We start from the raw sequence: 107,500 nt of genomic DNA on the forward strand, positions 1-107,500 counted from the left end.
CGCCCGGTTGCGGTTGCTCGATCCCGAGCGCTTCTACGACTACGAGGCTTTCCTGGCAGAGGAGCAGGCTTATGGTCAAGTTGCGGCAGCAGCCCAGGCGCTGCTCGCTGGCGAGCCCCTGAGCGATGCCGCTCAGCAGCTCCTCGCCAACCAGCTCGCAGGGCTGGATCTGACCGACAGCAAAGCGCGTCAGCAGGCGGTCAGCACGCTGCTCGACCAACACGGTACCGGCCGGGTGCTGTTTCGTAACAGCCGAGCCAATATTCAAGGCTTCCCCGAGCGCCATCTCAATGTCTACCCCATGCCGTTACCGGATCAGTACAAGACTGCCATCAAGGTCATGAGCATGATGGGGGGGAGCGGTGGCGATCTGCAGGCCCGTGCCCTGCGTTATCTCTATCCCGAGAAAATCTATCAGCAGTTCGAGGGTGACAGCGCCAGCTGGACCCAGTTTGATCCCCGCATCACCTGGTTGCTGGAGCTGTTGCTCGGCGCCCGCCAGCAGAAAGTCTTGGTGATCTGTTCCGAAGCGAGCACAGCCCTCGCCCTGGAAGAGGCACTGCGTACCCGCGAGGGAATACGGGCGACCGTCTTCCACGAAGGCATGTCCATCCTGGAACGGGATCAGGCCTCAGCCTATTTCGCCCAGCAAGATGGTGGCGCTCAGGTGCTGATCTGTTCCGAAATAGGCTCCGAGGGTCGCAACTTCCAATTTGCCAACCACTTGGTGCTATTTGATCTGCCCCTTAACCCGGATTTGCTGGAGCAGCGTATCGGTCGTCTCGACCGCATCGGTCAGCAAAATACGGTCGAAATCCACGTTCCTTATCTGGAAGGTAGCGCCCAGCTGGCCCTGCTGCGCTGGTACCACGATGGCATGGATGCGTTCGAGCAGACCTGCCCCACCGCTCGCCCCGTATTTGAAGCGGTGCGCGATCAGCTGTTCGAACTGTTAGCCGCCAACAGCGGAGAGCAAGCCGCGCTCGACGAGCTGCTCACCCGGACCCGGGAACTGCACGAACCGCTCAAGGCTCGCCTGGAGCAAGGTCGCGATCGCCTGCTGGAGATCCACTCCTGCGGGGGGGAAGCGGCCCAGCAACTGGCCGACAGACTGGCGGCAGAGGATGGCGACACCGCCATGATCTCCTTTGCCCTCAAGATGTTCGATGAGATTGGCGTCAATCAGGATGATCGCGGTGAAAATGCCCTGGTACTGACGCCGGGGGATCATATGCTGGTCTCCAGCTTCCCGGGCCTGCCCCATGACGGCATGACGGTTACCTTTGACAGAGACACGGCGCTGTCCAGGGACGATATGTTCTTCCTCTCCTGGGATCACCCCATCATGCGGGGCGGTATCGACCTGATTCTGGGATCGGAGATAGGCGCCACCTCGGTCGCGCTGCTCAAGAATAAAGCGCTCCCTATCGGCTCCATCTTGCTGGAACTCATCTTTGTGGCCGAATCTGCCGCCCATTCCCAGCTCTACCGTTTCATGCCACCGACGCCGATCCGGCTGTTGATGGACAAGAACGGGCAAAATCTGGGAGAGAAGGTGGCATTTGATGCTTTCAATCGCCAGCTGACCCCGGTCAATCGTCATCTGGGCAGCAAGCTGGTCACCGCCTCGCAACCGGTGATCCACGGTCTGATCGGCAAGGGGCAAGCCATTGCCGAACAGCTGAAAATGACCATTGTCGATGAGGCCCGTGGCCAGATGGCGCAGACTCTGCAACAGGATCTGGACAGGCTGGAAGCACTCAAGGCCGTCAACCCCAATGTGCGGGACAGCGAACTCGACTACCTGCGCGACCTGCAGGCCGAGCTGCATCACCTGATCGACCAGACCCAGCTCAAGCTGGATGCCATCCGCTTTATCGTGGTGACCCATAACTGACAAGATACTGACGTCGAGGCATCCAGACTTGGCTCAAGCTGGATGCCATGCACTTTATTATCGTGGTGACCCATAACTGACGAGATACTGAAGTCGAGGCAGCCATATCTGGCTCAAGCTGGATGCCATCCACTTTATCGTGGTGACCCATAACTGACGAGATACTGAAGTCGAGGCAGCCAGACTCGGCTCAAGTTGGATGCCATGCACTTTATTATCGTGGTGAACCATAACTGACAAGATACTGAAGTCGGCGCGACCAGACCCAGCTCAAGCTGGATGCCATCCGCTTTATCGTGGTAACCCATAACTGACGAGATACTGAAGTCGGCGCGACCAGACCCAGCTCAAGCTGGATGCCATGCACTTTATTATCGTGGTGACCCATAACTGACAAGATACTGAAGTCGAGGCAGCCAGACTCGGCTCAAGCTGGATGCCATGCACTTTATTATCGTGGTGAACCATAACTGACGAGATACTGACGTCGAGGCAGCCAGACTCGGCTCAAGCTGGATGCCATGCACTTTATTATCGTGGTGAACCATAACTGACGAGATACTGACGTCGAGGCAGCCAGACTCGGCTCAAGCTGGATGCCATGCACTTTATTATCGTGGTGAACCATAACTGACGAGATACTGACGTCGAGGCAGCCAGACTCGGCTCAAGCTGGATGCCATGCACTTTATTATCGTGGTGAACCATAACTGATGGGGACGCGTCCCCACCTTAACCTTTGATGCGAGACGCTATGTTCGAATATTGCCCTCCCCTGGAGCCCTGGCTCGATATCCTGTTCAAGGATAAAGACATCATGGTGGTCAACAAGCCGACCGGCCTGCTCAGTGTGCCGGGGCGTGGCCCAGAAAACGAAGACAGTGTCTTGCACAGGGTGAAGCAGCAACACCCCAAGGCCGCCGCGGCCCATCGCCTCGACATGTCTACCACGGGTGTATTGGTGATCCCCCTCAATCCCAATGCCCATCGCGAGTTAAGCAGGCAGTTTCGCGAGCGGGAGACCGAGAAGCACTATCTTGCCTGGGTATGGGGCGAGCCGGAGGCGGACTCGGGTCAGGTTGATCTGCCCCTGTGTGTGGACTGGCCCAACCGTCCCAAGCAGAAGGTTGATTTCGAGGAGGGACGCCATGCCTTGACCCTGTGGGAGAAGCTGAGAGTGGAAAATGGCAACAGCTTGATCAAGCTGATGCCCATCACCGGCAGATCCCATCAGTTGCGGGTTCACATGCTGGAGCTGGGGCACCCCATATTGGGTGACAACCTCTATGCCCACCCCGAGGCGCTGGCAGCGGCTCCCCATCTTTACTTGCATGCGGCCATGCTGACCATCAGCCATCCACGCAGCGGAGAGCGGATGACGTTTGAAGCACCAGCGCCTTTCGCCGGTTAATCTGCATCAGCAAAGCGCCAGAACGAAAAAAGCCTCGGTCAACAGACCGAGGCTTTTTTATTACTTGGCATCATACGTGAATATTGATGTTGCCACCCAGGGTGCTGCCTGCCGTGCTCTTGGGTGCTTGTGCCGATTCGGCGGCTCCCTGCAACAGGGCCAGAGCGGTTTCCCCCTCTTGAGCTTGTTGCTTCTTGGCGAGGCTGGCGACCATGAGGGCACTGCCATAAGATGTTGAACCAGATATTTCCATTTGCATTCCTCCTGCCCTCTGGCTATCGGCCATGATGACGAAAGCATGAGTCACAACTGCTTAGCTGTGACAGGCTCTGCTTGGTACCTTGCCATCCAGCCAGCGCTCTTCCATCTCCAGCAGCGTCTGATACACGGCCTCCGCCTGGGCCGGGCGGCTGAACAGATAACCCTGACCATAAAGATGAATGTCGGTCAGCCCGCGTAACACATCGAGTTGGGCCTGAGTTTCAATCCCCTCGCACACCAGCGTCTTGCCAAGCATGGAACCGAGTCGACAAATATTGGCAACCAGCTCCGAAGCCTCGGTGGAGCTGTCTATCCCCTGGATGAAGGATCGGTCGATCTTCACCTTGTTCACTGGCAGCTTCTGCAGGTAACTGAGGGAGGAATAGCCTGTCCCAAAATCATCCAGCGCCAGCTGCACCCCTTGCTGACTCAGATCCTGCATCAGTTGCAGCGAGTTTTTCACCTCGCGCATTGTGGTGTCTTCCGTCACTTCCAATACCAGATGAGCGGCAGAAATACGATGCTCCATCAGGGCCTTGGCGACCAGCTTGAGCAGGCTGCGTTGATACATTCCGGGGGAGATATTGACGCACATCTGCAGGTCAAGAAGACCCAGCTGCTGCCATTGGTAAAGCTGGGCGCACGCGGTATTTAGCACCCAGCCTCCCAATTTTTCAGACAGCTGGAACTCTTCGGCAACCTGGATCAACTCGTTGGGCGGGATGAAACCAAGTTCAGGGTGACGCCAGCGCAGCAGGGCCTCAACGGCTTCACAGCGCCCGGTCTCCAGATTGATGATGGGCTGATAATAAAGCTCGAGGGCATTGCGTTCGAGCGCTACCACCATGTCGGAGGCAAGGTGTTTACGCCGCGCCGTCTCATTTTGCAGTGACTTGTCATAGATGACATAGGGCACATGGGTCTTGCGGCTGTGGAACAGCGCCTGCTCGGCCCGGCTCAGCAGATCCTGAGTCTCCTCGCTATCCATGGGGTAGAAGGCGATGCCTATCCCCACCTCCAGCCTAAATGGGTAGTGATCCAGGGGGATATCCTGCTTGACGGCATACAGCACGCGGGCGACCAGCTCTCGCACCTGTTTGAGATCGCTGCTGTCCTTCTGGATGATGGCGAATTGATCCCCCACCAAACGGGCAGCCCATTCACTGTCATTACAGAGCGTATCGAGACGCCGGGCCAACTCTTGCAGCAGAAGATCGCCAATGTTGTAGCCAAACTTGCTGTTGATGTCGCGAAACTCGTTGATATCGATCAGCACCAGGCCAAAGGGCTGTTCCCGGGTAACGCACTCCTCCATCTGTTCCAGCAGGGCGAGGCGATTGGAGAGGCCAGTGAGTGGGTCGAAGCGAGCCTCCCGATAGTGGCGCCGCCCCTCACGGATCAGCAACACGCTGAGCATGATCACCGATACCAGCAAGCCGCTGACCATGAGCAGCAGAGAGTTGCGCAAGGTACCGAAACGCTGGTCGTTACTGGTGTATACCTTGATGTTCTGTTGCATCACGGAGGCGAGGGAATAAGAGAGCGGTTCTTGCAGGGGTGATAACCGCATCATGATCTGCTGATAGTCGCCATTACCTGCCTTGAGGGCCGAAATGCGGGGTTCGAGTTCGCGGATCGTACTCTCGATGAGTTGTACCAGGCGCAAGGCTTTCTGCTTGTCATGCAGGCTCTCGCGCAGCTGCCCACTCAACAATACCGGGGTGCGGCTCCACAAGATGTCATAACGCAGCATCAGGGTGTCGTGGTCTATACCGCCATAGTGGTAGAGCTCGACCGAGTTGAGGAAACGCCCCAACTCCAGCTGCAACTGCATCAGGGCCCAGGAGACGTCGTAGGTATACTTCTCCATGACCCGGGTCGCATTCTGGATCTGCACCAGGCAATAGAGGGTGCTCCCCGTGAATGAGAGGATGGAAATATAGAGAATGAGCAACAGTGGCCAACTCTTTCTTTTCACCCGGACTCCCACCTTGTCAGTTCTGAATATCGAGGGCGCTCAATTGCCAGATCATCATGTCGGTGTAGGCAGACTGCTTGAGTTCCGGATATTGATCCAAGGGTAGGATAAACCAAAGGGGCCCCTTGTCACGTACCCGCATGGTGATGCCATCGTCCTGCCAGGCCAGAATGGGGTCATATTGCTTTACCTTCTCCCAGTCCACCTTGATCTGAAAACTGTTGAGGGCGGTCAGGGTGATGGTCTTGCCTTTGGCATCAAGTGCTGCGAGCAGATCGGCCACCTTGGGGCCCTTGTAGTGATGAGGCTTGTCGACCCAGGGATTGCTGGTGACTATTTCGTGTTGTGGCAGGGACTGAATGAGTGCGAGGTCCAGCTCCACCTTGCCAGCTTGCGCCCCTTCGGCATCCACATTGCCGGAGACGGTCAATATCACGGGGCCTTGTGGCGCCTCCAAGGCCAGGGCCGGGCCCGCGAGGCAGAAGAGAAGGGGGATAAAGCCAATTTTGATCATAGATACACCAATGATTTTATTATCAATACGTCCAGTTTAGCCGCCTTAAAAAAAACGGCCCGCCAATGCGAGCCGTTTAATGACGAGAGCGAGATTACATCATGCCGCCCATGCCACCCATGCCACCCATATCAGGCATGGCCGGGCCATCTTTCTTCGGCAGGTCAGTGATCATGCACTCAGTGGTGATCATCAGACCGGCGATGGAAGAGGCAAACTGCAGGGCAGAGCGAGTCACCTTGGTCGGATCCAGGATGCCCATGGCCAGCATGTCACCGTACTGCTCGGTGTAGGCGTTGTAGCCGAAGTTGCCTTCACCATTCTTCACGGCGTTGGCAATGACGGAGGCTTCTTCACCGGCGTTGATGACGATCTGACGCAGCGGGGCTTCCATGGCGCGCAGTGCAACCTTGATACCCACGTTCTGATCTTCGTTGTCGCCACGCAGACCAGCCAGTTTGGCCGCAACGCGCACCAGTGCAACACCACCACCGGCAACCACGCCTTCTTCTACCGCAGCGCGAGTGGCGTGCAGGGCGTCGTCAACCCGGGCTTTCTTCTCTTTCATCTCAACTTCGGTGGCAGCACCGACTTTGATAACGGCAACGCCGCCAGCCAATTTGGCTACGCGCTCTTGCAGCTTCTCACGGTCGTAATCGGAAGAGGTCTCTTCGATCTGCTGACGGATCTGAGCAACACGGCTCTCGATCAGGGTTGCATCGCCCACACCGTCGATGATGGTGGTGTTCTCTTTGGTGATGACGATGCGCTTGGCACGGCCCAGGTCTTCCAGGGTCGCTTTTTCCAGCTCCATGCCCACCTCTTCGGAGATGACGGTACCGCCGGTCAGGATGGCGATATCTTGCAGCATGGCCTTGCGACGGTCACCGAAGCCCGGCGCCTTGACGGCAGCCACTTTCACGATACCACGCATGGTGTTGACCACCAGGGTCGCCAGGGCTTCGCCCTCTACGTCTTCGGCAACGATCAGCAGCGGTTTACCCGCTTTGGCAACGCCTTCCAGCACCGGCAGCATTTCGCGGATGTTGGAGACTTTCTTGTCGACCAGCAGGATGAAGGGATCGTCCAGCTCGACGGCGCCGGTTTCCGGCTTGTTGACAAAGTAAGGGGAGAGGTAGCCGCGGTCGAACTGCATGCCTTCAACCACTGCCAGCTCGTCTTCCAGGCCCTGACCGTCTTCAACGGTGATGACGCCATCACGGCCGACCTTGTCCATGGCTTCGGCGATCAGTGCACCCACTTTCTCGTCGGAGTTGGCGGAGATGGTACCCACCTGAGCGATGGCATTGCTGTCGGCGCAAGGCTGGGACAGGGACTGCAGCTCGGCAACGGCCGCCACGACGGCTTTGTCGATACCACGCTTCAGATCCATCGGGTTCATGCCTGCGGCGACGGCTTTCAGGCCTTCGTTGACGATGGCTTGCGCCAGTACGGTAGCAGTGGTAGTACCGTCACCGGCGGCGTCGTTGGCCTTGGAAGCGACTTCCTTGACCATCTGGGCGCCCATGTTCTGGAATTTGTCTTCCAGCTCGATTTCGCGCGCAACGGAGACGCCATCCTTGGTGATGGTCGGGGCGCCGAAGGACTTGTCCAGCACCACGTTGCGGCCTTTCGGGCCCAGGGTCACTTTGACGGCGTCGGCCAGGATGTTCACGCCTTCCAGCATTTTGATGCGGGCTTCGTTGCCAAATTTAACGTCTTTAGCTGCCATGATTCTTGAATCCTTTAGTCAATTCGGGGGAAGGAAAAATTACGCTTCGACGATCGCCAGGATGTCGGTCTCGGACAGGATCAACACTTCCTGACCATCCAGCTTCTCGCTCTTCACGCCGTAACCTTCGTTGAAGATCACCTTGTCGCCGACCTTGACAGCGAGCGCCTTCACTTCGCCATTATCCAGAATTCGACCAGTCCCCACGGCCAGAACCTCACCACGGGTGGACTTCTGAGCCGCAGTACCAGTCAGGACGATACCGCCAGCGGATTTAGCTTCAGCTTCGATGCGCTTAATGATGACGCGGTCGTGCAGTGGACGAATTTTCATCGATAACTCTCCCAAAATGAGTCACTTTGTTACTTGAGGAATGGCCATTCCTGGCCAAATTGCATATGACCCAGATGTGGGGCACTTATCTCTCCCCTTCAAGGGCGGATACAAAAAAAAGTTTTTCACGTACCATGAATATCTTCGATGGATCGCCATGCCCGCCATGGTTCCGAGTTTGTCTTTTGGCAAACCAGAGATCAGTTTCCAGCCGTGAAGAGACTTGCCCTTGACCCGACCCAATCCCATGCTGACTGCCCCCATGCCCGCCGTATTGCTGCGCATGACAGGGCCCATGATCCTCGGCATCATCGCCATACTGGCATTCAATCTGGTCGATACCTTCTTCATCGGCATGCTGGGCACCCAGGCGCTGGCCGCCATCAGCTTTACCTTCCCGGTGACCTTCGTGGTCACCTCGCTCGCCATGGGACTTGGGGCCGGGCTCTCGGCCGTGATTGGCCACACCCTGGGTCAGGGCAAGCATGAAGAGGCCGCTCACTTGGTCACCGACAGTCTGTTTCTCGCGGTGCTGCTGGTCACCCTGCTCTCCCTGCTGGGTGCCCTCACCATAGACCCGCTGTTTCGTCTGCTGGGGGCAAGCGAGGCCCTGATCGCCCTCATCCACGACTACATGCTGATCTGGTATCTGACGGTACCCATGCTGGTGCTGCCCATGGTCGGCAATGCCGCCATCCGCGCCACCGGGGACACCAAGACGCCGAGTCTGGTGATGGCGGTCGCCGGGCTGGTCAATGGCGTGCTGGATCCTTTGCTCATCTTCGGCATAGGTCCCTTTCCCGAGTGGGGTATCAGTGGCGCCGCCATCGCCACCTCCGTCTCCTGGTTGATGGCCATGCTGGTCAGCCTCTATATATTGCGCCACAGGGAGGGGCTGCTACGTTGGCGGCTCTCCCCACGCCAGCGCCTGCTGGCCCACTGGCGCGCCCTGTTGCATGTGGCTGTACCCGCCTCCTTCACCAATATGCTCAACCCCCTGGCCAACGCCATGCTGATGGTCATCTTCGCAGGCCTTGGTACCGAGGTGGTCGCCGCCTATGGGGCCGCGTCCCGGGTTGAGGCACTGCTGCTCATCGTCATGATGGCGCTCTCCTCGGTGCTGGCCCCCTTTGTTTCCCAGAACTGCGGGGCAGGCAATCCGGCACGGGCCAGGGCGGCCTTGCAGCTCTGCATGCGTTTTGCCTTGCTGTTTCAGCTCGCCATCTATGGGCTGACCTGGCTGCTGGCCCCGCTGATTGCCAGCCTGTTCAGCGACCATCCCCAGGTGAGCCGCCTGATCGTGCTCTACCTGCACCTGGTACCCATCGGGTATGGTTTTCAGGGGATGGTGATGCTGCTGGCCTCGGCATTGAACGGGGTGCGCGCCTCCAGCATCTCATTTCTGTTCAATGGCCTGCGACTGTTTGGCTTCTTGCTGCCCGGGGCCTGGATCGGCGCCAGGCTGGGCGGGGAAGAGGGCATCTATCTGGGGATACTCATCGCCAATCTGGCGGCGGGCAGCCTGGCCTGGCTCTATGCCCGCCATCGCTTCGAACAACTCTGCCATCAAGGGCGTCCCTGAGCAGCGGCGCCGCCTTCTCCCCATCAACCCGCAGCAGCCCCCCTCAGAGGCCGGGTAGCAGGCAACAAAAGGGCCGCTTGCTGCGGCCCCTTCAGGTTTCTCTCTTCGCCACTGCTGGCGCCGACCGACGTGGCCGCTGAGATTACTCCTTGTCCTTGCGCTCGAACTCACCCTCTATGATGGTGCTGGACTCATCGCGCAGCGGGGACGATGGGGAGTAAGGCCCCTGAGACTGGAAGCCTCCCATGGCCCCTTGCACCCTGACCCCCTTGACCAGTCTGTCGGCCAGACGGCTGCGCAGCGGCGGCAGAAGCAGCAACAGACCCAGCAGGTCGGTGACAAAGCCCGGGACGATCAACAGCAGACCAGCCAGGGCCAGCATCATGCCCCCCATCAGCTCACGGGCCGGCATCTCGCCGACCTGCATCCGCTGTTGGGCTTCCATCAGGGTCTTGAGCCCCTGGCGACGCACCAGCGAACTGCCCAGCATGGCCGTCAGCACGATGAGGATCACGGTTGGCAGAGCACCGATGACGGTACCCACCTGGATCATGACGGTCAGTTCGAGCAGAGACAGGCCGACAAATAACAAAAATAACTTACCCATATTGACCTCAGTACGGCTTGATGTGGTGGCCAGTCTGACTGGCGCTCGCCTCTCCATCCGGCCAGGGCAGGAGGCGGCATTCCTCTCTACTAGATGGGGGAGCTATCGGCTTTTTCAAGGCAAAGCGCGATCCAGCCGTGATTTTAGGGAATATTTTCCCTGAGATGGCTGGGCGTGAGTCCCTTGTTCTGTCACAGTAATTGGGTCATTTGCAACATATGTTTAATCGTCGCAAAAAATTTGGGAATCCCTCAAATTTAGTGATCTACATCTAACATGGGGTACCCCCATTGAGGTAAGATCCCTGACAGTTAACGGGGAATTATTCCCTACCGCCCCACTCGATGTGTGGTGCTTCAGGATGAGCTGTGCGCAAGGAACTCGCGACCACTCGGTGAGGATCATTTCCATTTATTTGATTTCTGAGGCATTACAATGAGCGACATCATAAACGTCCGCATTGAAGAAGATCTGCTGGGCACCAAAGAAGTTTCCAACGAGCTCTATTACGGCGTCCACACCCTGCGGGCGGTCGAGAACTTCAAGCTGAGCACTCAGAAAATTTCTGATGTCCCTGAGTTTGTCCGTGGCATGGTGCTGACCAAGAAGGCAGCGGCCCTGGCCAACGGCGAACTGGGCACCATGCCCCCCGAAATTGCCGACAAGATCGTCGAAGCCTGCGATCTGATGCTCAACACCGGCAAGTGTTTCGATCAGTTCCCTGTCGATGTCTACCAAGGCGGCGCCGGAACCTCGGTCAACATGAATACCAACGAAGTACTGGCCAACATAGCCCTGGAGATCATGGGGCTGGAGAAGGGCCGCTACGACGTCATCAACCCCAACGACCACGTCAACAAGTGCCAATCCACCAATGATGCCTACCCGACCGGTTTCCGCGTCGCCGTGGTCAACAGCACCGACACCACCCTGGATGCCCTGGACGATCTGATCACCGCCTTCGACGCCAAGGCCAAGGAGTTCAGCTCTGTGCTCAAGATGGGACGCACCCAGTTGCAAGATGCGGTGCCCATGACCCTGGGTCAGGAGTTCCATGCCTTTGCCGTGACCCTGCGTGAAGAGATCAAGTCCATCAAGCGTTGCCAGGAGCTGTTGCTGGAAGTGAACCTGGGCGCCACCGCCATCGGTACCGGCCTGAACACCCCACCCGAGTATTCTGCCCTGGCCATCCAGCGTCTGGCCGAGATCACCGGTCGCGCCTATGTGCCGGCAGAAGATCTGATCGAGGCCACCTCGGATTGCGGCGCTTATGTGATGCTGCACAGCGCCATCAAACGCCTGGCCATGAAGCTCTCCAAGATCTGTAACGATCTGCGCTTGCTCTCTTCCGGCCCACGCACCGCCCTCAAAGAGATCAACCTGCCGGAGATGCAGGCGGGCTCCTCCATCATGCCAGCCAAGGTCAACCCGGTCATCCCGGAAGTGGTCAACCAGGCGTGCTTCAAGGTGTTTGGCAACGACATCACTATCACCTTCGCCTCAGAAGCCGGTCAGCTGCAGCTGAACGTGATGGAACCCGTGATAGGTCAGGCCATGTTCGAATCCTTGAGCCTGATGAAGAATGCTTGTATCTCCCTGCGCGAGAAGTGTGTGGAAGGGATCACCGCCAACCCGGAGATCTGCATGAACCATGTGCTCAACTCCATCGGCATCGTGACCTACCTCAACCCCTTCATCGGTCACCACGAGGGGGACATTGTCGGCAAGATCTGCGCCCAAACCGGCAAGAACGTCCGTGAAGTCGTACTGGAGCGCGGTCTGCTGACCGCCGAGCAGCTCGACGAGATCCTCTCTATCGAAAACCTGATGAACCCGCAATACAAGGCCAAGCGCTTCGCGCGCAGCGCCGCCGTATAAGCGAGCCAGGGCCGGGATCACTCCCGGCCCTTAAAGCCATTTCCCGACCCGCTTGTTTGCCGCCAGCCCATCGGGAAATGGCTTTGTGCCAGAACGATTCTTAAAAACTAAAAATAATGGAGTGTTCACTATGATTGGAATCGAGTTAGCCGTCGTACTCGCCGCTATCTATCTGGGAGCCCGGATAGGCAGCATCGGCATCGGCTTCGCCGGTGGCCTGGGGGTGCTGGTATTGACCTGGGGTCTGGGCATGGAGATCCCAAGCGACCAGCTGGTCAGTTATATTCCCTGGGACGTGATCATGATCATCGCGTCCGTGATCTGTGCCATCGCCTGTATGCAACTGGCTGGCGGCATGGATTATCTGGTCTCCCTGGCCGAGAAGGCGCTGCGCAAGAATCCCAAGCACATCACCTTCGCCGCCCCTGTCGTCACCTACCTGATGACCATGCTCGCCGGGACAGGCCACACTGCCTTCTCCACCTTGCCGGTCATCGCCGAGGTGGCCAAGGAGCAAGGCATTCGCCCCTCCCGTCCGCTCTCCATCGCGGTTATCGCCTCCCAGATCGCCATCACCGCCTCGCCCATTTCGGCAGCCGTGGTCGCCTTTTCCGGGATGTTGGAGCCTTTTGGTGTCGATTACTTGACCCTGCTGGCCATCTGCATTCCGTCCAGCTTCCTCGCCTGCATGGTCGGCGCCTTCGTCGCCAACATGATGGGCAAGCCGCTGGATCAAGATGAAGTCTATCTGGAGCGCAAGGCCAAGGGTCTGATCAAGCTGCGCGGCACCAGCCAGGTCGAGCTCAAACCCTATGCCAAACTCTCGGTCGGCATCTTCGTCGCCGCCATCGTCGCCGTCATGGCCTATGCCACGGCCATTTCGAGCAATGTAGGCTTGATTGCCCATCCGCCCATCCCCCGTGATGGCGCCATCATGGGCATCATGCTCGCCGCCGCCACCATCATGACCCTGGTCTGCAAGCTGGACGCGACTCAGGTCACCAACATGCCGACCTTCAAATCCGGTATGTCAGCCTGCATCTGCGTACTGGGTGTCGCCTGGTTGGGTAACGTCTTCGTGAAAGGCAACATGGACACTATCCAGCTCGTGGCGGGCGATCTGCTCAACAGCTATAGCTGGCTGCTGGCCGTGGTGCTGTTCTTCTCCTCCATGCTGCTCTACTCCCAGGGTGCCACCACCAAGGCACTGATGCCTGCCGCCCTGGCGCTGGGCGTCAGCCCGCTGACCGCCATCGCCTCCTTTGCTGCCGTGAGCGCCCTGTTTGTGCTGCCCACCTACCCGACCCTGCTGGCGGCAGTGGAGATGGATGACACAGGTTCGACCCGGATTGGCAAGGCGGTGTTCAACCACCCCTTCTTCATCCCGGGTGTGGCTACTATCGCCATGGCCGTGACCCTGGGCTTCTTCTTCGGTGGCCTGATGCTCTGATAGCCTCACCCCCGTTAATCAAGAGCGACCTCCGGGTCGCTTTTTTGTCGTTGTGCGTCACAAAAATGATGCCTTAATATGCAAAAAGATTCCGGCTTCAGCTCCAGTCAAGCTTGCCCCCCATAGAATTGCCATATCGGAAAAATACCGATCATTCAGGCTCCTAGAGGGACCTGGAGAGTACTTACCCCAGAGGAATAGACAATGAAAAAGACTGCATTGACCATGGCTGTTTCCAGCCTGATGCTGGCCGGTACCGCCCAGGCTGCCACCCTGTATGATCAAGACGGCACCAAGCTGGATATTGGTGGTCGCGTTCAAGGTATGTACTACGGTACCAGCAGTGACGCCCTGGAAGGCGATCAGAGCTACCTGCGTCTGCACGTCGCCGGTGAGACTCGCATCGATGACGAAACCAAAGCCTTCGCCTTCGCCGAATACAACCTGCCGACCTCAGGTTCTGACAACGACGAGCTGCGTTACGGCTACGTGGGTATCCAGAACGATCGCTTCGGCGCCTTCAGCTACGGCCGTCAGGATGGTCTGTTCGCCAAAGCGGTCAACAACTATACCGACGTGCTGCCGGAATGGGGTGGTGACGGCCTGGGCAAGGACACTGACGTGTTCGGTACCGGTCGTAACAACGGCCTGGCCCAGTACATCTATACCTATCAGGGCATGACCCTGGGTGCCCAGTTCACTGGCAAGAACGATCCTTGGAATGACAAGGACAGCAAGTGGATGAAGGGTTCCGACGAGGGTTATGCCCTGTCCGCCAACTATGACTTCGACATGGGTCTCTCCCTGGGCGCCGTCTACAACATGGCCACCAAGACTGGTGACCAGAAAGAGCTGGCCTCCTTCGGTGGGGATGACGATGCCCAGCTGTATGGCGCAGGTATCAAGTACAGTGCCGGTAACCTCTACCTGGCAGCCACCTATGCTCATGGCCAGGATCACATCTTCGTCAGCAAGAATGGCCAGAGCGGCTATGCCGAGAAGAGTGACGGTTATGAAGCCGTTGCCCAGTACAGCGTCACCCCGAAATTCAAGCCGTCCGTCGCCTACCTGCGTACCGACGTGAAGGATGACCGCAGCGGTGCCAACATCGACGACACCCTGACCGAGTACGTCAGTGTGGGTGCCTGGTACAACTTCACCGACAACTTCAACGCCTATGTTGACTACAAGATCAACCTGCTCGACGAAGATGGCACCGATGGCTACAGCAGCCTGGGCCAAGTCTCTGACGACGTCGTTGGTGTCGCACTGCAGTACAACTTCTAAGTCCGGATTTGGCGTCAAGTCAGCTCTCGATACCAAACCGGCCGCATCAGCGGCCGGTTTTTTTATATCGGACTCAAGCGCGCAGTTGCGCCAGTTCGGGACGACGGGCAAAACAGTGGCTGAGCAGCAGCAGGGTCACAACGCCGACGCTACCCAGCACCAGCCAGGGCAACCAGGGCTGCCCCTGAGCGCTGGCATAGTCATGCAAAGCGCCGCCTCCTACGTAACCACTCATGCCGCCCAACGCCAACCCTAGCCGACTAAAGCCCATGTAGCTGCCCCGCGCGCTCGGGTGGGCCAACCGGGTCATCAAGGTCTCCCGGGCCGGCTCCACGATGATGATGCCGAGATAGAAACAGGCCAGCAGCGCAAAAATCGCCTCCAGGCTGGTGGCAAACGCCACCAGCCCTATGCCTGCGGTCATCAGCAACATGCCCGCCAGCAGCCGGGTCTCCAGCCGGAAGTGACGCTCGCCGTAGCGCGCCAGGGGATAGAGCAGGGCGAGCGACAGCGCCGCCTCCAGGCTATACATCCAGCCCACCGCCGTGCTGCTGCCCGCCATCTGCTTGACCAGAATGGGAAAGATCAGCATCACCTGCACCCAGAGCGCGTAGTAGCCGCTCAGGATCAGCACCACCCGGCAAAATGCCTTGTCCGCCAGCACCCGGCCCAGCCCTGTCTTGATGGGGGTTGGTCGCAAGGAGATCTTGTAGGCGGGCAGAATGAGCCAGTTGCACAGGGCGGCAGTGACGAACAGACAAGCCCCCAGCAGACAGACATATTCGAAATCGAAATTGAGCAGCCAGCTGCCGAGCAGGGCGCCGAGCACGGCACCGGCACTCTCCAGCATCATCAGCAGCGAGATGTAGCGTCCGCGCTGATGGGGCCGGGTGAACTTGATGACCAGGGCCGCTCTCGGAGGATCGAACAGGCAACCGCCCAGACCCGAGATGATGCAGGAGACAATAAGCGCCAGACCGCTCTCGGCATAGGCCAGGCTGGCAAAACCCACCGCCCGCAGCAGCATGCCGCCGACGATCAACGGCCTGGCACCAAAGCGGTCAGCCAGAGAACCGCCAAAGATCCCCAACCCCTGCTGGGTCAGCTGACGCAGACCCAGCGCCAGACCCACCACCCCCGCCGCCCAGCCAAGCTGATCGACAAATCTCAGGCTTATCATGGGCATCACCACGAAGAATCCCAGGATCACCAGCAGAGAATCCAATGCCAAAAACCAGCGTCCCCGCCGCCGCGCCCGCTCTACCATAACCACCTCAGACTCCAATTGATGCTGCTATTCTGCGAGGGCACCAGATATAGTGGTAGCCGACAACTGGCTATATTTCATATCGGGATTTTTTATGGCTATGACGCTCGATGATCTGCAACTGCTGCTCGATGTGGTCAACCGGGGCAGCTTCAGCAAGGCGGCCGCGGTGCGGGGCTGGTCACAACCCATGGTGAGTCAGCGCATCGCCGTACTGGAACACGCCCTCGGCCAGCCGCTGTTTCGCCGCCACCGCCGCGGCGCCACCCCCACCGCCGCCTGCGAGCAGTTTCTGCCCGCGGTCAGCACCGCCCTCAATGCCCTGGAGGCCGGCCAGCTCGCCTTGCAGGGCACTCCCCTGCTGCCACGCATTCGGCTCTCCTGCCTCCCCTCCCTCACCACAGTGGTATTCGGTCCCCTGCTGCTGGAGTTGGTGGATGAGAGCTTCGAGATCCGCTGCAGCACGGATCACTCCGGTATCATCATGCAGGAGCTGCTGACCGGAGAGACGGATGTGGGCTTCATCCTCAAGTGCCCCGCCATCGCCGGTATTCAGCTCGAACTGCTCTACCGCTCCCCCATCATCGCGGTGGCCTGTGCCACCCATCCCCTGGCGGGACGCCAGGGGCTGACCCTGCAAGACATTGCCAACGAGCGGCTCGCCCCCCAGCAGTGGGGCACGGGGTGCGACGAGCTGCTGATCCAGCTGCGGCTGCTGCGCCAGGTAAACCGCCCGCTACACGCCATCCAGCCAGCCAGCGCAGCCCGTGAGCTCGCGCTAGAGCACGGCTTCATCACCCTGATGCCGGCGCTGGCCATCGCGCGGGATCTGGAATTTGGCCGCCTGGTGCAGCTCGATGTGACGGATCTGCCGCCGGATCACTGGGATGTGATGATGGCCTGGCGCAGCGGCAAGCGCCCCAACCGGGAAAAGGAGAGAGTGATCGAGGCCGCCCGCATGCTCGCCAGCCACTGGGCGGGTAAATAGCCCGGCAATCGGCCGCTCATCCTTGTCGCCTCGACAGCTGAGATAAAAAAACCACCTCATGTGAAGTGAACCCCGAAAGTTGGACACCCAACGAGTAGGGGTTCTTCGTTTCTATGGCAAAGCAAAAATACTCGACCGACTTCAAGCGTCAGGTCGTTCTTCACTATCTCAACGGTCATGACGGTGCCAAAAAGACGGCCGCCCTGTTTGGTGTCGATCATGGCGCCGTTCGCCGCTGGACTGAGCACTGGAAAGTCAGTGGTGAAGATGGCTTGACCATCACGACCAAAGCTTATTCTGCTGAGTTCAAAGAGGAGGTACTGCACTGGATGCAGGAAAATAATGCATCTTCTCGCAAGGCGGCCGCAGCATTCAAGATCGCCGCGGCCTGCACCGTCAGTCGGTGGGCGCGGCTTTATCGTGAAGGCGGTATCATGGCCCTTAGTGACAAACGCACAGAGCGCATCATGGCTTCAGGAAAAAAACCACCGAACAAACCGCTCACCGCCCCCTATCCCACTTTCCACAGTGCCCAGGAAGAGCTCGAATACCTGCGGGCGGAGAACGCCTATCTAAAAAAGCTGCATGCCTTGGCTCGGGAAAAGCAGCAGAGAAAGCAAAAATAGTTTCCGAGCTAAGGCAGGACCATCAGCTGGCAACGCTGCTGCATATCGCTTGGTTGCCACGCAGCACCTTCTACTGGCAGGTGAAGTCAGGTACCAGCGCAGGGACCTATGAGCATGAAGCGCAACGGATCAAGGCGCTGTTTCATCACCACAAGGGGCGTTATGGTTATCGGCGGATCACCCTGGCGCTGCGCAACGAAGGGTGCCTAATTAACCACAAGACAGTGCGAAAACTCATGCGAGAACAGGACCTTGCCTCTAACCTGCGCCGCAAGAAATATCGGTCGTACAAGGGGACATACGGCCATATCGCCCCGAACCTCTTGCAGCGTGATTTTCACGCCGATGCCCCGAACCAAAAATGGGTCACCGATGTGACGGAGTTCAATCTCAAAGGGCAGAAGTTGTACTTGTCGCCGGTGCTGGACCTCTATAACAGCGAGATCATCGCCTGGCAGATGGCAACGCACCAGGGGATGCGGTTGGTGGACAAGATGCTGGATGACGCCTTGGCGACATTAGGGCCCACAGACGCGCCGGTGCTGCACTCGGATCAAGGCTGGCAATATCAGATGGCCAGCTATCAGACGCGATTATCGTCAAGGGACGTGAAGCAAAGCATGTCACGCAAAGGGAACTGCCTGGACAATGCGGTGGTAGAGAACTTCTTTGGACTGCTGAAAAGCGAATGCTGGTTCAACGAAGAGTACGAAGATACAGAGCAGTTGAAACGTGTGGTGGATGAATACATCCACTACTACAACCATGAGCGGATCAAAGTGAAACTAAACGGCCTGAGCCCGGTACAGTACCGAACTCAGGCCATGTTATCCGCCAACTAACGTGTCCAATAAATGGGGTTCACTTCACATGAAGAGGTGGTCTTGCTATGCGTCAGAAATAAAATGTCACTCTATCAATAGCTTGCCTTGAGGCTCACCCCGGAGAAGGCACTGAAGCCGCTCAACTGCACATGCCAGGTTCCCGCCTTGGGCGCATTGAGGGTACAGGTCTCGGTGTTGCCGCTCTGGTAGGGACGGCAATCATAGCTGGTACTGGTCGGCACAGTACCAAACTTCACATAGAGATCCGCATCCCCGCTGCCACCACTGCTGGCGACCACCAGCGTGCTCTTGCCGGCCGGGACCTCGATGGTGTAGTTGAGTTTGCCCCCCTGAGCCCCCGTCAAACCGGTCAGGGCCACGCCGTTTTGCAGCACATTGCCCCCTGAGGGTGGCGTGCCACCACAGCTGGCATTGACGCCGACCGTCTGGAAGGCACGACTGATGTCGGTCAGGTTGTAACCCAGATCGGTCGCCGCCTTGGTCACACCACAGGCGCCCTGATCGTAATCGGTGTTGGGCCCCCAATAGAGGCGGTTGGCCAGCACGAACACCTCAAACGCCTTGCGGGTGTTCCAGCCATTGCTGGTTGCCAGCAGGTAGAAGGCGCGGTTGTAGACCCCGGAGCTGTGGTGCACATCCATGCCGCTGCGATAGTCACTGGCGTGACCTATGGAGCTGCCATCCCGGGTCGGATCCTCGAAGTAGCGCAGGGAACCGTTGCCCTTGAAGATTTGCGCGCCCACCAGCCAGTCGTTGCTGCCCTTCATGAAGTGCTCGGCCGCCTCCCCCGCCATGTCGGAGAAAGCCTCGTTGATGCCGCCGGACTGGTTGGCATAGACCAGCCCCGAGTTCTGTTCGGTAAAGCCGTGGCTCACCTCGTGAGCGGCCACATCCAGGCTGACCAGGGGATAGAAGGTGGTGGCACCATCACCAAAGGTCATCTGGCTGCCGTCCCAGAAGGCGTTTTCATAGTTGCGGCTATAGTGAACCCGCATCTTCAGCTTGAAGCTGAGCGGCGCCGTGTTGTACCAATTGCGGTACATGTCGAACACCACGTTGCCGAAGTAGTGGGCATCATTGAGGGGGGAGAAGGCGCCGTTGATCTCCTTGACCCTGTTTTCCGGGCAGCTGAACTGATGCACACTGCCCCCCGAGGTGGCGTGATTCATGTTGATGGTATCGACATTGGTGCTGCTCATGCGGCAGTTGGCATCGACGATCAGAGGGCCGAAATCGGCGCCGTAGAAGTACTTGCCGGTCTTGGCGTTGCCGCCCGGACCACTGGCGTTCTGATGGTTGATCCCCTCCCAGCGCTTGAGTTCGGCGCCAGTGTGGGCATCGACCATCACGAAGGGACGGCTCGGTGTCTCGCTCGCCGCCAGCCAGGAGACCAGATAGACCAGGCGGGCCTGCCCGGCCTCATCCTGCACCACGAACAGCTTGACCCGCTCACTGTTACCCTTGGCGCCATCGCGCGCCTTGGCCGCCGCGTCTGCCGGGCTGAGTGTCGCCGCCGGGCTCGCCACATCGTTATCGATCTGGCGAAGCATCTGACCAGACAGCTTGCTGATCTGGCCACCGAGGGATTGCTCGGCCACCAGCACCTGACCCCAGACAGGGATGCCGTGCCAGGTCTGCTCATAGCGGACCCGTTGCTGACCATTGGGCAGGGTGACGGCACGGACCTGACGATACTCCCCCTCACCCGCCAGTGCGCTCACCCCCGCCGCGCCACTCGGCGCGCCCTGCATACCGGCAACCTGCTCAACGGTGACTTGATCGGCAGCCAGGGCGACGCCACCCCAACAGGCCAGCGCAACGGCCAAATAGACTCTGTTCATCTCTTCTTTCCTTAGGTCGATGATATCCCGGGCCACTCCCGGCGCCTCCAAGCTAGCGGGACGGTCGCAGATTGCGCCCTGTCAGAACTGACAGCGCAGCACAAAGGAGCAGCAGGATCTGCTGAAGGGCCAGCAATGGGCAGCAAGAGCGAGGGCAGACAGCATTTCCTGCCAGCGAATGAGCGATATGTCTCCCTTGCCCCCCATCTTTGGCGGCGAGAGATCCTCAAGGGGTAAGGGCACGCTCGCCATGGCACTCTGTAGGCCAATTGGCTACATTGGCAGGCACCATAACGCACGGCAGAGACGCACCGAGGGACGACCCTATGTTCACCTGGCAACTGGATGACGAACTGGCACTGACTTTCTTGCAACCCGACATGGCGACCGAGCTCTATGGGCTCTGTCAGCAGAACCGGGAGTACCTCTCCCAATGGTTGCCCTGGGTGCCGTTCATCCAGCGCCGCGATGACACGGCCACCTTCATCCGCCATGCCATCGAAGGCTTCGCCCGTGGCGACTCGCTCACCACGGCTATCGAGTATCAGGGGGAACTGGTCGGTGTCATTGGTTACAACCGGATCGATCAGAGCCTGGGCAAGGTCACCCTGGGCTATTGGCTGGCGGAGCGCTGGCAGGGCAACGGCATCATAGGCCGCGCCTGTCAGGCCCTCATTCATCATGCCTTCGAGGAGATGGGCATGGAGAAGGCAGAGATCAGCGCCGCCCTCGACAATGAAGCCAGCCGGGCGGTGTGCGAGCGGCTCGGCATGCGCCAGGAGGGGATAGTGCGCCGGGCCGAGCGGTTGGGGGACAGGGTCGTGGATCACGCCCTCTACGGCCTGTTGCGGGATGAATGGCTACAGCAGAGGGATCTGTAATGGCGCTGCCTCATCTTGAGACGCCTCGTACCCGGCTCACCATATTGCCGCCGGAGCGGGCAGATCTGATGCTCGATTACCATCAACGAAATCGCCTGCACCTGGCCCCCTGGGAGCCCAAACGGGATCCTGACTTCTATACCCTGGGTTGCTGGTTTGCCCGGCTGCGAGAGAGTTACGGCCAGTTCTTCGCAGGCCAGGCGGTCAACCTGGTGGCACTCGATGCCAGTGGTGAGCGGGTCATCGCCACCTGCAACTTCACCCACATAGTGCAAGGCATGTTTCAGGCCTGCCATCTTGGCTACTCGGTGGATGAGGCCCATCAGGGTCAGGGGCTGATGCAGGAAGTGGTGCAAGGGGGGATAGATTATCTGTTCGGCGAGCTGGGGCTGCATCGCATCATGGCCAGTCACATGCCCGCCAACCTGCGCAGCGCCGCCCTGCTGGCTCGACTTGGCTTCGAGCGAGAGGGATATGCCCGCGACTACCTGATGATCAACGGCCGCTGGGAGGATCATGTGCTGACCGCCCTGCTTAATCCGGCCTGGGCGCCGCGCTAAGCCCGATGCCCACACAGATAACCGCAATAAAAACGGGCCCGGGGATGATCCCCGGGCCCGTCTCTTCAATCAAAGCACGCTTAGTTGGCTTTGGCATCGCTCACGGCGGCTTCAACCTTGTCGGCGGCCTTTTCTACGGCAGCGCCTGCATCGGCAGCAGCTTGCTTGGTCACTTCACCGGCTTTGTCAGCGGCTTGCTCAACAGTGGCGCTAGCTTCGCTGGCGGCTTTTTCTACGGTGGCAGCAACGTCAGCGGCAGGAGTCGCAGCAGGAGCAGCTTCTTCTTTCTGACCACAGGCGGTCAACATCAGACCCAGGATACCGGCTACCAGTACTTTGTTCATGTGCATACCCTCAAAAAATGGAGAGATGGCAGCGTTGCCATCACAGAGCACTTTGCCCCCCTTCGTACAGAGATGAATAAGGGAGCCAAGAGACGCGCGAAATATAACCCTAACGCTGGTTAATGGAAACGAGTATCACAATGATATTTTCTCACCCATTGGATGAAAAAACCTAAACAACCTTGATTATTTGATACAAAACATCAACAAAAAACGATTTTGTGAATGATTAATGCACATTCAGGTCGACCGGCTCCTCTCTCTCACTACCCTCAACCCCATCATGTGACGTCTGGAGATCGGACAGCTTCTGACAGGGTGGCGGCTAAATCCGCCTTGAGGACCCGCTATGCAAACGGGGGCCTGAGCCCCCGTCTTGCATATCACCACCATCACACTCAGGCACTGGCGCAGAGGCTACGCCCACGCCGGGTCAGCAGCATCAGCAGAGGCGGCAACAATAACCACATGTGCAACGCCAGCTGGTTGAGGGGATCCGCAACCAGCGCCCCTGTGATACCCACCAGGGCACCCGCTCCGCTCATCTGGAAGAGCCCAAGCAAGGCGGCGGCCGTGCCAGCACAGTGACCAAAGGGAGCCAGTGCCATGCCGGCGGCGGCCCCCAACACCATGGCAAAGCCGATGCTGGAGAGGAAGACCGGCCCCATCATGGCCAGAGGATGCTGGACATCTTGCACCAGGGTCAGCATCAGTGCAGACAGGCAGATCACCAGCAGCCCCAGGCGCAGGGTACGTCTGGCCCCGACCCAGGCGATGAAGCGGGGTGCCAGGAAACAGGTCGCGATATTGAGCACCGCATTGGCGGCAAACCAGCGGCTGAAGCCATCCATGTCCAGCCCCAGCTTGACCATCAACTGCACAGGCGCCGCGGTGACATAGGCCAGGATCACCGCCATCGCCAACATGCAGAGGCTGGCATTGAACAAGAAGCTGGGAGAGCGCAGTACCGGACTGTAACGAGCCCAGCTGATCAGGGTGCCCTCACTGCGGGTCTCATCGGGGCGGGTTTCCGGCATGCGCCACATCAGCCAGCCACCCACCAGGGCCGCATAACCGGCCATGAACCAGAAGTTGGCAGACCAACCCGCCTGGGCCGTCAGCCAGCCACCGAGCAGAGGGGCCAGCGCCGGGATGAAACAAATGGCGCCATTGAGGTAGGAGATCATCTGGCCGCTCTTCTTGGGGCCATAGCTGTCACGCACCACGGAGAAGGCGGCAACTGACGTAGCGCAGGCGCCGAAGCCTTGCAGCACCCGGGCCAGCATCAACTCACCCAGGCTGGCGGCAAAGCCGGCGGCCAGGGCGCTCAGGCCATAGAGCACGACACCACACAGGGCGATCGGCTTGCGACCATAACGATCGGCCAGCGGGCCCACCAGCAGTTGGCCCAAGCCCATGCTGAACAGGAACCAGGTGATGGTGCCCTGCATCAGGGTCACCTCGGCCCCCAACTGCTCGGCCATCTGCGGGATTGCGGGCAGATAGATGTCGATGGCCAGGGGGCTGAACAACACCAGGAGCACGAGTAACAGGATCAGGGGCATGACTTACCTCAATACGGACCAGAAAAAGGCCAAAGCTGAACTAGAGTGGGGCGGCAGTCTACTGGCTCAGTGAAATGAACAGAAATGGTATTTACTCACTTGTGTTATTCCAAATAGGAAAAAACATCCCCCTTGCCCAGCGCCCCCTGCTGACCGATAGTAACCCAAGCCCCCTTAACCTGCTGGAGGCCTCATGCCCCCCCATATCACTGTCCCGGGTCGCACCCTGATCGTCGGCGATCTCCATGGTTGCCTGGGGCAGCTGCAGGCGGCGCTGGCCCGGCTCGCCTTCGATCCGGCGGCAGGAGACAGACTCTGCTCCGTGGGGGATCTCATCGACCGAGGGCCGGATAGCCCAGGTTGTCTGGCCCTGCTCGACCAGCCCTGGTTTCATGCCGTACTCGGCAACCATGAGGCCATGCTGCTCGACGCCCTCACCCCTGAGGGGCTAGTCGGTGATGGTCGCGCCAGACACCACGCCCAGGAGCGAGCTCGCTGGCGCCGCAATGGCGGCGACTGGTTTGATGAGTTGAGCCCCGCCGCCCAAGACAAGATAAGGGGGCGGCTGCCGCAGTTGGCCCGATTGCCCCTGGCGCTGACCCTCACCACGGCCCTGGGGCGGCGCATTGGCCTGGTCCATGCCGATCCCGTCAGCCATGACTGGGCCAAGCTCGATGCGACCTTTATGACCCGCCACCGGCGAGACATGCTGTGGGAGCGCAGTCGCCTCCAACGTTTGCAGCGCGATCTCAACCAGCCGCCACAGTGGATAGCCAATGTCAGTCTGGTGGTGATGGGCCATACCCCGCTTGAGCATGGCTGGCTGCGTCATGGCAACCTCTGCTGGATAGACACCGGCGCCGTCTATGGCGGTGAGCTCACCCTGCTAGAACCCGATACCCTGACGCTGTAGCTGACCTCCTCGATGGCCCCCGGCCCCTTGCCTGGACTCCCATCGGGCATAGGTGATCCGCTCATGGCGCCACTTCCTACCCCCTCTCCCTCCCATCTTGCTCCTTCTTTGCAGCCAGGCGGCGCAAACTCGGTAATTGCCGCTTTGACTGGCGAGGTCCTGCCCGTAGAATGCGCAGGTTATTTTTGCGGAGGTGTACGATGAACAAGCTTGTCCTGGCAACAGGGAATCAGAAGAAGGTCAAGGAATTGGCCGCCATGTTGGCCGATATGAAGATCCAGGTGATCCCCCAGAGCGAGTTTGCCGTGCCAGATGCCGATGAGACCGGCACCACCTTCGTCGAAAACGCCATCATCAAGGCCCGTCATGCCGCTCGCCTCACCGGCTTGCCAGCCGTGGCCGATGACTCAGGCCTGGAAGTGGATCTGTTGCATGGACGCCCCGGCGTCTACTCGGCCCGCTTCGCAGGGGCAGGAGCCAGCGACAGAGCCAATCTGGACAAGCTGTTGGCGGAACTCAACGGTGCCCCCGACTACCTCAAGAGCGCTCGCTTCTGGTGCGTGCTGGTCTATATGCGCCACGCCGATGACCCGACCCCCATCATCTGCCAGGCAAGCTGGGAGGGCCTCATCATTGATGCCCCCCGTGGTGAACACGGCTTTGGCTATGACCCCGTCTTCTTCGTGCCGGATCACGATTGCACCGCCGCCCAGATGCCAAGCGAGCTCAAGAACCAGCTCAGCCATCGTGGTCAGGCGCTCGCCAAGCTCAAAGCTGCCCTCGCCGCACACTGATGCCAGCTGTGTCATGGTCGATACGGGGGCCCAGGCCCCCGTTTCATTGCCCGGCTCGCGTCATTCGCACTGCCAACGCCCCCTTGTCCCCCACCCTGTCTTACACTGGGGCTCAGGCCCCTCACTGGATCCCTGGATAATCCCATGCTGCAACTGCCGCCCCTCTCCCTCTATATTCATGTGCCCTGGTGCGTCCAGAAGTGCCCCTATTGCGACTTCAACTCCCACGCCCAGAAGGGTGAGCTGCCCCACATGGAATATGTGGCCGCCCTGCTCGAGGATCTGGATGGGGAGCTGAAGTGGGCCCAGGGCCGGGCGCTGCACTCCATCTTCATCGGTGGCGGCACCCCCAGCCTGCTCTCCGTCGAGGCGATGCACGCCTTGCTGGACGGGGTCCGGGCACGGATTGTGCTGATGGAAAACTGCGAGATCACCATGGAGGCCAACCCGGGCACCGTCGAGGCGGACAAATTCGCGGGTTTCAAGCAGGCTGGCATCAACCGCATCTCCATCGGGGTGCAGAGTTTCCAGCAGGAGAAGCTGACCCGTCTCGGCCGCATTCATGGCCCGGAGGAGGCCCGCAAGGCCGCCGCCCTGGCTCATGCCATCGCGCTGCCCACCTTCAATCTGGACTTGATGCACGGCCTGCCGGATCAGAGCCTGGACGACGCCCTCTATGACGTGCAGCAGGCCATCGACTGCGCGCCGCCGCATCTCTCCTGGTATCAGCTCACCATAGAGCCGAACACGGCCTTCGCCTCCAAGCCGCCGACCCTGCCCGATGACGACATTCTCTGGGACATCTACGAACGGGGCCATGCACTGCTCACCGCCCAGGGTTACCGCCAGTACGAGATCTCGGCTTACGCCAAGGAGGGTTACCAGTGCCACCACAATCTCAACTACTGGCGGTTTGGCGACTATCTGGGCATCGGCTGTGGCGCCCACGGCAAGGTGACCGATCTCGTGGGGCAAAGAGTGCTGCGCAGTGCCAAGGTCAAGCATCCCAAGGGGTATCTTGATCCGGCGCGGGACTACCTCGACAGCCAGTGGCAGGTCGAGGCGGCCGATCTGCCCCTCGAATACTTCATGAACCGCTTCCGTCTGTTCGAACCCGTGCCCAAGTGGGAGTTCGAGGCCTATACCGGCCTGCCCCTTGAGCGGGTTGAGACCATGCTCGACATCGCCCACAGCAAGGAGCTGATCGATGACCATGGGGATCACTGGCAGCTGACGGCGCTGGGTCACCGCTATCTCAATGTGTTGCTCGAACTCTTTATGGACGAGTAGCCACCGGGATGGGCTGATGCCATCTGGTCAGCACCAAAGAGAAGGGCGCCTCGGCGCCCTTGTCTTATCCCATTCGTCGGTAGAAACCCGCTCAGCAGCAGACGCGCATCATCCGCTGTTGGCCGGGCTCCCACCGCTTGCCATATTTGGCCTTGCGCTGGTAACTGCCTTTGCCTTTCTTGTTTTGCTCGACCCGGGCCCGAAACAGCGGATCCCCGAGCAGCGCCTGCAAGTGGTTATCTTTGATCTCGCCACGCTGATGGGCATAGTGCCCACCGCCACCTGACTGCTCCGTTTCCACGTTGAGCAGTGTTACTCTCTTCTTGGCCATCTTTGGCTCCTTCATTACCCCTTGGGGATCGCGAGTGTGAACCTGGCCCTCCCTCATCGCCATAGGGAGGCAAGGGGGCGCCCGCTCAAAAACCCGGCAATATTGTCATCAAACAGTGTGCGGCGCCACTCCTTGGGCCTTTTCGTCAATCGTGGGCATGATGTTCATGCTGACCCGCGGCGCCGGACTCGAGCACCTCCAGGATGGCGCAATGCTCGGCGGAACGGGCCCCCCCGCAGCAGATCTCCGACAGCTCGCTGAGATTGCGGCGAAAACGCATCAGCTCGGCGATTTTCTCCTCCACCTGGGCGAGTTTGGCATCGGCCACCGCCTTGACCTCCTGACAGGTCACCTCGGCCTTGTGGGTATCAAGATCGAGCAGCTCACCAATCTCCGCCAGGGAGAAGCCGACCGACTTGGCGCGGATGATAAACTCCAGCCGCCGTCTGTCTTGCTCACTGTAGAGCCGATAGCCTGACTCGTTGCGGATGCTGGGTGCTATCAGACCACTCTTCTCGTAAAACCTCAGGGTATCCGCCTTGACCTTGCAGGCCTTGGCCAACTCTCCAATCCGGTACATTCATCCTCCTTCTACCCAACCATCAGCGGCCTGCGCCCTTGAGCCAGGCTCAGCAAGCAAAAGCCATTTGACACCAAATATCGCTACTATCCCGCCTTTGTCCCGCAATTGCCAGCCAAGGCCCGAAAAGCCACGCCAGCGCCCCGACAGACTGCCCTTCCTGGCCTAAACCACTCAAATCACAAACGTTTGCTATCTCGACACCGGAAAACGTTTAGCCCCTTGCCACATAAGGGGTTGCTGAAATAAAAAATCCACCATGGCTCACAATTTTTGTGTAGAATACGCGCCCACAAGAGAGCATCGCACCAAGCGGGCATTTCCTAAAACACTCTTGGCCAAGATGGCCCCAAAGAGTGATTTGCGAAATACCCCCACATCCATTTATTTGGGGACGCTCTGTGTCATCTTGCGCTTATCGCCTGCCTGCCATGGAAGTCCCCGCACCCTGAGGACGATAGAGTGATGGAACAAGCCAGGCCCATTCGCCGCGCACTGCTGAGTGTTTCTGACAAGACCGGCATATTGGAATTTGCCAAGGCACTCAACGAGCGTGGTGTGGCGCTGCTCTCGACAGGCGGTACTGCCAAGCTGCTGGCCGAGGCTGGCCTGCCGGTGACTGAAGTGTCCGACTATACCGGCTTCCCCGAGATGATGGATGGCCGCGTCAAGACCCTGCATCCCAAGGTGCATGGCGGCGTGCTCGGCCGTCGCGGCCAGGATGAGGCCATCATGGCCCAGCACGGCATCTCCCCCATCGACATGGTTGTCGTCAACCTCTATCCCTTCGCCGCCACCGTCGCCAAGCCCGGTTGCACCCTCGCCGATGCGGTCGAAAACATCGACATCGGTGGCCCGACCATGGTGCGCTCCGCCGCCAAGAACCACAAAGATGTCACCATCGTCGTCAAGGCCGCCGACTATGGCCGGGTGATCGCCGAGATGGATGGCAACGACAACAGCCTGACCCTCGCCACCCGCTTCGATCTCGCCATTGCCGCCTTCGAGCACACCGCCGCCTACGATGGCATGATTGCCAACTACTTCGGTACCCTGGTGCCCAGCTACGGCGACAACAAGGAGGGCGACGCTGAGTCCCAGTTCCCGCGCACCTTCAATGCTCAGTTCATCAAGAAGCAGGACATGCGCTACGGCGAGAACAGCCATCAGGCTGCCGCCTTCTACGCCGAAGAGCAGGCCGCCCCCGGTTCGGTGGCCAGCGCCATTCAACTGCAAGGCAAGGCACTCTCCTACAACAACATCGCCGATACCGATGCGGCCCTGGAGTGCGTGAAGGAGTTCCCGGAGCCCGCCTGCGTCATCGTCAAGCATGCCAACCCCTGCGGCGTCGCCATCGGTGACGACCTGTTCGCTGCCTACGATCGCGCCTACCAGACCGATCCCACCTCCGCCTTTGGGGGCATCATCGCCTTCAACCGCGAGCTGGATGGCGCCACCGCCGCCGCCATCGTCGCCCGCCAGTTTGTGGAAGTGATCATCGCCCCCAGCATCAGCGAGGAAGCCCGCTCCGTCGTGGCCGCCAAGCAGAATGTGCGCCTGCTCGAGTGTGGCCAGTGGGCCGCTGCCGCTCAGGGTTTCGATCTCAAGCGTGTCAACGGCGGCCTGCTGGTGCAAGAGCGCGACCATGGCATGGTGAGCCTGGCTGACCTGACCGTGGTCAGCAAGCGCCAGCCGACCGAGGCTGAGCTCAAAGACCTGCTGTTCTGCTGGAAGGTGGCCAAGTTCGTCAAATCCAACGCCATCGTCTACGCCAAAGCTGGCCAGACCATAGGGGTCGGTGCAGGCCAGATGAGCCGGGTCTACTCCGCCAAGATAGCTGGCATCAAGGCCGAGGATGAAGGGCTGGTGGTGGCGGGGTCCGTCATGGCTTCCGATGCCTTCTTCCCGTTCCGCGATGGCATCGATGCCGCCGCCGCCGCCGGCATCGCCTGCGTCATTCAGCCGGGTGGTTCCATGCGCGACAACGAGGTGATAGCCGCCGCCGACGAACATGGCATGTGCATGGTGTTCACCGGCATGCGCCACTTCCGCCACTGATCATTCATTGAGGGCTGCCCAGGCAGCCCTCTTCAGATCCGTAATCGTTATTCCTATGGGAGAGCCCAGACGATGAAAGTATTGATAATTGGTAACGGCGGTCGTGAACACGCCCTGGCCTGGAAGGCCAAACAGTCCCCGCGGGTCACTCAGGTGTTCGTGGCGCCGGGCAATGCCGGCACCCAGCTTGAGCCCGGTATCGAGAACGTCGCCATCGAGGCCACCGACATCCCCGCCTTGCTGGCCTTTGCCAAGGAGCAGCAGATTGGGCTGACCATAGTGGGTCCGGAGGCCCCCCTGGTGAAGGGGGTGGTGGATGCATTTCGTGCCGAGGGTCAGACCATCTTCGGCCCGACCGCTGCCGCCGCCCAGCTCGAAGGCTCCAAGGCCTTCACCAAGGACTTCCTGGCTCGTCACCAGATCCCGACTGCCGCCTACCAGAACTTCACCGAAGTGGAACCCGCCCTCGCGTATCTGCGCGCCCAGGGCGCTCCTATCGTCATCAAGGCCGATGGCCTGGCTGCCGGCAAAGGGGTGATAGTGGCCATGACCCTGCAAGAGGCCGAAGACGCGGTGCAGGACATGCTCTCCGGCAATGCCTTCGGTGACGCTGGCGCCCGGGTGGTGATCGAGGAGTTCCTCACCGGTGAAGAGGCCAGCTTCATCGTCATGGTCGATGGTGAGCAGGTGCTGCCCATGGCCACCAGTCAGGATCACAAGCGGGTCGGCGACAAGGACACCGGCCCCAACACCGGTGGCATGGGGGCTTATTCCCCCGCCCCCGTGGTCACGGATCTCGTGCACCAGCGTGCCATGGAGCAGGTGATCATGCCGACCGTGCGTGGCATGGCCGCAGAAGGCAATCGCTACTCAGGCTTCCTCTATGCGGGCCTGATGATTGACCCCCAGGGCAATCCCAAGGTGATCGAGTTCAACTGCCGCTTCGGCGACCCCGAGACCCAACCCATCATGCTGCGCATGCAGTCCGACCTGGTTGAGCTCTGCCTGGCCGCCTGCCATGGGGAGCTGGAGGGTAAAGAGGCCCGTTATGATACCCGCGCGGCCATCGGTGTGGTGCTGGCCGCTGGCGGCTATCCCGGTGACTACGCCAGGGACTTGCCCATCAGCGGGTTGCCGAGCGAAGAGTGCGCCGGTGAGAAACTGTTCCACGGCGGCACCCGCTTTGCAGGCGATAGCGTGGTCACCAGCGGTGGCCGGGTACTCTGCGCCACGGCGCTGGGTCAGACGGTGGCCGAGGCTCAGGCCCGCGCCTACCAGCTGGCCGATCGGGTCAAGTGGCAAGGGGTCTTCTGCCGCCGGGACATCGGCTGGCGCGCCATAGAGCGCGAGCAAGGGAAGTGAATCCCTAGGTGTGGGCAATCGCGCACCCGCCAATAAAAAGGGCCCCTCGGGGCCCTTTTTATTGCGCTGCATTCCCGCAGGATCAATGCCGCCTCGGGGTTTTTCCCCGGTTCAGACAGGCCAGCGCACTGAGCGCCAGGGCCAGGGCCGCGCCGCCATAAAGCCAGGCTCCGGGCAGCATGGGTACCAGCCAACCGGCGAGCAAGGGGCCCAGTCCTGCGCCCATGTCACGCCAGACCGCGTTGCTGGCCAGGGCCTGGATCCGCTGCTGTGGATAACGGGCCGCCACTATGGTGGCCACCAGAGGCAGTTGCACCGCCCGCAGCAACAAGACCAGGCCGGCACCGACCACAAACCAGTCCAGGCCAAACAACAACAGCGCAAAGGAAGCCAGCAGCGAGCTGCCTACCAGCAGGGGCAGGGCGCCCCATCGCTCGGCGAGATGCCCTCCCAGCGGGCTGAATGCTATCTCGCTCAGGTAACGCACCGCCATCAGACAGCCGACCACCAGAATAGCGCCGCCACTCAGCTGGGATTGGGCCAGCAGGGAGAGACCAAAGATGAAGAGACCATCCAGGGTCAGCCCCTCGATAAAGGACCAGACCGCCATGCTGTCCGGGGCACGCAGCCGTCGTTTGCCATCGAGCGTCAAGGGGTGAGGGCGCTCGGGCAGACCCCGGGCCCAGACAAGGCCAATCAGGGCGGCAAGGGCCATCAGCAAGAAGACGGGCCTGGGGCCATAGCATTGCGCCAACCAGGCTCCCAGAGGCAGGGCCAGGGCCGGGCCTGCCGAGATGAGCGCCCGGGAGCGACCACTGCGTCGCGCCGCCCCCTGCATTTCGCTGGTCGCCAGAGATTGAGTGGAGAGATTGAAGGTGGCAAAACTCAGCCCCCACAGCAATCTGAGTCCAAGCAGGGCCCAGAAACCTGAGAGCAGGGTGTAACCAAGGGCGCAGAGCAGGGCACTCAAGGCGGCCAGGGTGCAGCAGAACCTGTCTCCCCGCTGGCCATAGAAACGCACCACGTTGCCATAGCCCAGAATGCGGATCAGCCTGTTGGCTGCCAGCAGGATGCCCGCCTCCAGCAAGCTGATGCCAAACAACTCGGCATGCATGGGCAGCAACAGATAGAGCAGGGTATCCCCGGGCAGGCAGAGCGCCAGCACGAGGGCGGCTCGCTTGGACTCTCGATCGGCAGCCAGGACTGCGCCCTCTCCATTGACCTGCATGTCCCACCCCGGCTCGACTTCGTTGTCCGGCAGGATAAAGCGTTGCGAAGAAAAGGCAACCACCCCCAGGCTGCAGGAGCCACCAAAGCAAAGAGCCTCGGCTGCCCATGGCGGCCGAGGCTCTTCCATCAATCAAACAGGGCTGAGGATCAGTGCGGCGCGGAGTCCAGCATCTCGGCCAGTTTGACCTTCTGATCCGCGGTCAGCACTTTACTGATCTCGTAGATCTTCTTGGTGCGATAGTAACGCACCTCCTGCTGCACCTTGCCCACCTCGGCCAGTTCGCTACGGATGGCCCCATCGTCCCAGGTGCCATGCTTGATGGCGCCCTGCAGCGCCTGATTACTGAGTTTGCTCTGATCGATACCCGCAATCTGCTGGTCGCTCTCGGCGCGGATGGCCTTGATCTTGCTGACCTGATCCGGCGTCAGCTCCAGGGTCTTGACGATCATGTCTTCGATGGAGCCATGATTGACCGGGCCCGGCGCCTGGGCCATGGCGGAACCTGCAAACACCAGAGACAGAGAAAGGGCAATCGCGCTAAGGGAATGGGTAATTTTCATGAATGATTCGCTCACAAGGGTAAAGGTACCTGCTATCTATAGCGCGGATCGCGCCGGGAAACGTAAACCCTGGCTGAATGGCCCGCCATTCTCTTTCCCGCGCCCCCCCCTTCCCGACCAATGAGATAGCCAAGAGCACGAGCCATCCAGGGTTGGGGCAAGGTTAATGCCCTGTCACCTTTTGTCACAAAAAAACCAACTATTCACAAACAGTTCACTGTCCCTCATGGCATCATGCAGGGTAAGAACTCAAACTAGGGTTCATTTGCAACCAACTTAAGGAGATCCCATGTTGAAAACTGCTCGCCTGCTACCACTGATGTTTGGTCTGATCGCCCTGCCCGCCCTGGCCGGTGATCTGGAGCAGCCGATGAAGAAGATGGGCTTCAACTACAAGCAGGCAACCAAGGCGAGCGATCCCGCCGCCATGGAAAAATACATCACCCAGATGCGCAGTGAGATCGATGACGCCAAGACGCGCAAGATGCCAACCGCCAAGCAGGAGAAGTTCCTCGAGGGCCTCAACGAGGTACAGGGCGAGCTGGATGCCAGTCTGGCCGCTCTCAAGGCGGGTGATGAGGCCAAGGCCCGTGAGCACCTGGCCAAGGTCAATGACCTGAAGAAGGAGTACCACCAATATGCCAAGCAGAAAGGCTGATCCTTTTCGCTGGGACATCCTGGTACGCCTGACGCACTGGAGCCTGGCCGCCGCCTGTGTCGCCAACCTCTGGCTCAATGAAACGGGGGAGGAGTGGCATGAGTGGCTGGGCTACCTCGCCATGTCGGTTATCGGCTTGCGCCTGCTATGGGGACTGACCCTGGCCAAGGGCTATGCCCGCTTGGCCGCCCTGATCCCCAGCGGGGAGGATTTCCGCCAGCAGGCGGTGGCGATGCGCGAGCGCGCCCCCGCCTCCCCCGGTCATCATGGCAGCGGCAAGCTGGCCGTCTGGGCCATCTGGTTCACCGTGCTTGCCACCGGCTTCACCGGCTGGTTTCAGAACACAGAGCTGGGGTTCGACTGGGGCGCCGATGAGTGGCACACCTGGTGTACCTGGGCATTGCAGGGGCTGATCGCTCTGCATCTGGGCGCCATCGTCTATACCTCCTGGCGTCAGCGCAGCAACCTGATCGGTCGCATGTTGCCCCGGCGCCGGCAACCTCAACGCCAGCAGGAGCCTCACTCCTGAAGCAGACGGGCACCAGGGTGCCCCTCTTCCTTTCCCTGCTCATCCGCCCGCAGGAGCGCCTCTCTCCGGCGGCTACAACTGCTTTAGCCCTTCATCGGCCAGGACGCATCTCCCTCTTGCCCCCCCTGCCATGAAAGCATTTTCATTCACAATTCTTAATTAATCTCTGCTGTTCGATTTTCAATTACCTCGATTTCATCAATGCTACTGAGCCGAACGAGGTAGTTTGCGGTCCGTTCGATATCAAAAGACAGTGACACGTCAATAACAAGATCGAAGGGAAAATCGTCATGCACAACACAGTGTTTCGAACCGCCATGCTCGCCGCGGTGCTGGGCTCATTCAGCCACACAGCCAGCGCCGAAGGGGTCATGGTCCATCTGTTCCAATGGAAGTTCAACGACATCGCCAATGAGTGCGAAACCGTACTCGGTCCCAAGGGATTCGGCGGTGTCCAGATCACGCCACCCGCCGAGCACAAGCAGGGCAGCCAGGTCTGGTGGACCGTCTACCAGCCCGTCAGCTTCAAGAATTTCAACAGCTTCGGCGGCAGCGAGGCGGAGCTCAGGAGCATGATCACCCGCTGCAACGCGGCCGGGGTCAAGGTCTATGCGGACGCCGTCTTCAACCAGCTGGCCTCGGGCACCGGGACCGCCACCGGCGGTGGCAGCTACCACTCGGGGCAATATCAGTACCCCCAGTTCGGCTACAACGACTTCCACCACAGCGGTGACATCACCAACTACGGCGACAGCAACAACGTCTGGAACGGCGCCCTCTACGGCATGCCGGATCTCAATACCGGCTCTCCCTACGTGCAGGATCAGATAGCCAGCTACATGAAGACCCTGCTGGGTTGGGGCGTGGCGGGCTTTCGCATCGATGCGGCCAAGCACATGGCCCCCGGCGAGGTGAAGGCCATACTCGACAAGGCGGGCAGCCCCAAAGCCTATCTGGAGGTGATAGGTGCAGGCGGGGAATCGGCGGACATCCAGCCGGGTCGCTACACCTACATAGACACAGTCACCGACTTCAAATACGGCACGGATCTCGCCGCCAACTTCAACGGCCAGATCAAGAACCTCAAGACCCTCGGCGAGAGCTGGGGCCTGCTCCCCTCCAACAAGGCCTTCGTCTTCGTGGTCAACCACGACCGCGAGCGCGGCCACGGCGGCGGCGGCATGCTCACCTTCATGAGCGGTGCCCGCTATGAGCTGGCCAACACTTTCATGATGGCCTGGCCCTATGGCTGGAAGCAGGTGATGTCGGGCTACCGCTTCGAGAACATGGGCACCTATGAAACCGACAAGGGGGCGCCGGGCAGCACGCCCTGCACCGATGGCCAGTGGAACTGCGAGCAGCGCCGGCCAACCATCATGAACATGGCCCTGTTCCACAACAGAACCGAGGGGCAAGCTGTCAGTCACTGGTGGGATAACGGCAACAACCAGATAGCCTTCGGTCGGGGAGACAAGGGTTTCGTCGCCATCAACAACGAGAGCGGCAGCCTGGTGGCCTCGGTGCAGACCGGCCTGCCGGCGGGCGAGTACTGCAACCTCCTGGGTGGCAATGACTACTGCAGCGGGGGCTATGTCACCGTCGACGGCAGCGGCAAGGCCAGCCTGAACGTGCCGGCCATGAAGGCCGCCGCCATCATCGCCGGCTGCACCAAGGCCAGCCCCTGCGGCGGCACCGCCCTGCCTGGCAACAAGTTCAGCAGCATGAACCTGCGCGGCACCCACAACGCCTGGGGCAACACCCCTATGACAGTCGATGCCAACCGCGTCTGGTCCGCCACCCTGACCCTGAGCGGCAGCGGTGACGCCACCGGTGCCCAGCGCTTCAAGTTCGACGTCTTCGGCAACTGGACAGAGAACTACGGCGACAATGAAGGGGACGGCATCGCCGACAAGGGCAGCAGCAAGGATATCCTGGTCAGCGGGGCGGGCAGCTACCGCATCACCCTGAGCGAAGGCGACCTGCGTTATACGGTCACCTCCCAGGCCAGCAACCAGGCACCGGTCGCCGTCCTCTCGCCCAAGACCCCCAGCATCAAGGCGGGGGAGAGCGTGGTGTTCGATGGCTCCGCCTCTCGCGACGATGAGGGCGTGGCAAGCTATAGCTGGTCCAGCGGCGGCAGCGCCCCCACTGAGACGGTCCAGTTCGATATTCCGGGCACCCATACCATCACCCTGACCGTCACCGATACCGAAGGGCTGACTTCCAGCGCCAGCGCCACCGTGACCGTCACTGACGGCAACGGTGCCTACAACAGCGTGCTGCCGACCCTGCAGTTCCGTGGTACGCCCAACGGTTGGGGATCGCAGGCCATGACGTTGGTCGCCGACAACCTGTGGGAAGCGCAAGTCAGTTTCGACGGCCAGGCAAACCAGCGCTTCAAGTTCGACGTCAAGGGTGACTGGACCCAGAACTACGGCGACACCAACAAGGATGGTGTGGCCGAGCAGGGTGGTGCCGACATCTTCACCCCGGTCAGCGGCCAGTACCGTGTGCGCTTCAACGATCAGACCCTGACCTACAGCCTGAGCGCCCAGTAAGCCGCAGAGGGAGGATGCCCCTATGACCCTCGGGCATTCCCATGGCCTCCTGCCCACAGGGCAGGAGGCCTTTCATGGGGCCAAGCACCATCACTCTTCTCTCCTCAGCCAGACGGCCACCGTTCCCTGTTTGCCGACCGGCAGGCATACTGCCTGTACATCCCCATGCAGGAGCGCATATGAAACTATTGGAAGCCCTCAGGGTCGAGGGGCGGATCGAAGAAGCTCGCCAGCACGGCCTGTTGCAACTCATCGAGCACCCGCTACACGCCGAGCTGCATTATGAAGTGGCCAGCCTGCACGACATGCTCGGGCGCGAGGCCCAGGCCATACATCTCTATCAGCAGGCCATCACCCTAGGACTCGCTGGCTCCTCACTGCGTGGTGCCCTGCTGGGGCTCGGCAGCTCATATCGCAGCCTGGGTCAGCATGAGGCGGCCCTGGTCACCCTGGAGCAGGGCTTGGCACTGTTTCACCAGGCGAGCGAGTTCACGGCCTTTCGCGCCATGGTCCATTACAACCAGGGGCGTCATAAAGAGGCTTGCGAGGCACTGCTCGGTCTGCTTGCACAGAGTACTGCGGACCCTTCACTGACCCCGTACAAGGGCGCCATGGCGCTCTATGCCGAGGATCTGGACAGGCGTTGGTGAGAGGCTAAAAACGACAAAGCCGCTCAACATGAGCGGCTTTGTCTGAATTTGGTGGCCCCTCCCAGACTTGAACTGGGGACCTGACGATTATGAGTCGTATGCTCTAACCAACTGAGCTAAGGGGCCATGGGTATTGCTTTGCGGCGTGGATTATAGGGGATGAAAAAGTCCTAGTCCATAGCCAGATCAATCACTTGGCGACATTTTGTCCAATCTGGCCGCAAGTTCGTGATCCCTTTGGCATAAATAAAACAAAGCCCCGCATGGCGGGGCTTTGTCAGCAAGCGAGTCGTTACTCGTCGAGGAAACTGCGCAGCACTTCCGAGCGGCTCGGGTGACGCAGTTTGCGCAGAGCCTTGGCTTCGATCTGACGAATACGCTCGCGGGTGACGTCGAACTGCTTGCCGACCTCCTCCAACGTGTGATCCGTATTCATATCGATACCAAACCGCATCCGCAGCACCTTGGCTTCCCGGGCGGTCAGACCGGCCAGCACTTCGCGGGTCGCGTTGCGCAGGCTCTCGCTGGTGGCCGCATCGGCCGGCAAGGCCAGGGTGGTATCCTCGATGAAGTCGCCCAGGTGGGAGTCTTCATCATCACCAATGGGCGTCTCCATGGAGATAGGCTCCTTGGCGATCTTGAGCACCTTGCGGATCTTGTCTTCCGGCATGCCCATGCGCATGGCCAGCTCTTCCGGATTGGGCTCGCGACCCATCTCCTGCAACATCTGACGAGAGATGCGATTGAGCTTGTTGATGGTCTCGATCATGTGCACCGGGATACGGATGGTACGGGCCTGATCCGCGATGGAGCGGGTAATGGCCTGACGGATCCACCAGGTAGCATAGGTCGAGAACTTGTAGCCACGACGGTACTCAAACTTGTCTACCGCTTTCATCAGACCGATGTTGCCCTCCTGGATCAGATCCAGGAACTGCAAGCCACGGTTGGTGTACTTCTTGGCGATAGAGATAACCAGACGCAAGTTGGCCTCAACCATCTCTTTCTTGGCACGGCGGGCCTTGGCCTCACCGATGCTCATGCGACGGTTGATGTCCTTGATCTGGGCGATGGACAGACCCGTCTCGACTTCGATCTGTTGCAGCTTGCCGATGGCACGCAGCACGTCTTCATCCATCTCGACCAAGCGGGGCGACCAGGCTTTACCGGCTTGCTTCTGGTATTCGAACCAGGCGGTATCGCACTCATTGTTGGTGAAGGCAGCGACGAAGGTCTTCTTCGGCATCTTGGCCTGCTCAACGCAGAGTTTCAGGATGATCCGCTCCTGGATCCGAACCCGCTCCATCATCTCGCGCATGTTGTTGACCAAGCGATCGAACTGCTTGGGCATCAGGCGGAACTGACGGAATACGTCGGCCAGCTGCGCTATGGCAGCCTGGGTGTCGTCGTGGGCACGGCCATTGTTCTGGATAGAGAGGCGGGTGACTTCGTACTGGGCACGCAGCTCACCAAACTTCTCGCGAGCGACTTCAGGATCAGGACCTGTGTCCGCCTCATCGTCCGAGCTGTCGCCGTCTTCATCTTCGTCTTCATCTTCGTCTTCATCTTCGTCAGCGAGATCGTCTTCGCTGAGTTCGGAGCCAATATGGGTCGCTGTTGGCGCCACATCATCGGCTTCGTTAGGGTCGATGAAACCCGAAATGATGTCGGACAGGCGCAGCTGTTCGGCTTCAAATTTATCGTACTGTTCAAGCAGATAAGTGATGGCTTCCGGGTACTCGGCGACTGAGCTCTGTACCTGATTGATACCATCTTCGATCCGTTTGGCGATGTCGATTTCGCCTTCACGGGTCAGCAGCTCGACGGTACCCATCTCCCGCATATACATGCGGACAGGGTCGGTTGTGCGACCAATTTCAGATTCAACAGAGGCCAGTGCTTGGGCCGCTGCTTCGGCAGCGTCTTCGTCGGCGGTACCGCCTTCGGCCATGATAAGGTCATCGGCATCCGGTGCGTTTTCCACTACCTGGATACCCATATCGTTGATCATCTGAATGATGTCTTCGATCTGATCAGAGTCAACGATCTCTTGCGGGAGGTGATCGTTCACCTCGGCATAAGTCAGGTAGCCCTGTTCTTTACCTTTGGCAACGAGGAGTTTAAGCTGAGACTGCGGGGTTTGCTCCATAGAACTCATCCGGTTGGTGTTGCTAGGTTGCGCGAGCAATGCGCTGGTGCGCAAATAGCCAATTCTAATAGAAAACCGCCAGACATGCTATGTCTGGTTGCGGCGTCGGTCTGAGAAACCCCTGCCCGCTTTGTTTGTCGGGGCCAGGCGGTTATACGTTTTTGCATCTAGTCCCGTCGATTCGGGCAACAATCTTTATATTGGGACCAACCACTCAAATATCAAGCCCCGATATCATTTCTTTTCTCACTTTGTACCTCTCTGATCAACATCATCAGCTCCTGGGTCTCCTCGGCAGTGAGTCCCTGCTGGGCCACCTTAGCCTGTAGCTCTTCGATCCGCTGCTTCAAGAACTGGTTGATGAAGCCGACAAAGGTGTCTTGCAACTCCCCCAGGATATCAGGCTCACGTTCGAGCTGGATTTCGAACAAGTCATGCATGGCGAGCTGGGCAAGGATCTCCCCCTCTTTCGTACCACGCCAGTGCTCGAGCAATATGCCCGTGGTAATGCCGGGTTGCGCCAGGATTTGTTGATGCAGCTTGAGCAAAAAGCCAATGCCTTGCAACCTGAGCCCCGCCAGCTCCGGCATGGCTGGTAGTTCGGCGGTGATGCCTGGGTATTGCACCATGAGCGCCAGTGCCCGGCGCAGAGGGGTCAGCTTGCCCCGGTGCGGCTTAGCCTGCTCCACCTTGGATGGGGTATGGCGAGAGAATAGTTCGGTGATCCGCTGCTGGTTTTCCCCCCAGCGCATCATGCTGGAGAGTCGGGTTATGAGTCCCTCGCGGGTGAAGCCTTCCGGGACGCGACGGATCAGTTCGGCAGCCTTGTTGGCCACCTCGAACTTGCCCGCTTCGCCGGAGAGTGCCGCATCCCGGGCCAGGCGCTCAAACATGAAGTCTGCAAAAGGCTGCGCCTGATCCAGCAACTGTTCAAAGCCTTCTTTCCCTATCTGGCGCACCAGAGAGTCGGGGTCCTCGCCATCGGGCAGGAACACAAACTTTAGCTCACGGCCATCCTGCAGATGAGAGAGGGCGTTATCCAGCGCCCGCCAGGCTGCTTCACGTCCGGCCTTGTCACCGTCGTAACAGCAGACCACCTCGGCGGTGGTGCGAAACAGGGTATGAACGTGATCGCTAGTGGTGGCCGTCCCTAGCGCGGCCACCGCATAGTCGATGTCGAATTGGCCGAGGGCCACCACATCCATATAACCTTCCACCACCAGGATGCGGCGTACTTCTTTATGGGCCTGCTTGACCTCATAGAGACCAAACAGCTCGCGGCCCTTATGGAAGATAGGCGTCTCGGGAGAGTTCAAATATTTGGGCGTACCCTCCCCCAACACCCTGCCACCGAAGCCGATGACCCGGCCCCGCTTGTCCCGAATGGGGAACATGATGCGATCGCGGAAACGATCATAGCTGCCCGGACCGCTGTCACGGGGGATCAGCATGCCACCGGTGATCAACAACTGCTCATGATCCCGACTGGCACCAAAACGCCGCCTGACCTGATCCCAATCTCCCGGGGCGTAGCCAATGTTGAAGCGCTTGACCACCTCGCCGTTGAGCCCTCGTCCTTTGAGGTACTCCACCGCTTGTGGCGCACTCTTGAGGTTGCTCTCATAGAAGCGGGCAATCTGGTTCATCAGCTCAAACAGATCCTTGCTGACCGCAGGCTGGGATCCGGCAGCGCCACTGCCACTCTGCTCGCGGGGTACCTGCATGCCTTGCATGCTGGCAAGTTCATCAATGGCATCAGGGAATTCGAGGCCGTCATACTCCATGACAAAGCCAACGGCATTGCCATGGGCGCCACAGCCGAAACAGTGATAGAACTGCTTCTCCTGACTGACGGTGAAGGAGGGGCTCTTTTCGTTATGGAAGGGGCAGCAAGCCTGATAATTCTTGCCGGCCTTTTTCAGTCGTACCCGGGAGTCGATCAGCTCGACAATATCGGTACGAGCGAGCAGATCATCGATGAAAGATTGCGGGATCCGGCCTGCCATAACCATCCTGTTTCATGAGAGAAAAATAAAAAAAGCCGCGCATTCCCAGGGAAGCACGGCTTCTTTCGACCAACAAGGGCTCTGCCTATTACGCCAGGCGGGTTTTCACCAACGCGCTGACGGCACCGACATCGGCGCGTCCCTGAATTTTTGGCTTCAAGACAGCCATGACTTTACCCATATCGGCCATGACGGCAGCACCGCTCTGGGCGATGGCTTGCACTATCAGGGCTTCAATTTCGGCAGCGGTCAGCTGTTGCGGCAGGAACTCCTGCAGCACCTGGATCTCGGCGGCTTCGACATCGGCGAGATCCTGGCGACCAGCGGCCTCATATTGGCTGATGGAATCACGGCGCTGTTTGACCATCTTGGTCACGACAGCGAGGATATCCTCATCATTTAGCTCAATACGGGAATCAATTTCACGCTGTTTTATCTCGGCCATCAGCAAACGAATCGTCCCCAAGCGAGCCTTATCTCTGGCAAGCATGGCGAGTTTTTGTTGATCCTTGAGCTGATCTTTCAGAGACATGGCAGAAACTCTAATTAGTACAGGCGGATACGACGAGCGTTTTCGCGAGACAGCTTCTTGGCGTGACGCTTGACGGCAGACGCTTTGGCGCGCTTACGGATAGTAGTCGGCTTCTCGTAGAACTCACGGCTACGAACTTCAGACAGGATACCGGCCTTTTCGCAAGAACGCTTGAAGCGACGCAGAGCAACGTCAAACGGCTCATTTTCACGGACTTTGATTACTGGCATGTGCCTTTCACCTCAGTGATAAATTGTTAGCTGATCATCAGTCGATCAGCATGTCTTAAAATGGTGCGAAATTATACTCTGGACAGGGAATAAAAGTAAACCCGCAGAGATCGCTCTGGTTTAAAAAACCCGCGAAGGTTACCATAGCCGTCTCATTTTAGCAGTGAAATTTTTTAGCAATGCGTGTATTGGGCATAGAGACATCCTGTGACGAAACCGGGATCGCGATCTTCGACGATCAAAAAGGGATCCTTTCCCATCAGTTATACAGCCAGGTCAAGCTGCATGCGGACTACGGTGGCGTCGTCCCCGAACTCGCCAGCCGGGATCATGTTCGCAAGACGATCCCCTTGATCCAGGCGGCATTGCTGGAAGCTGGCCTTGGCAAGGATGACATCGACGGCATCGCCTACACCGCAGGTCCCGGGTTGGTCGGCGCCATTCTGGTCGGTGCGACCATAGGCCGCTCCCTGGCCATGGCCTGGGGCAAACCTGCCATCGCCGTGCATCATATGGAAGGTCATCTGCTGGCGCCCATGCTGGAAGAGACGGCGCCCGAGTTCCCCTTCGTGGCTCTGCTGGTTTCCGGTGGTCACTCCATGCTGGTACGGGTCGATGGCATTGGCCGTTACCAACTGCTCGGTGAATCCATTGATGACGCCGCCGGCGAGGCCTTCGACAAGACCGCTAAGCTGATGGGGCTTGATTATCCGGGTGGCCCCCTGCTCTCCAGGCTGGCAGAGAAGGGCGTCACCGGGCGCTTTAAGTTCCCGCGCCCCATGACCGATCGACCAGGGCTCGACATGAGTTTCTCCGGTCTCAAAACCTTCGCCGCCAACACTATAGCCGCGCAAGGGGATGATGAGCAGACCCGCGCCGATATCGCCCGCGCCTTCGAAGATGCCGTGGTCGATACCCTGGCCATCAAGTGTCGCCGTGCCCTGAAAGAGACGGGACTGAATCGCTTGGTCGTGGCCGGCGGTGTCAGTGCCAACCGCCATCTGCGCGCCCAGCTGGCCGACTTGATGGCTACTCTCAAGGGTGAGGTCTTCTACCCCCGCCCCGAATACTGCACCGATAATGGCGCCATGATTGCCTACGCGGGCATGCAGCGCCTCAAGGCTGGCGTGTTTGAACCACTGGAGGTCAAGGCGGTGCCACGCTGGCCGCTGGATACGCTGCAACCGGTTTGAATCACGCTGGCGGTACAGATGTAAGAAGGGGCCCCGAGGCCCCTTCTTACATCTGTTGCTTTACCGGCGATCCCTCACCGGCACGCCGCTAATTGCTGCGGAACAGCGCCTCGATAGAGAGCCCCTGCCCCACCATGATCTCTCTCAGACGACGCAAGCCCTCGACCTGGATCTGGCGAACCCGCTCCCGGGTCAGGCCAATCTCGGCCCCGACATCTTCCAGGGTGGCAGGCTCATAACCGAGCAAACCGAAACGGCGTGCCAGCACCTCGCGCTGCTTGGGATTCAGCTCCTCCAGCCAGTGGACTATGCTGCTGCGCATGTCATCTTCCTGGGACTCCAGCTCGGGGCCCATGCCACGCTCATCGGACAGCACATCGAGCAGCGCCTTGTCGCGATCCCCACCTATCGGGGTATCGACCGAAGTGATCTTCTCGTTGAGCTTGAGCATGCGATTGACGTCGGCGACCGAGCGATCCAGGGCAAAAGCGATATCTTCGGCCGTGGGTTCATGGTCGAGGCGGTGAGACAGTTCACGGGCGGTACGCAGGTAAACGTTGAGTTCCTTGACCACGTGAATGGGCAGGCGAATGGTACGGGTCTGATTCATGATGGCCCGTTCTATGGTCTGGCGGATCCACCAGGTGGCATAGGTCGAGAAGCGAAAACCCCGTTCTGGGTCAAACTTTTCCACGGCACGGATGAGGCCGAGGTTGCCCTCTTCAATCAAATCCAGCAGCACCAGGCCACGATTGTTGTAGCGTCTGGCAATTTTGACCACAAGGCGCAGATTGGATTCAATCATGCGTTTGCGAGCCGCCTTGTCGCCGCGCAGGGCACGACGGGCGTAATAGACCTCTTCTTCGGCGGTGAGCAAGGGAGAGAATCCTATCTCTCCCAGATAGAGCTGGGTGGCATCCATCACCTTGTGCAGATCCGGCGCCAACAACTCTTCGGAGATAGACTCCTCGGTGTCGGCTGTCGCCGTCTCTGTCACTTCAGCCTCTTCAACCTCCAGCTCCTCATCGAACTCTGCATCCTGCATAACCAGTTGTTCTTGGCTCATGGTGTGTCTCCCTGACCTGAACCAGAGTTAGCACTACGCTCTGGGGTTAACGCTTTGGCAAGTATCCCATTGGATTGATCGACTTGCCTCGGTACCGGATTTCAAAGTGCAAGCGCACATCCGGCGCATCCGTGCTTCCCATATCGGCAATAACAGCCCCACCCTTGACCACATCTCCTTCCCGGACTCGCAGCGCATCGTTGTGTGCATAGGCCGAGAGGTAGTCGTCGTCATGTTTCAGGATGACAAGCTTGCCATAACCTCTTAATGCGCTTCCGGCATAGACCACTTTACCGCCACTGGCGGCGTAGACGGGTTGCCCCTTCTGGCCAGCGATGTCTATACCCTTGTTTCCCTGTTCAGCGACAGAGAAGCCTTCGACTATCCGACCCTGAGCGGGCCAGTGCCAAGCGAGGCGCGATGATGAGGCATTGTTATTGTTCTGTGTGACACTGTTGTTATTTTGTACTGAGGTGCCAGCGTATGCTTTTGGAGCAGGCTGGGCAACGCTTTTATTGGTCACAAATGCGCTGGTCGTACCTGTGCTGACCGGGGTGGTCGCAGTGCTGGTTGGGCGGCTGCTTGCCACCGCCATGGTGGTACCGGATGCGGCTGCCGAACCGCCCACATTGAGGGTCTGGCCGACGTTCAGGTTGTAGGGCGCACTCAAGTTATTACGCTGTGCCAGGGTCTGATTGGCGACACCAAACTGGCGGCCTATGCTGCTCAGGGTGTCACCACGGCGCACCTGATAGGTACGCGCGGCGCTCCCGCTGCTGGTACTGCTGACCATCACCGGACTGCCTTCGGCGCCATCCAGCCGGATCACCTGGCCTGGATGTATGTTATAGGGCGCACCTATGCCATTCAGGTTGGCCAGGGAGGGCACGTCGCTACCCGCATTGAATGCGATGGAGTAAAGGGTGTCGCCACGCTTGACCGTGTAACTGCGCCCCGAAATCGTCGGTTTGCTTGTGCTTCCCTGCCGGCTTGGCACCGCACGCACCGAGCCATCGCTTGACAACCCCTGTACCGGCGCTGGGGTTGTGCTGGAAGAACAGGCTGCCAACAAACCGGATAAGAGGGTAACGGCACACCCCCGCCATAAATGCCCATTCATAAAAATATCCTTAACGACTAAACCAGAAATAGGCCGCGACAGCCAGGGCGATACAGATCCAGCCAAGCAGATCGACATAGTGCATCAGCTTTTGCTCCATCCGCTCACCACCCCAACGCATCAACCCCGCCACCAGGAAGAAACGCATGCTGCGCCCGATGAGAGAGGTGATGATGAAGGGGATGAGTGCCATATGAAGCAACCCTGCCGTCACGGTAAATACCTTGTAGGGGATGGGGGTGAAGCTGGCAATGAAAATGACCCAGATCCCCCATTGTTCAAACCAGTGCTGGGCCAGGACAATCTTGTCCTGATAACCGACGGAGACCACCAGAGGCTGCACCACGGGATCCCAGAGTGCATAACCCAGACCATAACCCACCACGGCCCCCAACACAGAGAAGAAGGTCGCCAGGGCCGCGTAATGCCAGGCTTTGTGGGGCTTGGCCAGCGCCATGGGCGCCAGCATCACATCAACCGGAATGGGCCAGAAGATTGACTCGATGAAGGCGGTGATCGAGAGGTAATAGGGGGCATATTTATGGCGGGCCCACTGCATCACCAACACATACAGGCGAGAAAACAGCTTCACTCAACATCTCCGTCAATAAGGGGCACAAAACGCACCGGCTCCAGGACTCGACTGGTCAACTGGGAACCGTTGCGTTCGATAAGTTGCAGGGTCTGATGACTGTCCCCTACCGGTAAAATCATGCGGCCGCCATCGGCCAGTTGATCGGTGAGGGCGGTCGGCACTTCACTTGCCGCCGCGGTCACCAAAATGGCATCAAAGGGCCCCTTGCTCGGCCAACCGAGCCAGCCATTGCCATGTTTGGCCGAGACATTGTGCAGATCCAGCTGCCTGAGCCTGCGTCTCGCCTGGAACTGCAAGGACTTGATCCGCTCTACCGTATAGACCTGTTCAACCAGGTTGGCGAGCACCGCAGTTTGATAACCAGAGCCAGTGCCAATCTCCAGCACATGGGCCGGATCGTTTTGCATCAGCAGCTCTGTCATCCGCGCCACCATGTAAGGCTGGGAAATAGTCTGCCCCTGGCCAATGGGCAGGGCGGTATTATCCCAGGCCTTATGGGCCATGGCCTCGTCCACAAACAGCTGGCGTGGCACCTTGGCGAGCGCGGCGAGTACACGAAAGTCGCTGACGCCCTGGGCAATAAGCTGATTTAAAAGGCGCTGTACTATCACACCTTCATCCCTGTTGTTCCAACCATGCCCCCAACCCGGCCAGACTGCCGTGAGCAGTCATGTCGATGGTCAAGGGAGTAATAGAGACATAGCCCTGTTCGACAGCCGCAAAATCCGTGCCCTCGCCCGCATCTTGTTGCGAGCCGGGCGGGCCAATCCAGTAGATAGTCTGGCCGCGAGGATCCTGGGCGCGGATCACTGACTCGGCCCGGTGGCGATTGCCGAGCCGGGTGATCTTGATGCCCTTGATCTCGGCGAGGGGCAGGTCGGGCACATTGACGTTGAGGATCTGATTGGCCGGCAGCGGAAACTGCATCAAGCCTTTGACCAGCTGGACGGCATAGTGAGCGGCCGAGGCAAAATGCGTCCGGCCCACCAGGGAGATCGCCAGGGAGGGGTAACCCAAGTGGCGCCCCTCGGTCGCCGCAGCGACCGTGCCCGAATAGATGACATCGTCACCCAGGTTGGCACCGTGGTTGATCCCGGCCACCACCATGTCGGGTTCGGGGCGTACCAGTTCGTTGACCGCCAGGTGCACGCAGTCGGTCGGCGTGCCCTTGACCGCATGATAACCGGTTTGCGGGATACAACTGACCCGCAAAGGTGTCTCCAGCGTCAGGGAGTGACTCGCACCGCTGCGATTGCGATCCGGCGCGACCACTATCACCTCGCCGCAGCTGCGCAGCGCCTCGCTCAAGGCATGAATGCCCTCGGCATGAACACCGTCATCGTTACTCACCAGAATGCGCATCTGTGCTCTTCCTGAAACCATCAAACAAGGGAGGGCCGAGAGGCCACCGCTGCCACGTCGTTATTCCACAGAGGGCGCATCATTGCCATCTGCCTGATTCCTGACCCCATGATCGGCCTCTTCAGCCTGCATCAATTCGCGCACCACGCTGGTCGCAAAGGCGCCGGCCGGCAGGAAGAACGAGAGGGTCAGGGCCTCGGCATCCAACGTCCAGCTCATGGATTCCGGCTTGAGCAAGAGCGGACGTCTGTCCTGATCCAGCCCGGCCTTCTCCAGGCCATCACACCAGTCGTGATAAGGGGCTAACGCCGCCTGTTCAAATTCGGCGGCGGCGCCCTGGCTCGCCAGACGGCCACGCCCCCACTGAGGGGCGGTCAGCTGCACGTCGCCTGAGGCCAGACGCGCAGCCAGTTCAGGGGTCACGCTCTCTTCACTGAAGATGGAGTGGCTGCCCTTGAGCATCACGCAATCCCCGGCCAGCAACTCGCTAGCCAATCCCTGCTCGACGCGGGCGCTGACGATAACATTGAACAGCATGCTGCGCGCAGCAGAAAGGTAAAGAGAACGCTTGTTGCGATCCTTGATCCGTTTGCCGGCAAACATCGCCTTGGCCGCGTCCAGATTGCTGCCACCCCGACCGAAGCGCTGCTCACCATAGTAGTTCGGCACCCCCTGCGCGGCGATGGCCTGCAGGCGAGACACCAGACTGTCAGCTTGCTCCAGAGCAGTCAGACGCAGACGAAAGTGGTTGCCCTTGAGGTAACCGACCCGCAGCTTGCGGTTGTGGCGCTTGGCCTGCAGGATCTGGATGCTGTCGCTCTCGATCACCGACAGGTCCGGCGCACCTTTGCCCGGCAGGTGAATACCGAACCACTGCTCGGTCACCGCATGGCGATCTTTAAGGCCAGCCCAGGTCACCGCATTGCGATTGACCCCGGCGGCATCGGCCAGCAAGCCCGCCACCCAGGCAGTGTTCTCGCCCGTCTTGCGCACTCGCACGAAGATATGTTCCCCCTCGCCGCAAGGCTCGAAGCCGAGATCCTCGACCACCACGAAATCACTGGCCTGGGCCTTGAGAATGCCACGGGCCTCTGGGGTACCGTGCAGATATGCGAGTTGTTGCGACATTATTGTTTCACCAGTAAGACGACGGCTTCGGTGGCTATGCCTTCCTTGCGCCCCGTAAAGCCCAGTTGTTCGGTAGTGGTCGCCTTGACGTTCACCCGGTTCAGTTCACATTGCAGATCGGCGGCCAGTACGGCGCACATGGCCTCGATATGGGGCGCCATCTTGGGGGCCTGAGCAATGATGGTCACGTCCAGATTGCCGATGACATAGCCCACCTGCCGTACCCGCACAAAGACATCCCGCAGCAGGATACGGCTATCAATACCTTTGAATTGCGCCGCCGTATCGGGGAAGTGGCGGCCAATATCGCCGGCACCTATGGCACCGAGCAGGGCATCGCTCACCGCGTGCAATACCACGTCGCCATCCGAGTGAGCCAGCAACCCCTGTTCATAGGGCACGGCGACACCGCCCAGCATGCAGGGGCCAACCCCGCCAAACTTATGTACATCAAAACCGTGACCGATGCGGATCATGCTTGACGCCCTCCTGACATGCAGGGGCCTGCCCCATCAAACTCATGTACATCAAAACCGTGGCCGATGCGGATCATGCTTGACGCCCTCCTGACATGCAGGGGCCAGCCCCATCAATCTTATGTACATCAAAACCGTGGCCGATGCGGATCATGGCTGCTCCTTACTCCTAGTGGCCAGCTCGTCTTGCTGCTGGCGTAAAAACAGCCCGGCCAGGGCGAGATCCTCGGGCCGGGTCACCTTGATATTGTCGGCACGCCCTTCAACCATGCGTGGCACATGCCCGGCCCGCTCCATGGCTGACGCTTCGTCAGTGATGAGGGCACCTAGCGCCAGCCCCTCCTCCAGCGCCCCTTTGAGGGCTCGGGTCGCAAACAGCTGGGGGGTGAGCGCATGCCAGAGAGCTTCCCGTGGCACGGTGGCGATGATGTTGCCCGCCTCGTCGCTGCGCTTCATGGTGTCGCGCACCCGGGAGCCAAGAATGGCACCGTCCGGGGTCAGACCAACCGCAAGCAGCGCATCGATATCCGCCGAGGTGAGACAGGGACGGGCAGCATCGTGGACCAGTACCCAGTCACTCTGCACCTGATGCAAGGCATTGAGTACCGAACGAGCACGATCACTGCCGCCGGATACCCGCAGGATACGGGGATCCCGAGCCAGCGCCAGGGTCTCGAACCAACGGTCATCGGGGGCCAGTGCCAGCACTATGTGGGTGATAGCCGGATGGGCCAGCAGCCGGAGCAGGCTATGTTCCAAAATGGTCTTGCCAGCCAGGGACAGGTACTGCTTGGGGTACTCGGCCCCCATGCGGCTACCTATGCCGGCAGCAGGCACCACGGCCGTCAAGCCGAACGGCGCCGGGGGACAGTTATTCATCATCGTCGCCGCCAGCAGGCTCATCCTTCTTGTTTGGAATGATCCGGTAGAAGGTCTCTCCCTGCTTGATATAACCGAGATCGTTGCGCGCCAGCTCTTCGATGGCTTCAAGGCCCGAAGTAAGATCGTCAATCTCACGATAAATCAGACTATTACGATCTTTAAGCGCCAGGTTGTCCTGCTCTTGCTGATCGATGGCATTGGACATTTCATGGTAATCGGACAGGCCGTTTTTCCCCAGCCAGAGGTGATATTGCAAGCCCCCCAACAGGAGGAACAGGATCAGGGTGAATAGCCGCATGCACTGGGTCTCCTTCCAAGCGGCCTAGTTTCCCATATTCGTGGGAAAGACAAAAGAAAGCAGATGCATCTTGGCCCGACCGCTGATGAAAAGCGCCAGCTTGGCGCTAAAAATAAAAAAGCCCCGCCAGATGGCGGGGCTTTCAACAGCGTGACGCTGAAGTGCAGCCAGAAATTACTGACCTTTCACTTCTTTCAGACCGCGGAACGGAGCCTTGGCACCCAGGGCTTCTTCGATACGGATCAGCTGGTTGTACTTGGCAACACGGTCAGAACGGCTCATGGAACCGGTCTTGATCTGGCCAGCAGCAGTACCTACCGCCAGGTCGGCGATGGTCGCGTCTTCGGTCTCACCGGAACGGTGGGAGATGACGGCGGTGTAGCCAGCGTCTTTGGCCATCTTGATGGCAGCCAGAGTTTCGGTCAGGGAACCGATCTGGTTGAACTTGATCAGGATGGAGTTGGCGATGCCGTTGTCGATGCCGCGCTTGAGGATCTTGGTGTTGGTTACGAACAGGTCGTCACCCACGATCTGGATCTTGCTACCCAGCTCTTTGGTCTGGTAGGCAAAACCGTCCCAGTCGGATTCGTCCAGGCCATCTTCGATGGAGACGATCGGGAACTTGGTGGTCAGGTCGGCCAGGTAGTCAGAGAACTCGTTGGAGGTGAAGATACGGCCTTCGCCCTTCAGGTTGTACTCGTTCTTCTCGGCGTCATAGAACTCGGAAGCGGCGCAGTCCATGGCCAGGGTGATGTCGCTACCCAGCTTGTAACCAGCAGCAGCAACGGCTTCGGCGATCACTTCCAGCGCTTCGGCGTTGGATTTCAGGTTAGGCGCGAAGCCACCTTCGTCACCAACAGCAGTCGCATAACCTTTGGACTTCAGCACCTTGGCCAGGTTGTGGAAGACCTCGGCACCCATGCGGATGGCTTCTTTCAGGGTCTTGGCGCCAACCGGCTGGATCATGAACTCCTGGATGTCGACGTTGTTGTCGGCGTGCTCACCACCGTTGATGATGTTCATCATGGGCAGCGGCATGGAGTAAACACCCGGGGTACCGTTCAGCTCGGCGATGTGAGCGTACAGCGGCAGGCCCTTGGCAGTGGCGGCGGCTTTGGCGTTGGCCAGGGAGACGGCCAGGATGGCGTTGGCGCCAAACTTGGATTTGTTCTCAGTACCGTCCAGATCGATCATGATCTGGTCAATAGCGGCCTGATCCTTGGCATCTTTACCCAGCAGCGCTTGGGCGATCGGGCCGTTGACGGCTTCGATGGCTTTCAGCACGCCTTTACCCAGGAAACGGCTCTTGTCGCCGTCACGCAGTTCCAGCGCTTCGCGGGAACCGGTGGAGGCGCCAGACGGAGCGGCTGCCATACCAACAAAACCACCTTCCAGATGCACTTCGGCCTCAACGGTCGGGTTACCACGGGAGTCGATGATTTCACGACCGATCACTTTAACGATCTTGGACATGTGTATTTCCTCAGGTTTCGTAAAAAAACAACAAAAGGCATTTCAAAAAAAGCGGTTGTGGCACATTGCCTCAACCGCGTTTGATTTTCAATTACTTCAAATTGCGCTTCTGATACTCACCAGCGGCCTTAACAAAGCCTGCAAACAGGGCGTGACCATCACGGGGAGTCGAGGTGAACTCCGGGTGGAACTGCGCCGCCACGAACCAAGGGTGATCCGGGATCTCGATAATTTCCACCAATTTCTTGTCGGCGGAGAGACCGGTCACTTTCAAACCCGCCGCTTCAATCTGCGGCAACAGCTTGTTGTTCACCTCATAACGGTGGCGGTGACGCTCGTATATGGTCGGGCTGCCGTACATCTGACGCACCTTGGAATCTTCGACCAGGTGGCAGAGCTGGGAACCCAGACGCATGGTGCCACCCAGATCGGATTTCTCGGTACGAGTCTCGACATTGCCCTCTTCATCAACCCATTCGGTGATGAGGCCGACGACCGGATAAGCGCAATCTTTCTTGAATTCGGAGGAGTGAGCCCCTTCCAGGCCAGCGACGTTGCGCGCAAACTCGATCAGCGCGACTTGCATGCCGAGGCAGATACCCAGATACGGGATCTTGTTCTCACGGGCATACTTGGCGGCCAGAATTTTACCTTCCACGCCGCGCTCGCCGAAGCCACCCGGGACCAGGATAGCGTCCAGGCCTTCCAATTGCTCTGCACCGCGGGTCTCGATGTCCTGAGAGTCGATGTAACGAATATTGACCGACAGCCGGGTCTTGAGACCACCGTGCTTGAGTGCTTCGTTGACGGACTTGTAGGCATCGGGCAGGGAGACATACTTGCCCACCATGCCGATGGTCACTTCGGCAGTCGGGTTGGCTTCTTCATAGATAACCTGTTCCCACTCGCACAGATCCGCCTCTTTGCACACCAGACCGAAACGCTCGATGAAGTAGTTGTCGAGGTTCTGGGAGCGCAGCAGGGCCGGGATCTTGTAGATGGAGTCGACGTCCTTCATGGAGATGACGGCGCGCTCCGGCACGTTGCAGAACAGGGCTATCTTGGCACGCTCGTTGGCCGGAATGGCACGGTCGGAGCGGCAGATCAGCACATCCGGCTGGATACCGATGGAGAGCATCTCCTTGACGGAGTGCTGGGTCGGCTTGGTCTTGACCTCACCGGCAGCCGCCAGGTAAGGGACCAGGGTCAGGTGCATGAACATGGCGCTGTCGCGACCCACTTCTGCCGCCAGCTGACGCAGGGCCTCGAGGAACGGCAGGGATTCGATGTCGCCCACTGTGCCGCCCACTTCGACGATGGCCACCTGATGGCCTTCGGCACCGGCAATCACCCGCTCCTTGATGGCATTGGTGATGTGCGGAATAACCTGGATGGTGGCACCCAGATAATCGCCACGGCGCTCTTTACGCAGCACGTCGGCGTAGATACGGCCTGTGGTGAAGTTGTTGCGACGGGTCATCTTGGTGCGGATGAAACGCTCGTAATGGCCCAGATCCAGATCGGTCTCGGCCCCGTCCTCGGTTACGAACACTTCACCGTGCTGGGTCGGGCTCATGGTGCCCGGATCCACGTTGATGTAGGGGTCCAGTTTCATGATGGTCACATCCAGACCACGGGCTTCCAGAATGGCTGCCAGAGAAGCTGCGGCAATGCCTTTGCCGAGGGATGAAACAACGCCACCAGTTACAAAAATATATTTTGTCGTCATGCTGAACCTGAAAGAAGTTTAGGGATTTTTAAGGGGTGCTTCGGGGATGAAGCAGGACGGGGAAACAGTATACCAAAACCCCCTCTCCCAAACAATGAACAAAAATCTATCAGGCCCGGGCACCGCACGCCTTGCGCCAAATCAACTTTGCTCGGTTTGCTTGGCTTTGTCCCAGGCGGCATCGAGTTTTTCCAGGGAACAATCGGTCATCTTGAGCCCTTCTGCGGCGATAAAGTGCTCAACTTGGCGAAAGCGGCGCTCGAACTTGGCATTGGCGCCACGCAGCACTTGTTCGGGATCCTTGCCCAGATGACGGACCAGATTGACGGTGGCAAACAGCAGATCGCCGAGCTCGTCGCTGACCCTCTCCTCGTCCACATCCGCCATCAACGCCTCTTCCATCACCTCGTCGATCTCCTCGTGGATCTTGTCTACCACGGGGCCGAGGGTCTTCCAGTCAAACCCCACTGTGGCGCAGCGTTTCTGGATCTTGGCGGCCCGGGTCAGGGCCGGCAGGGCGAGGGGGATATCATCGAGCACGCTCGACTTATCCAGCGCCGCACGCTCCTTGGCCTTCTCCGCCTCCCAGTTCAGCTTGACTGCCTGTTCGTCATTCAGGTCTGCATCGGCGAAGACATGAGGATGACGGCGAATGAGTTTTTCGCTCACCGCCGCAACGATATCGGCGAAGTCAAACAAGCCCTGCTCCTTGCCAAGCTGGGCATAGAACACCACCTGGAACAACAGATCCCCCAGCTCCCCTTTCAATCCCTGCCAATCCTGAGTCTCTATCGCATCGGCCACCTCATAGGCCTCCTCCAGGGTGTGGGGCACTATGGTCTGGAAGCTCTGCTTGAGATCCCAGGGACAACCGCCCTGCGGGGAGCGCAGTTGAGCCATTATTTCGAGCAGTCGGGGCAGGTCGTAGCCTTGGGTATTGGACATGGGGTCTTCGCTTTCGATTCGTCAAAAGAGTGACCGGCCACACGGGCCGGTCAGCGGAGTTTAGAGGCGCTTGGCGCTGATCACGTCGTTGAGCTGGCTGAGCTTGGCCAGGGCGCGGTTGAAGGCGTTGATGTTGTAGATCTCCAGCTCCATATCGATCTCGGCGGTCTGATCCTTGACGTTGGAGCGTGAACGCACCCCCATCACGTTGATCTTCTCGTTGGCGAGCACTGTGGTGATGTCGCGCAGCAGGCCGGATCTGTCGTTGGAGAGGATGCGGATGGTCAGGCCGTAGCCGCCGGAGTAGTTCTCGCCCCAGACCGCATCGATAAGTCGCTCAGGATTGCGGCGAGACAACTCTTTGAGCTGCTCGCAGTCATCCCGGTGGATCGAGACGCCACGGCCCATGGTGATGAAGCCCTGGATGGCGTCTCCGGGGATCGGTTGACAGCAGCGGGCGATGTGGGTCATCAGATTGCCCACCCCTTCCACGACGATATGATCCTTGGGCTTGGTGCGGAAGGGCGTATTGGCCTTCTGCTCCAGCTTCGCCAGCAGGCGGCGATCTTCCTCTTCCGCCGATGGCTTGTTGTAGCGGGTATCGAGGTAATTGAGCAGCTGGTTGATGCGGATATCACCGCTGCCAATGCCCGCCAGCAAATCGTCGAGCTCTTCGGCGTTGAAGCGCTCCAGCGCCTGCTTGTCCACCTTGGAGAGGGTCAGGTTATGCCTGTCCAGCTCTTTATCGAGCAGCTCCTTGCCGGCGGCGACATTCTTGTCCCTGTCCAGCTTGCGGAACCAGGTGGCGACCTTGGCGCGGGCCCGGCTCGAACGCAGGAAACCGGCATTGGGGTTCATCCAGTCCCGGCTCGGGTTCGGCTCCTTCTGGGTGATCACCTCGACCTGATCCCCGGTCTGCAAGGTGTAAGTAAAGGGCACTATCCGGCCATCTATCTTGGTGCCGATGCAGCGGTGGCCGATCATGCTGTGCACGTGATAGGCAAAATCGAGAGGCGTGGCGCCCGCCGGCAAGTCGATGACATCCCCTTTCGGGGTGAACACATAGACCCTGTCCTCGAACACCTGACTGCGCAGATCTTCGAGCAGGGAGCCGCTCTCGGAGAGATCCTCCTGCCAGGCGAGCAGCTTGCGCAACCACTCGATCTTGTCTTCGAAAGTGGTGGTCTTGGCAACCTGGGCCCCTTCCTTGTAACGCCAGTGGGCCGCGACGCCGAGCTCGGCATCCTGGTGCATCTGGTCGGTACGGATCTGGATCTCCACCGCCTTGCCCTCGTTGCCCACGACCACCGTGTGGATGGACTGATAGCCGTTGGGCTTGGGGTTGGCGACATAGTCGTCAAATTCACGGGGAATATGGTGGAAGTGAGTGTGTACTATGCCCAGCGCCGCATAGCAGTCCTGCAACCGCTTGGTGACGACCCGCACCGCGCGCACGTCAAACAGTTCGTTGAATTCGAGGTGCTTCTTCTGCATCTTGCGCCAGATGCTGTAGATGTGTTTCGGACGGCCATAGACCTCGGCCTCGACCCCGGCCTCTTGCAAGGCATCGCGCAGGGATTGTACGAATTCGCGGATGTAGCGCTCGCGGTCCAGGCGCTTCTCGTCGAGCTGCTTGGCGATCTGCTTGTAGGTCTCCGGGTGCAGGTAGCGAAACGCGAGATCCTCAAGCTCCCACTTGAGCTGACCTATGCCGAGCCGATTGGCGAGCGGTGCATAGATGTTGGTGATCTCCTGGGCCATCAGCACCCGGGTCTCTTCATCCGCCAGCTTGGCTTCGCGCAGACAAGCTATCCGCTCCGCCAGCTTGATCACCACGGCGCGCACGTCCTCGACCATGGCGAGCAGCATGCGCCGCACATTGTCGACCTGCTCCGGTGAGGTCTCGCTGCGATGCAGGGTCTGCAAGGAGCGGATGGCCTCCATCTCCAGCACCCCTTCCACCAACTTGGCGATCTTGGTGCCGAAATCCTCTTCCATCCGGGCCGCCGGGATAAGGCCGGTCTCGACGAAGGGGTAAAGGATGGCGGCCTTGAGGGTGGCGACGTCCATGTTGAGCATCATCAAGATGCCCACCATTTCCACGCCGCGCACCAACAGCCGGGAAGTAAGCCCCTCCTCGCCCTGACTCACGCAATACTGGTATACGGTTCGCAGCTGGTCTTTCTCAGCTTCCCCGAGGGAGAGGGAACGTATCCACTCATCCAGGGTGAAGTTGTCTTTCAAATGAATATCGCGAACCGCAACCATGGTATCAATCCTTAATTATTGGGGCCCAGGCTGACGCCTGCCCCCGCACTTTGACGAGACTCGCCTCAAATGGGGATGCAACAACCGAATTTCAAGCCGGAGATACTGCCCGGCTGTGGTTGTCCTCCTTGGCGAGGTATCAGATTACTGCAATCACCCCAGCTCGAACAACGCCATGGATTCGAGATGGCCTGTGTGCGGGAACATATCCAGCATGCCGAGTTGACTCAGGCGATAGCCCCCCTCGATCAGCACCTTGCTGTCCCGAGCCAGGGTGACCGGATTGCAGGAGACATAGACCACCCGCTTAGGGGAAAGTTTCACTACATGCTCCATCACGGCCAAGGCGCCGGGGCGAGCGGGATCCAGCAGCACCAGATCGAAGCCTTCCCTCGCCCAGGACATGCCGGCGATATCGCCGCTCAAATCCGCCTTGTAGAAGCGGGCATTGCCAATACCGTTGCGCTCGGCGTTCTGAGTGGCGCGCGCCACCATGGCAAGATCCCCTTCCACCCCGACCACTTCCCGGGCCTTGCGAGCCAGCGGCAGGGTGAAGTTGCCTATGCCACAGAACAGATCCAGCACCTTGTCCCCGGCCCCCACCCCGAGCCAGTCGATGGCCTGGGCCACCATGGCCTGGTTGATGCCACCATTGATCTGGATAAAATCACCGGGAGCGAATGCAAGAGCCAGGCCATCTAGTTGATAAGAGGGGGCAAACCGCTGACTTAGCGCTTCTATCTGCTCATCTGCCGCCTGCAGATAGAGGTCGATGCCATGCTCCTCGGCAAATGCCAGCAACAGGGCGCGATCCATCTCGTTTGGCCGACCGGTGTGACGCAGCAACATGAGCACTCCCTGCTCAGCCTGGATCAGCTCTACGTGGCCCAGTTCGCGCTGACTCTTGAGCCCGTTCAGGCAAGCGCGCAGCGGGGCAATCAACACCGAGAGGGGGTCTGCCAGCACAGGGCAGCTGCCTATCTCGACCAGGTCGTTGGACTGGCGACGGCGAAAGCCAAGCCGGGTGCAGCGGCCATTCTTGTCAAACTTGATGGCCAGGCGACAGACCCGGCGGTAGGCACGGGACTCCCCTGCCAGGGCGGGGGCCAGCTCAGGGGCCTGGATGTTGCTCAGGCGGGAAAAGAGGCTAACCAGCCCGGCCTGTTTGGCGGCGAGCTGATCGGCACCGCTCAGATGCTGGGCGTTGCAGCCACCACACTCGCGATAATGGCCACAGAAAGGCACGATACGGTTCTCGGCCGGGCTCACCACCTGCTGCAAGATCGCATGCGCGTACTGTTTCTTGTCCTCGGTGAGGCGTACCTTGACCCGTTCACCGGGCAGGGCCCCTTCCACGAAGACGGCTTTCCCCTGATGACGGCCGATGCCGACGCAGTGGTGGTCCAGATTGTCTACCGTAATTTCAATACGTTGGAGCTGGGTGGATTTCTTTTGGGGCTTGAAAAACTGGGCCATAAAACTTGGTGCCTATAGGTGGCTATGTCATGATTGTGGAATCTGCAGCAGGCTATTGTCCCACAAGAATAATAGTATGACCAAATCCGGCCTGCGGGCCCGCGCACCGTCGCTCACCCTCTTGCCTACCCGGCGCTTCGGGGGACTATTCCCATGACCAAATCCGGCCTGCGCGCTCATGCCGTGTCATTGACAATCTCGCCCACCCTGCTCATCGGAGGACCATCCGCATGACCAAATCCGGCCTGCGCGCTCATGCCGTGTCATTGACAATCTCGCCCACCCTGCTCATCGGGGGACCATCCGCATGACCAAGTCCGGCCTTCGCGCTCATGCCGTGTCATTGACAATCTCGCCCAGCCTGCTCATCGGGGGACCATCCGCATGACCAAGTACGGCCTTCGAGCCCGTGTCGTGTCATTGACAATCTTGCCCAGCCTGCTCATCGGGGGAGCATCCGCATGACCAAGTACGGCCTTCGAGCCCGTGTGCTGGCCTTTACCATATTGCCGACCCTGATCATTGGCGGCCTGATGGCGGGTTATTTCACCTTCCACCGCTATCAGCAGCTGGAAAACAATCTCATCGATCAGGGCATCAACATCATAGAGCCCCTGGCCATCGCCAGTGAATATGGCATGACCCAGCACAGTCGTGAGTCCCTCAAACGGCTGATTGGCCTGACTCACCGCAAGAACTCACCGCTCATCAAGTCCATCGCCGTCTTTACCCAGGACAACCAGCTGTTCGTGACGTCCAACTATCACCGCGACTTCACCCGGCTGCGGCTGCCGGATGGCAGCACCATACCCGAACTCACCAGCGTCACCCTCTATGGGGACGACATCATCCTGCGCACCCCGATCCAGGCCGAAACCAGCCTGGATGGCTTCCCGCTGCCCAGCGATGTCGAGCCCCCCGTCATTGGCTATATCTCGATGCAGATGACCACCGACAGGGCCATGATCTTGCAATATCGCGATACCTTCTTCGCGGTGGTCATGGTGCTGATCGGCCTCGCCGTCAGTACCCTGTTCGGCTTCCGACTGGTCAAGAGCGTGACTCAGCCCATCACTGACATGGTGAAGGCGGTGCACAAAATCAGGGAAGGGCGGCTCGATACCCGGGTCAGCGGCCAGCTTACCGGTGAGCTGGACATGCTGAAAAATGGCATCAACGCCATGGCCAAGGCGCTCTCCGAATATCACGAGGAGATGCAGCAGAATATCGATCAGGCCACCTCAGACCTGCGGGAAACGCTTGAACAGATAGAGATCCAGAACGTCGAGCTCGACATGGCCAAGAAGCGGGCTCAGGAGGCGGCCAGGGTCAAATCCGAGTTCCTCGCCAACATGTCTCACGAGCTGCGCACCCCGCTCAATGGGGTCATCGGCTTCACCCGCCAACTGCTCAAGACGGCGTTGACCCCGAGTCAGACCGACTACATGCAGACCATAGAGAAGTCGGCCCGCAACCTGCTCGGCATCATCAACGACATCCTCGACTTCTCCAAGCTGGAGGCGGGCAAACTGCAACTCGAGCATATCCCGTTCAGCCTGCGCGACACCCTCAACGAGACCATGCACCTGCTCGGCCCGAGCGCCCACGACAAGCAGCTCGAGCTCTCACTGCGCGTCGATACCGAGGTGCCGGATCATCTCACCGGCGATCCCATGCGGCTGCAACAGGTGATCACCAACCTGGCAGGCAATGCCATCAAGTTCACCGAGCAGGGCAACGTGGATGTCCACATCAGCCAGAGCGGCCCCCTGCACCAAGGCACATTCCGCCTCAATGTGCAGATCCGCGACACCGGTATCGGCATCTCGCCGGATCAGCAGCGCCAACTGTTCCAGGCCTTCAACCAGGCCGACTCCTCCATCTCCCGACGTTATGGGGGCACCGGCCTGGGCCTGGTCATCACCCAGAAACTGGTGCAGCAGATGGGCGGCCTCATCCGCTTCGAATCCGAGCTCGGACAGGGCTCCGTATTCACCTTCAGCCTGGATCTGGAAGTCTCGCCCCTGCCCCAGGCCGATCAGCTGCCGCTGGACCGCATCCGTGGCAGACGCGTCTGGTTGCTGGAGGCGGATCCCTTCGCTCAGGCCTCTCTGTGCGCCCTGCTGAAGGAGTGGCTGCTGGATGTCGTGCTGGTCGAGCCCAATGCCCCCTGGCCCACCATCACCGACCAGGACATAGTGGTGATCGGCAGCAGCCAGCGCCACAGCACAGAATCGGTCTTGGCCCGCCTTGACGATCTCAAGGGGCAGCAGAATCGCATCGTGCTACTGAGCAGCCACGAGCCGGCGTTGTATGAGAAGATGCACCAGCATGGGGCCCAACATTGTCTCTCCAAGCCCATCAATCACCGCAAATTGCTCCATGCCCTGCTCTCCCCAGAGGCGGTCAGCAACGCGCCTTTGGCACTGCCCCAGATCCCGCCCCGCCAGATTGAGGACATCAGGGTGCTGGCGGTGGATGACAATGCCGCCAACCTCAAACTGATTGCCGCCATGCTCAAGGAGATGGTCAGCCAGGTGGTGCTGTGCAAGAACGGCAAGGAGGCGGTCAAGCAGGCCCAGAGCCAGGGCTTTGACATCATCTTCATGGACATACAGATGCCGATCATGGATGGCATCAGTGCCACTCAGGTGATCCGCAGTCAGTCCCTCAATACCGAGACTCCCATAGTGGCGGTGACGGCCCACGCCATTCCGGGGGAGCGCGAGCGCCTGATCCGCCAGGGCATGGACGACTACCTGGCCAAGCCCATCGACGAAGGCATGCTGGCTCAACTCATCAAGGACTTCGCCCACAGGCGTCACCAGAGCAGTACCATCCAGCAGATAGACTGGACCCTGGCCGTGCGCCAGGCGGCCAACAAGCCTGAACTGGCCAAAGAGATGCTGACCATGTTGCTGATAAGCTTCGACGAGCTGGATCCCCTGCTGGATGCCGCCATCCGGGGGGAGGCCGAACAGCAGCAGGTGCTGGATCAGATCCATCGGCTCAATGGCGGCTGTGCCTATTCCGGCGTGCCAGGCCTGCAGCGTCTGCTCTCCCAACTCGAGCAGCAGTTGCGTGATGGCACCGTCCTGGCCGAACTGGAACCCGAGTTACTGGAGTTGCAAGACGCCATCGAGCAGGTGCGTGCCGAAGCGCCCCGCTACCTTTAAGGGAAGCTGGCGCAGTCCTGGCCGCTTTTTCTGACGCCACCTCCGGCAAGTGGTACAGTTGCCCGCTTTTTTACAGGAGTCATCATGACCAACAACGATATATTGCGCCGCCTGCGTTATGCCCTCAGCATCAGCAACGACCAGATGGTCGAGATGTTTGCCAAAGGCAACCTGCCCGTCGATCACGCCCTGCTGCACAGCTGGTTGCTCAAAGAAGCCGCCGAAGGGGAAGAGCAGGAAGCCGGTTTTGTCGCCTGCCCTGACGCTGCCCTCAGCCAGTTCCTCGACGGCATGATAGTCGTGCGCCGTGGTGTACGCGAAGACGCGCCGCCCCAGCAGATCCCCAACCGGATCAACAACAATCTTATCTTGCGTAAATTGCGCATCGCCTTGAATTTCAAGGAAGATGACATGCTGGCAACCCTCAAGGCCGCCGACTTCAAGCTCTCCAAATCCGAGCTGAGTGCCCTGTTCCGCTCCAAGGATCACAAACACTATCAGGATTGCGGCGATCAGATACTGCGCAACTTCCTGCTTGGCCTGACTGCGCAGCTGCGCGGCTGAGTCATGGCTGCGCCGTCGCTCCCCCACCAGATCCGCTCCCTGGGGTGGAGCGCGGCGCCGCTCTCTCCCCTTGTACTCTGCTGTAGCCTCCTGCTGGTGCTCCTCGTCCTGCAAGGTTGCAAACCCGCCCACTATCGGCTCGAACACCAATATCAGAGCGCCAGCCAGGATGGCCGCATCGCCTTCCTGATCCTGCACTACACGGATGAAGATGATGACCACTCCCTGCGCCTGCTCACCCAATCCCCCTACAAGGTCAGCGCCCACTATCTGGTGCCCCGCGCCCCGGATCGCAGCCCCCTGCCCATCTATCAGCTAGTACCGGACAGCCAGCGCGCCTGGCATGCGGGCCGCAGTCGCTGGCACAATCAGGCCGGGCTTAACGCCAGCTCGCTGGGTATAGAGATAGTGAACCTGGGCTACGACACCAAGGAGGCTCAACTGCCGATTGATGCCCGCCACTGGCAAGCTTTCACCGAGGCACAAATCGCCGCCGTTGGCGCGCTCAGTCAAGATCTTGTTGAGCGCTATCACATCCCCCCGACCCATGTGCTGGCTCATAGCGACATAGCGCCGACCCGCAAGCTGGATCCCGGCCCTCGTTTCCCCTGGCGGCGCCTCTCTCTGGAGTACGGGGTGGGCGCCTGGCCCGATGAGGCGCGGGTGGCGGTATTGAACGCCGAGCTGGAACAGGCTCCCCAGGGGCGCTGGGATGCCGCACGCTGGCAGCAGGCGCTTGCTCGCTATGGCTATGACCTGCCCCAGAGCGGTGATTGGGATGCCCAAAGCCGGGATGCCCTGCGCGCCTTTCAGCTCCATTTTCGCGCGGCCAGGGTCGACAGCGAACCCGACAATGAGAGTCAGGCCATCCTCATGGCCCTGCTTGAGAAGTACCATCCAACGCCCCCCTGAGTCGCGAGTCATGGCCCTGCTTGAGAAGTACCATCCAGCGCATCCCTGAGTCGCGAGTCAGGTCATCTCCCTGATGGCCCTGCTTGAGAAGTACCACCCAGCACATCCCTGAGTCGCGAGTCAGGTCATCTCCCTGATGGCCCTGCTTGATAAATACGACCCGGTGCATCCCTGATGCCGAGCGCCAGACTAGCTCCAGCCCTGCCCTCCCCCAAAAAAGAAACCGCCAGCGGGATAGCCCGCTGGCGGTTCATCGAGAGACATGCTGTGGCCGATTGAGGGTATCAGACGCTGGCGCGCGCCTCCTGCATCAGGACGCGCATGTCGGCGACCGCCTTGGCCAGACCATCGAAGGCGGCACGGCCTATGATGGCGTGACCAATGTTGAGCTCATAGATCTCGGGGATGGCGGCGATGGCCTGAACATTGTGGTAGTGCAGACCGTGGCCAGCATTGACCTTGAGTCCTTTATCGGCGGCATAGGAAGCCCCGGCGGCGATGCGCTTGAACTCGGCGCAGCGCTCACTGTCGGTGGGAGCATCGGCATAGCGGCCGGTGTGGATTTCGATAAAGGGAGCACCACTCGCCACGGCCGCGTCTATCTGCTGATAATCCGCATCGATAAACAGCGATACCTTGGCACCCACCTCACTCAGCCGACGCACCGCATCGGTGATTTTATCGAGCTGACCCGCCACATCCAGACCGCCTTCCGTGGTCACCTCGGTGCGCTTTTCCGGCACCAGGCAGACGAAATGCGGCTTGATACGGCAGGCGATCTCGATCATCTCCTCGGTCACCGCCATCTCCAGGTTCATTCTGGTCTGTATGGTCTGACGCAGGATCTCGACATCACGGTCGGTAATGTGGCGTCTGTCTTCGCGCAGGTGAACGGTAATGCCATCTGCCCCTGCCTGCTCGGCGACGAAGGCGGCCTGCACCGGATCCGGGTACTGGGTGCCCCGGGCGTTACGCAGGGTGGCAATGTGGTCTATGTTCACGCCCAGATAGATATCGCTCATTAACAACTCCTTGAAAGTCTGTATAAAAATCCACTACGGACCGGGTCGGTCGCCCTTGGGCCAACCCGCCTCTGAACAGAGTCCATGATCCCTCAAGCCGAGACGCTACTCTTTCGCTTGATAAACAGCTCCCGGCTCTTGAGTTGCCGCTTTCCCAGGTAGGGTTGCAGCGCCAGGCGGCTGAACCGTTTGGCCGCCTGCAACAGTGCCGGGCTATCGAAACGCCCCTCGGCGAAGGCCAGCAGGTGAGCACCGAGGAACAGGGTACGGGGATCTGCCGTGCGCTCGCAAGCCACGAAACCGAGTTCGCGCTCGAAGCCATACAATAACTCGGGCCTTATGATGCTCTCATCGTCGGCGGCATATTCAAAATCCACCGCATAGCCGAGGGATTGCAGCAACAGAAACTCGAAACGACGCAGGGGCAGCTCGGGGGTCTCGCCATCGGTGAGCGCCATCAACGCGCGGGCATAGCCATCAAACACCTCGGGAAAGGGGGTATGGGCTTCCAGCAGGTAGTAGACCAGCTCGTTGAGATAGAGACCATAGAACAGCAGGTCGCCGCTCAGACGCAGGGAGTAGTCCGGGCACTCGACTGCGGTCAGGTTTTTGAGATCCCCCTTGCCACGCCAGGCAATGGTGAGCAGGGAGAAAGGCTGCAGCAGCCCTTTTAGAGGGGAACGTGGCCCGCGAGAACCGCGAGCCACCAGGGTAAATCGGCCACTATCCTGGGTGAATACCTCGACCAGCTGACTGGTCTCCCGATAGGGCCGACTGTGGATAACGAAGGCCGGTGTCAGCAATCGATCATCACCACTTAATCATCACCATAGCCAAGGCTGCGCAGGGCGCGCTCATCATCGGCCCAGCCCGACTTGACCTTGACCCACAGCTCCAGGTGCACCTTGTTCTGGAACAGGCGTTCCATGTCGATGCGCGCTTCTGTGCCTATGGTCTTGATCCGCTCACCCTTGTTGCCGATGACCATCTTCTTCTGGCCATCGCGCTCCACCAGGATCACGCCATTGATGTAGTAGATACCGTTATCTTCGACCTTGAAGCGCTCTATCTCCACGGTCACCGAATAGGGCAGCTCCTCACCGGTGAAGCGCATCAGCTTCTCACGGATGATCTCGGAGGCCATGAAGCGGGACGAACGGTCTGTCACGTAATCTTCCGGGAAGAAGTGCACGTTTTCCGGCAGCAGATCCTTGGCCCACTCGCGGATCTTCTCCACGTTGGTGCCCTTCTCGGCACTGATGGGCAGGATATGGGAGAACTTCATCTGCTGACCGAGCCACTCCAGGTGGGGCAGCAGGTCTTCCTTGTCCTTGACGTTGTCTATCTTGTTGACCGCCAGCACCACGGGACAGGGCAGATGGCGCAGCTTGCCGAGCACCATGTCGTCATCCTTGGTCCAGTGGGTGCCGTCGACCATGAACACCACCATGGCCACATCCCCCAGAGAACTGGTGGCGGCACGGTTCATCAGCCGGTTGATGGCCCGCTTCTCTTCGATGTGCAGACCCGGGGTATCCACAAAGATGGTCTGATAGTTGTCCTCGGTGTCGATCCCCAAAATCCGGTGACGGGTGGTCTGGGGTTTCTTCGAGGTAATGCTCACCTTCTGGCCAAGCAGCTTGTTGAGCAGGGTGGACTTGCCCACGTTGGGGCGGCCCACGATGGCGACAAAGCCGCAGTAAGTGGTATCTGTATCCGTCATGACAGTTTTTCCAGTGCCTGTTGTGTTGAAAGACCGCGGCCTCTTGCATCAATAGCAGTCATGACAGTCTTTCCAGTGCTTGCTGTGTTGAAAGACCGCGGCCTCTTGCATCAATAGCAGTCATGACAGTCTTTCCAGTGCTTGCTGCGCCGCGGCCTGCTCGGCCTTGCGGCGGCTGGTGCCGACCCCAATAAGTGGCTCATCCAGGCCATCCACCTCACAGTGCACGGTGAACTCCTGATTGTGCGCCTCACCCTTGACCTTGGTCACAGTGTAGGTCGGCAGGGATTTGCGGCTTCCCTGCAGTATCTCTTGCAGGCGGGTCTTGGGATCCTTCTGCTCTATGCCCGGCTTTATCTCATCCAGGCGGCTGGCATACCAGCTCAGCAACAGGGTCCGCACCGCCTCGAGATCGGTATCCAGATAGACGGCGCCTATCATCGCCTCGACCGTATCGGCCAAGATGGATTCACGACGATAACCGCCGCTCTTGAGCTCGCCCGGCCCCAGGATCAGGTGATCCCCAAGCTCGAACTCGCGGCCGAGTTCGGCCAGGGTCTTCTCGCGCACCAGGGTGGCACGCATCCGGCTGAGATCCCCTTCCGCTGCTTGCGGGAAGCGGTGGAAGAGCGCATCAGCAATCACCAGGCTGAGGATGGAGTCCCCGAGGAACTCCAGACGCTCGTTGTGGCGGGATCCTGCGCTTCTGTGGGTCAGGGCGCGGGTCAACATATCCTTGTCCGAAAAGACATGCCCGAGACGGGACTGCAGTCTGTTCATCTTGATATTCATCATTACTTTATTCCGCCGATGCGGTTGAAGCGCACGTCGGTCGGCACCCAGCTTGGCAGCCAGGAGCTCTCGTCGCGCTCAAATTCGAAACTGATCCAGATGGCAACGGCCTTGCCGACCAGATTCTGCTCGGGCACGAAGCCCCAGAAACGGCTGTCGGTACTGTTGTCACGGTTATCGCCCATCACGAAGTAGTGACCCTCTGGTACGACCCATTCATCCGGGTAGGTACCGGGCTGGCGATAGTAGCGATCCACCAGATCCGGCATCAGGGGGTTGCGCAGGGTATCGTGGCTCACGCTACCCAACTGCTCGGTAAAGCGATCCAGGGGGATACCCATCTGGCTGAATTCCCCACGCTGGTCGAAGCTGACATCGAGCTTCTTGAAACCCGGGCACGTTTTCCCTGCCTGCTCCTCGCACTTGGGACGGATCATGATCTGCTTGTTGCGATAGATGACCCTGTCCCCCGGCATGCCGACCACTCGCTTGATGTAGTCAATCCGGGTATCCAGCGGATACTTGAATACCACCACATCGCCGCGTTGTGGTTCACCGGTTTCGAGGAACTTGGTGTTGCTGACCGGATCCTTGAGGCCGTAGGCAAACTTCTCCACCAGGATGAAGTCGCCCACCAGCAGGGTCGGCATCATGGAGCCCGACGGGATCTGGAACGGCTCGAACAAGAAGGAGCGCAGTATCAGCACCAGGGTGATGACGGGGAAGATCCCCGCCGTCTGCTCTATCCATACCGGCACCGGCGCCACCTTGGCGAGGGTCTTCTCATCCAGGCCTGCACCGCCATGGGCACGGGCCATGGCAATCTTGGCGGCCCTTTGCTTGGACCACACCAGCTTGTCGATACACCAGATAATGCCGGTCACCGCACAGACGATAACCAGGATCAGGGAAAACGTACTTGCCATCGATTAATCCTTTCCTACGTGGAGAATGGCGAGGAAGGCCTCTTGCGGCACGTCGACACGACCGATGGACTTCATCCGCTTCTTGCCTTCTTTCTGCTTGTTCAGCAGTTTCTTCTTCCGGCTCACATCGCCACCGTAGCACTTGGCAGTCACGTCTTTACGCAACGCCTTGACGGTGCTGCGGGCGATGATCTGGCTGCCAATAGAGGCCTGAATGGCAATATCGAACATCTGGCGCGGGATCAACTCACGCATCTTCTCCACCACCTGGCGACCGCGATACTGGGCGTTCTCCTTGTGGGTGATGATGGCCAGAGCATCGACGCGATCGCCGTTGATCATGATGTCGAGGCGCACCATGTCGGAGGTTTCGAAGCGCTTGAAGCCGTAATCCAGGGAGGCGTAGCCACGGCTGGTAGACTTGAGGCGGTCGAAGAAGTCGAGCACCACCTCCGCCATGGGGATGTCATAGGTCAGCGCCACCTGGTTACCGTGGTAAACCATGTTGGTCTGCACGCCACGCTTCTCGATACAGAGGGTGATGACGTTGCCCATGTACGCCTGCGGCAGCAGTATGTTGCACTCGGCGATAGGCTCGCGCATCTCCTTGATGTTGTTCAAGGCAGGCATCGCAGCCGGGCTGTCGATGTGGATGGTCGAGCCATCGTTGAGCTCAATCTCATAAACTACGGTCGGTGCCGTGGTGATCAGCTCCAGATCGTATTCCCGCTCCAGGCGCTCCTGGATGATCTCCATGTGCAACATGCCAAGGAAGCCACAGCGGAAGCCAAAGCCCAGCGCGGTCGAGCTCTCTGGCTCGAAGAACAGGGAGGCGTCATTCAGGGAGAGTTTGTCGAGCGCATCACGGAATGACTCATAGTCATCGCTGGAGATGGGGAACAGACCGGCATAAACCTGCGGCTTGACCTTCTTGAAGCCCGCCAGCGCCTTGTCGGCACCATTCTTGGCCTGGGTCAGGGTATCGCCGACGGGGGCGCCGTGGATGTCCTTGATGCCGCACACCACCCAACCTACCTCGCCGCAACCCAGACCCTGGGTGTCGACTTGCTTGGGAGTGAAGATGCCGATGCGATCCACGCCCCACACCTGACCGGTGCTCATCACCTTGATCTTGTCGTTCTTCTTGAGTGAGCCGTTTTTGACGCGCACCAGAGAAACCACGCCCAGGTAGGAGTCGAACCAGGAGTCGATGATCAGCGCTTGCAGCGGGGCATCGGGATCTCCTTCGGGAGGCGGGATGCGGGCCACGATCTCTTCCAGCACCAGATCGACCCCGAGGCCGGTCTTGGCGGAGCAACGCACCGCTTCCATGGCGTCGATGCCGACGATATCTTCAATTTCTTCGGCGACCCGCTCGGGTTCGGCGGCAGGCAAGTCTATCTTGTTGAGCACTGGCACCACTTCCAGCGCCATTTCCATGGCGGTGTAGCAGTTGGCCAGAGTCTGTGCCTCAACCCCCTGACCGGCATCGACCACCAGCAGTGCACCTTCACAGGCAGCCAGCGAGCGGGATACCTCATAGGAGAAGTCCACGTGACCCGGGGTGTCGATAAAGTTCAGCTGGTAGGTGTTACCGTCTTGAGCCTGGTAGTTCAGGGTCACACTCTGCGCTTTGATGGTAATGCCGCGCTCGCGCTCCAGGTCCATGGAGTCAAGCACCTGAGCCTGCATCTCACGGTCGGACAGGCCGCCACAAGTCTGGATCAGACGGTCCGACAGGGTCGATTTACCGTGGTCTATGTGCGCAATAATCGAAAAGTTACGAATGTATTTCATCGAGCAGGGATCACTCAAATTAGGTTAGGGCCGGATATGGAGGCAGGATTTTACTGGATAACCCGCTAAACGGCCAATCTTTAGTCGGCGGGTAGGCCAGGTGCTGGCCAACATGGTTATGACAGGGTGCGAGTGGTGAGTACCGCGCCCAAAATGCGGGGACCGTAAGCCCCCTGGTCGAGACGGTTTGAATAGAAGCGAACCAGCAGGAATCCCAGGGCTCCTCCCCCCAGGCAGCTGAGAATGGTGATGCCCTCGCCTCCCTCAAGCAGGGGGGCCAACCAAAGCTGGCCGAGCAAGGCTCCGACGAGCAGACAGAACAGGGGCAACACATACACCAGGGCGGCACCACGCAGCAGACTCTGCTGAGGGATGCCGAGCCGCACCTGCTGACCCACCGCCAGCGTCATGGTTCTCGGTACCCGGATCCGTTGCTGACGTTGGGGAAAGGCCTTGGCAACCGTCCCGGTACCGCAGTTGGACTGCTGCTGGCAGCCACTGCAGGCGGAACGCCGCTCACACTCAACCCAGATGTGTTGTTCGTCAATGGCGACCACTGTCGCCACCTCTTCGCTCATCTCATCCAAGGTTAACGTCCTCTTCTTCTCTGATCCCGCCCACCATACGTCATCAGCACGCCTACTGCACTGTCTCGTTGCGGGTCAGCGGGCGCACCGACTCGGCGATACGCTTGGCGGTATCGGCCGGAACCTCACCCACCACAGTGATCTCGACCCCGACATCGTTGACGAAACTCACCAGAGAGGTTGCCCCCTGGCGGATGAGTTGCTGACGCACCGCCTGCTTGGGATCGACCCGGACCACGTAAACGGAGAGATCGACCAGACCATCGGAGAGCATCATGTAATCGACCGGGGTACTGGTGGTCACCAACTGATGCTTGTCCTGAGAGAGTACCTTGAAGCCCTCTGGTAACCAGGTGATCTGCCAGTTCAGGGTCTGCTGGGGGGCCGGATAGGCATCCTCCAACGCCAACGCCTGAGGCAGCTGGCTGCTGGCCAGGGTCACCAACCAGGGGGATGGCGTCGTCATCAGATCGAGATCCACCCCCAGCACCTGCTCGACCAGGTTACCCTCCTTGTCGATCATATCGGCACGCAGCAGCAAGTGGCTCTCTTCATCGAGCCAGAGCACGAAACCGTACTTGTCCGCTTCCTTGGGCACCATGCGGATCACTTGGGAGACACGACCTGCCACCCGGCTGCGACCGGCGACCACCAGATCGTAGCTAGCCAGCACCCGCGCCAGCGGCATGCTGACCAGGGTGGACCAGATACCGGGGAAGCGACCGCCTTTGAGGGTATAGGGTTCGTGGGTGTTCTCGAAGAAGGTGAACTCATTTTGGCGCTGCAGGTACTCCACCGCCTTGCCATCCAGATAGCTCAGATGAGCCACCTCTTTGCCATCAATGATGGCGTGGCTGATCCGGAGCGGTTCGATCCGCCCCTGCCTCGCCTTGACCATGGAGAGTTCGAAATTCTGTTGGGTAGAGGCACTCTGCATCTGCTGCAACAAGGCCTCGGCCGACATTTCGTCGGCCGAGGCCTTGGCACAAATCAGCAGGACAGATGCCAGCAGGATACGGCTGGACTGGCGCACGTTAGCATTCCTGAGAGAAGAGGGTGATGGCGGATAGGCCCTTATTCCTGAACCTGCTTGTCTTGCAACAAGCGCTGCTGCAACTGGTGATCGCGCAGGAAGGCATTGATACGCGCCCGCTGCTCATTCATCTGCTGCTCGTTCAATGTTTGCTGACGACTTGCTCGGTCACCCTCCTGGGCGTAGTGAACACTCACCGGTGCGGCACTGCCGCCGACGGGTATGGTGTTCAGCACAGGATTGGTCTGCATGGCAGGATCCTGACCCTGATACTGCTGCACCCCAAAGATGACGGCAGCGGCGACCGAGGCGGCAATGGCATACTGACCAAATTGCTGGCCCGCACGGCGCAGGAAGGGAATGACGCGACCGGGTTGCCGCACAGGCGGAACAGGTGCCGCGATCGGAGCCAATATGGTTGGCTCCTCATCGAGTGCCAAGGCTATCTTGTCGCTGAGATCCAGCTGCAGATTGAGCGGCAGATCTCCCCGCATGGCATCACCGATCAGATGGTAACGGCTCCAGGTATCCCGCGACTCGGCATCCATCGCCAAGAAGTCGAGTTCCTGTACATCACTCAGGTCACCATCCATCAGGGCCGAGATTTGCTGTTTATTTGCCATAAGTTAACCTGTCTTCCCCAGTTTAATTCTCAGTCAGAGGTTTCAGCTTTTTATCGATTGCGTCCCTCGCCCTGAAGATGCGGGATCTCACCGTACCCACAGGACAATCCATGATTTCTGCAATCTCTTCATAGCTCAGCCCTTCCAATTCACGAAGGGTGATAGCTGTCCTCAAGTCCTCAGGCAGCGCCTCTATGGCGGCAAACACTGTCCGTTTTATCTCGTCGGTCAGTGCCAGATTCTCCGGGGTGGCGACCTCTTGCAGGGCTTCTCCACCAGCGTAGTATTCTGCCTCGTCAGCCTCCACGTCACTGCTGGGCGGCCTGCGCCCTTGGGAGGTGATGTAATTCTTGGCCGTATTGACGGCAATTCGGTACAACCAGGTGTAGAAGGCACTCTCGCCACGGAATGTCGGCAGCGCCCGATAGGCTTTGATAAACGCCTCTTGCGCTACATCCGGCACATCGCCCGGATTATTGACATACCTGGCTACCAGGTTGACCACCTTGTGTTGGTATTTTTTTACCAACAGGTTGAACGCGTTTTTATCGCCACGTTGGACTCGCTCAACCAGTTGTTCGTCCAGTAAATTCTGGTCGCTCATCAGGCCGTAAGACCCCCATTAAGGTTATCGTTTTTCTTTTCCGGCCCTTCCTAAGCGCACAAGTTCAGACAGGGAGAATCAGAGAAAGTTCGCTTTAGTTGAAAAAAAAGTGATGCGTGCTGCACCGTTACCCTTGCTTGGGCTACCATGGTGCCAGTTCTTTATCCAGGCCAATGATACTTATGAAAGCAAGTGTTGAATACCTTTGCGACGTTCTCATCATTGGCAGCGGTGCCGCCGGTTTGTCTCTCGCGCTGCGATTGGCCGATCAGGCAAGAGTCCTGGTTCTGAGCAAGGGGCCCATCAGTGAGGGGGCCACTCTCTATGCGCAAGGAGGCATCGCTGCCGTGTTTGACGAAACCGACAGCATCGAGTCCCACGTCAGTGACACCCTTAACGCAGGCGCAGGCCTGTGTGACCCCGGTGTCGTCGAGTTCACCGCCCGCCATGCCCGCGACTCCATCCAGTGGCTGATCCAGCAGGGCGTCCCCTTCGATCAGGAAGAAGATGACCACGGCGAATCCCACTATCACCTGACCCGGGAAGGGGGCCATAGCCATCGTCGCATCTTCCACGCCGCCGATGCCACCGGCAAAGCGGTGCAGACCACACTAGTCGATCAGGTACGGGCTCATCCCAATATCCAGCTGATGGAGCGCTTCAATGCGGTCGATCTCATCACCACCCGCAAGCTGGGCCTGCCGGGCAACAAGGTGCTGGGTGCCTACGTCTGGAACCGCAACGCCGAACAGGTCGAGGTGATCCGCGCCCGCTTCGTGGCCCTGGCCACGGGAGGCGCCTCCAAGGTATACCAATATACCTCCAACCCGGATGTGAGCTCGGGGGATGGCATCGCCATGGCCTGGCGCGCCGGCTGCCGGGTCGCGAATCTGGAGTTCAACCAGTTCCACCCCACCAGCCTGTTCCATCCGGACGATCCGAACTTCCTGCTGACTGAAGCACTGCGTGGCGAAGGCGCCTATCTGCGCCGCCCGGACGGCAGCCGTTTCATGGAGGATTTTGACGAGCGGGCCGAATTGGCACCGCGGGACATCGTCGCCCGTGCCATCGACCATGAAATGAAACGCCTGGGCGCAGACTGCATGTATCTGGACATCAGCCACAAGCCGGCCGATTTCATCATCAAGCACTTCCCGACCATCTTTGATCGCTGCCTCGCGGTCGGCATCGACATCACCAAAGAGCCGATGCCCATCGTCCCTGCCGCCCACTACACCTGTGGTGGCGTCATGATAGACAACAATGGCCAGACCGACATTCCCGGTCTCTATGCCATCGGCGAAGTGACCTACACCGGGCTGCACGGTGCCAACCGCATGGCCTCCAACTCCCTGCTCGAATGCGTGGTCTATGCCCACCAGGCGGGCGCCGACATCCTGGCCAAACTGCCGATGAGCGTGGAGCCACCGAGCCTGCCTGCCTGGGATGAGAGCCTGGTGGACAATTCCGACGAGCAGGTGGTTATCCAGCACAACTGGCACGAGCTGCGGCTGATGATGTGGGACTATGTGGGCATAGTGCGCACCAACAAGCGGCTCGAGCGGGCCAAGCGCCGCATCGACATGCTCAAGCAGGAGGTGCAGGAGTACTACGCCAACTTCCGGGTCTCCAACAACCTGCTGGAGCTGCGCAACCTGCTGCAAGTAGCCGAACTCATCGTCAACTGCGCCATGCAGCGCAAAGAGTCCCGCGGCCTGCACTACAACCTGGACTTCCCTGATTTGAAGCCCAACCCCAAGCCTACCGTGCTGACCCCGGACAGGGATTGACCCCGCCATAACAACAGACCCCGCCGAGTGCGGGGTCTGTTGTTATGGGAGAGCGGCCACCCTCTGTGCCTTGATAGCCAGGCTGACAGCCCCTCCTCTCCCTACTGCCCCTTGCGCCCTGGATGGAGGTGCACGGCCCGGGCCAGGGTACGGTAGTGCTCGGGGGCCAGGGCATCGGCGAACAGCCAGAGGCGAGCCTGCCCACCCCGCTCTCCCAGTATCTGTAGCCAAAGGGCGCCGGGCAAGATGCAGCTGCGCGGCCCAATCCGGTAACGCTGCCCCTGCCAATGGAGCCACTCCCCCTCCCACCGCAAGGCTCCCTGAGTTTGATGGGCCTGACGCTGTGCCAACCCCAACCCCAGCAGCCAGCACGGCAGAAACAGTCCCCATAATCCGCCCTGGATCAGCGACGAGACGGGCCAGAGCAGCAATAAAAACAGCGCCAGCAGACAGAGCTGCTGGCGCCGGGAGACGGTCACGGGGATCTGCACTCAGGCCTCAGCGCTGGGCGTCGTGACGGGCCTGATTGCGCCGGAGGATCAGCGGGATCATGGCGGCAAAGGCCGGATCCTCCGGTGTCCCATGGCCCATGCACCACTTGAACAGATCCGGGTCATCGCTCTCCAGCAGGCGGATGAAGGTCAGCTGCTCGGGCTCGCTCAGGCTGTCGAACTCGTGTTCAAAAAACGGCATAAAGATCACATCCAGCTCGAGCATGCCGCGACGGCAGGCCCACTTCAGGCGGGATTTCTCGATAGGGCTCAACATGGCACTCTCCTTACAAAGACCCGTGGATGGTAACAGCAGGATTTTCCGGCTGACAAACATTCCTTACGTCTTTACCATGCAGGTCACATACTTTTGTCTCAGGAATGCGATCGTGAGCCTGCAACCCCCTGTTTTCCCGGCCGAGCCAACCCAATTCTCCCTGACCGATTACGCTGTTGTCCGCCTGACGGGCGAGGACAGAGTCAAGTACCTGCAAGGTCAGGTCACCTGTGATGTCAGCGCCCTGGCGCCGGGGCAGAGTAGCCTGGGTGGCCATTGCGATGCCAAGGGCAAGCTGTGGGGGGATTTTCGCCTCTACTGCCTGACCGACAGCCTGCTGCTGCAAACCAAGCGATCTCTGCTGGCACGCCAGCTGCCTGAGCTGAAGAAATTTGCCGTGTTCGCCAAGGTCGATATCCAGCAGAGCGACTGGACAAGTCTGGCCATCGCAGGCACGGGCACAGATGGCTGGGTCGCCACCCAGTTCGGCCTCGGCGAGACCGGCCTCATCCCCCAGGGCATGGCGGTGCGGGTCGCCACCGATCGCTGGCTGCTGGTGTGCGAGCAGGATCCCGCCCTGACCTTGCCCAAGGGCGAACCCGCCCTCTGGTGGGCGCTGGATATCCTGGCGGGTATTCCCCATCTGGAGGCGGTGCATCAGGGGGAGTACATTCCCCAGATGATCAACCTGCAGGCCCTGGGCGGCATCAGCTTCACCAAGGGTTGCTACATGGGTCAGGAGACGGTGGCCCGCGCCAAGTATCGCGGTGCCAGCAATCGCTCTCTGTTCGTGCTGGCCGGTGAGGCGACAGCCCCTGTGGCGAGCGGCGACACCCTGGAGCTGCAACTGGGCGAGAACTGGCGCCGTGGCGGCCTGGTGCTCAATGCCTGGCAGCAGGATGGCCGAGTCTGGCTCACCGCCGTGCTGCCCAAGGATACCGAGGCCGACGCCGTCTATCGCCTCAAGCAGGAAGAAGGCTCACGCCTCCAGCTTCAGCCCCTGCCCTACTCGCTGGAAGATTAAGCGGCCCCCCTCTCGCTTGCCAAGGCCCCTCAGCGGGCCTTTTGCTGGCTGACCGCCTCCCTGCCCGCCCCGACCGATCCTTTGACGGGCTCACCACCGGGCCCGCAAAGGACGCTCGCCCAGGGTGGCTCATAGACTGCCCCTAACACACACTCCCTCTGCACGCCTCGCCTGCCCGCCATGCCCTGCAACTCAGCGGCAATTAATTCTCGCCTGAACCATGTGACCCGGCCCGGACTCCAAACCATATCGAAACCCGCTTTCACACCTCCCTCTCTGCACAAGGTGACGACATGAACAAGACCTCTTCCTGGGCCACCAGCTGGCGCCTGCTCACCCCTTACTGGCGCTCCGAACAACGCTGGCACGCCCTCGCCCGACTTGGGGCCATCATAGGGCTCACCCTCGCCATGGTGTACCTCAACGTCAGGTTCAACAGCTGGAACAACCTCTTCTACAACGCCCTTGAGCGCCACGATTTCGCCACCTTCAAGACCCAGCTCTGGCACTTTGCCGCCCTGGCCATCGCCTTTATTCTGGTCGCCGTCTACAAGATCTATCTCACCCAGGGCCTGCAAATGCGCTGGCGCCTATGGATGACCAGCCACTATCTGGATCGCTGGCTGGCGCAGCACAGCTTCCTGCATCTGGAGCGCAGCGCCGAACTGGATAACCCGGATCAGCGTATCGCCGACGATCTGGGCTCTCTCACCGATGGCGCCCTCTCCCTGGGATTGGGACTGCTCTCCAGCCTGGTCACCCTCTTCTCCTTCGTGCATATCCTCTGGGGCATAGGGGGCAGCCTGACGTTTGCCCTCATGGGCCAGACCCTGAGCATCCCGGGCTACATGGTCTGGTTCGCGCTGGGCTATGCCCTCGTTGGCTCCTGGGTCATCTGGCGCTTCGGCCGCCCCCTGGTCGGGCTCAACGTCCAGCAACAACAGAGGGAGGCCAACTTTCGCTTCGGGCTCATCAGGGTGCGCCAGCATGCCGACGCCATCGCCCTGCAACGGGGGGAGGGGTTCGAGAAGCAGCGGCTCAATCGGGAGTTTCACTCGGTGCGGGATAACTGGTTCTCCATCATGGGGCTCAGCAAGCGACTCAACATGGCCAGCACCTTCTACAGCCAGTTCGCCACCATATTCCCCATTCTGGTGGCCGCTCCCCACTATTTCGCCAAACAGATAAGTCTGGGGGGGCTGATGCAGACCGCCTCCGCCTTTGGCCAGGTACAGGGTGCCCTCTCCTGGTTTATCGGCGCCTTCGATCAGCTGGCGAGCTGGAAGGCCTGCCTCAACCGCCTCGGTCAGTTCGAACAGGCCATTAGCCAACCGGCGCCCACTCTTTTGCAACTGACGCCGGATCGGGACCTCGAACGGCCATTACGGATCCAGGGTCTCCTCCTCGAGACGCCGACCGGCATGCCGTTGCTGCATCTTGATAACCTGGTGCTGCAACGGGGTGAGCATCTGCTGCTGAGCGGCCCCTCGGGCTGCGGTAAATCGACCCTGCTGCGCGCCATCGCCGGACTCTGGCCCCATGCCAGAGGGGAGGTCTCCACCCTGAGTGCCCATGAGTGCTTCTTCCTGCCCCAGCGCCCCTATCTGCCGCAAGGCTCCCTGCGCGCGGCACTCTGCTATCCGGAGCCCGAGGGTGCCTATGGCGATGAGGAGATAGGCCAGGTGATGGCGCTCTGCCTGCTCGCCCCTCTGCTCCCCGAGCTCGACCAGGTGCAGGATTGGCAGCGACGCCTCTCGCCAGGGGAGCAGCAGAAGATCTCCCTGGGCCGTGCCCTGCTGCACAAACCACGCATGCTGTTCCTCGATGAGGCCAGCAGCGCCCTGGATGAGGCCGCCGAGAGCAGGCTCTATCGGCTGCTGCTGACCCGGCTGCCGGATACCACCCTCGTCAGCGTGGCGCACAGATCCAGCTTGCTGCCCCTGCATGGCCGTCATCTCGACTGCCGCCCTGACTCAGAAGGCGCTGTTAGCCTGGTGGCGGTGCCGCTACCCGCTTAGCCGCCCCCGGGCTTGCCATACGGGGAAATATGACAGAGGCTGCCCCGATCCCTTGGAGCTGCCTCGCTGTCGGGCAACAGCAATCAAGGCCGAGGCTTTACGCCGCCTTCAGTCCCGGAACACCTGACGGGCGTGGCTCACCAGGGCATCCTTGAGCCAGCGGCCAGCGGGCCCCAGGGATCTGTCCCGGCGCCACAGCAGCTCCAACCCCAGGCTCTGCTGCGCGAGGAAGTCCACCGGCAAGAGCACCACCTCCCCCCGGGCCAGGGGCCCCTGCAACAGATATTGGGGCACGGATCCCCAGCCAAGGCCGCGCTTGGTGAGCTCGAGCAGGCCCCAGTCCCCCTCCACCCACCAGACATTCGGCGAGAAGCGAAAGCGCTCCCGCTCCCCGCCCCCCCGCTGACCCGTCACCATCAACTGGCGCTCCAGCCTGAGATGATCGAGCCCCACCTTGGCCAAGGTCGCCAGAGGGTGAGTGGGGGCCGCCACTATGGGCATGGCGAGCCGCCCCAGGGCATGAAATTCCAGCTCAGGACTCGGCTGCAGGCGCTCGTAGCTGATGCCAAGCTGGGCCCGCCCCTCCCGCAGCAGGTGAGTGAGATCCTCGAGCATGGGAAACAGCAGCTCCAGCTCGATGGCGGGGAAACGCTCGGCAAAGCGACTCAGCACCTCGGCCACCCAGGAGAGCTGGGAGTCATCATCGATGGCCAGGGTCAGCCGCGACTCCACCCCCCCATGCAGCTCAAGGGCCACGGCTTGCAACTGCTCGCTGCTGGCGAGCACCGCCCTGGCCTGGGCCACGATGCGCTCCCCCGCCGGGGTCAGCTGCGGATAGCGACCACTGCGGTCGAACAAGCCGAGATCAAGATCGGCCTCCAGATTGGCGATGGCGCTGCTCACCACCGATTGTGCCTTGCCAAGCTGGCGGGCTGCGGCCGAAAAGGAGCCACTGTCGGCGGCGGCCAACAGGGTCCTGAGCTGCTCCAGGGAGAGATTCATGAGCGAATGCCTTGTCATGGGAGTGGGCTTGATGAGCGGCAGTATAGGCCATATGTATCTATTAAAGAGATAGATACCAACGTGAATACCCGGCAATTAAGCGATAGATTGACCTCCATGCTTTCCATAAAACCTGTTTGAAGAGAGAGATAGACATGCGTAACTCCCGTGATCGTCTGCGCCACGCCATCGGCTTTGAATTGATTGGCCTGCTGATCGCCGCCCCCCTCGCCAGCTGGGTGACCGGGGTAGCCTTGAGCCACATGGGACCACTGGCCCTGTTCTTCTCTGTGCTGGCCACCGTCTGGAACTATGTCTACAACCTGGGATTTGATCGCTTGCTGCAACAGCGGCAGGGTCATACCCACAAGACGCTCTGGCAGCGGGTGGGGCATGCCATCGGCTTCGAGGGGGGTCTGCTGATCGTGGCCCTGCCCGCCATGGCCTGGTGGCTGGAGATCAGCCTGCTGGAGGCTCTGGTGCTGGATCTTGGCTTCGTGGTCTTCTACCTGGTCTATGCCTTCGTCTACAACCTGCTCTATGACAAGGTCTTCCCCATCCCGACTCAGGTCACGCAACACGCCTGAGCCTGTCATCGCCATGCAAAAGGTCCACCCTGAGGTGGACCTTGTTACTCATTCCCCGCCCACCGGCAAATCAGTGCCAAGGGTCCCGCAGAGTGAGTGATGGATTGCGCTGGGGTCCGGGTTGCCACCGGTGACAGGACCGCCCCCATTGCAAGCTTGGGGCGGCTCAGGCCGGTGCGTTGACCAGGGGCGCCTCTTGCTCTTCGACCGTCTGCTCTTTCCTGAGCATGGCTTCGATATCTTGCTGATATTGACTCAACATGCGCTGGGCCGCCGCCATGTCTCCCTTGTGCAGCCGCTCGAACAGATGATGCTGGACCACACCGCTCAGGTACTCAACCGTGATGGGTTGCTCCAGGATCTCCTGCAGTTCCTCCTTGTCCAGTTCGGCATTGATCTCGTCTGCACAACTGCGCAGCAGGCCCGACAACTGGGTCAACATCCGACGCTCGCCGTCGCGCAGCAGGCTCAACATGCGAGTTCTCTGCTGCTCATTCTGTTGGGTCATACATTTCCTTACGTCTAGGGGAACAGGCCAGCTCATTTTGCCCTGTCCGCCCGGGAGCGTCTATCCCGCCAAACACTCTTATTTTCCCCTCTCACGAGCGGGGTGCCATGCTGTGCTATTTGGGCCGCTTCTGGGTATAGTAACCCCCAGAAGCGGGGTCGCTGACCCCTTGTCGACCCCATCTCCGGAGACCCTTATTCCATGACAGATGCCATGCTGCTGCTCTGTACCTGCCCGAGTCAAGCGAGCGCCGACCTCATCAGCGAGCAGCTGCTCGAGCGCCGCCTAGCGGCCTGTATCAATCAGTTGGCACCGGTGAGCTCCGTCTACCGCTGGCAGGGCAAGATAGAGCGGGCAAGCGAGATCCAGCTCATCATCAAGTCCCGAGCCCCCCTCTTTGCCGAGATAGAGCAGGCGATCCTGACCCTGCATCCCTATGAAATCCCCGAGCTGCTGATGCTGCCCATCAGCGCTGGCCATGGGCCTTATCTCGCCTGGCTGACAGCGGAAACCTCATGATGGGCACTATCTTGCTGCGTTACGTGCTGCTGATTTTCAGCCTGATTGCACCCCTCTCCCAGGCTCAAGCCCAGGCCAGCAATGATCTGCTTGGCTCCCTGGGACTGGGGCAGCAGACCCCCCACTTCCTCAAGGTCGATCAGGCCTTCGTGCTCGACGCCGTGCAAGATGGTGAGCGGCTGACGGTACGCCTGCAGATAGCCGAAGGTTACTACCTCTACCGCCACCGCTTCACCTTCAAGGGAGAGCATGCCAGCTTCGATAGCCCCGCACTGCCCCCTGGTACGGATCATGAGGATGATTTTTTCGGTAAAACAGAGGTTTACTACCAGCAAGTGGAGATACCACTGCGGCTGACCCAGGTCGACGAACAGGGCCGCCTGCACATCAGCTATCAAGGCTGTACCGAGGGCCTCTGCTACCCGCCCACGGACAAGGTCATCACGCTGACGCCCCTGGCGGCCCACGCCGCCGCGGCGGATCCCGGCGAGAGCCAGTCAGACATTGATGGCCCCACCAGCCAGCAAGACAGACTGGCCGCGGCGCTTGGCAGTCAGGGATTCTGGCTCAGCATCGCCGCCTTCTTCGTGCTCGGGCTGGGGCTCGCCTTCACTCCCTGCGTCTTTCCCATGTACCCCATTCTGACCGGCATCATCGCCGGGGCAGGAGAGCGGCTGTCGACCCGCCGCGCCTTCCTGCTCTCTCTGGTTTATGTGCAGGGCATGGCGGTCACCTACACCCTGCTCGGCCTGGTGGTGGCCTCTGCGGGATTGAAGTTCCAGGCCGCGCTCCAGCACCCCTATGTGCTGATCGGCCTCTCCGTCATGTTCGTGCTGCTGGCGCTCTCCATGTTCGGCCTCTATAACCTGCAGCTGCCCAGCAGCCTGCAGACCCGGTTGAGTGGCATGTCAAACCGCCAGCAGGGCGGCTCAGTGCCCGGGGTTGCCATCATGGGGATGATCTCCGGCCTGGTCTGCTCCCCCTGCACCACGGCGCCGCTCTCGGGGGCGCTCATTTATGTGGCCCAGAGTGGCGATCTCTGGCTTGGCGGTGCGGCGCTCTATGCACTGTCGCTAGGGATGGGCCTGCCACTGATACTGCTCGGCACCTCGGGGGGCAAGCTGCTGCCCAGGGCTGGCGCCTGGATGGATCTCATCAAACAGCTCTTCGGGTTTGCGCTGCTGGCGGTGCCCGTGCTGTTACTGTCACGGCTGTGGAGCGAGCAGGTCACCACCCTGGTCTGGCTCGGCTGGGGACTGGCCCTGTGCGGCTATCTCTATCATCACAATCAGGGATCCCCCCACGGTATCGGCAAGAGCCTGCGCGGTTTTCTCATACTGCTGGCCATGATAACCAGCGTGTTCATGGTCAAGGAGACCCTGCTACCGCCCCCCATCGCGCAAGTCGAGGCCAAGGCGCCTCAGTTTGTGCGGATCAAGACGGTGCAGGATCTGCAGCAGCAGCTGGCCGCCGCCCGTGGCACACCGGTCATGCTGGATCTCTACGCCGACTGGTGTGTGGCCTGCAAGGAGTTCGAGCACAAGACGTTCAGCGATCCCGCCGTTCGTGCGCGTTTCGATCAGATGGTATTGCTGCAGGCCGATGTCACCGCCAATGATGACGACGACGTCACCCTGCTCAATGAGCTGAAGGTGCTTGGGCTGCCGACCCTGATCTTCTTCGACCCTGAAGGCAACGAGCAAAGTGGCCAGCGGGTAACCGGCTTTATGGGTCCCAGCGAGTTTCTCGGCCGGCTCGACAAGCTGCGTTGATATCCACCCGGTAGACGCCACACCTTCGCCAAGGGGAGAAAGTGATTCCTATGCGGGGCAATCCCTTTTCAAGCTAGCGTGCTCACACGCAGCCAGAGGAAAAGCATCCCCGGTGTCATTGAAGCCCGGCTGAGGATCAGAGGGATTTGTCGCCACCCAGGGTGGAATCTTGCCGATAACCCCTGATTTTTCTGGTCATCCCTTGTATATGACAGGCACCGTGGCAAAATTTGCCCTTTCCCGTCTCGGTCGTCCGGAGTTTTGATGAAAAAGTGGTTCATCCCCCTGTTAGCCCTCTGGCTGTTTGCCTGCAGCTCGGGACCCGGGGTCGACGAGATAGAGCGCCAGGTCAGGGCCCAGCTGCTGACTGGTAGCGATGCCAAGCTGTTTGACATGAGTGACTTTCAGGTGCTGGACCAGAGTGAGACCCAGGATGGGGTTTATCTGATCAAGGTCAGTTATCAGCTTCATTTCAAGCAGGGGCTGGATCAACTGCAAGTATTGCAGGACGAGGATCTGGTCTACGACAGGGTTGGCCCCTATCAACAGGAAATGGCGCTGATGGAGCTGGAGCGTAAATACGGCAACTTTGAGGCGGGCCAGGTCGTGGCGCAACAGAGCCAGGTATGGATGCTCAAGACGGAACAAGGCTGGCGCCTGGCAGAACCCGCCTGATAATGTTGATGGGGAAGGTCATGAAAACCTTCCCCGCTATTTATCTATCCCTTGTTTTTCCACGCAACCAGAGAGATGGCGACATCGTTATAGTCATCATCATCTTGATCTTCGATGGAGATGTTATAGCCATAACCGATGACAGTGCCGTCATTGGTCGTGATGTTATAAGTGTTGATGCTGCTACTCAATTTGACTGACTGAGCTATATCTATCGACAGTTTGACTTGCCCTCCCTGGACGAAATCAGCTCCCTGAGCCAGCGGAGGATTAATATCCACACTCTGCTTCTGCTTATCGAAATAAACTTTATTACCATCATATAATTTCGCCTTTATTAAAAAGGCGGCCTGAGTGGTGACAAACCAGGACATATAATAACCGGCTGGGAATGAGTCAATATTAAATGTTTTATTCGCCATGATAGTTCTTCCTTAAGGTTGAGTCGCTGATAAAAAGTTTTTCCACTCGAAGTTCATGGCGGTGCTATAGATGCTCATTGCCTTATCCTCATCTATGGCTCCCGGATGCTCTTTCTGATATTGATCCAGAAAATTCCCCATGGCATAAGCACCAGACGCGCTGTTGTTACCCGTGATCCAGGGCGCATACAGGTTGCCAGGGGAAGGCGGCATCAACTGATTGGCGAGCCAATACCAGAGATATTCACAGGGGATCATCATGATGAGGGTGTAGATAGGATCGGCATGGGAGGCGGTATCCGATTCAAACTGGGCATAGTCACGACAGGCCGTCGTCGGGACTACCCCATTGGCATCACGAATATGCCAGATGGTCGGGAACGCCTCATTATAGGCTTGGTATCTTTTATATTTCTCCAGCAGGAAAAATTTCAACACCTCATCACTGGTACGGCTCTCGGCAGCCAGATAACTCTGGGCGCCATTGAAGCAATAATAGGCATCGCTCACATTAAACCCGCCATAAGTAACAGGATCCAGGCTGGCCGACTTTATGCCTGACATGAAGGGCGTGTTCAGCGTTTTTTCGGCTATGGGAATGCAGGGCTGCCACAATCGCCAGAACAGCGAATCAGTGGGGGGAGGTGCGCTGGACAGACCATGTTGATCCAACATGAGATTATCAAACCTGAGTCGTCTTGGACTAAACATATTATTTCCTTATATCCCGTAATCTCCTTGAGCATCTCAGGCCCTTGATGGCCTTGACGCTCTTGCTATTCTGCCGCACCAAACGAATCCACCTTAAGGCGAGCAGATGCTCACTATAGCCGACAGATACGGTTTCGTTCGTAACTCATCAGGCTTTATCGGAAGGCAAGCGGCAGGAAGTTGATATCTAATGGATTTATGTCTGGGGGAACCAGGCTCCCCCAATATGATCAGGAAAGGATCACAGCAGATCTTTCATGCGGTGCCACAACATCCCGAGCGCCAGCAAGGGAGAACGCAGGGCAGGGCCGCCTGGGAAGCTCATGTGGGGGACGCTGCTGAACAGATCGAACCCTCGACTCTGCCCGGCAATCGCCTCGGCTACCAGCTTGGCGGCCATGTGGGTCGCATTGAGGCCATGCCCCGAATAAGCCTGGGCATAGAAGACATTGTCATGGGCCGATAGCCGGCCAATCTGCGGCAAGCGGTTGGCACCTATGCCTATCATCCCCCCCCACTGAAACTCGATGGCGGTGCCCGCCAGCTCGGGAAAGACCCGTAGCAGTTTGGGCAACATGAAGGCCTTGATATCTTTGGGATCTTTTCCCGAGTAGTTGCAGGCTCCCCCAAACAGCAGGCGCCCATCCGCCGATAGCCGGTAGTAATCGAGGGCCACATTCTGATCGCAGACCGCCATATTCTGCGGCAGCAAGCGCTGGCGCAACCGCCTCTCCAGCACCTGGGTCGCCAATATGTAAGAACCGGCGGGCAGCACCCGCCCCCCGATCTCGGCATCCAGATCATTGAGATAGGCGTTGCAGCCCAGCACCAGGTATTTGGCGCGGCATCGACCATGGGCAGTGGTGACGCTCACTGTGCTGCCATAGTCGATGTGGGTCACCCGGGAGTGCTCGAACAGGGCGACGCCCAGGCTGGCGGCGGCGCGCGCCTCGCCGAGGGCCAGATTGAGGGGATGCAGGTGCCCCGATCCCATGTCGATCATGCCACCGATATAGCGATCCGATCCCACCACGGTATGCATCTCCTCCCGCGGCACCAGCCTTACCTCATGCCGGTAGCCGAGGCTGGTCAGATGCTCGGCCTCCTCCTCAAAGTCACGCAGATGGCGCGCCTTGGTGGCCAGATCGCAGTAACCCCACTGCAGATCGCAGTCGATGTTGAAGCGTTCTATGCGTTCGCGCACTAGCTGCACCGCCTCCAGCCCCATCAGATCCAGATCGCGCACCCCCTGCTCACCGATATGACGGGTGAACTGACTGGTGTCGTGGCCTATGCCGCGGATCAGCTGACCACCGTTGCGACCCGACGCTCCCCAGCCGATGCGGTTGGCCTCGAGCAAAACGACCTTGTAGCCCGCCTCCGCCAGATTGATGGCGGTGTTAAGGCCGGTGAAGCCGCCGCCTATGATGCAGACATCCGCCTCCAGCTCACCGGATAGCTCGGGCCAGCTCGAAAGGTCATTGCGTGTCGCCGCATAGTATGAGGCCGCGTGTTCCTGATTCCCTGTACTCATAAGTCAGCATCCTGCCCATGTATGTTTACTAAAATAAACAACCGTTAACAGAGAATACCCACAGGGGGGTCGGCAATCCAGCCTATCCACCACCGGAAAACCCTTGGCGAGTCACAGAAATGCAAAAGGCGCCCCTGGGGGCGCCTTGGTCAGCAATCGAGTACCGAGAATTACAGTACGTCGATGGCGTTCAGGTCGGAGAAGGCTTTCTCCAGACGAGCGATCATGGAAGTCTGACCGGCACGTACCCAGACGCGCGGATCGTAGAACTTCTTGTTCGGCTTGTCAGCACCTTCCGGGTTGCCCAGCTGGGCTTGCAGGTAGGCTTCGTTCGCCTTGTAGAAGTCCAACACACCTTCCCAGGTAGCCCACTGGGTGTCGGTGTCGATGTTCATCTTGACCACACCGTAGGAGATGGATTCGCGGATCTCTTCCAGGGTAGAACCTGAACCACCGTGGAATACGAAGTCCAGGGACTTGGCAGGCAGACCAAACTTCTCGGAAACGAATTTCTGGGAAGCGTCCAGGATGGACGGGGTCAGCTTGACGTTACCCGGCTTGTAAACACCGTGTACGTTGCCGAAGGAGGCAGCGATGGTGAAACGGGGGCTGATCTTGGACAGACGCTCGTAGGCGTAAGCCACGTCTTCCGGCTGGGTGTACAGGGAAGATTGATCCAGGTGGCTGTTGTCCACGCCATCTTCTTCACCGCCGGTGCAGCCCAGTTCCAGCTCCAGGGTCATGTTCATCTTGGCCATGCGAGTCAGGTACTCGCAGCAGATGTCGATGTTCTCTTCCAGCGGCTCTTCGGACAAGTCCAGCATGTGGGAGGAGAACAGCGGCTTGCCGGTCTCGGCGAAGTGCTTCTCACCGGCGTCCAGCAGGCCGTCGATCCAGGGCAGCAGCTTCTTGGCAGCGTGGTCGGTGTGCAGGATAACCGGCACGCCGTAAGCTTCGGCAACAGCGTGCACATGCTTGGCACCGGAGATGGCACCCAGAACGGCAACTTGCTGGCCTTCCAGCTTCAGGCCCTTACCGGCGGTGAACACGGCGCCGCCGTTGGAGAACTGAACGATGACCGGAGCCTTCACCTTGGCGGCAGCTTCCAGTACGGCGTTGACGGAGTCGGTACCGACACAGTTAACAGCCGGCAGAGCGAAGCCGTTCTCTTTAGCGATAGCGAACACTTTCTGAACGTCATCACCAGTGATCACGCCGGGTTTTACGAAGTCGAAAATTTTCTTAGACATGTTAATCGTCCTGTTCTCGTATGCCGTTAATAAAAAGTGGGGGTTTATCACGAACCGCCGCAGCGGCCATATGATAAACGAAACGGGAGGCTTTTGCCCCCCGTCTCGGGTCAATTAGGCTTTGGCGCGCTGTTCCAGCATGGCCACTGCCGGCAGTACCTTGCCCTCTACAAACTCCAGGAAGGCGCCGCCGCCGGTGGAGATGTAGGAGACTTTGTCGGCGATGCCGAACTTGTCGATGGCCGCCAGGGTGTCACCACCACCGGCGATGGAGAAGGCCGGGGAAGCAGCGATGGCTTCGGCGATCACCTTGGTGCCTGCGGAGAACTGGTCGAACTCGAACACACCGACCGGGCCGTTCCACAGAATGGTCTTGGCATTCATGATGATGTCGGCCAGGGCCTTGGCGGAGTCAGGGCCGATGTCGAAGATCATGTCACTGTCGGTCACATCGCTAACGGACTTGATGGTCGCCGGGGTGGATTCGGAGAACTCGGTGCCCACGACCACATCTGTGGTCACCGGAATGTTGGTCTCGGCGGCCAGTTTCTTGGCGGTGTCCAGCAGGTCGTGCTCGCACAGGGACTTGCCGACATTGTGACCGGCAGCGGCGATGAAGGTGTTGGCGATGCCACCACCGACCACCAGCTGGTCTGCGATCTTGGAGAGGGATTCCAGCACGGTCAGCTTGGTGGAGACCTTGGAGCCGCCCACGATGGCAACCATGGGGCGCTCGGGCTTGAGCATGGCTTTGCCCAGGGCTTCCAGTTCACCGGCCAGCAGCGGGCCTGCACAGGCTACCGGAGCAAATTGAGCCACACCGTAGGTAGAACCTTCGGCGCGGTGAGCAGTACCGAAGGCATCCATTACAAAGACGTCACACAGGGCGGCGTATTTTTTGGCCAGCTCTTCGGTGTTTTTCTTCTCGCCTTTGTTGAAGCGGCAGTTTTCCAGCACAACCAGCTCACCGGCGGCAACGTCTACGCCATCCAGGTAATCTTTCGCCAGGGTCACTTTGCAGGAGAGTGCGTCTTTCAGATAGTCAACGACCGGGGCCAGGGAGAATTCTTCGTTGTATTCACCCTCGGTCGGACGACCCAGGTGGGAGGTGATCATCAGCTTGGCGCCCTTTTCCAGAGCCAGCTTGATGGTCGGCAGCGTCGCTTTGATCCGTGCATCGGAAGTGACCTTGCCATCTTTTACCGGCACGTTAAGGTCAGCACGGATCAGTACGCGTTTACCCGCCAGATCCAGGTCAGTCATCTTGATAACAGACATATTCAGTCCTCTATATTTTCAGGTAATGTTAAAAACAGTAACCTTGCGCCCGGTGCAGGCTCTCAGCCTGCGGCCATCATGGCCCGGGTGGTATCCAGCATGCGGTTGGCGAAGCCCCATTCGTTATCGCACCACATCAACATCTTGACGAGGTTGGCATCGCTGACCCGTGTCTGGGTACCATCGATGATGCAGGAGTGTGCATCATGATTGAAATCGACGGAGACCAAGGGTTCCTCCGTGTAATCCAGAATACCGCTTAATGTACCTCTGGATGCCCGCTGCAGGGCTTGATTTACGTCAGTAACTGTCACTTTTTTACGAACAGTAATACTGAGATCCATGGCCGTTACATTAATGGTCGGCACCCGTACCGCTATCGCCTCGAACTTGCCGGCGAAGTGGGGAAGGATACGCTCCAATCCCTTTGCCAGCTTGGTATCCACCGGAATGATGGACTGGCTGGCGGCCCGGGTTCTGCGCAAGTCACTGTGATAGGCATCGATGACTTGCTGGTCGTGCATGGCCGAATGAATTGTCGTAATAGTACCACAATTTATCTCGAATTCTCGATGCAATGTTTCGATGACGGGCACCACGCAGTTGGTGGTACAGGAGGCATTGGAGACGATCCGCTCCCGCCCGGTCAAGGTCTGATGGTTGACCCCGAAAACGATTGTCGCATCCACATCCGCATCCGCCGGATGGGAGAAGAGCACCTTGCCCGCCCCTGCCCCCAGATGGCGCTGCGCATCCGCCCGGGAGCCAAATACGCCGGTACAGTCTAGCACCACATCCACCCCCAGCGCCCGCCATGGCAAATTGGCGGGATCCCGCTCGGCGAACAGGGCGATGAGATCCTGCCCTACCTGCATGCTGCTACCTGCCAGTTGCACAGGGTGTGCGAAACGACCATGGCTGGTATCGAAGCGGGTCAGGTGCACCATGGCCTCGGGCGCCGCCAACTCGTTGATGGCGACTATCTTGATGCTCTTGTCCCGGCCGCTCTCGTAAAGAGCACGCAGTACATTGCGGCCGATCCGCCCGTAACCATTGATGGCAATCTTGATCATGGAAATTACGTGTCCTTACCTGCGACTAAAGAGAGGATGAAGAGGGAAGCATCATGAGAGTTGCGCCTCCCGGAAGGTGCCACGAGCCAGGAGTGCCGCGCCGAAGACCCCGGCACTGTCACCCAGGGCTGGAGCAATAATGGGGGCCCTGAAGCGGGGATTAAAGAGGAAGGGCAAAATTGTCTGGGCCGGGACGCTATAGAGACTCTGCACATTGCCCACCCCGCCGCCGATGACGATGACATCCGGATCCAGAATATTGACCACGTTGGCCAGGGCCTGGCCAAACAGCAGGTGCAGACGGTCTATGGTGAGCTTGGCCACATGGTCATGGGCCGTGGCCGCCGCAATCTGGGCCAGCGGGAGATGGCGCCTGGCCTTGGCTTCATACCAGGCCTCCAGCGCCGGGCCGCTGATGAGCGTTTCGACGCAGCCACGCTTGCCGCAGTAGCATTCGGGGCCATCGGGGGAGAGCACATTGTGGCCCCACTCCCCGGCGATGCCGTGGTGGCCATTGAGGATCTGGCCGTTGATGACGATACCGGAGCCCACCCCGGTACCCATGATGATGCCAAATACAACCCTGGCATCGGGATGGTGCTGGCGCACCGCCCCCAGGTGGGTTTCCGCCAGGGCGAAGCAGTTGGCGTCGTTGGCGATGAGCACCGGAATGCCGAGCCTGCGCTCGAGATCTTCCTTGAACGGCTTGCCGTTGAGCTCGGTGGTGTTGCAGTTCTTCATCAGCCCGGTCTGGGGGTCCCGGGCGCCTGGGGTGCCCATGCCGATGACGGCCGGACGCGGACCGAGCTTGGCGGCACACTCGTCCACCAGCTTGGCTATCTGACCAATCATGTGCTCGTAACCGCCACGGCGCTCGGTGGGAATGCGATGGCGCAGCAGCACCTCGTTGCCATCAAGCACCACGCACTCGCACTTGGTACCGCCCAGATCGATACCCCAATCCCACGACTTCTTGCTCATTCTGCCTCCTGCATGGCGAGCGAGACGGCCGATACGCGGCCTCGCACGCTGTCGCTCATCTTGTGTGTGGCCACCGCCACAGATGGCGCAGTGTAACCCGAGCCGGGGCCGGCGCGCAGTATCCAAAACAGTACAAGGGCCAAAACGGCGCCGCCCCGGATAACACAACGGGGCCCTGGGGCCCCGTTGTCATGATGCTGATGCAGCGGTTCAACCTCAGCGGCCGTGGTACTGGCCGGAGAGCTCATGCACCGCGTTCACAAATACCCCGGCGTGCTCGGGATCCACATCCTGATGGATGCCGTGACCCAGGTTGAAGACGTGGCCGTTGCCGCTGCCAAAGCCCGCCAAAATGGTGGCGACCTCTTCGCGAATGCGCTCAGGGGCGGCGTAGAGCATGGAGGGATCCATGTTGCCCTGCAGCGCCACCTTGTCACCGACCCGGCGCTTGGCATCCGCGATGTCTATGGTCCAGTCCAGTCCCAGGGCATCGCAGCCGGTGGCGGCGATCTGCTCCAGCCATTGACCGCCGTTCTTGGTGAACAGAGTCACCGGCACCCGGCGGCCCTCATTCTCACGGATCAGGCCATCGACGATCTTGTGCATGTACTGCAGGGAGAAGTCGCGGTAATCCCGCGGGGTCAGCACGCCGCCCCAGGTATCGAACACCATGACAGACTGGGCACCGGCCTTGATCTGGGCGTTGAGGTACGAGATCACGCTGTCCGCCAGTTTGTCGAGCAGCAGGTGCAGAGTCTGGGGCTCGGCATACATCATCTGCTTGATCTTGGTGAACGCCTTGGAGCTGCCCCCCTCCACCATGTAGGTGGCCAGGGTCCAGGGGCTGCCGGAGAAGCCAATCAACGGCACTTCGCCCTTGAGCTCGCGGCGAATGGTGCGCACCGCATTCATCACGTAGCCGAGTTCATCTTCCGGATCCGGATGTGGCAGCGCCTGCACCTGCGCCAGCGAGGTGATGGGGCGCTCGAAGCGCGGGCCTTCCCCGTGCTCGAAGTAGAGACCGAGCCCCATGGCGTCGGGTATGGTGAGGATGTCGGAGAAGAGGATGGCGGCATCGAGGGGATAGCGGCGCAGGGGCTGCAGGGTGACTTCACAGGCCAGCTCGGCGTTGCGGCACAGGGACATGAAATCCCCCGCCTGGGCACGGGTTGCCTTGTATTCCGGCAGATAGCGGCCAGCCTGACGCATCATCCAGACCGGGGTCATGTCCACATCCTGGCGCAGCAGGGCACGCAGGTATCGATCGTTCTTCAGCTCTTTCATCCCAGTTCCTGAGTCATATCACGCATAAAATGGCGGATATGATACCACTTTGTGCGCCGCTGCGGGGGATGCAAACCAGGGCGCTGACCGCCCGGAGTGCAAAGATGTGAGAGGGCGCAACCTCGGCACCGATGCCAATGGCCACTCGGGGACAACCGCGGGTCAATTGAAGCCTCCCCCCCCACCTGCCGCCCAATTGCAATCGCCCTTAGAGGGTCTCACGGCAGAGTTCAATCAAACGACGCGCTATGGTGCCATGGGGGGGAATACGCGGCAGGGCATCGAGTTCAAAGAAGTCGGCGGCCACCAGCTCCTCCTCCTGCAGACGGATCTCGCCGCTCTGGTACTCGGCGGTGAAGCCCATCATCAGGCTGTGGGGGAAGGGCCAGGGCTGGCTGGCGACATAGCGGATATTGCCGACCCGGATGCCACTCTCCTCGAACACCTCCCGCGCCACACACTGCTCCAGGTTTTCACCGGCCTCGACGAAGCCCGCCAGCACGGTAAACATGGGGTCGTCCGCCTGATAGTGACGACGATGGGCCCCCAGCAGCAGTTGGGAGCCACGACGCACCGCCACTATGATGCAGGGGGAAATGCGCGGATAGGCCATGTGTCCCTGATGGCACCCTTGTGCCCACTCCCCTGTCTTGGGCGTCATGGGGGCGCCGCACTCGCCACAGAATTTATGGCTGCGACGGAAGCTGGCCAGCTGCCAGGCTCGGCCCCCGAGGCGAAAACCCTCCTCGTCTCCCGCCATCATCAGCTGACGCAATGGGCTCAACTCTCCAGACGCCGATGAGTCGCCGAGGAGTGACTCTCCTTCCCCCAGATCATGGAGATAGCAAGGGGTCCCCTCCCACAGGTCGAATGCCTCGAAGGCCAGAGCCTGCCAGCACAGGGGCAGCGCCTGCCGGGTGCAGTGCGGGACTCGGCCCGCCTCATCCAGCCAGATGAGGTGATCGCCCGCCAGCACAAACCAGTGGGCCCGTTCGGTTAATTCCATGATAGCCAAGCTCTTTTTGACGTTCGATTGGGGTATCTGGCAGGTAAGAACCTGCCAGGAATATGTCGCATATTACGAAGGATGCGTCTCGCAGGCGAGCCTAGGGAGATCCTTTGCAACCCATTTGAGTGGAAAACCTGCCTCCAGCCAAAGAGTGACAACCCGCCCCACTAAAAAGGGCCGCCCATGGGCGACCCTCTATCATGACCAAGCGGCCTGGCTGCCTCATGGGCCGACAGGGCCGACAGGGCCTCAGTTCATCCAGCGCTCACTCTGCTTGCGACGACGCGGCAGCAGGGGCAAGAGGATGCCAAGCAGTATGCCGCCACCGACCATGACGCCACCGCGAATGAACCAATCCATCTGCATATCATGCTCGCGGTTGTCGATGCTGCTGTTCAGGGCATCATTCTGCGCCTTGACGCTGGCCAGCTCCTCACTCTGGTTGTCGAGCTGCCCCTTGAGGTTGGTGAGCAAGCTATCTTGCTCGGCAATCTTGCCATCCTTCTCGGCGAAGCGCTGCTCGTTGTCACCATTGAGGTTTTGCAGGCGATCCTTGAGGGTTTGCAGCTCCTGTTCCAGCTGGGGCACACGTACCTTCAGGCTGGGTTCGCTCTGCAACTCATCGCTCTTGATCCAGCCTTCACGACCACGTTCATCCACCACCTGAGTGAAACCGGCCTGGCCGCCTTTCACTTCCAGGGCTTCACCGGCCTTGACGCTGCCGAGGATCCGGTACTGGGTACCCGGTCCGCCGTGCATGAAGATATAGATGTTGTCTGAAACATAACGGGTCTCGGCCAGGGCGGATTGAGCACACAGGCAGATCAGTATCCCGAGGAGGGCGCGCATGGTCAGTCGATTCTCTCGATTGGTTAGGAATTGGCTGGAATGTTAAGCCGCTCCGTGGTCAAAGGACAAGCAAAGAAACGGCCTCCCCCCGAGGCGGGGAGGCCGTTCAACACCACCATGTTTACCCGCGGCCCTGAACTGGCGCGCCGCGGCGCGCCATCACGCGCGGATCAGGGTTCACGTTTGAGCTGACGGATTTCGTCACGCAAGCTCTGTAGCTCCGCCAGCATCTGCGTCTGCTGAGTCTGCAACAGCTTGAAGCGCAGCTCTTCTTCTCTCTTCTCGCCATGCCTTGGTTGCAGGAATAGGCTGGCCATGAAGCCACTGACGGCGGCATAGAGACCGACCCCGAACAGGATGAGCAGGCTGGCGACGAAACGCCCTTGTTCCGTCTTGGGAACCAGATCCCCGTAGCCCACGGTCGAGAGCGTCACCAGTGTCCACCAGAAGGCGTCATAGGGGGTCTCTATCTGGCTGCCGGGGTGACCGGCTTCAATCCAGAACATGACCCCGGATCCCACCCCCAACAACAGAAAGAACAGCAACAAGATCCCGGACAGAGTGGTCTCATTGCGCTCGCGACGAAACATGGTCAGCAGATCCGGCTGGTTGCGCAACAGCTGATAGACACGCCACAGCTGAATAAGCCGCGCCCAGCGCAGGGATTCCACCATGGGCAGGCTACCCGGTAGATAGAACCAGTTCGCCTTCAGAAACCCCCAGCGATCCTCCGCCCGCAGCCAGCCATAAGCAAAGTGGGCGAGAAAGATGTAGCAGATGAGACTGTCGATGTCATAGAAGAGCTGCATGGTCTGTGGGGTCGCCACCCCAAACCAGCGAACACTGACCAGGCCAACCGACACCAGAGAGAGGATTGCCATCAGCAGATCCATGGCGCGCAGGGGGGTTAAGTGATGTCGCATGCAAATTCCAACTTTAAACGGGAAACCAATTAATAAAACAGAAGATAATGCCGATAGCCCTGATGAGAAAGGAAAATTCCCCCATTAAAAGGAGAGAAGCTATGCAGTTCAACCCGCTTGAACAGCGGCTCAGTGATATACGTCTGGTGCCCAAGGTGATCTTGCTGATGGTATTCAGCACCCTGTTGCTGCTGACCAAGCTTTGGTTCGATGCCAGTAATCTGGAGCGCACTTTGCTCAGCGAGGGCATTGATGCCGCCAAGGCCAATGACATCGCCTCCCGCCTGATCTGGACCGGTCTGCTCGAGACGGCCCTGATGGGAGTGGTGTTTGTGGTGCTGCTGATGGCGGGCTCCCGCCTCATGGTCAAGCAGGTGCGCTATCTGGTCAGCTTGCTGGAGCGTTTCTCCCAAAAAGATCTCAGCCACCGGGTCGAACTGGCATCCAAAGACGAATTCGGCGACATCGCCAAGGCGGTGGCCCACTCCCAGAACGAACTCAAGCAGGTGTTCGGCAGCCAGCGCCTGGCTTGCAAGGAGCTCAACGACATCGCCTCCCAGGTGACCCTCTGCATGGAAGAGGCCAATGAGGCGATCAACGAGGAGTTCGTCCAGATAGAGCAGCTCGCCAGCGCCATGACCCAGATGGTCGGCGCCATCGGCGAGGTGGCCCATCACGCCGAGCAGGCCTCCCACTCCACCAGCGAGACCAGCCGCCTGGCCCAGGAGGGCAGCCGCTGCGTCGCCGATACCGTCAACACCATACACACCTTGTCCGGCAACATTCAGCAATCTTCCAGCGTCGTCCATGACGTGGAGCAAGGGGTCGAGCGCATTGGCTCAGTGGTGGACACCATTCGCAGCATCTCGGAGCAGACCAATCTGCTGGCCCTCAATGCGGCCATCGAAGCGGCCCGTGCCGGTGAAGCCGGACGCGGCTTTGCCGTGGTGGCCGATGAGGTACGCGGCCTCGCCAACCGGGCTCAGTCCGCGACCGTGGAGATCCAGAAGATGATTGAGCAGCTGCAGGGCAGTGCCCGCACCGCAGCGGGTCTGATGGAGCAGAGCGTGGCTCAGGCCGATCGCGGGGTCGAGCAGGTAACCCAGGCCGGTGAGCAGCTGACCACCATAGTGGCGCGGGTACAGGGGGTGGCCGACATGAACCGCCAGATAGCCACCGCCTCCGAAGAGCAGAGCGCCGTCGCCCAGGAGATGAGCGGCAACCTGGAGCAGGTCAAGCAGATCGTCGAGGGATCCGTGGTGGTGCTGCGCGAGCTGCAAGATGCCTCAATGCTGGTCGAATCCCACAGCCAGACCCTGAATCGTCACATCCAGGCCTTCAAGCTGGACTAGCCGTGATGAGCGCGCGAGCGCAGGGCGCAAGCTGCTCATCGAGGCTTGACGTCCCCTGGTGTTATCGTCACCTTATGAAAAGAGGAGCCTGCGGGTTCCTCTTTTCGTTTCAATACTCCCCAGAGCGAGGCAAGGAGCCCATATGCATGACCTGCACCACAGTGACACCGGCTTGGAAATCAGCGATGACAAGGGGCGGCTCGATGTGCCGCTCATCCACCAGTTTCTGTCGCAAGAGGCCTACTGGTGCCTCGGCATACCACTCTCCACCGTGCAGCGAGCCATCAACCACTCCTTCTGCATCGGTGGCTACCTGGACGGTCAACAGGTCGCCTTCGCCCGTGTCATCACGGATCACGCCACCTTCGGGTATCTCTCCGATGTGTTCGTACTGCCCGCCCACCGTGGCCTGGGCCACGGCAAGGCGCTGATCCAGGCCATACTGTCCCACCCAAATCTCCAGGGGCTGCGCCGCATCAGCCTGGCCACCTCGGATGCCCATGGGCTCTACAGCGGCTTCGGCTTCCAGGCCCCCGTCCGGCCAGCCACCCTGATGGAGCGCTATCAGCCGGATATCTACCAGCAGGATCACAGTATTCGCTGACGAACCGGCCCCCGCGCTACCGCGTCATGGGCCATCTGACAACGTGCAACCCGCTGACAGGCTGCGAGTTGCCCGCCCCTGTGATGACCCCTCGCCAGCGAGCACATCTGACCCGGCTCACGCTTCTGCGGGACCCGGGCCCTTGCCCCTATGAGCCCGGGGCCCGGCAATGTTAGATTGATGGTCATGCGGTGCCGAACAGCGGTACCGGATGCGGTCAGTCACCCACTGCCGCCGCATCTGCCTTTAACCAAGACGTAAGGAAGAGAACCTTGGTGCTCCCCGCCTCCCTCATGACCCAGGCCGATCGCCACTGGCAACGCCTGCTCGTTCAAGCCCCCCAGTATGGCGAGCTGACCGGCGCCAGCCGCGCTGAACTGCTCACCCTGTTTGGCCTCTCAGATTTCGCCGCCGAGGCCCTGATCCAGGAGCCGACCCTGCTGGCCGAACTGCTCGCCTCGACGGAGCTTCACAGCGACAACCGCTGGCGAGCCTATGAGCCGGAGCTCGCGGCCCTGCTCGCCGACCAGGTGGACGAAGAGGCACTCAAGCGCACCCTGCGCCGTTTTCGCCGCAGCCGCATGCTGGTCATCGCCTGGCGTGAGCTCCTCGGCCGCGCCGAGGTAGAGGAGAGTTTCATTCACCTGACCAGGCTGGCGGATGCCCTCATCTGTGGCGCCCGTGACTGGCTGTACAGCAAACAGTGCGACGAGCTGGGCACCCCCATGGATGGTGACGGCAACCCCCAGCCCTTGCTGATCCTCGGCATGGGCAAACTGGGGGGTGGCGAGCTGAACTTCTCCTCGGACATCGACCTCATCTTCACCTTCCCCGAGAACGGTTACACGGTCGGCGGGCGGCGCGAGCTGGCCAATCAACAGTTCTTCATCAAACTGGGTCAGCGGCTGATCAACGCCCTGCACCAGACCACAGTCGATGGTCAGGTATTCCGGGTCGACATGCGGCTGCGTCCCTTTGGCGAGGCGGGGCCGCTGGCCATCTCCTTCGCCGCCATGGAGGATTACTACCAGCACCATGGTCGCAACTGGGAGCGCTACGCCATGGTCAAGGCCAGGGTGCTTGGCCAGGAGTGCGCGCAGAGCCAGGCGCTCAGCGAGCTGCTGCGCCCCTTCGTGTTCCGCCGCTACATCGATTTTGGCGTCATCGATGGCCTGCGCCAGATGAAGGCCATGATCGCCGCCGAGGTACGCCGCAAGGGGCTCAAGGACAATATCAAGCTGGGTGCCGGTGGCATCCGCGAGGTGGAGTTCATCGCCCAGGCGCTGCAACTCATCCGGGGCGGACGAGAGCCCCTGCTGCGAGTGCGCCACCTGCCCGAGGCCCTGGATGCCATCGCCCAGAGCGGTGCCCTGACCCCGGAGCGTTGCGATTGCCTGCTCAATGCCTACCGTTTCCTGCGCCGGGTCGAAAACCTGTTGCAGGAAATTGGCGATCAGCAGACCCAGACCCTGCCCACGGAGGAGCGTGACAGGCTGCGGCTCATCACGGCGCTTGGCTTCCCGGATTGGGAGGCCTTCATGACCCGTCTCGATCAGGAGATGGCCGCCGTCCATGGGGAGTTCGTCGCCGTGGTCGGGGAAGAGAAGGAGGCGCCGGATCATCTGGAACAGGCCTGGCTGGATCTGTGGCGCACCGATCTGGATGCCACCGAGGTAGGCATTCTGCTCACCGAGCAGGGAGTCAGCGACCCCGAGCCCCTGGCCGGAGCCGTACTGCGCTTCAAGGAGGAGTACAAGCGTCGCCAGATTGGCCCCCAGGGCCGGATCGCCCTGGACTGGCTGATGCCCGAGTTACTGCGTCTTGTGGTAGCGAGCGAGACCCCTGCCCGCCTGTTCGAGCGGGTCTGCACCCTGCTCACCCGCATCTTTACCCGCAGCGCCTATCTGCAACTGCTGGCAGAAAATCCGGCCGCCCTGCGCCAGCTGGTGCGGCTGTGCGATGCCAGTCACCTGGTGAGCGAGCAGCTCGCCCGCTACCCCATCTTGCTCGATGAACTGCTCGATCCCCAGCACCTCTACCACCCTACGCCCCTCGATCAATACAAACCCCAGCTGCGCCAGTTCCTGCTGCGCATCCCGGAAGAGGACGTAGAGCAGCAGATGGAGGCCCTGCGTCAGTTCAAGCAGGTGCAGTTGCTGCGCATCGTCGCCGCCGACATCGCCGGTGCCCTGCCACTGATGAAGGTGAGCGATCACCTCACCTGGCTGGCCGAAGCCCTGGTGGAAGAGGTGGTCAATCAGGCCTGGAGCCAGATCAGCGAGCGTTACGGCGTGCCTCCCGACGTGGCCGAGAGCGGTCGGCGCAGCTTCGCCGTGGTGGCCTATGGCAAGCTGGGAGGCATAGAGCTCGGCTACGGTTCGGATCTCGATCTGGTGTTCCTGCACGGGGGTGACCCCAACAGCTACACCAATGGCCCCAAGTCCATCGACAGCCGCCAGTTCTACCTGCGCCTGGCCCAGCGGGTGCTGCACCTGTTCAGCACCCGCACCCCCTCCGGCATCCTCTACGAGATCGATATGCGCCTGCGCCCATCGGGGGATGCCGGGTTGCTGGTGTCCTCCCTGGCCGCCTATCAGCAGTATCAGGAGAACGAGGCCTGGACCTGGGAACATCAGGCCCTGGTCCGGGCAAGGCCCATTTACGGCGATGATGACATCGTCGCCGAATTTTCGCGCATCAGACGCGATCTCTTGGCAACCAAACGAGATTTGGGGGAGTTGGCCAAGGAGGTGCGCGAGATGCGTGTCAAGATGCGCGGCCACCTGCTCAAGGCGGCAGAGGGGGAGTTCGATCTCAAGCAATCCCCGGGGGGCATGGTGGATATCGAGTTCCTTGCCCAGTATCTGGTACTGGCCCATGCCCATAGCGAGCCTCAGGCCCTGACCCGCTGGTCAGATAACGTGCGCATCTTCGATGAGTGCGTGATGGCCGGTGTACTCAGCCTGGAGCAGGCCGAAGGGTTGAAACATGCCTATCTGGAGATCCGCAACCTGGGGCACCGCCTCAATCTCTCCGAGATCAGCCGCAAGGTAAAAGACGATCAACTGCTGGCCGAGCGCCAGCTGGTCAGCCAGGTGTGGCAGCAGCAGCTCGGCGACTGAGCCAGAGCCCCGACCCCAGGGTGGATCCTCATCCTGGGGTCGATGTCCGCTGACGTGTGCCACTCGCTCTCCTGCATCCACCGACCCGTCAATGAGGTGAGCAGCAACGCTCCATATGCTTGGCCTCGGCTCAGGACTTGATATAGGCGAAGCCCTGTTGCTGCAATTCGATCAGGGTCAGGACGCCGGTAGAGACGACCTCAACCCCCGCCAGCAGCCGCTCGGGGGCTATCTGCTGACCTCGCAGGGAGTTGGCGCAGGCCAGCAACCTGACGCCCTGTTGCCGCAGACCGGCCCACTCGGGCTCACTCTCTCCTCCTTCCAGCAGGCTGGTTACCGCTATCCCATTGACCAGCAACACCAGCTCCCCGGGTTCACCAGCCATAGCCGCCAGTAAGTTATTGAGATTATTGAATGCCGCCCGGCTGCGATCCCGTTCGGACAGGTGAAAGACCACTCGAATCATCTGTTACCTCCTTGTTAGTGATCCCCATGATGACAGTCGCCGCCCCACAAGGCGAGCCTCATGGCTCCCAGCCAAGAGAAGCGACCCCAGTTAACTGGTCAGACCTGAATGCCAACCCAGTCATAACAAGGGCTAGACATTATTTCGGCAGAAAAATGGATTTTATATGAATGTAAAAGCCCTCCCCCTCGGTCTTCTAAAGCGAGGTCGATAGAGCAGCGTCATTATGATCCAACTCATTAACAAGGTTCGTAATGATGTCTGAGCATCTTGATCCCCCGACTCATGTGGTGGGGGAGTCGCTCCTCACCAAGATCAAGTCACATGGACGCTCGGCCAACGCTGGTAGAGTGACAATCCTTCAAGGAGATAGAACATGCACGCAACCCGTAAAACCATGAACCGTCTGGCCGGTGCCGCCCTCGCAATGGCTGCCGTCTCCCTCTCTGGTGCCGCTCTGGCCGCCAATACCGGACAACATGGTGAAAATCAGGTCCAATGTTGGGGAGTCAACAGCTGCAAGGGCCATAATGACTGCAAGACCGCCAGCAATGCTTGCAAGGGTCAAGGCAGCTGCAAGGGCCAAGGCTTCCTTAGCATGACGCGCGAAGAGTGCAATGCCCAAGGCGGTAAAGTCCGCTAACCTGGTCTTTCGCAGGGTAGAATGGCCGGTGACCCCATGGGGCAACCGGCCTGTTTTTTATGGCAAGCATGGATAGATCAGGAGCTCAGATGCACAGTTTCCCCTGGCTCGGCTTTGGTTTAGGGCTCAGGCCTCCCCACTTCCAAGAGGTGCTGGACGGGGCGCAGGGCGCCGACTGGTTCGAGATCCTCTCGGAAAACTTCATGGTGGCAGGGGGCAAACCCCGCTATTACCTGGAGCAGGTCCGGGCCGATTACCCCATCGTCATGCACGGGGTATCGATGAACATAGGCTCGGCGGATCCCCTCGACATGGATTACCTCAGCCGCTTGAGGGAGTTGATGCGCAGCATAGAGCCCGCCTGGCTGTCGGATCACCTCTGCTGGACCGGTGTCTCTGGCCACAACAGCCATGACCTGCTACCGCTGCCCTTGACCGGTGCCGTGCTCACTCATCTGTGCGAGCGTATCGATCGGGTGCAGAATTATCTCGGCCGCCCCCTGGTACTGGAAAATGCCTCAACTTATCTCGAATTTGCCGGTGCCGACTACCGCGAGCATGAGTTTCTCAACCACCTCAGCCGCCGGAGTGGTTGCCGCCTGCTGCTCGATATCAACAACATCTATGTGAGCAGCCGCAATCACGGTTTCGATGCCAACGCCTACCTCGACGCCATCGACAGGGATGCCGTGGTGCAGTTCCATCTCGCGGGTCATAGCGACTATGGGGACTATGTCATTGATACCCATGACCACCCCATCGTCGATCCTGTCTGGGCCCTGTTTGAGCGGGCAGTGCGCCGCTTCGGGCCGATCAGTACCATGATAGAGCGCGACGACCATATCCCCCCCTTCCCTGAGCTGGTCAGCGAGCTGGATCAGGCAAGGCAGATTGCCGCCCCGCACTGGGCTCTGGAGACGCAAGATGTCAACGCCGGTTGAGCTTCAGGCTCTGCAACAGGCCTTCATGACGGGTTTGCAGCAGCAGACCGCAACCCCACCTATTCCCCTCGTTGTCGGTTCGCTGCCCGCCGATCTGCGCTGGTACATCTATGCCAACGCCTACCAGAGCCGACTGCTGGAGTGCCTGCAACAGGACTTCGAGCAGACCTGGGCCTATGTGGGGGATGAGATGTTTGCCTCCCTCTGCCAGGGGTATCTGCAGCAGCGCCCTCCCCACAGCTGGACCCTGCGTGAGCTGGGGGCTCAGTTTCCCCTCTATCTGGAGCAGGCCCTGGCCGAACATCCTCAGGTGAGCGAGTTGGCCGAGTTCGAATGGCGACTGCGCGGCGCCTTCGATGCCGCCGATGCCGAGCCACTGACCCTCGGCGAGATCCAGCGCCTGGACCCTGAGTCCTGGCCCGATCTGCGCTTCCTGGTGACGCCCTCCACTGATCTGCATCTCCAGCATTTCAACTCCCTGGAGGTGTGGAAGGCACTCAAGGCCGAGCAGACCCCCCCTCCCCCACAGCGCAGTGAGTGTGCCATCCCTTGCCTCATCTGGCGCGATCCCGAGCGGCGCACCCGCTACCGCAGCCTGGATGCTGATGAAGCCATTCTGGTCGACGCCCTGCTCCATCAGGAGGCGTTCGCAACGCTCTGCGTGTTGCTCAATGCCCGCCTGCCCGGTGACAACGCCGCCTTCCAGGCTGGCCAGTATCTGCAACAGTGGCTCACGGATGGGCTGCTCGGCGGTTACCGGCTGGAGCAAGACGCATCACGGCTCGATTGACACTGCCTGGTTCAGCTACACAAACGAAACAGCCCCACCGATCTCTCGGCAGGGCTGTTTGCTTGACGGGGTCCCCGGCTATTTGAACAATCCCTTGAGCAGCTGGTCGGCCACCCCCTTGATTTGCTCATCCTCAGCCTTGTCCCCGAGCAGTTTCTTGAGGCCGCGCTCGGCCTCCTTGCGCGCCTTCTCCTCCAGCAGCTTGTTATCGGCGAGCAGCGCCTTGATGTCCAGCTTGTAGCTGGGGTCACGCCAATGCCCCCCGATCTGGACCGGGATGGTAATGCCCTTGAGCTCGGCCAGATCCTTGCCGCCCTGCCCCTTGCTGGTCTCCACCACTGTCGTTGCCATCAGGAAGTCCAGGGTCTCGGGCAGCAGCTCCGTTTTTCCCTTGCCCTCGACCCGCAGCGCCGGAGCCAACAGCAGAATATCGTCACTGCTCGCCACGCCTTTGGCTATCTTGAAGCTCGCCGTCAGGGCACTGAAATCTGTCTTGCGTGCCTCCTTGACCTCCCTGGCTTTCTCTCCCTTGAGCGTCGCCTTGGCCTCGCGCAGCATCTGCGGCAGGTTGATACCATTCAGGGCCCCATCTTCCACCTTGAGCCCTATGGTGCCGCTCAACTGGCTACGCAACGCATGGGAAGAGAGTCCCAGGCCACTGAGCTCAATATCGGCATCGCCTCTGCCCGCCAGCAGGTCGGTCTTGGCAACCCTGTGAAGCAAGGGCTGCAGATCCACCCCCTTGATTTGCTTGTGTACCTTGAAGCTGGCCGGTTGCTGACGCGCATCGATCACCCCCTCCCCCTGAACCGAGCCGCCAAACAGCTTGGCACTAACATGCTTGAGATTGACCAGCCCCTTGTTGGCGGCCAGATCGAGCTCAACCTGCTGGGCGGTCACCCCATCGGCGATCAGGGTCCCCAGTTGCAGGCGACCGGCCAGATCCAGCCCTTTCAACCAGCTCAGATCCGGTTCAGCCGTGATGGTTGATGGCGCAACAGGGGCATTCGTTGATTTGGAGGCAGGGGCGCTCTGGTTGTCCGGCTCGGGGTTAGCGGTAATCCCCTTGCCCATTTTTTGACGCCAGGCATCCAGATCCAGCCGCTCGGCCGCAAGATTGAAACGAATGGCAGGCACTGCCGTCATCGCCACGCTGGCATCGCCGTTCAGCTGCAAATCATCAACCCCCAACTGTAGCTTGGGCAGGGTCAACGTTTTATTCGCCATGGCCCATTGCCCCTCACCAGCCAAGGCCATCTTGACCCCGGACTCAGGCAGTTGCGGACCACTCAAGGCGCCATCGAGGGTCAAGTCACTAAAATCGACCAGAGTCTGGGCACCATTGAGACGCCCCTTGAGCTTGCTCTTCAGGTCGAACTTCAGCTCTCCCTGCTCTCCTTGAGCACTCAGGTCAAGCTGGCTCCATTGATCCAGCATCAGACGATCCGCGCTCAGCGTGAAATGGTCGACTCGGGTATCGGCCTGCTGCAGTGAACCCTCGACAGCGAGGCCCTGCAACTCACTCATCGCGAGATCCTTGCCGAGTTTCAGCTTGCTTGCCCCCTTGGCCGCTAATTTGAGCCCCTGCTGTTCCCCCTCCAGGGCGAAGCTGATGGGTACCCAGGTATCGAGTCTGAGCTCGCCGAGGGAGAGGTCGAGGCGCGCCAGCTGGAGGCGAGAGCCGCTGCGATCATCCAGCACCAGGGCACTGGCCTGATTGAGGGAGATGCTTTCTATGTCCAACTGCCACTTCGCCTTGTTGGGATCGGCCTGATCCCCCCGTGTCACAGGCTCGGCACTGGGCTCTGTGGCAACGCTCCCATCAGCCTTCTTCAGGCCACTTAAGTTGGAGCTGCCATCGGCCTTGGTCTGGATAAAGAGGTGAGCCCCGTCCAGCGCCACCTCGCCAATCTGTAACTGATGGGAGAGCAGAGGCAACAGGGCGACCGATGCCTGGCCTCGTTCGAAGCGTACCAAGTCCGGCTCGGCAAATCCGCTCGGATTGCGCAGCGCCACCTGCTCGAGGGAGAGTCCCAGACTCGGCCAGAAGGTCCAGGCGATGGGGCCCGATACCACCAGGTCCCGCCCCGTGTTCTTCTTCACCTGCTCTATCAGCAAGGGTTTGAAATCATTGGGGTCGATCAGGGTTACCAGAGCCGCGCCCCCGACAAGCAAGGCCGCGCCCAGCCCCAGCACCCCATAGATGATCTTCTTCATGAGTCACTCTCTCTCAAAAAACCGATTGCCACGACTATACCATGGTCCGCCAGCAGCAGGCCGGGCTAGCCCCCCATCACGATCGGGAGGCGACAGCTTCTGAACCCCGATAAGGCAAAGACCGGCACATTGGCCGGTCTTTGCGGTTAACGTTGTTCGTGCAATGCCCTCACCCCTTGAGGTGTTCGGCAAACAGCTGCCTGAATTTCTCCAGTTTGGGACGGATCACTATCTGGCAATAAGGCTGCTCACCATGCTGGGCATAGTAGTCCTTGTGGTCCGCCTCTGCAGGATAGAAGCCATCATAGCCGGTCAACTCGGTCACCAGGGGGCTGGCGAAAACCTTGGCTTCATCCAGCGCCTTGATCATGGCCCCGGCGACCCGCACTTGCTCATCATCATGGGCAAAGATCACCGAGCGGTACTGAGGACCCACATCATGACCCTGACGATTGAGAGTGGTGGGATCATGGCTGGCAAAGAAGGCCTCCAACAGGGTCGCAAAGTCGATAACGGCGGGGTCGTATTCGATCTGTACCACCTCGGCATGGCCGGTTTGGCCCGAACAGACCCGTTGGTAATCTGCATCCCTGGCCGCTCCGCCCGCATAACCCGAGCTGACCTTGCTGACCCCCTGCAGGCTGCTGAATACCGCCTCGACACACCAGAAGCAGCCTGCTCCCAGGGTCGCCAATGCCATCTTCGACCCCTGAGGCTCGCTCCCCTCCCTAGCCTCAAAATCGAGGGAGACGGAGTTGACACAGTGGCGCAGATTCTTGTCGGTCAGATACTCCCCTTCAAAAACATGGCCAAGGTGCCCTTCACACTGGGCGCACACTATCTCGACCCGGTGACCGTCCGCATCGAGAATTCGCTTCACCGCCCCCGGGATCTCATCATCGAAGGCCGGCCAACCGCAGTGGGCATTGAACTTGTGTTCTGAGGTATAGAGAGGCGCACCACACTTCTTGCACAGATAGCGCCCGGGTGCATCGTGACGGTAATACTCGCCACTGAAGGGACGCTCGGTCCCTTTCTGCTCAATCACATATTTTTCGAACTCTGTCAGGGCAGCCATGATGGACCTCCTTTATTGCAGGTGAATAGTAGACCGGGGAGCTGCTTGTCCTATTTCAAGCCCAGGCGACGCGAGATACAAGCCTGAGCATCAACAAGGAACCTTACCGTAAAAACAGGTTGGATCACCCAACAAGCAGAGCGCCCCATCTGTCTCTCTTGTCTTGCACCTGCCTGATTGGCGTGCTTGAACCCGTGGCTTAGTGCTCAACCAGACCGGTCTGCCAGAATGCCACATGATGATGCAATGGCTGATATTTGCGCCAAACGATCGCGAACAAGCATGTAAAAGCCCTAACGGCAGAGCCATGGCTTCCAATAATGAGGGTGAAAAATGTGAGCTTTTGGCGCTACTTGGATTAGACGGAGGGAGCTAAAAGAGACTGAAACATGGCAGAACGGATCATATGGGCATGGCTGCCACCCGGCTTAAAAACACACAAAAGCAAAAAGGCCTTCCCGATTGGGAAGGCCTTTCTATTTATTGGCGGAGCGGACGGGGAGACGGACACCGTCCGGCTCAAGCACAAGGTGCCACAGGCAGGGACCGAGTTGCCAGTGGCAAGTCGCAGCCCTGTCTGTGGTCCCTTGTTTCCTTAATCCCGTTCGCGAATATCCAAAAGCAAAAAGGCCTTCCCGATTGGGAAGGCCTTTTCTATTTATTGGCGGAGCGGACGGGACTCGAACCCGCGACCCCCGGCGTGACAGGCCGGTATTCTAACCAACTGAACTACCGCTCCGCAATTTGGCTAGCGCTTTGCTAAATCTTCTGCCGTTTCAGCGAGGTGTCATCCTCTCGGCCAACATCGTACTGCGTACAATGTCGTCTAATTAGGAGCCTGGCAGTGTCCTACTCTCGCATGGCGAATGCCACACTACCATCGGCGCTACCGCGTTTCACTTCTGAGTTCGGCATGGGATCAGGTGGGTCCACGGCGCTATGGCCGCCAGGCAAAAAACTTCATCCGGAAAGCTGACGTGAATAATGATGTTGCGCTTGGCTTGTCACTATCACTGAATTAGTTAGTAGTTCATGCACTTGCTACAAGGCCAGAAACACTTCTTGGGTGTTGTATGGTTAAGCCTCACGGGTAATTAGTATGGGTTAGCTCAACACGTCGCCGCGCTTACACACCCCACCTATCAACGTTGTGGTCTCCAACGGCCCTTTAGGACCCTCAAGGGGTCAGGGATGACTCATCTCAGGGCTCGCTTCCCGCTTAGATGCTTTCAGCGGTTATCGATTCCGAACTTAGCTACCGGGCAGTGCCACTGGCGTGACAACCCGAACACCAGAGGTTCGTTCACTCCGGTCCTCTCGTACTAGGAGCAACTCCCTTCAATCATCCAACGCCCACGGCAGATAGGGACCGAACTGTCTCACGACGTTCTGAACCCAGCTCGCGTACCACTTTAAATGGCGAACAGCCATACCCTTGGGACCGACTTCAGCCCCAGGATGTGATGAGCCGACATCGAGGTGCCAAACACCGCCGTCGATATGAACTCTTGGGCGGTATCAGCCTGTTATCCCCGGAGTACCTTTTATCCGTTGAGCGATGGCCCTTCCATTCAGAACCACCGGATCACTATGACCTACTTTCGTACCTGCTCGACCTGTCCGTCTCGCAGTTAAGCTGGCTTATGCCATTGCACTAACCTCCTGATGTCCGACCAGGATTAGCCAACCTTCGTGCTCCTCCGTTACTCTTTGGGAGGAGACCGCCCCAGTCAAACTACCCACCAGGCACTGTCCGCGAGCCCGATTCAGGGCCCTGCGTTAGAACATCAAACATACAAGGGTGGTATTTCAAGGACGGCTCCACGACAACTAGCGTCATCGCTTCAAAGCCTCCCACCTATCCTACACATGTAGGTTCAATGTTCAGTGCCAAGCTGTAGTAAAGGTTCACGGGGTCTTTCCGTCTAGCCGCGGGTACACCGCATCTTCACGGCGAATTCGATTTCACTGAGTCTCGGGTGGAGACAGCATGGCCATGGTTACACCATTCGTGCAGGTCGGAACTTACCCGACAAGGAATTTCGCTACCTTAGGACCGTTATAGTTACGGCCGCCGTTTACCGGGGCTTCGATCAAGAGCTTCGCTTGCGCTAACCCCATCAATTAACCTTCCGGCACCGGGCAGGTGTCACACCCTATACGTCCACTTTCGTGTTTGCAGAGTGCTGTGTTTTTGATAAACAGTCCCAGCCATCTGGTCACTGCGACTCCCAACTGCTCCATCCGCAAGGGACTTCACTG

Annotated in this window: 96 protein-coding genes, 2 tRNA genes and 2 rRNA genes (2 of these 100 cut by a window edge); 36 read left to right on the forward strand and 64 right to left on the reverse strand. The window is 59.7% G+C overall.

The genetic code is table 11. From position 1 onward, the window contains the following. Together rapA and rluA are read left to right on the forward strand one after the other, a co-directional pair. A protein-coding gene (gene rapA, locus KYK33_RS16390; RefSeq protein ID WP_224431204.1) for an RNA polymerase-associated protein RapA crosses the window boundary here: on the forward strand, positions 1-1,897 show its 3' portion. The gene continues 971 nt to the left of window position 1, outside the view; the window shows 1,897 of its 2,868 coding nt (coding positions 972-2,868); the start codon falls outside the window, past its left edge; the stop codon is at positions 1,895-1,897. A 754-nt stretch (positions 1,898-2,651) separates the two neighbouring features. Then, complete coding sequence (rluA, locus tag KYK33_RS16395; RefSeq protein WP_042043024.1) at positions 2,652-3,308, forward strand: bifunctional tRNA pseudouridine(32) synthase/23S rRNA pseudouridine(746) synthase RluA; 657 nt, start codon at positions 2,652-2,654, stop codon at positions 3,306-3,308. Between the two features lie 70 nt (positions 3,309-3,378). On the opposite strand, the gene KYK33_RS16400 is transcribed toward rluA, so the two are convergent. From KYK33_RS16400 to KYK33_RS16420, 5 genes are all read right to left on the reverse strand, one after another. Then, on the reverse strand, positions 3,379-3,561 hold the full coding sequence (locus KYK33_RS16400; RefSeq protein ID WP_224431205.1) for a hypothetical protein: 183 nt from the start codon (positions 3,559-3,561) through the stop codon (positions 3,379-3,381). 60 nt (positions 3,562-3,621) lie between these two features. Beyond that, positions 3,622-5,439, reverse strand: a complete 1,818-nt coding sequence (locus tag KYK33_RS16405) for a putative bifunctional diguanylate cyclase/phosphodiesterase (protein ID WP_224433038.1) — start codon at positions 5,437-5,439, stop codon at positions 3,622-3,624. A gap of 124 nt (positions 5,440-5,563) precedes the next feature. Beyond that, positions 5,564-6,061, reverse strand: a complete 498-nt coding sequence (locus KYK33_RS16410) for a molybdopterin-binding oxidoreductase (protein ID WP_042043021.1) — start codon at positions 6,059-6,061, stop codon at positions 5,564-5,566. Between the two features lie 94 nt (positions 6,062-6,155). Continuing rightward, positions 6,156-7,793, reverse strand: coding sequence for a chaperonin GroEL (groL, locus tag KYK33_RS16415; protein WP_042043020.1), 1,638 nt, complete (start codon positions 7,791-7,793; stop codon positions 6,156-6,158). Positions 7,794-7,832: 39 nt separating this feature from the next. Further along, positions 7,833-8,126: a co-chaperone GroES gene (locus tag KYK33_RS16420; protein WP_005901665.1), complete on the reverse strand. Its 294-nt coding sequence runs from the start codon at positions 8,124-8,126 to the stop codon at positions 7,833-7,835. A gap of 247 nt (positions 8,127-8,373) precedes the next feature. On the opposite strand from KYK33_RS16420, the gene KYK33_RS16425 reads away from it, so the two are divergent. Next, on the forward strand, positions 8,374-9,708 hold the full coding sequence (locus KYK33_RS16425; RefSeq protein WP_224433039.1) for an MATE family efflux transporter: 1,335 nt from the start codon (positions 8,374-8,376) through the stop codon (positions 9,706-9,708). A gap of 142 nt (positions 9,709-9,850) precedes the next feature. Here the strand turns inward: KYK33_RS16425 and KYK33_RS16430 are convergent, their stop codons facing one another. Further along, entirely contained in the window at positions 9,851-10,315 is a 465-nt protein-coding gene (locus KYK33_RS16430; protein ID WP_042043017.1) for an FxsA family protein, read from the reverse strand. Between the two features lie 435 nt (positions 10,316-10,750). On the opposite strand from KYK33_RS16430, the gene aspA reads away from it, so the two are divergent. The 3 genes from aspA to KYK33_RS16445 all read left to right on the forward strand — a co-directional run bounded on the left by aspA (position 10,751) and on the right by KYK33_RS16445 (position 14,930). Then, complete coding sequence (gene aspA, locus KYK33_RS16435) at positions 10,751-12,193, forward strand: aspartate ammonia-lyase (RefSeq protein ID WP_042043016.1); 1,443 nt, start codon at positions 10,751-10,753, stop codon at positions 12,191-12,193. A 130-nt stretch (positions 12,194-12,323) separates the two neighbouring features. Then, complete coding sequence (locus tag KYK33_RS16440; protein WP_042043015.1) at positions 12,324-13,643, forward strand: anaerobic C4-dicarboxylate transporter; 1,320 nt, start codon at positions 12,324-12,326, stop codon at positions 13,641-13,643. 204 nt (positions 13,644-13,847) lie between these two features. Further along, complete coding sequence (locus KYK33_RS16445) at positions 13,848-14,930, forward strand: porin (protein WP_224431206.1); 1,083 nt, start codon at positions 13,848-13,850, stop codon at positions 14,928-14,930. Positions 14,931-15,003: 73 nt separating this feature from the next. Here KYK33_RS16445 and mdtH read toward each other — a convergent pair whose 3' ends face one another. Continuing rightward, the gene (mdtH, locus tag KYK33_RS16450) at positions 15,004-16,197 is read right to left on the reverse strand and encodes a multidrug efflux MFS transporter MdtH (protein WP_042043013.1); all 1,194 of its coding nucleotides are present in this window, start codon (positions 16,195-16,197) and stop codon (positions 15,004-15,006) included. A gap of 94 nt (positions 16,198-16,291) precedes the next feature. Between mdtH and KYK33_RS16455 the strand changes: the two genes are divergently transcribed. Then, positions 16,292-17,185 (forward strand): LysR family transcriptional regulator, encoded by an 894-nt coding sequence (locus tag KYK33_RS16455; protein ID WP_224431207.1) that lies wholly within the window; start codon positions 16,292-16,294, stop codon positions 17,183-17,185. Between the two features lie 113 nt (positions 17,186-17,298). Next, positions 17,299-18,653, forward strand: a protein-coding gene (locus KYK33_RS16460) for an IS3 family transposase (RefSeq protein WP_396021360.1) whose coding sequence is annotated in 2 segments (ribosomal slippage) — positions 17,299-17,796 and positions 17,799-18,653 — 1,353 coding nt in all. Because the reading frame shifts where the segments join, the coding sequence is not laid out codon by codon here. Positions 18,654-18,727: 74 nt separating this feature from the next. On the opposite strand, the gene KYK33_RS16465 is transcribed toward KYK33_RS16460, so the two are convergent. Then, a complete protein-coding gene (locus KYK33_RS16465; protein WP_224431208.1) occupies positions 18,728-20,497 on the reverse strand; it encodes a M4 family metallopeptidase in 1,770 nt (589 codons plus the stop codon). Between the two features lie 326 nt (positions 20,498-20,823). Here KYK33_RS16465 and KYK33_RS16470 point away from each other — a divergent pair, with 326 nt between their 5' ends. Then, a complete protein-coding gene (locus tag KYK33_RS16470; RefSeq protein ID WP_224431209.1) occupies positions 20,824-21,378 on the forward strand; it encodes a GNAT family N-acetyltransferase in 555 nt (184 codons plus the stop codon). Then, the gene (locus KYK33_RS16475; protein ID WP_042043009.1) at positions 21,378-21,938 is read left to right on the forward strand and encodes a GNAT family N-acetyltransferase; all 561 of its coding nucleotides are present in this window, start codon (positions 21,378-21,380) and stop codon (positions 21,936-21,938) included. The genes KYK33_RS16470 and KYK33_RS16475 overlap by 1 nt, the downstream gene beginning before the upstream one ends. Before the next feature lie 80 nt (positions 21,939-22,018). Here KYK33_RS16475 and KYK33_RS16480 read toward each other — a convergent pair whose 3' ends face one another. Next, on the reverse strand, positions 22,019-22,282 hold the full coding sequence (locus tag KYK33_RS16480) for a hypothetical protein (protein ID WP_224431210.1): 264 nt from the start codon (positions 22,280-22,282) through the stop codon (positions 22,019-22,021). A gap of 398 nt (positions 22,283-22,680) precedes the next feature. Beyond that, complete coding sequence (locus tag KYK33_RS16485) at positions 22,681-23,847, reverse strand: multidrug effflux MFS transporter (RefSeq protein ID WP_224431211.1); 1,167 nt, start codon at positions 23,845-23,847, stop codon at positions 22,681-22,683. Between the two features lie 193 nt (positions 23,848-24,040). Between KYK33_RS16485 and KYK33_RS16490 the strand changes: the two genes are divergently transcribed. From KYK33_RS16490 to hemW, 3 genes are all read left to right on the forward strand, one after another. Next, positions 24,041-24,760 (forward strand): metallophosphoesterase, encoded by a 720-nt coding sequence (locus KYK33_RS16490; RefSeq protein WP_224431212.1) that lies wholly within the window; start codon positions 24,041-24,043, stop codon positions 24,758-24,760. 200 nt (positions 24,761-24,960) lie between these two features. After that, a complete protein-coding gene (gene rdgB, locus KYK33_RS16495; protein WP_042043006.1) occupies positions 24,961-25,554 on the forward strand; it encodes an RdgB/HAM1 family non-canonical purine NTP pyrophosphatase in 594 nt (197 codons plus the stop codon). Between the two features lie 144 nt (positions 25,555-25,698). Continuing rightward, positions 25,699-26,844 carry a radical SAM family heme chaperone HemW gene (gene hemW, locus KYK33_RS16500; protein WP_042043005.1) on the forward strand — a complete coding sequence of 382 codons (1,146 nt, stop codon included), beginning with the start codon at positions 25,699-25,701 and terminating at the stop codon, positions 26,842-26,844. Positions 26,845-26,935: 91 nt separating this feature from the next. Here hemW and KYK33_RS16505 read toward each other — a convergent pair whose 3' ends face one another. Together KYK33_RS16505 and zntR are read right to left on the reverse strand one after the other, a co-directional pair. Then, the gene (locus tag KYK33_RS16505; protein WP_042043004.1) at positions 26,936-27,175 is read right to left on the reverse strand and encodes an alternative ribosome-rescue factor A; all 240 of its coding nucleotides are present in this window, start codon (positions 27,173-27,175) and stop codon (positions 26,936-26,938) included. 145 nt (positions 27,176-27,320) lie between these two features. Continuing rightward, a complete protein-coding gene (gene zntR / locus KYK33_RS16510) occupies positions 27,321-27,755 on the reverse strand; it encodes a Zn(2+)-responsive transcriptional regulator (RefSeq protein WP_224431213.1) in 435 nt (144 codons plus the stop codon). Positions 27,756-28,220: 465 nt separating this feature from the next. Between zntR and purH the strand changes: the two genes are divergently transcribed. Both purH and purD read left to right on the forward strand, forming a co-directional pair. Then, a complete protein-coding gene (purH, locus tag KYK33_RS16515) occupies positions 28,221-29,813 on the forward strand; it encodes a bifunctional phosphoribosylaminoimidazolecarboxamide formyltransferase/IMP cyclohydrolase (protein WP_224431214.1) in 1,593 nt (530 codons plus the stop codon). 72 nt (positions 29,814-29,885) lie between these two features. Then, positions 29,886-31,175: a phosphoribosylamine--glycine ligase gene (gene purD / locus KYK33_RS16520; protein ID WP_224431215.1), complete on the forward strand. Its 1,290-nt coding sequence runs from the start codon at positions 29,886-29,888 to the stop codon at positions 31,173-31,175. An 82-nt stretch (positions 31,176-31,257) separates the two neighbouring features. Here the strand turns inward: purD and KYK33_RS16525 are convergent, their stop codons facing one another. Both KYK33_RS16525 and KYK33_RS16530 read right to left on the reverse strand, forming a co-directional pair. Then, positions 31,258-32,466, reverse strand: a complete 1,209-nt coding sequence (locus tag KYK33_RS16525; protein ID WP_224431216.1) for an MFS transporter — start codon at positions 32,464-32,466, stop codon at positions 31,258-31,260. An 86-nt stretch (positions 32,467-32,552) separates the two neighbouring features. Beyond that, entirely contained in the window at positions 32,553-32,966 is a 414-nt protein-coding gene (locus tag KYK33_RS16530; RefSeq protein WP_084218226.1) for a Spy/CpxP family protein refolding chaperone, read from the reverse strand. A 289-nt stretch (positions 32,967-33,255) separates the two neighbouring features. Between KYK33_RS16530 and KYK33_RS16535 the strand changes: the two genes are divergently transcribed. The 4 genes from KYK33_RS16535 (at position 33,256) to KYK33_RS16550 (ending at position 37,361) form a co-directional block, all read left to right on the forward strand. Then, positions 33,256-33,624 (forward strand): cytochrome b562, encoded by a 369-nt coding sequence (locus KYK33_RS16535; protein WP_224431217.1) that lies wholly within the window; start codon positions 33,256-33,258, stop codon positions 33,622-33,624. Next, a complete protein-coding gene (locus KYK33_RS16540) occupies positions 33,605-34,153 on the forward strand; it encodes a cytochrome b/b6 domain-containing protein (protein ID WP_224431218.1) in 549 nt (182 codons plus the stop codon). Before KYK33_RS16535 ends, KYK33_RS16540 begins: the two co-directional genes overlap by 20 nt. Positions 34,154-34,443: 290 nt before the next feature. Continuing rightward, positions 34,444-36,711 carry an alpha amylase C-terminal domain-containing protein gene (locus KYK33_RS16545; protein ID WP_224431219.1) on the forward strand — a complete coding sequence of 756 codons (2,268 nt, stop codon included), beginning with the start codon at positions 34,444-34,446 and terminating at the stop codon, positions 36,709-36,711. 179 nt (positions 36,712-36,890) lie between these two features. Next, the gene (locus KYK33_RS16550) at positions 36,891-37,361 is read left to right on the forward strand and encodes a tetratricopeptide repeat protein (RefSeq protein ID WP_224431220.1); all 471 of its coding nucleotides are present in this window, start codon (positions 36,891-36,893) and stop codon (positions 37,359-37,361) included. A 49-nt stretch (positions 37,362-37,410) separates the two neighbouring features. Here the strand turns inward: KYK33_RS16550 and KYK33_RS16555 are convergent. From KYK33_RS16555 to rpsU, 5 genes are all read right to left on the reverse strand, one after another. Continuing rightward, positions 37,411-37,487 (reverse strand) — tRNA-Ile (locus KYK33_RS16555). Positions 37,488-37,653: 166 nt separating this feature from the next. Beyond that, positions 37,654-39,549 (reverse strand): RNA polymerase sigma factor RpoD, encoded by a 1,896-nt coding sequence (gene rpoD, locus KYK33_RS16560; RefSeq protein WP_259270203.1) that lies wholly within the window; start codon positions 39,547-39,549, stop codon positions 37,654-37,656. 182 nt (positions 39,550-39,731) lie between these two features. After that, positions 39,732-41,516 carry a DNA primase gene (gene dnaG / locus KYK33_RS16565; RefSeq protein ID WP_224431222.1) on the reverse strand — a complete coding sequence of 595 codons (1,785 nt, stop codon included), beginning with the start codon at positions 41,514-41,516 and terminating at the stop codon, positions 39,732-39,734. Between the two features lie 88 nt (positions 41,517-41,604). Further along, complete coding sequence (locus KYK33_RS16570) at positions 41,605-42,048, reverse strand: GatB/YqeY domain-containing protein (RefSeq protein ID WP_042042993.1); 444 nt, start codon at positions 42,046-42,048, stop codon at positions 41,605-41,607. Positions 42,049-42,062: 14 nt separating this feature from the next. After that, positions 42,063-42,278, reverse strand: coding sequence for a 30S ribosomal protein S21 (gene rpsU, locus KYK33_RS16575; protein WP_005309452.1), 216 nt, complete (start codon positions 42,276-42,278; stop codon positions 42,063-42,065). A gap of 179 nt (positions 42,279-42,457) precedes the next feature. Between rpsU and tsaD the strand changes: the two genes are divergently transcribed. Beyond that, positions 42,458-43,471: a tRNA (adenosine(37)-N6)-threonylcarbamoyltransferase complex transferase subunit TsaD gene (gene tsaD / locus KYK33_RS16580; protein WP_042042992.1), complete on the forward strand. Its 1,014-nt coding sequence runs from the start codon at positions 42,458-42,460 to the stop codon at positions 43,469-43,471. 88 nt (positions 43,472-43,559) lie between these two features. Here the strand turns inward: tsaD and rpoS are convergent, their stop codons facing one another. The 14 genes from rpoS to rlmD all read right to left on the reverse strand — a co-directional run bounded on the left by rpoS (position 43,560) and on the right by rlmD (position 58,289). Next, positions 43,560-44,537 (reverse strand): RNA polymerase sigma factor RpoS, encoded by a 978-nt coding sequence (rpoS, locus tag KYK33_RS16585; protein ID WP_042042991.1) that lies wholly within the window; start codon positions 44,535-44,537, stop codon positions 43,560-43,562. A gap of 46 nt (positions 44,538-44,583) precedes the next feature. After that, entirely contained in the window at positions 44,584-45,657 is a 1,074-nt protein-coding gene (locus KYK33_RS16590) for a peptidoglycan DD-metalloendopeptidase family protein (RefSeq protein ID WP_224431223.1), read from the reverse strand. Between the two features lie 10 nt (positions 45,658-45,667). Beyond that, positions 45,668-46,249, reverse strand: coding sequence for a YqaA family protein (locus KYK33_RS16595; protein ID WP_224431224.1), 582 nt, complete (start codon positions 46,247-46,249; stop codon positions 45,668-45,670). Beyond that, the gene (locus KYK33_RS16600) at positions 46,246-46,863 is read right to left on the reverse strand and encodes a protein-L-isoaspartate(D-aspartate) O-methyltransferase (protein WP_042042988.1); all 618 of its coding nucleotides are present in this window, start codon (positions 46,861-46,863) and stop codon (positions 46,246-46,248) included. The genes KYK33_RS16595 and KYK33_RS16600 overlap by 4 nt, the downstream gene beginning before the upstream one ends. A gap of 4 nt (positions 46,864-46,867) precedes the next feature. After that, positions 46,868-47,614, reverse strand: coding sequence for a 5'/3'-nucleotidase SurE (surE, locus tag KYK33_RS16605; protein ID WP_042042987.1), 747 nt, complete (start codon positions 47,612-47,614; stop codon positions 46,868-46,870). 60 nt (positions 47,615-47,674) lie between these two features. After that, positions 47,675-48,742: a tRNA pseudouridine(13) synthase TruD gene (gene truD, locus KYK33_RS16610; RefSeq protein ID WP_224431225.1), complete on the reverse strand. Its 1,068-nt coding sequence runs from the start codon at positions 48,740-48,742 to the stop codon at positions 47,675-47,677. Continuing rightward, entirely contained in the window at positions 48,742-49,218 is a 477-nt protein-coding gene (ispF, locus tag KYK33_RS16615) for a 2-C-methyl-D-erythritol 2,4-cyclodiphosphate synthase (RefSeq protein WP_224431226.1), read from the reverse strand. The genes truD and ispF overlap by 1 nt, the downstream gene beginning before the upstream one ends. Before the next feature lie 150 nt (positions 49,219-49,368). Continuing rightward, positions 49,369-50,100, reverse strand: a complete 732-nt coding sequence (gene ispD / locus KYK33_RS16620) for a 2-C-methyl-D-erythritol 4-phosphate cytidylyltransferase (RefSeq protein ID WP_224431227.1) — start codon at positions 50,098-50,100, stop codon at positions 49,369-49,371. Continuing rightward, on the reverse strand, positions 50,090-50,398 hold the full coding sequence (gene ftsB / locus KYK33_RS16625; RefSeq protein WP_042042983.1) for a cell division protein FtsB: 309 nt from the start codon (positions 50,396-50,398) through the stop codon (positions 50,090-50,092). The genes ispD and ftsB overlap by 11 nt, the downstream gene beginning before the upstream one ends. Before the next feature lie 174 nt (positions 50,399-50,572). Continuing rightward, the gene (eno, locus tag KYK33_RS16630; protein WP_042042982.1) at positions 50,573-51,871 is read right to left on the reverse strand and encodes a phosphopyruvate hydratase; all 1,299 of its coding nucleotides are present in this window, start codon (positions 51,869-51,871) and stop codon (positions 50,573-50,575) included. A gap of 91 nt (positions 51,872-51,962) precedes the next feature. Then, complete coding sequence (gene pyrG / locus KYK33_RS16635) at positions 51,963-53,600, reverse strand: glutamine hydrolyzing CTP synthase (RefSeq protein WP_042042981.1); 1,638 nt, start codon at positions 53,598-53,600, stop codon at positions 51,963-51,965. Between the two features lie 141 nt (positions 53,601-53,741). Then, positions 53,742-54,545, reverse strand: a complete 804-nt coding sequence (gene mazG / locus KYK33_RS16640; protein WP_224431228.1) for a nucleoside triphosphate pyrophosphohydrolase — start codon at positions 54,543-54,545, stop codon at positions 53,742-53,744. A 60-nt stretch (positions 54,546-54,605) separates the two neighbouring features. Further along, entirely contained in the window at positions 54,606-56,813 is a 2,208-nt protein-coding gene (gene relA, locus KYK33_RS16645) for a GTP diphosphokinase (protein ID WP_224431229.1), read from the reverse strand. A 153-nt stretch (positions 56,814-56,966) separates the two neighbouring features. Then, complete coding sequence (gene rlmD / locus KYK33_RS16650) at positions 56,967-58,289, reverse strand: 23S rRNA (uracil(1939)-C(5))-methyltransferase RlmD (protein WP_224431230.1); 1,323 nt, start codon at positions 58,287-58,289, stop codon at positions 56,967-56,969. Between the two features lie 461 nt (positions 58,290-58,750). Between rlmD and barA the strand changes: the two genes are divergently transcribed. From barA to KYK33_RS16665, 3 genes are all read left to right on the forward strand, one after another. Next, positions 58,751-61,465, forward strand: coding sequence for a two-component sensor histidine kinase BarA (gene barA, locus KYK33_RS16655; protein WP_224431231.1), 2,715 nt, complete (start codon positions 58,751-58,753; stop codon positions 61,463-61,465). Between the two features lie 84 nt (positions 61,466-61,549). Then, positions 61,550-62,029: a YehS family protein gene (locus tag KYK33_RS16660; protein WP_042042974.1), complete on the forward strand. Its 480-nt coding sequence runs from the start codon at positions 61,550-61,552 to the stop codon at positions 62,027-62,029. A gap of 3 nt (positions 62,030-62,032) precedes the next feature. After that, positions 62,033-62,941: an N-acetylmuramoyl-L-alanine amidase gene (locus tag KYK33_RS16665; protein WP_318010401.1), complete on the forward strand. Its 909-nt coding sequence runs from the start codon at positions 62,033-62,035 to the stop codon at positions 62,939-62,941. Between the two features lie 284 nt (positions 62,942-63,225). On the opposite strand, the gene pdxJ is transcribed toward KYK33_RS16665, so the two are convergent. From pdxJ to rpoE, 10 genes are all read right to left on the reverse strand, one after another. Beyond that, positions 63,226-63,963, reverse strand: a complete 738-nt coding sequence (gene pdxJ, locus KYK33_RS16670) for a pyridoxine 5'-phosphate synthase (RefSeq protein ID WP_042042973.1) — start codon at positions 63,961-63,963, stop codon at positions 63,226-63,228. A 92-nt stretch (positions 63,964-64,055) separates the two neighbouring features. Continuing rightward, positions 64,056-64,766: a DNA repair protein RecO gene (gene recO, locus KYK33_RS16675; protein ID WP_042042972.1), complete on the reverse strand. Its 711-nt coding sequence runs from the start codon at positions 64,764-64,766 to the stop codon at positions 64,056-64,058. Positions 64,767-64,780: 14 nt separating this feature from the next. Continuing rightward, positions 64,781-65,686 carry a GTPase Era gene (gene era, locus KYK33_RS16680; protein ID WP_224431232.1) on the reverse strand — a complete coding sequence of 302 codons (906 nt, stop codon included), beginning with the start codon at positions 65,684-65,686 and terminating at the stop codon, positions 64,781-64,783. A 120-nt stretch (positions 65,687-65,806) separates the two neighbouring features. Beyond that, entirely contained in the window at positions 65,807-66,478 is a 672-nt protein-coding gene (rnc, locus tag KYK33_RS16685; RefSeq protein ID WP_042043031.1) for a ribonuclease III, read from the reverse strand. A gap of 2 nt (positions 66,479-66,480) precedes the next feature. Then, positions 66,481-67,404 (reverse strand): signal peptidase I, encoded by a 924-nt coding sequence (gene lepB, locus KYK33_RS16690; protein ID WP_042042968.1) that lies wholly within the window; start codon positions 67,402-67,404, stop codon positions 66,481-66,483. A 3-nt stretch (positions 67,405-67,407) separates the two neighbouring features. Then, a complete protein-coding gene (gene lepA / locus KYK33_RS16695) occupies positions 67,408-69,201 on the reverse strand; it encodes a translation elongation factor 4 (RefSeq protein ID WP_224431233.1) in 1,794 nt (597 codons plus the stop codon). Positions 69,202-69,317: 116 nt separating this feature from the next. Further along, positions 69,318-69,779, reverse strand: coding sequence for a SoxR reducing system RseC family protein (locus KYK33_RS16700; RefSeq protein WP_224433041.1), 462 nt, complete (start codon positions 69,777-69,779; stop codon positions 69,318-69,320). 61 nt (positions 69,780-69,840) lie between these two features. Beyond that, on the reverse strand, positions 69,841-70,821 hold the full coding sequence (locus KYK33_RS16705) for a MucB/RseB C-terminal domain-containing protein (RefSeq protein ID WP_224431234.1): 981 nt from the start codon (positions 70,819-70,821) through the stop codon (positions 69,841-69,843). Positions 70,822-70,862: 41 nt separating this feature from the next. Next, entirely contained in the window at positions 70,863-71,444 is a 582-nt protein-coding gene (locus KYK33_RS16710; protein ID WP_224431235.1) for a sigma-E factor negative regulatory protein, read from the reverse strand. Positions 71,445-71,466: 22 nt separating this feature from the next. After that, positions 71,467-72,048: an RNA polymerase sigma factor RpoE gene (rpoE, locus tag KYK33_RS16715; protein WP_005898862.1), complete on the reverse strand. Its 582-nt coding sequence runs from the start codon at positions 72,046-72,048 to the stop codon at positions 71,467-71,469. A 182-nt stretch (positions 72,049-72,230) separates the two neighbouring features. Here rpoE and nadB point away from each other — a divergent pair, with 182 nt between their 5' ends. Then, positions 72,231-73,838 carry an L-aspartate oxidase gene (nadB, locus tag KYK33_RS16720; protein ID WP_042042961.1) on the forward strand — a complete coding sequence of 536 codons (1,608 nt, stop codon included), beginning with the start codon at positions 72,231-72,233 and terminating at the stop codon, positions 73,836-73,838. 101 nt (positions 73,839-73,939) lie between these two features. On the opposite strand, the gene KYK33_RS16725 is transcribed toward nadB, so the two are convergent. Both KYK33_RS16725 and KYK33_RS16730 read right to left on the reverse strand, forming a co-directional pair. Then, entirely contained in the window at positions 73,940-74,323 is a 384-nt protein-coding gene (locus KYK33_RS16725; RefSeq protein ID WP_224433042.1) for a protein YgfX, read from the reverse strand. 13 nt (positions 74,324-74,336) lie between these two features. Next, complete coding sequence (locus KYK33_RS16730; RefSeq protein ID WP_224431236.1) at positions 74,337-74,606, reverse strand: FAD assembly factor SdhE; 270 nt, start codon at positions 74,604-74,606, stop codon at positions 74,337-74,339. A gap of 76 nt (positions 74,607-74,682) precedes the next feature. On the opposite strand from KYK33_RS16730, the gene ygfZ reads away from it, so the two are divergent. After that, positions 74,683-75,630 carry a tRNA-modifying protein YgfZ gene (gene ygfZ, locus KYK33_RS16735; protein ID WP_224431237.1) on the forward strand — a complete coding sequence of 316 codons (948 nt, stop codon included), beginning with the start codon at positions 74,683-74,685 and terminating at the stop codon, positions 75,628-75,630. Positions 75,631-75,923: 293 nt separating this feature from the next. After that, on the forward strand, positions 75,924-77,648 hold the full coding sequence (locus tag KYK33_RS16740) for an ABC transporter ATP-binding protein/permease (RefSeq protein ID WP_224431238.1): 1,725 nt from the start codon (positions 75,924-75,926) through the stop codon (positions 77,646-77,648). A 108-nt stretch (positions 77,649-77,756) separates the two neighbouring features. On the opposite strand, the gene KYK33_RS16745 is transcribed toward KYK33_RS16740, so the two are convergent. Beyond that, on the reverse strand, positions 77,757-78,650 hold the full coding sequence (locus KYK33_RS16745; protein WP_224431239.1) for a LysR family transcriptional regulator: 894 nt from the start codon (positions 78,648-78,650) through the stop codon (positions 77,757-77,759). A gap of 155 nt (positions 78,651-78,805) precedes the next feature. On the opposite strand from KYK33_RS16745, the gene KYK33_RS16750 reads away from it, so the two are divergent. Next, complete coding sequence (locus KYK33_RS16750) at positions 78,806-79,237, forward strand: PACE efflux transporter (RefSeq protein ID WP_042041998.1); 432 nt, start codon at positions 78,806-78,808, stop codon at positions 79,235-79,237. A gap of 166 nt (positions 79,238-79,403) precedes the next feature. Here the strand turns inward: KYK33_RS16750 and KYK33_RS16755 are convergent, their stop codons facing one another. Then, entirely contained in the window at positions 79,404-79,745 is a 342-nt protein-coding gene (locus KYK33_RS16755; RefSeq protein WP_224431240.1) for a hypothetical protein, read from the reverse strand. A 201-nt stretch (positions 79,746-79,946) separates the two neighbouring features. On the opposite strand from KYK33_RS16755, the gene cutA reads away from it, so the two are divergent. From cutA to KYK33_RS16770, 3 genes are all read left to right on the forward strand, one after another. Next, on the forward strand, positions 79,947-80,264 hold the full coding sequence (gene cutA, locus KYK33_RS16760) for a divalent-cation tolerance protein CutA (RefSeq protein ID WP_224431241.1): 318 nt from the start codon (positions 79,947-79,949) through the stop codon (positions 80,262-80,264). Then, positions 80,261-82,036, forward strand: a complete 1,776-nt coding sequence (locus KYK33_RS16765) for a protein-disulfide reductase DsbD (RefSeq protein ID WP_224431242.1) — start codon at positions 80,261-80,263, stop codon at positions 82,034-82,036. The genes cutA and KYK33_RS16765 overlap by 4 nt, the downstream gene beginning before the upstream one ends. A gap of 264 nt (positions 82,037-82,300) precedes the next feature. Then, complete coding sequence (locus KYK33_RS16770; protein ID WP_224431243.1) at positions 82,301-82,711, forward strand: hypothetical protein; 411 nt, start codon at positions 82,301-82,303, stop codon at positions 82,709-82,711. A 44-nt stretch (positions 82,712-82,755) separates the two neighbouring features. Here KYK33_RS16770 and KYK33_RS16775 read toward each other — a convergent pair whose 3' ends face one another. The 11 genes from KYK33_RS16775 to KYK33_RS16825 all read right to left on the reverse strand — a co-directional run bounded on the left by KYK33_RS16775 (position 82,756) and on the right by KYK33_RS16825 (position 94,025). Further along, complete coding sequence (locus KYK33_RS16775) at positions 82,756-83,133, reverse strand: hypothetical protein (RefSeq protein ID WP_042041974.1); 378 nt, start codon at positions 83,131-83,133, stop codon at positions 82,756-82,758. A 12-nt stretch (positions 83,134-83,145) separates the two neighbouring features. Continuing rightward, positions 83,146-83,808, reverse strand: a complete 663-nt coding sequence (locus KYK33_RS16780; RefSeq protein ID WP_224431244.1) for a hypothetical protein — start codon at positions 83,806-83,808, stop codon at positions 83,146-83,148. 277 nt (positions 83,809-84,085) lie between these two features. Next, a complete protein-coding gene (locus KYK33_RS16785; RefSeq protein WP_224431245.1) occupies positions 84,086-85,378 on the reverse strand; it encodes an NAD(P)/FAD-dependent oxidoreductase in 1,293 nt (430 codons plus the stop codon). Positions 85,379-85,548: 170 nt separating this feature from the next. Continuing rightward, positions 85,549-86,628 (reverse strand): class II fructose-bisphosphate aldolase, encoded by a 1,080-nt coding sequence (fbaA, locus tag KYK33_RS16790; protein WP_042041977.1) that lies wholly within the window; start codon positions 86,626-86,628, stop codon positions 85,549-85,551. 114 nt (positions 86,629-86,742) lie between these two features. Then, complete coding sequence (locus KYK33_RS16795) at positions 86,743-87,906, reverse strand: phosphoglycerate kinase (RefSeq protein WP_224431246.1); 1,164 nt, start codon at positions 87,904-87,906, stop codon at positions 86,743-86,745. Between the two features lie 62 nt (positions 87,907-87,968). After that, positions 87,969-88,979: an erythrose-4-phosphate dehydrogenase gene (epd, locus tag KYK33_RS16800; protein ID WP_042041980.1), complete on the reverse strand. Its 1,011-nt coding sequence runs from the start codon at positions 88,977-88,979 to the stop codon at positions 87,969-87,971. 51 nt (positions 88,980-89,030) lie between these two features. Further along, the gene (locus tag KYK33_RS16805; protein WP_224431247.1) at positions 89,031-89,960 is read right to left on the reverse strand and encodes an ROK family protein; all 930 of its coding nucleotides are present in this window, start codon (positions 89,958-89,960) and stop codon (positions 89,031-89,033) included. 216 nt (positions 89,961-90,176) lie between these two features. Next, positions 90,177-91,244: a uroporphyrinogen decarboxylase gene (gene hemE, locus KYK33_RS16810; RefSeq protein ID WP_224431248.1), complete on the reverse strand. Its 1,068-nt coding sequence runs from the start codon at positions 91,242-91,244 to the stop codon at positions 90,177-90,179. Positions 91,245-91,452: 208 nt separating this feature from the next. After that, entirely contained in the window at positions 91,453-92,250 is a 798-nt protein-coding gene (gene nudC / locus KYK33_RS16815) for an NAD(+) diphosphatase (protein WP_224431249.1), read from the reverse strand. Positions 92,251-92,502: 252 nt separating this feature from the next. Then, positions 92,503-93,102: a TIGR04211 family SH3 domain-containing protein gene (locus KYK33_RS16820; RefSeq protein WP_224431250.1), complete on the reverse strand. Its 600-nt coding sequence runs from the start codon at positions 93,100-93,102 to the stop codon at positions 92,503-92,505. A gap of 170 nt (positions 93,103-93,272) precedes the next feature. After that, positions 93,273-94,025 (reverse strand): potassium channel family protein, encoded by a 753-nt coding sequence (locus tag KYK33_RS16825; RefSeq protein ID WP_224431251.1) that lies wholly within the window; start codon positions 94,023-94,025, stop codon positions 93,273-93,275. Between the two features lie 101 nt (positions 94,026-94,126). Here KYK33_RS16825 and KYK33_RS16830 point away from each other — a divergent pair, with 101 nt between their 5' ends. From KYK33_RS16830 to glnE, 3 genes are all read left to right on the forward strand, one after another. Further along, positions 94,127-95,377 carry a methyl-accepting chemotaxis protein gene (locus KYK33_RS16830; RefSeq protein ID WP_042041987.1) on the forward strand — a complete coding sequence of 417 codons (1,251 nt, stop codon included), beginning with the start codon at positions 94,127-94,129 and terminating at the stop codon, positions 95,375-95,377. A 142-nt stretch (positions 95,378-95,519) separates the two neighbouring features. After that, the gene (locus KYK33_RS16835; RefSeq protein ID WP_042041988.1) at positions 95,520-95,981 is read left to right on the forward strand and encodes a GNAT family N-acetyltransferase; all 462 of its coding nucleotides are present in this window, start codon (positions 95,520-95,522) and stop codon (positions 95,979-95,981) included. A 293-nt stretch (positions 95,982-96,274) separates the two neighbouring features. Beyond that, entirely contained in the window at positions 96,275-99,103 is a 2,829-nt protein-coding gene (gene glnE / locus KYK33_RS16840) for a bifunctional [glutamate--ammonia ligase]-adenylyl-L-tyrosine phosphorylase/[glutamate--ammonia-ligase] adenylyltransferase (protein WP_224433043.1), read from the forward strand. A gap of 130 nt (positions 99,104-99,233) precedes the next feature. Here glnE and KYK33_RS16845 read toward each other — a convergent pair whose 3' ends face one another. Then, positions 99,234-99,569, reverse strand: coding sequence for a DsrE family protein (locus tag KYK33_RS16845; RefSeq protein WP_042041989.1), 336 nt, complete (start codon positions 99,567-99,569; stop codon positions 99,234-99,236). A gap of 376 nt (positions 99,570-99,945) precedes the next feature. Here KYK33_RS16845 and bufA2 point away from each other — a divergent pair, with 376 nt between their 5' ends. The 3 genes from bufA2 (at position 99,946) to KYK33_RS16860 (ending at position 101,943) form a co-directional block, all read left to right on the forward strand. Further along, a complete protein-coding gene (gene bufA2, locus KYK33_RS16850) occupies positions 99,946-100,212 on the forward strand; it encodes a BufA2 family periplasmic bufferin-type metallophore (protein ID WP_042041990.1) in 267 nt (88 codons plus the stop codon). 89 nt (positions 100,213-100,301) lie between these two features. Then, a complete protein-coding gene (gene bufB / locus KYK33_RS16855) occupies positions 100,302-101,153 on the forward strand; it encodes an MNIO family bufferin maturase (RefSeq protein WP_224431252.1) in 852 nt (283 codons plus the stop codon). Further along, entirely contained in the window at positions 101,137-101,943 is an 807-nt protein-coding gene (locus KYK33_RS16860; protein ID WP_224431253.1) for an HvfC/BufC family peptide modification chaperone, read from the forward strand. Before bufB ends, KYK33_RS16860 begins: the two co-directional genes overlap by 17 nt. 78 nt (positions 101,944-102,021) lie before the next feature. Here the strand turns inward: KYK33_RS16860 and KYK33_RS16865 are convergent, their stop codons facing one another. From KYK33_RS16865 to KYK33_RS16885, 5 genes are all read right to left on the reverse strand, one after another. Continuing rightward, on the reverse strand, positions 102,022-104,160 hold the full coding sequence (locus tag KYK33_RS16865) for an AsmA family protein (RefSeq protein ID WP_224431254.1): 2,139 nt from the start codon (positions 104,158-104,160) through the stop codon (positions 102,022-102,024). A gap of 169 nt (positions 104,161-104,329) precedes the next feature. Next, on the reverse strand, positions 104,330-105,238 hold the full coding sequence (locus tag KYK33_RS16870) for a bifunctional methionine sulfoxide reductase B/A protein (RefSeq protein ID WP_224431255.1): 909 nt from the start codon (positions 105,236-105,238) through the stop codon (positions 104,330-104,332). Positions 105,239-105,900: 662 nt separating this feature from the next. Continuing rightward, positions 105,901-105,977 (reverse strand) — tRNA-Asp (locus KYK33_RS16875). 97 nt (positions 105,978-106,074) lie between these two features. Then, positions 106,075-106,189, reverse strand: a 5S ribosomal RNA gene (gene rrf, locus KYK33_RS16880). Between the two features lie 122 nt (positions 106,190-106,311). Then, positions 106,312-107,500, reverse strand: a 23S ribosomal RNA gene (locus KYK33_RS16885) (it continues 1,701 nt past the right edge of the window).

It is taken from the genome of Aeromonas rivuli (assembly GCF_020149575.1).
GTDB classification, from domain to species: Bacteria; Pseudomonadota; Gammaproteobacteria; order Enterobacterales; family Aeromonadaceae; genus Aeromonas; species Aeromonas rivuli.

Excerpts from the sequence above, each read along its gene's own strand:
- rluA (WP_042043024.1), top strand. The coding sequence starts at position 2,652 with ATGTTCGAATATTGCCCTCCCCTGGAGCCCTGGCTCGATATCCTGTTC.
- KYK33_RS16400 (WP_224431205.1), bottom strand. The coding sequence starts at position 3,561 with ATGGAAATATCTGGTTCAACATCTTATGGCAGTGCCCTCATGGTCGCC.
- KYK33_RS16405 (WP_224433038.1), bottom strand. The coding sequence starts at position 5,439 with ATGGAGAAGTATACCTACGACGTCTCCTGGGCCCTGATGCAGTTGCAG.
- KYK33_RS16410 (WP_042043021.1), bottom strand. The coding sequence starts at position 6,061 with ATGATCAAAATTGGCTTTATCCCCCTTCTCTTCTGCCTCGCGGGCCCG.
- groL (WP_042043020.1), bottom strand. The coding sequence starts at position 7,793 with ATGGCAGCTAAAGACGTTAAATTTGGCAACGAAGCCCGCATCAAAATG.
- KYK33_RS16420 (WP_005901665.1), bottom strand. The coding sequence starts at position 8,126 with ATGAAAATTCGTCCACTGCACGACCGCGTCATCATTAAGCGCATCGAA.
- KYK33_RS16425 (WP_224433039.1), top strand. The coding sequence starts at position 8,374 with ATGCTGACTGCCCCCATGCCCGCCGTATTGCTGCGCATGACAGGGCCC.
- KYK33_RS16430 (WP_042043017.1), bottom strand. The coding sequence starts at position 10,315 with ATGGGTAAGTTATTTTTGTTATTTGTCGGCCTGTCTCTGCTCGAACTG.
- aspA (WP_042043016.1), top strand. The coding sequence starts at position 10,751 with ATGAGCGACATCATAAACGTCCGCATTGAAGAAGATCTGCTGGGCACC.
- KYK33_RS16440 (WP_042043015.1), top strand. The coding sequence starts at position 12,324 with ATGATTGGAATCGAGTTAGCCGTCGTACTCGCCGCTATCTATCTGGGA.
- KYK33_RS16445 (WP_224431206.1), top strand. The coding sequence starts at position 13,848 with ATGAAAAAGACTGCATTGACCATGGCTGTTTCCAGCCTGATGCTGGCC.
- mdtH (WP_042043013.1), bottom strand. The coding sequence starts at position 16,197 with ATGGTAGAGCGGGCGCGGCGGCGGGGACGCTGGTTTTTGGCATTGGAT.
- KYK33_RS16455 (WP_224431207.1), top strand. The coding sequence starts at position 16,292 with ATGGCTATGACGCTCGATGATCTGCAACTGCTGCTCGATGTGGTCAAC.
- KYK33_RS16465 (WP_224431208.1), bottom strand. The coding sequence starts at position 20,497 with ATGAACAGAGTCTATTTGGCCGTTGCGCTGGCCTGTTGGGGTGGCGTC.
- KYK33_RS16470 (WP_224431209.1), top strand. The coding sequence starts at position 20,824 with ATGTTCACCTGGCAACTGGATGACGAACTGGCACTGACTTTCTTGCAA.
- KYK33_RS16475 (WP_042043009.1), top strand. The coding sequence starts at position 21,378 with ATGGCGCTGCCTCATCTTGAGACGCCTCGTACCCGGCTCACCATATTG.
- KYK33_RS16480 (WP_224431210.1), bottom strand. The coding sequence starts at position 22,282 with ATGAACAAAGTACTGGTAGCCGGTATCCTGGGTCTGATGTTGACCGCC.
- KYK33_RS16485 (WP_224431211.1), bottom strand. The coding sequence starts at position 23,847 with ATGCCCCTGATCCTGTTACTCGTGCTCCTGGTGTTGTTCAGCCCCCTG.
- KYK33_RS16490 (WP_224431212.1), top strand. The coding sequence starts at position 24,041 with ATGCCCCCCCATATCACTGTCCCGGGTCGCACCCTGATCGTCGGCGAT.
- rdgB (WP_042043006.1), top strand. The coding sequence starts at position 24,961 with ATGAACAAGCTTGTCCTGGCAACAGGGAATCAGAAGAAGGTCAAGGAA.
- hemW (WP_042043005.1), top strand. The coding sequence starts at position 25,699 with ATGCTGCAACTGCCGCCCCTCTCCCTCTATATTCATGTGCCCTGGTGC.
- KYK33_RS16505 (WP_042043004.1), bottom strand. The coding sequence starts at position 27,175 with ATGGCCAAGAAGAGAGTAACACTGCTCAACGTGGAAACGGAGCAGTCA.
- zntR (WP_224431213.1), bottom strand. The coding sequence starts at position 27,755 with ATGTACCGGATTGGAGAGTTGGCCAAGGCCTGCAAGGTCAAGGCGGAT.
- purH (WP_224431214.1), top strand. The coding sequence starts at position 28,221 with ATGGAACAAGCCAGGCCCATTCGCCGCGCACTGCTGAGTGTTTCTGAC.
- purD (WP_224431215.1), top strand. The coding sequence starts at position 29,886 with ATGAAAGTATTGATAATTGGTAACGGCGGTCGTGAACACGCCCTGGCC.
- KYK33_RS16530 (WP_084218226.1), bottom strand. The coding sequence starts at position 32,966 with ATGAAAATTACCCATTCCCTTAGCGCGATTGCCCTTTCTCTGTCTCTG.
- KYK33_RS16535 (WP_224431217.1), top strand. The coding sequence starts at position 33,256 with ATGTTGAAAACTGCTCGCCTGCTACCACTGATGTTTGGTCTGATCGCC.
- KYK33_RS16540 (WP_224431218.1), top strand. The coding sequence starts at position 33,605 with ATGCCAAGCAGAAAGGCTGATCCTTTTCGCTGGGACATCCTGGTACGC.
- KYK33_RS16545 (WP_224431219.1), top strand. The coding sequence starts at position 34,444 with ATGCACAACACAGTGTTTCGAACCGCCATGCTCGCCGCGGTGCTGGGC.
- KYK33_RS16550 (WP_224431220.1), top strand. The coding sequence starts at position 36,891 with ATGAAACTATTGGAAGCCCTCAGGGTCGAGGGGCGGATCGAAGAAGCT.
- dnaG (WP_224431222.1), bottom strand. The coding sequence starts at position 41,516 with ATGGCAGGCCGGATCCCGCAATCTTTCATCGATGATCTGCTCGCTCGT.
- KYK33_RS16570 (WP_042042993.1), bottom strand. The coding sequence starts at position 42,048 with ATGTCTCTGAAAGATCAGCTCAAGGATCAACAAAAACTCGCCATGCTT.
- rpsU (WP_005309452.1), bottom strand. The coding sequence starts at position 42,278 with ATGCCAGTAATCAAAGTCCGTGAAAATGAGCCGTTTGACGTTGCTCTG.
- tsaD (WP_042042992.1), top strand. The coding sequence starts at position 42,458 with ATGCGTGTATTGGGCATAGAGACATCCTGTGACGAAACCGGGATCGCG.
- rpoS (WP_042042991.1), bottom strand. The coding sequence starts at position 44,537 with ATGAGCCAAGAACAACTGGTTATGCAGGATGCAGAGTTCGATGAGGAG.
- KYK33_RS16590 (WP_224431223.1), bottom strand. The coding sequence starts at position 45,657 with ATGAATGGGCATTTATGGCGGGGGTGTGCCGTTACCCTCTTATCCGGT.
- surE (WP_042042987.1), bottom strand. The coding sequence starts at position 47,614 with ATGCGCATTCTGGTGAGTAACGATGACGGTGTTCATGCCGAGGGCATT.
- truD (WP_224431225.1), bottom strand. The coding sequence starts at position 48,742 with ATGTCGCAACAACTCGCATATCTGCACGGTACCCCAGAGGCCCGTGGC.
- ispF (WP_224431226.1), bottom strand. The coding sequence starts at position 49,218 with ATGATCCGCATCGGTCACGGTTTTGATGTACATAAGTTTGGCGGGGTT.
- ispD (WP_224431227.1), bottom strand. The coding sequence starts at position 50,100 with ATGATGAATAACTGTCCCCCGGCGCCGTTCGGCTTGACGGCCGTGGTG.
- ftsB (WP_042042983.1), bottom strand. The coding sequence starts at position 50,398 with ATGCGGCTATTCACCCTGATCCTGTTCCTCCTGTTGGGGGGCTTGCAA.
- eno (WP_042042982.1), bottom strand. The coding sequence starts at position 51,871 with ATGTCCAAGATCGTTAAAGTGATCGGTCGTGAAATCATCGACTCCCGT.
- pyrG (WP_042042981.1), bottom strand. The coding sequence starts at position 53,600 with ATGACGACAAAATATATTTTTGTAACTGGTGGCGTTGTTTCATCCCTC.
- mazG (WP_224431228.1), bottom strand. The coding sequence starts at position 54,545 with ATGTCCAATACCCAAGGCTACGACCTGCCCCGACTGCTCGAAATAATG.
- relA (WP_224431229.1), bottom strand. The coding sequence starts at position 56,813 with ATGGTTGCGGTTCGCGATATTCATTTGAAAGACAACTTCACCCTGGAT.
- rlmD (WP_224431230.1), bottom strand. The coding sequence starts at position 58,289 with ATGGCCCAGTTTTTCAAGCCCCAAAAGAAATCCACCCAGCTCCAACGT.
- barA (WP_224431231.1), top strand. The coding sequence starts at position 58,751 with ATGACCAAGTACGGCCTTCGAGCCCGTGTGCTGGCCTTTACCATATTG.
- KYK33_RS16660 (WP_042042974.1), top strand. The coding sequence starts at position 61,550 with ATGACCAACAACGATATATTGCGCCGCCTGCGTTATGCCCTCAGCATC.
- KYK33_RS16665 (WP_318010401.1), top strand. The coding sequence starts at position 62,033 with ATGGCTGCGCCGTCGCTCCCCCACCAGATCCGCTCCCTGGGGTGGAGC.
- pdxJ (WP_042042973.1), bottom strand. The coding sequence starts at position 63,963 with ATGAGCGATATCTATCTGGGCGTGAACATAGACCACATTGCCACCCTG.
- era (WP_224431232.1), bottom strand. The coding sequence starts at position 65,686 with ATGACGGATACAGATACCACTTACTGCGGCTTTGTCGCCATCGTGGGC.
- rnc (WP_042043031.1), bottom strand. The coding sequence starts at position 66,478 with ATGAATATCAAGATGAACAGACTGCAGTCCCGTCTCGGGCATGTCTTT.
- lepB (WP_042042968.1), bottom strand. The coding sequence starts at position 67,404 with ATGGCAAGTACGTTTTCCCTGATCCTGGTTATCGTCTGTGCGGTGACC.
- lepA (WP_224431233.1), bottom strand. The coding sequence starts at position 69,201 with ATGAAATACATTCGTAACTTTTCGATTATTGCGCACATAGACCACGGT.
- KYK33_RS16700 (WP_224433041.1), bottom strand. The coding sequence starts at position 69,779 with ATGAGCGAAGAGGTGGCGACAGTGGTCGCCATTGACGAACAACACATC.
- KYK33_RS16710 (WP_224431235.1), bottom strand. The coding sequence starts at position 71,444 with ATGGCAAATAAACAGCAAATCTCGGCCCTGATGGATGGTGACCTGAGT.
- rpoE (WP_005898862.1), bottom strand. The coding sequence starts at position 72,048 with ATGAGCGACCAGAATTTACTGGACGAACAACTGGTTGAGCGAGTCCAA.
- nadB (WP_042042961.1), top strand. The coding sequence starts at position 72,231 with ATGAAAGCAAGTGTTGAATACCTTTGCGACGTTCTCATCATTGGCAGC.
- KYK33_RS16730 (WP_224431236.1), bottom strand. The coding sequence starts at position 74,606 with ATGTTGAGCCCTATCGAGAAATCCCGCCTGAAGTGGGCCTGCCGTCGC.
- ygfZ (WP_224431237.1), top strand. The coding sequence starts at position 74,683 with ATGCAGGTCACATACTTTTGTCTCAGGAATGCGATCGTGAGCCTGCAA.
- KYK33_RS16740 (WP_224431238.1), top strand. The coding sequence starts at position 75,924 with ATGAACAAGACCTCTTCCTGGGCCACCAGCTGGCGCCTGCTCACCCCT.
- KYK33_RS16745 (WP_224431239.1), bottom strand. The coding sequence starts at position 78,650 with ATGAATCTCTCCCTGGAGCAGCTCAGGACCCTGTTGGCCGCCGCCGAC.
- KYK33_RS16750 (WP_042041998.1), top strand. The coding sequence starts at position 78,806 with ATGCGTAACTCCCGTGATCGTCTGCGCCACGCCATCGGCTTTGAATTG.
- KYK33_RS16755 (WP_224431240.1), bottom strand. The coding sequence starts at position 79,745 with ATGACCCAACAGAATGAGCAGCAGAGAACTCGCATGTTGAGCCTGCTG.
- cutA (WP_224431241.1), top strand. The coding sequence starts at position 79,947 with ATGACAGATGCCATGCTGCTGCTCTGTACCTGCCCGAGTCAAGCGAGC.
- KYK33_RS16765 (WP_224431242.1), top strand. The coding sequence starts at position 80,261 with ATGATGGGCACTATCTTGCTGCGTTACGTGCTGCTGATTTTCAGCCTG.
- KYK33_RS16770 (WP_224431243.1), top strand. The coding sequence starts at position 82,301 with ATGAAAAAGTGGTTCATCCCCCTGTTAGCCCTCTGGCTGTTTGCCTGC.
- KYK33_RS16775 (WP_042041974.1), bottom strand. The coding sequence starts at position 83,133 with ATGGCGAATAAAACATTTAATATTGACTCATTCCCAGCCGGTTATTAT.
- KYK33_RS16780 (WP_224431244.1), bottom strand. The coding sequence starts at position 83,808 with ATGTTGGATCAACATGGTCTGTCCAGCGCACCTCCCCCCACTGATTCG.
- KYK33_RS16785 (WP_224431245.1), bottom strand. The coding sequence starts at position 85,378 with ATGAGTACAGGGAATCAGGAACACGCGGCCTCATACTATGCGGCGACA.
- fbaA (WP_042041977.1), bottom strand. The coding sequence starts at position 86,628 with ATGTCTAAGAAAATTTTCGACTTCGTAAAACCCGGCGTGATCACTGGT.
- KYK33_RS16795 (WP_224431246.1), bottom strand. The coding sequence starts at position 87,906 with ATGTCTGTTATCAAGATGACTGACCTGGATCTGGCGGGTAAACGCGTA.
- epd (WP_042041980.1), bottom strand. The coding sequence starts at position 88,979 with ATGATCAAGATTGCCATCAATGGTTACGGGCGGATCGGCCGCAATGTA.
- KYK33_RS16805 (WP_224431247.1), bottom strand. The coding sequence starts at position 89,960 with ATGAGCAAGAAGTCGTGGGATTGGGGTATCGATCTGGGCGGTACCAAG.
- hemE (WP_224431248.1), bottom strand. The coding sequence starts at position 91,244 with ATGAAAGAGCTGAAGAACGATCGATACCTGCGTGCCCTGCTGCGCCAG.
- nudC (WP_224431249.1), bottom strand. The coding sequence starts at position 92,250 with ATGGAATTAACCGAACGGGCCCACTGGTTTGTGCTGGCGGGCGATCAC.
- KYK33_RS16820 (WP_224431250.1), bottom strand. The coding sequence starts at position 93,102 with ATGCGCGCCCTCCTCGGGATACTGATCTGCCTGTGTGCTCAATCCGCC.
- KYK33_RS16825 (WP_224431251.1), bottom strand. The coding sequence starts at position 94,025 with ATGCGACATCACTTAACCCCCCTGCGCGCCATGGATCTGCTGATGGCA.
- KYK33_RS16830 (WP_042041987.1), top strand. The coding sequence starts at position 94,127 with ATGCAGTTCAACCCGCTTGAACAGCGGCTCAGTGATATACGTCTGGTG.
- KYK33_RS16835 (WP_042041988.1), top strand. The coding sequence starts at position 95,520 with ATGCATGACCTGCACCACAGTGACACCGGCTTGGAAATCAGCGATGAC.
- glnE (WP_224433043.1), top strand. The coding sequence starts at position 96,275 with ATGACCCAGGCCGATCGCCACTGGCAACGCCTGCTCGTTCAAGCCCCC.
- KYK33_RS16845 (WP_042041989.1), bottom strand. The coding sequence starts at position 99,569 with ATGATTCGAGTGGTCTTTCACCTGTCCGAACGGGATCGCAGCCGGGCG.
- bufA2 (WP_042041990.1), top strand. The coding sequence starts at position 99,946 with ATGCACGCAACCCGTAAAACCATGAACCGTCTGGCCGGTGCCGCCCTC.
- bufB (WP_224431252.1), top strand. The coding sequence starts at position 100,302 with ATGCACAGTTTCCCCTGGCTCGGCTTTGGTTTAGGGCTCAGGCCTCCC.
- KYK33_RS16860 (WP_224431253.1), top strand. The coding sequence starts at position 101,137 with ATGTCAACGCCGGTTGAGCTTCAGGCTCTGCAACAGGCCTTCATGACG.
- KYK33_RS16865 (WP_224431254.1), bottom strand. The coding sequence starts at position 104,160 with ATGAAGAAGATCATCTATGGGGTGCTGGGGCTGGGCGCGGCCTTGCTT.
- KYK33_RS16870 (WP_224431255.1), bottom strand. The coding sequence starts at position 105,238 with ATGGCTGCCCTGACAGAGTTCGAAAAATATGTGATTGAGCAGAAAGGG.